The sequence below is a fragment of the [Clostridium] innocuum genome, assembly GCA_012317185.1.
Lineage (GTDB): Bacteria > Bacillota_I > Bacilli_A > Erysipelotrichales > Erysipelotrichaceae > Clostridium_AQ > Clostridium_AQ innocuum.
Map to the genome: position 1 here is coordinate 4,383,033 of CP048838.1, position 115,343 is coordinate 4,498,375.

At 42.4% G+C, this 115,343-nt stretch carries 112 protein-coding genes, 1 pseudogene and 1 riboswitch (2 of these 114 cut by a window edge); of the genes and pseudogenes, 25 read left to right on the plus strand and 88 right to left on the minus strand.

Annotation, left to right across the window (positions count from 1 at the left end; genetic code table 11):
* From G4D54_21430 to G4D54_21530, 21 genes are all read right to left on the minus strand, one after another.
* On the minus strand, positions 1-803 hold the 5' portion of the coding sequence (locus G4D54_21430; protein QJA04811.1) for a MurR/RpiR family transcriptional regulator. 1 nt of this gene lie to the left of the window's left edge; the window shows 803 of its 804 coding nt (coding positions 1-803); the start codon lies at positions 801-803; the stop codon is cut by the window's left edge — 2 of its three bases fall inside, at positions 1-2.
* 32 nt (positions 804-835) lie between these two features.
* Positions 836-3,445, minus strand: coding sequence for a glycosyl hydrolase family 38 (locus G4D54_21435; GenBank protein QJA04812.1), 2,610 nt, complete (start codon positions 3,443-3,445; stop codon positions 836-838).
* A 13-nt stretch (positions 3,446-3,458) separates the two neighbouring features.
* Positions 3,459-3,911, minus strand: coding sequence for a PTS sugar transporter subunit IIA (locus G4D54_21440; GenBank protein QJA04813.1), 453 nt, complete (start codon positions 3,909-3,911; stop codon positions 3,459-3,461).
* 12 nt (positions 3,912-3,923) lie between these two features.
* Entirely contained in the window at positions 3,924-5,396 is a 1,473-nt protein-coding gene (locus G4D54_21445) for a PTS fructose transporter subunit IIB (protein ID QJA04814.1), read from the minus strand.
* A gap of 453 nt (positions 5,397-5,849) precedes the next feature.
* On the minus strand, positions 5,850-7,874 hold the full coding sequence (locus G4D54_21450) for an ATP-dependent zinc metalloprotease FtsH (protein ID QJA04815.1): 2,025 nt from the start codon (positions 7,872-7,874) through the stop codon (positions 5,850-5,852).
* A gap of 20 nt (positions 7,875-7,894) precedes the next feature.
* Complete coding sequence (gene hpt / locus G4D54_21455; protein QJA04816.1) at positions 7,895-8,434, minus strand: hypoxanthine phosphoribosyltransferase; 540 nt, start codon at positions 8,432-8,434, stop codon at positions 7,895-7,897.
* A gap of 27 nt (positions 8,435-8,461) precedes the next feature.
* Positions 8,462-9,673, minus strand: coding sequence for a tRNA lysidine(34) synthetase TilS (gene tilS, locus G4D54_21460; protein QJA04817.1), 1,212 nt, complete (start codon positions 9,671-9,673; stop codon positions 8,462-8,464).
* 181 nt (positions 9,674-9,854) lie between these two features.
* Complete coding sequence (locus G4D54_21465) at positions 9,855-10,625, minus strand: hypothetical protein (GenBank protein QJA04818.1); 771 nt, start codon at positions 10,623-10,625, stop codon at positions 9,855-9,857.
* Positions 10,626-10,719: 94 nt separating this feature from the next.
* Positions 10,720-10,986 carry an AAA family ATPase gene (locus G4D54_21470; protein QJA05261.1) on the minus strand — a complete coding sequence of 89 codons (267 nt, stop codon included), beginning with the start codon at positions 10,984-10,986 and terminating at the stop codon, positions 10,720-10,722.
* 65 nt (positions 10,987-11,051) lie between these two features.
* Positions 11,052-11,423 (minus strand): AAA family ATPase, encoded by a 372-nt coding sequence (locus G4D54_21475; protein ID QJA04819.1) that lies wholly within the window; start codon positions 11,421-11,423, stop codon positions 11,052-11,054.
* 45 nt (positions 11,424-11,468) lie between these two features.
* Positions 11,469-11,651 (minus strand): AAA family ATPase, encoded by a 183-nt coding sequence (locus G4D54_21480; GenBank protein QJA04820.1) that lies wholly within the window; start codon positions 11,649-11,651, stop codon positions 11,469-11,471.
* Positions 11,652-11,882: 231 nt separating this feature from the next.
* Entirely contained in the window at positions 11,883-12,401 is a 519-nt protein-coding gene (locus G4D54_21485; GenBank protein QJA04821.1) for a hypothetical protein, read from the minus strand.
* 236 nt (positions 12,402-12,637) lie between these two features.
* The gene (locus tag G4D54_21490; GenBank protein ID QJA05262.1) at positions 12,638-14,494 is read right to left on the minus strand and encodes a SpoIIE family protein phosphatase; all 1,857 of its coding nucleotides are present in this window, start codon (positions 14,492-14,494) and stop codon (positions 12,638-12,640) included.
* 175 nt (positions 14,495-14,669) lie between these two features.
* A complete protein-coding gene (locus G4D54_21495; protein QJA04822.1) occupies positions 14,670-15,239 on the minus strand; it encodes a hypothetical protein in 570 nt (189 codons plus the stop codon).
* A 459-nt stretch (positions 15,240-15,698) separates the two neighbouring features.
* Positions 15,699-16,799 (minus strand): undecaprenyl/decaprenyl-phosphate alpha-N-acetylglucosaminyl 1-phosphate transferase, encoded by a 1,101-nt coding sequence (locus G4D54_21500; protein QJA04823.1) that lies wholly within the window; start codon positions 16,797-16,799, stop codon positions 15,699-15,701.
* 22 nt (positions 16,800-16,821) lie between these two features.
* Entirely contained in the window at positions 16,822-17,808 is a 987-nt protein-coding gene (locus tag G4D54_21505; GenBank protein ID QJA04824.1) for a rod shape-determining protein, read from the minus strand.
* A 261-nt stretch (positions 17,809-18,069) separates the two neighbouring features.
* Positions 18,070-18,693 (minus strand): M23 family metallopeptidase, encoded by a 624-nt coding sequence (locus tag G4D54_21510; protein ID QJA04825.1) that lies wholly within the window; start codon positions 18,691-18,693, stop codon positions 18,070-18,072.
* Positions 18,694-18,741: 48 nt separating this feature from the next.
* Complete coding sequence (spoIID, locus tag G4D54_21515; GenBank protein QJA04826.1) at positions 18,742-19,683, minus strand: stage II sporulation protein D; 942 nt, start codon at positions 19,681-19,683, stop codon at positions 18,742-18,744.
* Positions 19,684-19,726: 43 nt separating this feature from the next.
* A complete protein-coding gene (locus tag G4D54_21520) occupies positions 19,727-21,307 on the minus strand; it encodes a response regulator (GenBank protein ID QJA04827.1) in 1,581 nt (526 codons plus the stop codon).
* A complete protein-coding gene (locus G4D54_21525) occupies positions 21,282-22,985 on the minus strand; it encodes a sensor histidine kinase (GenBank protein QJA04828.1) in 1,704 nt (567 codons plus the stop codon). Before G4D54_21525 ends, G4D54_21520 begins: the two co-directional genes overlap by 26 nt.
* 62 nt (positions 22,986-23,047) lie before the next feature.
* Positions 23,048-23,251, minus strand: coding sequence for a DUF1146 domain-containing protein (locus tag G4D54_21530; GenBank protein ID QJA04829.1), 204 nt, complete (start codon positions 23,249-23,251; stop codon positions 23,048-23,050).
* Between the two features lie 725 nt (positions 23,252-23,976).
* On the opposite strand from G4D54_21530, the gene G4D54_21535 reads away from it, so the two are divergent.
* Positions 23,977-24,951: a helix-turn-helix transcriptional regulator gene (locus G4D54_21535; protein ID QJA04830.1), complete on the plus strand. Its 975-nt coding sequence runs from the start codon at positions 23,977-23,979 to the stop codon at positions 24,949-24,951.
* 355 nt (positions 24,952-25,306) lie between these two features.
* A complete protein-coding gene (locus G4D54_21540) occupies positions 25,307-26,821 on the plus strand; it encodes an AAA family ATPase (protein ID QJA04831.1) in 1,515 nt (504 codons plus the stop codon).
* 276 nt (positions 26,822-27,097) lie between these two features.
* On the opposite strand, the gene G4D54_21545 is transcribed toward G4D54_21540, so the two are convergent.
* From G4D54_21545 to G4D54_21565, 5 genes are all read right to left on the minus strand, one after another.
* Positions 27,098-27,568: a 3-dehydroquinate dehydratase gene (locus tag G4D54_21545; protein ID QJA04832.1), complete on the minus strand. Its 471-nt coding sequence runs from the start codon at positions 27,566-27,568 to the stop codon at positions 27,098-27,100.
* Between the two features lie 10 nt (positions 27,569-27,578).
* Positions 27,579-27,953 (minus strand): glyoxalase/bleomycin resistance/dioxygenase family protein, encoded by a 375-nt coding sequence (locus G4D54_21550; protein QJA04833.1) that lies wholly within the window; start codon positions 27,951-27,953, stop codon positions 27,579-27,581.
* Between the two features lie 4 nt (positions 27,954-27,957).
* Complete coding sequence (locus G4D54_21555) at positions 27,958-28,914, minus strand: ketopantoate reductase family protein (GenBank protein QJA04834.1); 957 nt, start codon at positions 28,912-28,914, stop codon at positions 27,958-27,960.
* 15 nt (positions 28,915-28,929) lie between these two features.
* Positions 28,930-29,388: a MaoC family dehydratase gene (locus tag G4D54_21560; GenBank protein QJA04835.1), complete on the minus strand. Its 459-nt coding sequence runs from the start codon at positions 29,386-29,388 to the stop codon at positions 28,930-28,932.
* Positions 29,389-29,500: 112 nt separating this feature from the next.
* Positions 29,501-31,084: an acetate CoA-transferase YdiF gene (locus G4D54_21565; protein QJA04836.1), complete on the minus strand. Its 1,584-nt coding sequence runs from the start codon at positions 31,082-31,084 to the stop codon at positions 29,501-29,503.
* A 181-nt stretch (positions 31,085-31,265) separates the two neighbouring features.
* On the opposite strand from G4D54_21565, the gene G4D54_21570 reads away from it, so the two are divergent.
* On the plus strand, positions 31,266-32,138 hold the full coding sequence (locus tag G4D54_21570) for an AraC family transcriptional regulator (protein ID QJA04837.1): 873 nt from the start codon (positions 31,266-31,268) through the stop codon (positions 32,136-32,138).
* 398 nt (positions 32,139-32,536) lie between these two features.
* Here the strand turns inward: G4D54_21570 and G4D54_21575 are convergent, their stop codons facing one another.
* The 11 genes from G4D54_21575 to G4D54_21625 all read right to left on the minus strand — a co-directional run bounded on the left by G4D54_21575 (position 32,537) and on the right by G4D54_21625 (position 43,081).
* A complete protein-coding gene (locus G4D54_21575) occupies positions 32,537-33,385 on the minus strand; it encodes a hypothetical protein (GenBank protein ID QJA04838.1) in 849 nt (282 codons plus the stop codon).
* 21 nt (positions 33,386-33,406) lie between these two features.
* Positions 33,407-34,144 (minus strand): tyrosine-protein phosphatase, encoded by a 738-nt coding sequence (locus G4D54_21580; protein ID QJA05263.1) that lies wholly within the window; start codon positions 34,142-34,144, stop codon positions 33,407-33,409.
* Positions 34,145-34,169: 25 nt separating this feature from the next.
* On the minus strand, positions 34,170-34,970 hold the full coding sequence (locus G4D54_21585) for an NGG1p interacting factor NIF3 (GenBank protein ID QJA04839.1): 801 nt from the start codon (positions 34,968-34,970) through the stop codon (positions 34,170-34,172).
* A 102-nt stretch (positions 34,971-35,072) separates the two neighbouring features.
* Entirely contained in the window at positions 35,073-35,495 is a 423-nt protein-coding gene (locus G4D54_21590; protein ID QJA04840.1) for a PTS sorbitol transporter subunit IIB, read from the minus strand.
* On the minus strand, positions 35,492-36,715 hold the full coding sequence (locus G4D54_21595) for a hypothetical protein (protein QJA04841.1): 1,224 nt from the start codon (positions 36,713-36,715) through the stop codon (positions 35,492-35,494). The genes G4D54_21590 and G4D54_21595 overlap by 4 nt, the downstream gene beginning before the upstream one ends.
* Before the next feature lie 16 nt (positions 36,716-36,731).
* Entirely contained in the window at positions 36,732-37,532 is an 801-nt protein-coding gene (locus G4D54_21600; GenBank protein QJA04842.1) for a PTS system mannose/fructose/sorbose family transporter subunit IID, read from the minus strand.
* Positions 37,525-38,304, minus strand: coding sequence for a PTS sugar transporter subunit IIC (locus G4D54_21605; GenBank protein ID QJA04843.1), 780 nt, complete (start codon positions 38,302-38,304; stop codon positions 37,525-37,527). The genes G4D54_21600 and G4D54_21605 overlap by 8 nt, the downstream gene beginning before the upstream one ends.
* 13 nt (positions 38,305-38,317) lie before the next feature.
* The gene (locus G4D54_21610) at positions 38,318-38,797 is read right to left on the minus strand and encodes a PTS sugar transporter subunit IIB (GenBank protein ID QJA04844.1); all 480 of its coding nucleotides are present in this window, start codon (positions 38,795-38,797) and stop codon (positions 38,318-38,320) included.
* 232 nt (positions 38,798-39,029) lie between these two features.
* The gene (locus G4D54_21615; protein ID QJA04845.1) at positions 39,030-41,759 is read right to left on the minus strand and encodes a sigma 54-interacting transcriptional regulator; all 2,730 of its coding nucleotides are present in this window, start codon (positions 41,757-41,759) and stop codon (positions 39,030-39,032) included.
* 5 nt (positions 41,760-41,764) lie between these two features.
* Positions 41,765-42,502, minus strand: coding sequence for a ChbG/HpnK family deacetylase (locus tag G4D54_21620; protein QJA04846.1), 738 nt, complete (start codon positions 42,500-42,502; stop codon positions 41,765-41,767).
* A 357-nt stretch (positions 42,503-42,859) separates the two neighbouring features.
* Positions 42,860-43,081 (minus strand): tyrosine-type recombinase/integrase, encoded by a 222-nt coding sequence (locus G4D54_21625; protein ID QJA05264.1) that lies wholly within the window; start codon positions 43,079-43,081, stop codon positions 42,860-42,862.
* A gap of 299 nt (positions 43,082-43,380) precedes the next feature.
* Between G4D54_21625 and G4D54_21630 the strand changes: the two genes are divergently transcribed.
* From G4D54_21630 to G4D54_21640, 3 genes are read left to right on the plus strand one after another with little or no spacing between them, the layout of a single operon-like run.
* A complete protein-coding gene (locus tag G4D54_21630) occupies positions 43,381-43,764 on the plus strand; it encodes a GntR family transcriptional regulator (protein ID QJA05265.1) in 384 nt (127 codons plus the stop codon).
* Positions 43,745-44,602: an ABC transporter ATP-binding protein gene (locus tag G4D54_21635; protein QJA04847.1), complete on the plus strand. Its 858-nt coding sequence runs from the start codon at positions 43,745-43,747 to the stop codon at positions 44,600-44,602. Before G4D54_21630 ends, G4D54_21635 begins: the two co-directional genes overlap by 20 nt.
* Before the next feature lies 1 nt (position 44,603).
* Positions 44,604-45,326 carry a hypothetical protein gene (locus tag G4D54_21640; protein QJA04848.1) on the plus strand — a complete coding sequence of 241 codons (723 nt, stop codon included), beginning with the start codon at positions 44,604-44,606 and terminating at the stop codon, positions 45,324-45,326.
* A 508-nt stretch (positions 45,327-45,834) separates the two neighbouring features.
* On the opposite strand, the gene G4D54_21645 is transcribed toward G4D54_21640, so the two are convergent.
* From G4D54_21645 to lepB, 5 genes are all read right to left on the minus strand, one after another.
* Positions 45,835-47,040, minus strand: coding sequence for an O-antigen ligase family protein (locus G4D54_21645; GenBank protein QJA04849.1), 1,206 nt, complete (start codon positions 47,038-47,040; stop codon positions 45,835-45,837).
* 116 nt (positions 47,041-47,156) lie between these two features.
* Positions 47,157-48,500, minus strand: coding sequence for a hypothetical protein (locus tag G4D54_21650; protein ID QJA04850.1), 1,344 nt, complete (start codon positions 48,498-48,500; stop codon positions 47,157-47,159).
* A 354-nt stretch (positions 48,501-48,854) separates the two neighbouring features.
* Positions 48,855-49,139 (minus strand): hypothetical protein, encoded by a 285-nt coding sequence (locus G4D54_21655; GenBank protein ID QJA04851.1) that lies wholly within the window; start codon positions 49,137-49,139, stop codon positions 48,855-48,857.
* A 108-nt stretch (positions 49,140-49,247) separates the two neighbouring features.
* Complete coding sequence (locus tag G4D54_21660) at positions 49,248-49,610, minus strand: hypothetical protein (GenBank protein ID QJA04852.1); 363 nt, start codon at positions 49,608-49,610, stop codon at positions 49,248-49,250.
* Positions 49,607-50,254, minus strand: a complete 648-nt coding sequence (gene lepB, locus G4D54_21665) for a signal peptidase I (protein ID QJA04853.1) — start codon at positions 50,252-50,254, stop codon at positions 49,607-49,609. Before lepB ends, G4D54_21660 begins: the two co-directional genes overlap by 4 nt.
* Before the next feature lie 252 nt (positions 50,255-50,506).
* On the opposite strand from lepB, the gene G4D54_21670 reads away from it, so the two are divergent.
* Positions 50,507-53,122 carry a diguanylate cyclase gene (locus G4D54_21670; GenBank protein ID QJA04854.1) on the plus strand — a complete coding sequence of 872 codons (2,616 nt, stop codon included), beginning with the start codon at positions 50,507-50,509 and terminating at the stop codon, positions 53,120-53,122.
* Positions 53,123-53,508: 386 nt separating this feature from the next.
* Here G4D54_21670 and G4D54_21675 read toward each other — a convergent pair whose 3' ends face one another.
* Together G4D54_21675 and G4D54_21680 are read right to left on the minus strand one after the other, a co-directional pair.
* Positions 53,509-54,513 carry an RNA polymerase subunit sigma-54 gene (locus G4D54_21675; protein ID QJA04855.1) on the minus strand — a complete coding sequence of 335 codons (1,005 nt, stop codon included), beginning with the start codon at positions 54,511-54,513 and terminating at the stop codon, positions 53,509-53,511.
* Positions 54,510-54,647, minus strand: coding sequence for a hypothetical protein (locus G4D54_21680; GenBank protein QJA04856.1), 138 nt, complete (start codon positions 54,645-54,647; stop codon positions 54,510-54,512). The genes G4D54_21675 and G4D54_21680 overlap by 4 nt, the downstream gene beginning before the upstream one ends.
* 175 nt (positions 54,648-54,822) lie before the next feature.
* On the opposite strand from G4D54_21680, the gene G4D54_21685 reads away from it, so the two are divergent.
* The 8 genes from G4D54_21685 (at position 54,823) to G4D54_21720 (ending at position 62,573) form a co-directional block, all read left to right on the plus strand.
* Positions 54,823-57,555 (plus strand): sigma 54-interacting transcriptional regulator, encoded by a 2,733-nt coding sequence (locus G4D54_21685; protein QJA04857.1) that lies wholly within the window; start codon positions 54,823-54,825, stop codon positions 57,553-57,555.
* Between the two features lie 135 nt (positions 57,556-57,690).
* Positions 57,691-58,137, plus strand: a complete 447-nt coding sequence (locus G4D54_21690) for a PTS sugar transporter subunit IIA (protein QJA04858.1) — start codon at positions 57,691-57,693, stop codon at positions 58,135-58,137.
* A 12-nt stretch (positions 58,138-58,149) separates the two neighbouring features.
* A complete protein-coding gene (locus tag G4D54_21695; protein ID QJA04859.1) occupies positions 58,150-58,641 on the plus strand; it encodes a PTS sugar transporter subunit IIB in 492 nt (163 codons plus the stop codon).
* Positions 58,638-59,399 carry a PTS sugar transporter subunit IIC gene (locus G4D54_21700; protein QJA04860.1) on the plus strand — a complete coding sequence of 254 codons (762 nt, stop codon included), beginning with the start codon at positions 58,638-58,640 and terminating at the stop codon, positions 59,397-59,399. The genes G4D54_21695 and G4D54_21700 overlap by 4 nt, the downstream gene beginning before the upstream one ends.
* Positions 59,389-60,213, plus strand: coding sequence for a PTS system mannose/fructose/sorbose family transporter subunit IID (locus G4D54_21705; protein QJA05266.1), 825 nt, complete (start codon positions 59,389-59,391; stop codon positions 60,211-60,213). Before G4D54_21700 ends, G4D54_21705 begins: the two co-directional genes overlap by 11 nt.
* Positions 60,214-60,255: 42 nt before the next feature.
* Positions 60,256-61,104, plus strand: a complete 849-nt coding sequence (locus G4D54_21710) for an amidohydrolase family protein (GenBank protein QJA05267.1) — start codon at positions 60,256-60,258, stop codon at positions 61,102-61,104.
* Positions 61,097-61,528, plus strand: a complete 432-nt coding sequence (locus G4D54_21715) for a YjbQ family protein (protein QJA04861.1) — start codon at positions 61,097-61,099, stop codon at positions 61,526-61,528. The genes G4D54_21710 and G4D54_21715 overlap by 8 nt, the downstream gene beginning before the upstream one ends.
* A 34-nt stretch (positions 61,529-61,562) precedes the next feature.
* A complete protein-coding gene (locus tag G4D54_21720; GenBank protein QJA04862.1) occupies positions 61,563-62,573 on the plus strand; it encodes an SIS domain-containing protein in 1,011 nt (336 codons plus the stop codon).
* Positions 62,574-62,895: 322 nt separating this feature from the next.
* Here the strand turns inward: G4D54_21720 and G4D54_21725 are convergent, their stop codons facing one another.
* The 4 genes from G4D54_21725 to G4D54_21740 form a co-directional block, all read right to left on the minus strand.
* Entirely contained in the window at positions 62,896-63,216 is a 321-nt protein-coding gene (locus G4D54_21725) for a hypothetical protein (protein QJA04863.1), read from the minus strand.
* 368 nt (positions 63,217-63,584) lie between these two features.
* Positions 63,585-64,097: an acetolactate synthase small subunit gene (gene ilvN / locus G4D54_21730; protein QJA04864.1), complete on the minus strand. Its 513-nt coding sequence runs from the start codon at positions 64,095-64,097 to the stop codon at positions 63,585-63,587.
* Between the two features lie 34 nt (positions 64,098-64,131).
* Positions 64,132-65,853 carry a biosynthetic-type acetolactate synthase large subunit gene (gene ilvB, locus G4D54_21735; GenBank protein ID QJA04865.1) on the minus strand — a complete coding sequence of 574 codons (1,722 nt, stop codon included), beginning with the start codon at positions 65,851-65,853 and terminating at the stop codon, positions 64,132-64,134.
* Positions 65,854-66,143: 290 nt separating this feature from the next.
* Positions 66,144-67,013 carry a methionyl aminopeptidase gene (locus G4D54_21740; GenBank protein QJA04866.1) on the minus strand — a complete coding sequence of 290 codons (870 nt, stop codon included), beginning with the start codon at positions 67,011-67,013 and terminating at the stop codon, positions 66,144-66,146.
* 212 nt (positions 67,014-67,225) lie between these two features.
* Between G4D54_21740 and G4D54_21745 the strand changes: the two genes are divergently transcribed.
* Positions 67,226-68,905, plus strand: a complete 1,680-nt coding sequence (locus tag G4D54_21745; GenBank protein ID QJA04867.1) for an AAA family ATPase — start codon at positions 67,226-67,228, stop codon at positions 68,903-68,905.
* 55 nt (positions 68,906-68,960) lie between these two features.
* On the opposite strand, the gene G4D54_21750 is transcribed toward G4D54_21745, so the two are convergent.
* From G4D54_21750 to G4D54_21785, 8 genes are all read right to left on the minus strand, one after another.
* Positions 68,961-69,839 (minus strand): hypothetical protein, encoded by an 879-nt coding sequence (locus G4D54_21750; protein ID QJA04868.1) that lies wholly within the window; start codon positions 69,837-69,839, stop codon positions 68,961-68,963.
* Between the two features lie 481 nt (positions 69,840-70,320).
* Positions 70,321-71,208 carry a class II fructose-bisphosphate aldolase gene (locus G4D54_21755; GenBank protein ID QJA04869.1) on the minus strand — a complete coding sequence of 296 codons (888 nt, stop codon included), beginning with the start codon at positions 71,206-71,208 and terminating at the stop codon, positions 70,321-70,323.
* 18 nt (positions 71,209-71,226) lie between these two features.
* Positions 71,227-72,270: an alcohol dehydrogenase catalytic domain-containing protein gene (locus tag G4D54_21760; GenBank protein QJA04870.1), complete on the minus strand. Its 1,044-nt coding sequence runs from the start codon at positions 72,268-72,270 to the stop codon at positions 71,227-71,229.
* Positions 72,263-73,423, minus strand: a complete 1,161-nt coding sequence (locus G4D54_21765) for an iron-containing alcohol dehydrogenase (protein QJA04871.1) — start codon at positions 73,421-73,423, stop codon at positions 72,263-72,265. The genes G4D54_21760 and G4D54_21765 overlap by 8 nt, the downstream gene beginning before the upstream one ends.
* Positions 73,424-73,434: 11 nt before the next feature.
* Positions 73,435-74,271 (minus strand): PTS system mannose/fructose/sorbose family transporter subunit IID, encoded by an 837-nt coding sequence (locus tag G4D54_21770; GenBank protein QJA04872.1) that lies wholly within the window; start codon positions 74,269-74,271, stop codon positions 73,435-73,437.
* Positions 74,268-75,023 carry a PTS sugar transporter subunit IIC gene (locus tag G4D54_21775; GenBank protein ID QJA04873.1) on the minus strand — a complete coding sequence of 252 codons (756 nt, stop codon included), beginning with the start codon at positions 75,021-75,023 and terminating at the stop codon, positions 74,268-74,270. The genes G4D54_21770 and G4D54_21775 overlap by 4 nt, the downstream gene beginning before the upstream one ends.
* Positions 75,024-75,038: 15 nt before the next feature.
* Positions 75,039-75,521, minus strand: coding sequence for a PTS sugar transporter subunit IIB (locus G4D54_21780; protein ID QJA04874.1), 483 nt, complete (start codon positions 75,519-75,521; stop codon positions 75,039-75,041).
* Positions 75,522-75,523: 2 nt separating this feature from the next.
* On the minus strand, positions 75,524-75,925 hold the full coding sequence (locus tag G4D54_21785) for a PTS fructose transporter subunit IIA (protein ID QJA04875.1): 402 nt from the start codon (positions 75,923-75,925) through the stop codon (positions 75,524-75,526).
* Between the two features lie 275 nt (positions 75,926-76,200).
* Here G4D54_21785 and G4D54_21790 point away from each other — a divergent pair, with 275 nt between their 5' ends.
* A complete protein-coding gene (locus tag G4D54_21790) occupies positions 76,201-78,636 on the plus strand; it encodes a PRD domain-containing protein (protein QJA04876.1) in 2,436 nt (811 codons plus the stop codon).
* On the opposite strand, the gene G4D54_21795 is transcribed toward G4D54_21790, so the two are convergent.
* Positions 78,555-78,827, minus strand: a complete 273-nt coding sequence (locus G4D54_21795; protein QJA04877.1) for a hypothetical protein — start codon at positions 78,825-78,827, stop codon at positions 78,555-78,557. The genes G4D54_21790 and G4D54_21795 overlap by 82 nt on opposite strands.
* 62 nt (positions 78,828-78,889) lie before the next feature.
* Here G4D54_21795 and G4D54_21800 point away from each other — a divergent pair.
* Positions 78,890-79,060 (plus strand): annotated as a pseudogene (locus tag G4D54_21800) (ATP-binding protein).
* 207 nt (positions 79,061-79,267) lie between these two features.
* Here the strand turns inward: G4D54_21800 and G4D54_21805 are convergent.
* From G4D54_21805 to G4D54_21865, 13 genes are all read right to left on the minus strand, one after another.
* Entirely contained in the window at positions 79,268-79,717 is a 450-nt protein-coding gene (locus tag G4D54_21805; protein QJA04878.1) for a PTS sugar transporter subunit IIA, read from the minus strand.
* On the minus strand, positions 79,714-81,129 hold the full coding sequence (locus G4D54_21810) for a PTS mannitol transporter subunit IICB (protein QJA04879.1): 1,416 nt from the start codon (positions 81,127-81,129) through the stop codon (positions 79,714-79,716). Before G4D54_21810 ends, G4D54_21805 begins: the two co-directional genes overlap by 4 nt.
* 53 nt (positions 81,130-81,182) lie before the next feature.
* Entirely contained in the window at positions 81,183-81,716 is a 534-nt protein-coding gene (locus tag G4D54_21815) for an SIS domain-containing protein (GenBank protein QJA04880.1), read from the minus strand.
* A gap of 1 nt (position 81,717) precedes the next feature.
* Positions 81,718-82,623 (minus strand): NADP-dependent phosphogluconate dehydrogenase, encoded by a 906-nt coding sequence (locus tag G4D54_21820; GenBank protein ID QJA04881.1) that lies wholly within the window; start codon positions 82,621-82,623, stop codon positions 81,718-81,720.
* Between the two features lie 21 nt (positions 82,624-82,644).
* The gene (locus tag G4D54_21825) at positions 82,645-83,511 is read right to left on the minus strand and encodes a MurR/RpiR family transcriptional regulator (protein QJA04882.1); all 867 of its coding nucleotides are present in this window, start codon (positions 83,509-83,511) and stop codon (positions 82,645-82,647) included.
* Positions 83,512-84,039: 528 nt separating this feature from the next.
* Entirely contained in the window at positions 84,040-85,710 is a 1,671-nt protein-coding gene (locus G4D54_21830; GenBank protein ID QJA04883.1) for a formate--tetrahydrofolate ligase, read from the minus strand.
* Between the two features lie 29 nt (positions 85,711-85,739).
* Positions 85,740-86,684, minus strand: coding sequence for a hypothetical protein (locus G4D54_21835; protein QJA04884.1), 945 nt, complete (start codon positions 86,682-86,684; stop codon positions 85,740-85,742).
* A 2-nt stretch (positions 86,685-86,686) separates the two neighbouring features.
* Positions 86,687-87,919 carry a phosphoribosylamine--glycine ligase gene (purD, locus tag G4D54_21840; GenBank protein QJA04885.1) on the minus strand — a complete coding sequence of 411 codons (1,233 nt, stop codon included), beginning with the start codon at positions 87,917-87,919 and terminating at the stop codon, positions 86,687-86,689.
* Positions 87,920-87,981: 62 nt separating this feature from the next.
* A riboswitch (purine riboswitch) is annotated at positions 87,982-88,081 on the minus strand.
* Positions 88,082-88,137: 56 nt separating this feature from the next.
* Complete coding sequence (locus tag G4D54_21845) at positions 88,138-88,848, minus strand: penicillin-binding protein (GenBank protein ID QJA04886.1); 711 nt, start codon at positions 88,846-88,848, stop codon at positions 88,138-88,140.
* A complete protein-coding gene (locus G4D54_21850) occupies positions 88,835-89,563 on the minus strand; it encodes a hypothetical protein (protein QJA04887.1) in 729 nt (242 codons plus the stop codon). Before G4D54_21850 ends, G4D54_21845 begins: the two co-directional genes overlap by 14 nt.
* The gene (locus G4D54_21855) at positions 89,560-90,303 is read right to left on the minus strand and encodes a hypothetical protein (GenBank protein ID QJA04888.1); all 744 of its coding nucleotides are present in this window, start codon (positions 90,301-90,303) and stop codon (positions 89,560-89,562) included. The genes G4D54_21850 and G4D54_21855 overlap by 4 nt, the downstream gene beginning before the upstream one ends.
* On the minus strand, positions 90,300-90,995 hold the full coding sequence (locus G4D54_21860) for a hypothetical protein (protein ID QJA04889.1): 696 nt from the start codon (positions 90,993-90,995) through the stop codon (positions 90,300-90,302). Before G4D54_21860 ends, G4D54_21855 begins: the two co-directional genes overlap by 4 nt.
* Before the next feature lie 12 nt (positions 90,996-91,007).
* Positions 91,008-91,454 (minus strand): LytTR family transcriptional regulator, encoded by a 447-nt coding sequence (locus G4D54_21865; protein QJA04890.1) that lies wholly within the window; start codon positions 91,452-91,454, stop codon positions 91,008-91,010.
* A gap of 173 nt (positions 91,455-91,627) precedes the next feature.
* On the opposite strand from G4D54_21865, the gene G4D54_21870 reads away from it, so the two are divergent.
* The 3 genes from G4D54_21870 (at position 91,628) to G4D54_21880 (ending at position 93,580) form a co-directional block, all read left to right on the plus strand.
* Positions 91,628-91,837 (plus strand): helix-turn-helix transcriptional regulator, encoded by a 210-nt coding sequence (locus G4D54_21870; protein QJA04891.1) that lies wholly within the window; start codon positions 91,628-91,630, stop codon positions 91,835-91,837.
* Positions 91,834-92,250, plus strand: a complete 417-nt coding sequence (locus G4D54_21875) for a hypothetical protein (GenBank protein QJA04892.1) — start codon at positions 91,834-91,836, stop codon at positions 92,248-92,250. Before G4D54_21870 ends, G4D54_21875 begins: the two co-directional genes overlap by 4 nt.
* A 223-nt stretch (positions 92,251-92,473) precedes the next feature.
* Entirely contained in the window at positions 92,474-93,580 is a 1,107-nt protein-coding gene (locus tag G4D54_21880) for an alpha/beta hydrolase (GenBank protein QJA04893.1), read from the plus strand.
* A gap of 187 nt (positions 93,581-93,767) precedes the next feature.
* Here the strand turns inward: G4D54_21880 and G4D54_21885 are convergent, their stop codons facing one another.
* The 3 genes from G4D54_21885 to G4D54_21895 all read right to left on the minus strand — a co-directional run bounded on the left by G4D54_21885 (position 93,768) and on the right by G4D54_21895 (position 95,486).
* The gene (locus tag G4D54_21885; GenBank protein ID QJA04894.1) at positions 93,768-93,959 is read right to left on the minus strand and encodes a hypothetical protein; all 192 of its coding nucleotides are present in this window, start codon (positions 93,957-93,959) and stop codon (positions 93,768-93,770) included.
* A gap of 193 nt (positions 93,960-94,152) precedes the next feature.
* Positions 94,153-94,491, minus strand: coding sequence for a PTS lactose/cellobiose transporter subunit IIA (locus G4D54_21890; GenBank protein ID QJA04895.1), 339 nt, complete (start codon positions 94,489-94,491; stop codon positions 94,153-94,155).
* A 317-nt stretch (positions 94,492-94,808) separates the two neighbouring features.
* Complete coding sequence (locus G4D54_21895; GenBank protein QJA04896.1) at positions 94,809-95,486, minus strand: TetR/AcrR family transcriptional regulator; 678 nt, start codon at positions 95,484-95,486, stop codon at positions 94,809-94,811.
* 56 nt (positions 95,487-95,542) lie between these two features.
* Between G4D54_21895 and G4D54_21900 the strand changes: the two genes are divergently transcribed.
* Together G4D54_21900 and G4D54_21905 are read left to right on the plus strand one after the other, a co-directional pair.
* On the plus strand, positions 95,543-96,055 hold the full coding sequence (locus tag G4D54_21900) for a flavodoxin family protein (GenBank protein QJA04897.1): 513 nt from the start codon (positions 95,543-95,545) through the stop codon (positions 96,053-96,055).
* Positions 96,055-96,678 (plus strand): flavodoxin, encoded by a 624-nt coding sequence (locus tag G4D54_21905; GenBank protein ID QJA04898.1) that lies wholly within the window; start codon positions 96,055-96,057, stop codon positions 96,676-96,678. Before G4D54_21900 ends, G4D54_21905 begins: the two co-directional genes overlap by 1 nt.
* A gap of 192 nt (positions 96,679-96,870) precedes the next feature.
* Here the strand turns inward: G4D54_21905 and G4D54_21910 are convergent, their stop codons facing one another.
* From G4D54_21910 to G4D54_21925, 4 genes are all read right to left on the minus strand, one after another.
* Complete coding sequence (locus G4D54_21910; protein ID QJA04899.1) at positions 96,871-98,100, minus strand: HD domain-containing protein; 1,230 nt, start codon at positions 98,098-98,100, stop codon at positions 96,871-96,873.
* Positions 98,101-98,259: 159 nt separating this feature from the next.
* A complete protein-coding gene (locus G4D54_21915) occupies positions 98,260-99,429 on the minus strand; it encodes a PstS family phosphate ABC transporter substrate-binding protein (GenBank protein QJA04900.1) in 1,170 nt (389 codons plus the stop codon).
* Positions 99,426-99,815, minus strand: a complete 390-nt coding sequence (locus G4D54_21920) for a (deoxy)nucleoside triphosphate pyrophosphohydrolase (GenBank protein QJA04901.1) — start codon at positions 99,813-99,815, stop codon at positions 99,426-99,428. The genes G4D54_21915 and G4D54_21920 overlap by 4 nt, the downstream gene beginning before the upstream one ends.
* A 2-nt stretch (positions 99,816-99,817) precedes the next feature.
* Positions 99,818-100,630 (minus strand): Tim44 domain-containing protein, encoded by an 813-nt coding sequence (locus tag G4D54_21925; protein ID QJA05268.1) that lies wholly within the window; start codon positions 100,628-100,630, stop codon positions 99,818-99,820.
* A gap of 107 nt (positions 100,631-100,737) precedes the next feature.
* On the opposite strand from G4D54_21925, the gene G4D54_21930 reads away from it, so the two are divergent.
* Positions 100,738-101,730 carry a Gfo/Idh/MocA family oxidoreductase gene (locus G4D54_21930; protein ID QJA04902.1) on the plus strand — a complete coding sequence of 331 codons (993 nt, stop codon included), beginning with the start codon at positions 100,738-100,740 and terminating at the stop codon, positions 101,728-101,730.
* A complete protein-coding gene (locus G4D54_21935) occupies positions 101,727-102,092 on the plus strand; it encodes a hypothetical protein (protein ID QJA04903.1) in 366 nt (121 codons plus the stop codon). Before G4D54_21930 ends, G4D54_21935 begins: the two co-directional genes overlap by 4 nt.
* Positions 102,093-102,374: 282 nt before the next feature.
* Here G4D54_21935 and G4D54_21940 read toward each other — a convergent pair whose 3' ends face one another.
* The 11 genes from G4D54_21940 to G4D54_21990 form a co-directional block, all read right to left on the minus strand.
* Positions 102,375-103,499, minus strand: coding sequence for a mannitol dehydrogenase (locus G4D54_21940; protein ID QJA04904.1), 1,125 nt, complete (start codon positions 103,497-103,499; stop codon positions 102,375-102,377).
* On the minus strand, positions 103,478-104,254 hold the full coding sequence (locus tag G4D54_21945; protein ID QJA04905.1) for a glucose-6-phosphate isomerase: 777 nt from the start codon (positions 104,252-104,254) through the stop codon (positions 103,478-103,480). Before G4D54_21945 ends, G4D54_21940 begins: the two co-directional genes overlap by 22 nt.
* 227 nt (positions 104,255-104,481) lie before the next feature.
* Positions 104,482-105,495: an alcohol dehydrogenase catalytic domain-containing protein gene (locus G4D54_21950; GenBank protein ID QJA04906.1), complete on the minus strand. Its 1,014-nt coding sequence runs from the start codon at positions 105,493-105,495 to the stop codon at positions 104,482-104,484.
* Positions 105,496-105,570: 75 nt separating this feature from the next.
* Complete coding sequence (locus G4D54_21955) at positions 105,571-106,845, minus strand: PTS galactitol transporter subunit IIC (GenBank protein QJA04907.1); 1,275 nt, start codon at positions 106,843-106,845, stop codon at positions 105,571-105,573.
* Between the two features lie 23 nt (positions 106,846-106,868).
* On the minus strand, positions 106,869-107,168 hold the full coding sequence (locus G4D54_21960) for a PTS sucrose transporter subunit IIABC (protein QJA04908.1): 300 nt from the start codon (positions 107,166-107,168) through the stop codon (positions 106,869-106,871).
* Positions 107,158-107,643: a PTS sugar transporter subunit IIA gene (locus G4D54_21965; protein QJA04909.1), complete on the minus strand. Its 486-nt coding sequence runs from the start codon at positions 107,641-107,643 to the stop codon at positions 107,158-107,160. The genes G4D54_21960 and G4D54_21965 overlap by 11 nt, the downstream gene beginning before the upstream one ends.
* A 59-nt stretch (positions 107,644-107,702) precedes the next feature.
* Positions 107,703-110,576 (minus strand): sigma 54-interacting transcriptional regulator, encoded by a 2,874-nt coding sequence (locus tag G4D54_21970; protein QJA04910.1) that lies wholly within the window; start codon positions 110,574-110,576, stop codon positions 107,703-107,705.
* A gap of 305 nt (positions 110,577-110,881) precedes the next feature.
* Positions 110,882-111,439 carry an accessory gene regulator B family protein gene (locus tag G4D54_21975; GenBank protein QJA04911.1) on the minus strand — a complete coding sequence of 186 codons (558 nt, stop codon included), beginning with the start codon at positions 111,437-111,439 and terminating at the stop codon, positions 110,882-110,884.
* Positions 111,440-111,585: 146 nt separating this feature from the next.
* Complete coding sequence (locus G4D54_21980; GenBank protein ID QJA04912.1) at positions 111,586-112,902, minus strand: GHKL domain-containing protein; 1,317 nt, start codon at positions 112,900-112,902, stop codon at positions 111,586-111,588.
* Between the two features lie 841 nt (positions 112,903-113,743).
* Positions 113,744-114,442, minus strand: coding sequence for a response regulator (locus tag G4D54_21985; GenBank protein QJA04913.1), 699 nt, complete (start codon positions 114,440-114,442; stop codon positions 113,744-113,746).
* Between the two features lie 31 nt (positions 114,443-114,473).
* Positions 114,474-115,343, minus strand: partial view of a gamma-glutamyltransferase family protein gene (locus tag G4D54_21990; GenBank protein QJA04914.1) — the 3' portion only. Its footprint extends 732 nt past the window's final position; 870 of the gene's 1,602 nt are visible here — the last part of the coding sequence; its start codon lies off the right edge, out of view; the stop codon is at positions 114,474-114,476.

Genomic DNA, 115,343 nt, shown 5'->3' on the forward strand with positions numbered 1-115,343 from the left:
TATTCCTTTCGATCCTTTAAAATCTCCTCTGTACTTGCCCAGTTTGTCAAAGCGTCGCTGTAGGTGCGTACATAATGGTAGTATAGCATATCGATCATGATTAAAATCGGTATCTGACCGGATATCATACCGGTGGACTCCTCCCCGGACAGCGATGAGGTATACAGAACAACATCACTGAGCTTTTTCAGGCGGCTGTTCTGATTTCCCAGAATGCTTACCACAAGAATTCCCCGTGATGTCAGCTCTGCGGCAAGCTCCTCCAGATAGGTATTCCCGCGCAGGGTGAAGATAAAAACCAGATCCTGCTTCTGCAATACCCGCGAGCTCATTTTGATGGCATCTTTATCATGAATGACCTCTATAAATTTACCGAGGCGGGAAAACCGGAAACGAAAGTCCTCTGCTGCAGTAGCACTCAGTCCGAATGCAAAGATGTTGATAATGCGATGCTCATAAATATAACTGCATACCTGTTCCATCGCCTTGGCATTAAAGTTTTGATCCACCAGATGAAAGATGCGGAAATATTCACTCTGTAAATCCAATGAAATATTAGAAATCTGCGGCGCATTCTGCATATTCAGATGCTGCTCATACAGGTACATCAGCTCCTTGAAATTGTTCAGTCCGATTTTCTTACAGAAGCGTGTAATGGAGGAGCTGGAAATAGAAAGCTCTCTTGCGAGCTCGTGAATCGTGAGCGGTTTTCTCCCGTCTGTGAAATATTGTGCAATCGTTTCTTCCACATAGGTGAAATTAACCTTTGCCAGATTGATTCTTAAAAGAATTTCCTTTTCCATATGCATTCCTCCATCGCTACCGGTATTATACTCTATTTCACGATGATTTTATAGGTTCTGATTTCCTCCGGCTGTATGCTTGACAGCGTCACAGGGTGTTGCTCAGCTTCACAGTCAGCGAGTGGCTCATGCAGCATATTCGTCTGCTGTATGGTTTCTCCTGTATAACACAGTGAATCTTCCTTTACCATCTCATTGCGACTATTATATACCCGCAGGATCGCCTGTTTATCATCCAGCGGATACAGGGAAGAAAATTGCAGGCAGTCACTTTTGTCCATATCGAGAATAGCGCTATGCAGAGGTTTTACCGCATTCGGATACGGGTGAGTGACAAAGTATTTCTGTGTGTTCACAAAGCGGTTGACCTCCTGCAGCTGATAAAACAGGACATCATTCGCATAGCGCAGCCATGTTTTCTGCACTTCCATAGCATCGTATCCATTCCGCAGGCACAGGGCAAAGGAGAAGCTCATGGTCTGCCGCAGCTCTGATTTCGGTGTCGGTATATATTTGAATTCGTTTCCGCTCGCAATTCCGGGACGGCGGTTCAAATCCGGACGTCCAAGCAATGGTACGCTGCGAAACAGTGTCAGTGCGATATCGGTATGCTTCAGGATTTCATATTCCTTTATTCCCTTACAGAAACAAGTCAGCACCTGATTTGTTCCATTCGATACATGGTGCAGCATCGGATAAATCGGCGTAGGCTCCTCACGATAGCCAGCCTCCTTCCAGTCCTCCATGTGCTTGGGATCATGTGCTCTTTGAATGGTACCGAACGGGGTGTCCGCAATACTGCAGGATGAGCTGCTTAAACCACGTAAAATCACACGCATGCGATGCTCCATCGCCGTGTTGTCAATGGTCATTTCACATTGTAATACATCTGAGGCCTGATGCAGCTGTATACAAAGCGTATATGCGATATCCTGACTGCATTTCCCATCGGCACGCTCCTGCAAATTCTCGGGAAGCTGCCATGCTCCATGCAATACCAGCGTTTCCGCAAGTGCTCCATGCTTCCATTCTGCCTGTGCATCCTGAAAGTGAAGCGTATAGATATGGTCAGGCGCCGGCCAGGAGTAATCATAGGTATCTCCCTCATCTCCGCTGTCCTCTACATACAGGAAATCCTCAACAACTTTCCCGTTTGCTTTGTCCAGCAGTCGCAGACTGCCGTTTTCCATGGTAATCTTATAAAATGTATTTTCAAGAGCACTGCATTCCTGCAGCTGTTCCGTGTGCTCACATGCTTCCAGATGCAGTATACGCATACTCATTGGCCTCATAGTCATGGCAATACGGATATCACTCTGATAATAATACAAATCCTCATCGTATACAGACGGGTCCCTGCGTATGCTTCCGCTGTATACACGCTGCGTCCCAAGACAGTCATAAACAACCTCACAGCCGGCTTCATCCACAATACGGAAGTGCCTTGCTTTCGTAGATACAGACACTTGGTATACATCATCTCTAGTATATGGCAGCGTATTATAGAACACCAGATCCTGTTCACGGATTCCCTCGATGGATTCACTCAGCTTGCGTACCTGATAATCCAAAAGCATCGAGCTCATCTGATCACAGTCCCTTAATCTTTGCAGGATGGCATCGTTGGTAGCATCACTGTTACAGCCGCAGGCACTGTCATGCGCATGGTTTAAAAGCACCTTCTTCCACAGCTTCCTCAGGAGTGAGGTTTTGGGTTTGATCCCCATCTGCATCTGCATAACCATAAATGGCTCCAGCTGATAGATAATGCGACGTTCAATTATATCATTCAGCTGTTTATGATCATAGCGTGAGGAATAAATGGAGTGGTGAATCTTGGAAACGGAGGCATCAATAAACTCGCCCGTAATCTGCGGCAGTCCTTCCTCCTCTCGCAGCTCTTTAAAGAAGCTTTCCAAATCGCTTTCAAAATATTGAATATCATGTGTGGAGCGTTCATTGTAATAGCTCAGACGCTCCTGCAGATTGAAATCCACATAACGCTGATCCCCTCCCAGAGGAAGCAGCTGATGGGTTGTGGAGGCACCGTTTAAAACACGATTTTCCACCTTGTCCACATCATCGGTGTAAATCAGATTTCCACCATAGAAGTATCCGTCCCGGATATGATAGCACAGCACAGCACTTCCATCTGTATTGTGCCAGTAAAACTCTCTTTGTTTACATACATCATTGGGAACTCCTCTCCAGAACAGAGCTTCGCGAATATCAAAGCCGTTATACAGCTTGGGCATATCCTTGCTTTGTCCAAAGGAATCCGGCAGATAACCGATCATCATACAGTTACCCAGTTCTCTTGCATAGCTTATCCCATACCACAGATTTCTCGCAAGGCTTTCTCCACTGATAATCAGTTCATCGCTCTGAGTGTACCAGGGTCCGATCATCAGCTTTCCTTCTTCTACCAGCTTGCGTACCACGGGCTCTTTTTCAGGCATCATATTCAGATATTCCTCCAGAATACTCACCTGAGAATCCAGTAAATAGGTCTTCAGTGTTCCGCTTTCCAGTGCGGAAATCACCTCATCCATGTGATAAATCAGCTGTATGATGGATTCACTTGCGGTAAAATACCATTCATAATCCCAATGTGTATGAGAATACACATGCATTTTCTTCATAGCTATCTATCGCTTACAGCTCCACTGCAGCGATAACCTCATACAAGGCATCAACATCGGTTCCGCTTTTCAGTGCCGTTCGGAATTCCTCGCTGATCATTTTGCGTGCCAGCCTGCTCAGAATGCGCAGATGCACATCACCGCCATCCTCTGGAATCGTAAGCCCAAGTGCTACCTGTACAGGCTCCCCATCCAGCGCGTTCCATTCTATCGGATGTTCAAATTTCACAAGAAAGATTCCCGGTTTCATGCAGGTCGCATGCTTGCTGTGAGGAATAGCGATACCGTCCTGAAAGCCGGTTGTCGCCTCTTTTTCACGCTCACACATACCTTCAAAATAAGCATTCTCATTCTTTACAAAGCCTGCTTCATATGCTGCGTGTGCAATCACATGAAAGGCTTCCTTTTGTGTTTTCGCTTCTGTATCAAACTGAATATGATGCCTGTCAAATACACTCTTATCCATAACTGCCTCCTGTTACTCGTTTTCTTCTACAACCGGTTTTCGCCAGAAGCCGATAATCAATGCCGTTACCACAATCCCTGCAAGTACACAGAGAATCCAGGTGATAAAGGGTATCGGCTGTTCGATATATCCGATAAAGGTTCCTAGTGGTGATCCGATACCGCCATAAAATTTACAGCCTGTCAAAGCTACCAGACCTCCTGCCAGTGCAGAGCCTGCCACACTTGCTGTAATCATCTGTAACGGATTGGCTGCAGCGAAGGGAATCGCCCCTTCTGTTACACCGACCATTCCCATGCCGAAGGCGCTTGTCGCAGAAATCTTTTCAGTTTTTGAGAATTTGTTTTTGAAAATCACAGATGCCAGCCAGATACCAAGCGGCGCAACGGAAATCGCCGCCTGTGTGGCACTCTGCGGCACGAAGTTAGCACCCTGTACACCGTATTTGGTCATTGTATCCGTAAATACGGCTGTTCCGAAAATCAATGCCGTCTTATTTACCGGACCGCCGAAGTCAAAGCCGACCATTGCCCCAATGATTGCCCCGATAATGAATGGAGCTGCCGCATATTGTTCATTCAGTGTTGTCAGTCCGCTGTATAATGCATCCATTGCGAATGCAATCGGCTGACCGATCAAAAACAGAACGATAATCATAATCACCAGAGTGGATACGAACGGAATAATCATAATACCGGTAAGTGGCTGCACGATTTTCGGCCAGGGAATACGCTTCATCCCCTTTACAAAATATCCTACGATGAATGCAACCAGAATCGCAGACAGGAAACCACCGCCTGTCTGTGTTCCCAGAAATTCAGGATCGTTGGCAATATAGGCACCGATCATAGCCGGAGCGATTGCCGGTTTGTCTGCGATGGATTTCGCAACAAAGCCTGCAAACAGTGGAATCATCAGCTTGAAGCCTGTCTGTCCCACCATGAACAGCTTCTGCATGAAGTAGCCCATCGCTGTTTTGTTATCAAAGCCCCAGTTTACAATTCTCCCCAGATCGTCCTTCTGAAATGCAAATACATTCGCAATCGCCAGCAGTAAACCTGCGGCAATACACATCGGGACCATGTAGGAAATACCGCTCATAATGTGTTTGATAATCGGATTTTCCGTTTTCCCCAGTGTGATGTTTCCCGCCTTGCTTCCTTTTTCGCCATACAGCGTCGCCTCATTCAAAGCACGCTCAATCAATGCATTGGCATCCTTGATTGCATCCACGCTTCTTACCTTCATGACACGTTTTCCGGCAAAGCGGGCACAATCAATATCAATATCAGCTGCCACGATGACAACGTCTGCCTGTTTGATTTCCTGTTCACTCAGAACGTTTTCCGCTCCGATGGACCCCTGTGTTTCTACATGTACAGAATCTCCGCGTTTTTTCCCTGCCTGCTCCATAGATTCCGCAGCCATGTACGTATGTGCAATACCTGCTGCACATGCTGTAATTGCTACAATATGCTTACTCATAAGTTTTCCTCCTATCAAGTTCTCGTATAGTATATCCTGTACTTTTTTTAATGTAAACACTTACAGTCCATTCAGGGTGCAGTATCCTTTTTTCTTAAACTGATGAAACTAATTTCACTGTAAACGGTTATATTTTGTGATTTTTCACGTAAATTATCAGATAATTTGCTCAATAGAATAATTTTATGAAATTTTTATCCATTTATTTCTACTATATGAATTTTCATTTTAATAAGTAAGGGCTATGCATACATCCTAAAGCATAGTCTGTTTCATCATTCACCATAATGTTGACGATACCGATTTTCATGCCTGCTATTTCGGGTATATCTAATTGATTGCGGGGATAAAGTTCCCCTTTCCATTCATTGGATTACCATATAATGCTAAATATAGCTTTGATTCATTGAAAAAAGTCATGGAACGTTTACCCGCTCGCATGACTCTGTTTTACTATTCCTTATGTTCGTCGTAATCGTTTTTAGTCAGCTCTTTTAAGGCTGCATCAAAATCAATATCCGCCTCCTTTGAATCCTGTACGTCTTCGTGGACTTCCTTAGCAGTATCTTCCTGTGTAATGCCTGCCTCCAGATCCTTCAGCTTCTGCTCGGCCGCTTTGGCTTTTGCTTCCGCTGCACGTACTTCATCCTCAGGAGAAATCAGCTTACCGTAATTCATCAGATTGTAAATCTGTTCGCTGGTGATGGTTTCTTCCTCAATCAGCGTTTCTGCAATCAGTGTCAGCAGATCCTTGTTATCCTCAATAATCTGTTTTGCACGATCGTAGCATTCATTGATAATCTTACGGATTTCCTTGTCGATTTCATATGCAATCTCACCGGAATAATTGCTTCCGCTGCCATAATCTCTGCCCAGGAATACATTTCCGGTACCATCATCATACTGAATCGGTCCCAGAGAGGACATACCCCAGCTTCGTACCATAGCCTTTGCAATTTTTGTAGCCTTCTGAATATCATTGCTTGCTCCGGCAGATACTTCATCAAACATAACCTCTTCAGCAACACGTCCACCCATTAAGCCGGTGATCTGTGCCATGAAGTCTGCCTTTGTCGGCATCATTTTTTCTTCCTTCGGTGTCATCAGGTTATAGCCGCCTGCTTCACCACGCGGAATAATCGTAACCTTTTCCACCTTGTCTGCGTCATCCAGCTTCAAGCCGATAACAGCGTGTCCTGCCTCATGGAAGGCTACCAGGCGTTTTTCTCTGTCTGTATATTTCTTGGATTTCTTGGCAGGCCCCATCATAACACGGTCAATAGCCTCGTCAAGATCCTCCATTGTAATTACCTTACGTTTATCACGTACGGCTAATATAGCACCCTCATTCAACACGTTTTCCAAATCGGCACCTGAGAAGCCCGGTGTCCGCTTTGCCAGACCCTCCAGATTTGCATTCGGCGCCAGCTTTTTGTTTCTTGCGTGAACCTTCAAAATTTCATAGCGTCCGCGCTTATCCGGCAGGTTCACTGTAATCTGGCGATCAAATCGTCCGCTTCGCAGCAACGCAGGGTCCAAAACATCCGGACGGTTGGTAGCCGCAATGATTACAATACCCTTATTCTCACCCATACCATCCATTTCAACAAGCAGCTGGTTCAGGGTTTGTTCACGCTCATCGTTTCCACCGCCCATGCCGGCTCCACGCTGTCTTCCGACGGCGTCAATCTCATCAATAAAGACGATACACGGTGCAGTCTGCTGTGCTTTTTTAAACATGTCACGGACACGGCTCGCACCGGTACCGACAAACATTTCAACGAAATCAGAACCGGAAATAGAGAAGAACGGTACATCTGCCTCTCCTGCTACTGCCTTGGCAAGCAGCGTCTTACCGGTACCGGGAGGACCTACCATCAGCATGCCCTTCGGAATACGGGCACCCATATCTGTGAACCGCTTTGGATCCTTCAGATAGTCGATGATTTCCTTAACCTCTTCTTTTTCCTCATCACAGCCCGCAACATCTTTGAAGCGAACCTTGATATTTCCTTCGATCTTTGCACGGGATTTACTGAATTCAAATGCCTTATTGTTTCCTCCCGCGTTCATTTTAGAAAACATGAAGAACGCCACACCTGCAATCAGCAGGAACGGGAACACATTCATCAGGAATTTCATTAACAGGCTTTCCCTGTTTGGATCGCTTACTGTTAAATTGGTACTCTTGCTTTTTTTGAATACGTCTGTCAGATAGGAAACATTCTTTTCCGTATTTGGCACACGAACGGTGAAGTTTACATCTTTGCCTTTCTCACTATACGACCCTTTTACATCAATAACGGTAGTTCCCATTGACATTTCCGCTTTGGTGAATGTCATGGTATTTGCCTTTGTCATAAATTCGTTATAGTTAAAGTTTTTTGTATTACCCTCTGATCCATAGGAAATCAGAAGCAGCATAATACCAAGGACTAAGATATAAGGTAGAAAGCTTATAAACTTTTTATTGTTCATTCAATCGTCCTCCTAACGTTTTATTTGTATACTTCAGGTTTCAGTACTCCTATATAAGGCAGATTGCGGTAATGCTGGTCATAATCAAGACCGAAGCCCACAACAAATTCGTTGGGTATCTCAAAACCTACATAATCTGCAGTTATATCTACAACACGACGATCCGGTTTATCTAACAGAGAAACGACTTTTACATCGCTTGCCCCTTTGTTTTTCAACAGACGTGTCACTTCCTTCAGCGTGCGTCCGGTATCAACGATATCCTCCACAAGCAGAATCGGTACGCCCTTTACTGAACAGTCCAGATCCTTGACAATTTTAATATCTCCGATGGACTCTGTTCCTTCATAGCTTGATACATCCATGAAGTCAAACTGGATATCCAAATCTATATGCTTAATCAGCTCTGCAAGAAAAGGAACACTTCCCTTCAGTAAGGCTACCAGCAGCGGTGCCTTCCCTGTTTTGCGGTAATCATCACTGATTTGTTTTCCTAATTCCATACTTCTTTTTACGATGTCTTCCTCGGACACCAATACTTTTTCAACTACGTCGTGCATGCAAAATCCTCCTAATACAGCTATCTACTATTTTAACACAAATAGCGTAGGATTGTTAGAAAAATGTGCAATATCACAGCCAATTTTAGGCACCAGAATCACATTTCCCGCAGCATTCACAACAACCGGCCATAATTTGCGTTCCTTTTTGGGAATTTTGCGGTCTATGAACCAGCGGTTCAGCTTTTTTACGCCGAATCGAAGCTGTATGGCGTCCTGCGGCTGTGCATTTCTTATGGTTATCGGCCAGTCTGTTTCCTGCAGAGTAACCGCCTCAACCCCTGTTCCGTGAGGAGCTGTTTCAAAGTACGGGGTTTTCTCAAATACTGCATAATCGTATACATAGGAATAGCTGATTTCCTCACTGATATCAATTACCAGCTTTCCGTATTCACTGTATATATCATACCCGCCGGCGATATCGCGTGTCCAATAGTTTGCATTGTTCATAATCAGCTCCCGCAGCACCTGAATTTCATGCATGGACAGATAACAGCTGCATGTATCATGAATCCAGGTGATCAGCACCTGTTCCAGAAAATAGCTGTCCAGTACCCGCAGTTTTTTCAGACTTCCGTCCCAGCTGTTTAAAAACGCACGGCAATCTGCACGCAGCTGCTGCATGCGCATGTTTTCCCGGGAAATGGTTTCCATCAGCGTTTCTTTTTCCTTTTCCGACATTCTATCCACAATCTCATGCCGGATTCTGTTTCTTGCATAGTGATCCGTAAGGTTGCTTTCGTCAATTCCAAAAGGCACGGCATTCTCTCTACAGTATGCTTCCAGTTCCCGTTTGCTATACGCCATTAGCGGACGGATGATTGTACAGCCCATGATGCATGCTTCCTCCTGTATACCGAGATATTCCTTCATACTACCACGCTCTTTTGCCATCAGATAGGTTTCCAGATGGTCATCCAAATGATGTGCCAGCAATACGGCAGCCGCCTGATACTTCTGTAAAAGCTCGCGATACATACGATAGCGCTCTTCTCTGGCAAACGCCTGAAAGTTGCCCACACAGGGCTTTGTCTGCAGTTTCGCTTCGAAGGGAATATGAAAACGTGCACAATAGCTGCGCACCAGTTCCATATCCCGATCCGCCGTATCACGCTTCTTATAATTCATATGCGCGACAACCAGTTGGAATCCTTCTTTTCTGCACATATCCAGCAATGCCATAGAGTCCGGGCCTCCGCTGACACCGATGATATAGGTTCCTTTTTCCAGTTTCTTCATTTGTTTCATGCGGCTATTATACGGTAAATACGATCATTAGGCAATATGAAAAATAAATAGCCAGGTGAATTTATTCTATCACTGGTAGAAAACGAACACGTTGTCTATGAAAAAACAGATGAGGGATATTCATCATCCAACACCTGCTTTTATCCTATATCCTGAAATCTCAGACAGACTGCTATTCTGCTTTTACAATCAGACAGGATTTCTTACAAAAGACGATTCCGTATGCGACGATATCTGTATAGCCTTTCTTATACAGAACTTCCAGATACTTCCTATCTTTTATCTGCCGGCATGCCTGTTCTGCGGCTATTTCCATATGTTCCATATTTTTTACCACCTTTACTTCAAACAACAGGCCTCTTTCTTTGGCATATGCCGGAAGAACAGCAAGATCAAACCTGCCTTCTCCTGATTCCTGATTAGACACTACCTGATAGTCATTTAACATGCCTATTAAAACACCATGATAGAACCTTTCATTGTAATCAAAATAGCTGATTGACTGAAATAAAACATCGTTCAGTACTTTATTAGCCGCTTTCACATCTTCTACCATCAGCGCTTCTGCAAATTTTATACTGTTTTGCATTATCTGCTGTTCGAACCATTCACGGAAGATCATCGTATAAATCCGATTGATTTCCTTGTTTGGAATCATCAACTGGTAGATTCCCTTCTCTTGATCCGTACATTGAACAGCTTTCAGATAACCGGTAAACAATAAAAAGCTGTAAATATTATTAACTTGATCCAATTCCCTATACGTTATATTATCCTTGATTGTTTTTTCAATAACTCCGCCTGATGCCAGTATATCGAATTCTTCTCTCATTTTAGAGCTTGCTTCTTTTACGTAGCGATAGATAATATCATTTCCACTCGTATTCGCCCAAAAAGACTCCGGTGTTTGTTTATCCGTTTTAATCAATTTATCAAGATACATCAAAACACTCCACGGGTTAGACTCTGTCCGCTAGTAGCGTAAATTTCACAGTTTCCAAACTGATAGCCATCGCGCCATGGGCGGGCAGCGCCTATCATTCCTTTACCTGCCCCTGATATTCATTTGCCTGATAATCAAGCAACAAGGAATCGATTTCATTCTGCGTGAAGCCAAATCGCTGTTTGGAGGTCTCATCAAAAATAGAAAGCACCTTAAAATTATTCAGTCCAGTAAAAAGGCTAAAGCCCGCCTGTGGTGTCGATTCTTTCGCAATCCTTAAACAGCCTGTCAGTATCCCTTTCTCTAAGGCATTGTTTGTTTTTAAAGCAGCACTGAATACATTTCCAAGGAAAGCAACCATATCATCATAATAACCGTTCAAGTAGGCATTCTGTAAAGGGACATCACGCCATGGGCGGGCAGCGCCTATTCATCGATGAGTATGATTACCTGCTTTTGATAATGTTGTTCCAGACATCCCGAAATGAATCTTAAAGCATTTTGCAGCTCCACTTCATTTTGTGCACCACGGTATAAACTTTTCATTCGCTCCTTGTCAAATTCATTGATCCGCTCACTTGTTAGCAATTCATGATTATTTCTAATGATTTCCTGCATCAGATAGGAAAACATTGTCAGTTGTTTTTCAAAGGTATTATTTTTCATATCTTTTAAAGTAAGAAAAATAACCGGATACTGATTCTGTAGTTTCATAACCTGCGCATCTTTTGTGATATCCAATCCCTCAAACAGATAAGCGCTTTCCTTTTGTTTGATTGAAAAGAAATAATACAGCACGCCTGGGCGGGCAGCGCCTACTCATATTCAAGGTTTTTCCCGCTACTAGCGCGCCTCTTGTCGGATACCAAAGGTATCGACACTATTTCGGTGAAATCGCCTCGGTCTTGTATATAACGCTACTTTTTCATTGCATACATCTTTGATAAAGTTCGTTTTATCGACATAATAATATTGATGATCAATCATTTCTTTGAAATTTTCTATACCGATTGGCAAAGCTTTCATATTATCAGCTCCTGTCTGCATAGCTTTATTATATCATACTCTTTCTACATTATATCATGCAGGTGGGTATGAATTTCATGTATGATGAAGACTGATACAAATTCCCTTACAACAAAGCAAAGAAGTAGATATGAAATTCAGATAGGATCAAATTCTGCATGATTTGCGTTCAGAATATCTAAGAAAAGGAATGCCCTATTATAAGCACTCCCATACTAATTCTTTATCACGCTATGCCATGGTCACCTCAGTTATTTCGATATGGTAAGTTCCCTTATTCTGCTTCACAGCAAGTGTCATATGCTCCAGATAATGAAATATGATATCTCCATCAGGATCATCATAGTGTACTGTGGTTATCAGCAACAAGGTATTTTCATCCTGTATCGTCAGGTTACTATCTATATTGGCGATTCCAATGTGTTTGGTATCATTCGCCAGCACGGTATTCTCCTTCATGATGGATGTAAAAACGGTGACTTCATTCTCACGATCAAGTGTTCCATCTGCGTTTATGACACAATTTCCTTCATAAGCAACACTGTATCCCTCACTCACCGGCTGCGTTAGAGAAAATGACAGTATCTGTTTATCCGATAATGCTTTCGTATGGGTCTCCAATATGACAGGTTGTTGCGTTACTTCTATTTCCGGTTTCTCACCTGCACTAGAGCATCCGCATAAGCAGACCATACATATCACAGAAACCCATATTCGGAATTTTAAGTGTTTTTCTTTGTCTTCAAGCATCTTCATGCTCCTGTGCTTCAGAGCGTGAAGGTTATGTATAACCATTACTACCAACCCCTATCGTTCCTCTTACACCTATATACTATCATATAAATTTTAAAGGAAACAGGCTGGTAATATAACATTTTCGTTGTTATGATTACTTTATACAGTATTCTATAAATACAGCACTGAGCTTTAATTATCGCAAACGTAATTTCACGGAGTTTCTAATATCTTTAAGCTGGCACAGTTTCCTAAACCTCATCCACTTTGGCCAGTACAATCGTAGAATCGTCCTTACGTCTTGTCTTTTTTAACAGCTCCGTAAAGCTTTCCACATCCGCCTTCACACTTGTCTGTGTCCTCTGATTGAGCCATTTATAAATCTCATTCATATATATGCCATCAGATATCATAAGGTATTCATCCCCTGCCTTTACATCAACCTGGAAGCAGTCCGGCTGCATCTGACTGATGATTCCCACAGGCAACGCACTGCCGTTAATTTCATATATCTGATCATCCCGCAGCAGAAATGTCGGACAGGCTGCGGATTTTGATATGTAGGCAACCCCCTGTGAACGGTTAAAGCAGATGACATCCAGCGTTGCATAGGTATCGCTTTGAATCAGCTTGTTTATACATTTGATGGCGCTGTCCTGTGGAATTCCACTGACCATCATACGTTGGAAAATATTCGTAATCAGGCGTGAGCTTTGGGCAGCACGCTCACCGTTTCCCATACCATCCGAAATCATGCACACCACACTCTGACGGAATCTGAAGATGGAAAAGGTGTCCCCGCTGGAGGTGTAGGAGTTTTTTACACTGTCCGCATAGGCATCAATGACAAAGGGAATATCATCACAGACGGTGATGGAATGATAGCCGCGCATGAATTTTCGATTGCGAATGTCCGCGATCTGCAGATTTCGGTGAAGCAGGACCTCAAGCAGCGGAAGCAGCGTGGTTCGTATTTCTCCGCGTTTGATATTTGCTATTTCCACACAAACCTGTATACAGCCCTCCTTCGGCTCTTCAATACTCAGCTCACGCACATCATATTGATAGCCTTCCAGCGCCTTGGCGACACGTACCGTATCCTTTTCGTAGCCGTCTATTTTTCGTATGGCGTCTGCATTATATTGCAAAGCATTGGACATATTGGCAAGCAGTTCAGCCTGCACATCACTGATCTGTGCATAATATTCCGACAGGGATTGAAAGATATTGGCATAATTCTGCATCTGCCGCTTTAGCATACTCGTCTGAGAAAGCCGGTACTCCTGTTCATTTTGAAGCTCCGTACTCATATGCAGGGAAGCTGCATTCGCCGGTACAAGCAGAACACCGCTCATACACAGCAGCAGATATATCAAATCCTCTGTATTATCCGGATACAGGAAACATGCACCCAGCAACAGCAGCATGGCACTCTTGCGCTCCTTTTTCAAAACACTTAAAAGAACCGTAAGGACAAGTGCCGGCAGCACACGGATATCCAGCAGGAAATATATCATCAGCGCCACAGTCACTGTGATCCATGCATTGCTTGATAAAGCAATCAGCAGCATGGTAATCATAATGACCTCCTGTGCATATACTGGTAACAGCTCCACCCCCAATAAGCCGATGGTAAACAGCAGAATTCCCCGCATGCAGGCATTATGCAGCATCCCCTTCTGAATCCACTGATAATCCGCAAACAGCTCCTGCATCAACACAAAGCTCAGTACCGGCAGAATCACAGCCGTATTGTGCAGTCCATACTGCTGGACACTGAACGCCGCACTTAACAGTGCTGTCAGATACGGCATCCACTGGTATAAATTCTGATTCATCACCTTAACCATATGAATAATCACAAAGTAACAGGCAAAGCCAAGCGCATAGCTGTACGCCGGCAGAATTCCTCTGGTTAACGAGCAAAGAAGAATAAAAAATACGCTGATCATTGCTTCCCGGATTGTACGCATATAGGAATAGGATACATACAGAAATGCAAGTGTATAACTAAGCGGAGAAGCCAGTGTACCAAGAATTATTGAAATTCCGGCACAGGCCAAATCCTCCGCATGAATGGAAAATTTCCCCTTCAGTCTCTTGTTCATCACCTTTTCCAAACAAAACCACCTCTTTCATGCGTTATTGTAGAAGACATTTCGCATGGATTCTGTCATATTTTGTCTGTTCTGCAAAATTGCCTGCTTTTCCACAGCATTCTTCATCATCCTGACATTCCCTAACTCTTCAAATTGCATTTCCCCGTCAAACAAGCGCCTTGCATTAGTCCAGACAGTTTTTCACACGTTCCTTTATTTCACGGAACAGCTCACTGTCACGCCTTAAATGTGCTTTGACATCAATAATTCTGGCAGTATTGATCCATTTTGCATCATTGATGAACAAAACCGATTCCTTATTCATTCCCTTGATTTTCCCCAGGCGCATCAAATGACGCTTCCCTTTCGGATTCTCCTTGCTGTAGGCCTGCAGATAAGCCGTATGATTCCCGCTCATCGGCACAACGAATGCCTTGTTATGAAAAATTGTTATAATCAGACCAAAATGCTGATAACCGATTTCTGCAATGTATGCTTCACCAAAATCTATATAACAGATATCACCAACACGGATATCCACACCAAGCTCACCACAGCTTCCCGCATGACGGCGTTCTCTCAGATTCTGTTCCGACACCAGCCGCGGTATCGCCTCCTTCACACTCAAAGATGCATAATCCATGCTCTTCTCCTCGATGTAGCATTCCCACAGATCCTTCCAATACGCCTTCTCTCCAAGGGAACCTTCCTTCTGATCCTCATCGACCATTTCGTATAATTTTTTAACTTCCATTTTTCTCACCTCACTATATACATACGATAGAAAAAGGGCCAATTCCTAAAAAATCCTGAAATTGCGGATATTTTTTTTATTAAAATCCACAAAGTCTTCATAATTAGAGAAAATGCCGTAAATGTCCCATAAAAACAATTCTTACAATATGGAGTCATTCACAACAGCATTCCTACAGCTGTTTCCTGTTAGAAGAAAGGAAAATGTAAAAATAATACAAAATATACCCCCCTCTGTAATGGCTTTGCCTATAGTAAAAACAACAGCCATGTCTGACATCGCAGCTATGAAATCGGTGTTGCTTTAACGCTATGGCAAACAAAGATATAATTTTCATTACACGAGTATCAAATACAAAATGTAAAAAAGAGAATCCAAGCACTGCAATCATGGTCGCAGCCCTGTATTCTCTCATTTTTTTCATCCTGAATGTCAAGGATTTCTACAGCATTAGATTTGCTATTTTTCCTGTTTCGTATCCGGACTTTTCTTTGAAAATTTCCGATACAGCTTTCTGGCACGCTTCTGAATGGAATTCGCTATCGACAGCAACGGGTGATACTGCTTGGATATCATCCCGGAAAACTCGATAAACAGCTCAACAACCAGTGCGATGATAAACAAAACAAGAAATCCTGTCGCTTTATTTATCAGATAGATGTACGCTGTAAAGCCGAACAGCGCAGTCACCACATACAAAATAATGACCGTATTGCGATGTCCGAACCGCTGCATCAGCAGATGGTGCAGATGGTTCTTGTCGGCTTCGGAAAATTTATGCCCACTCAGCTTTCTTCTCAAAATTGCCCCAATGGTATCCACAATGGGAACCGCCAGCAGCAGAATCGGAAGTGCCAGTGTCATAATCGTGGAGCTCTTGAAGCCCAGCAATGAGATAGCGGATATAATAAAGCCCAGAAACAAGGCTCCGCAGTCCCCCATGAAAATACTTGCCGGATGTGAATTATACAGCAGAAACCCCATGGTTGCCCCTGCCAGAATCAAAGACATCGTCTGGATATCCAGACGTCCCTCGATCACGGAAAGACATGCAATGACAACCAGAATAATCGCAGAGATTCCCCCTGCCAGACCATCCAGTCCGTCAATCAGGTTCACCGCATTGGTGATACCGATAATCCACACAAAGGTTACAATAAAGGATACCAGTCCCATATCGATGGAAATTCCCATCGGCAGACGGATCACATCGAGTGAAACCTTTCCCACTGTCATCAAAACGATGGCGGCAGCAACTTCAAATGCAAGCTTATACTTCGGTTTCAGATTGACCATATCATCGATCAGACCGCCTATGAACATGATTGTCCCACCAATCAGAATACCGTTGATGGTCATATCCGTCTTCATAAAAACCGCCATGCACACGACAAAGGATATATAAATGGCTACACCGCCAATACGTGCGATTTTTCCCTTATGTACGGTTCGCTCATTCACCTGTGCATAAATATCCAGCCGGTAGGCGACGATTTTCAGAAAAGGAGTAATCAGTGCGGATAAGGCCAATGGAATAATCAGATATTTCAGCCAATCCATATAGATACCTCGCTTTTATTTTCTATTGTACAAGATGCAGATTCTCGAGCAGAATTCCCGTACCTTCGGCCACACAGCGAAGTGCATTCTCCGCAACATATACCGGAATGTGCAGTTCATTACGCAGCAGCTCGTCAATACCGTGCAGCAGTGCACCGCCACCGGTCAGTACGATACCTCTTGTCACAATATCACTTGCTAGCTCGGGAGGTGTCTGTTCCAGAACCGTTTTGCAGGCACGAACAACATCCTGCAGACTTTCCGCCATACTGCCCTGAATTTCCTCACTGGACAGGGTAATGGTTGTCGGCAGACCGGTTACCAGGTCACGTCCACTTACTTCAATCGTTTCATGCATGCTGCCCTTCCATGCAGTTCCGATCTGTTTCTTCACTTCCTCTGCTGTACGATCACCAATCAGCAGCTTTTTATTTTCCTTAACAAATTTGATAATATCACGATCCAGCGTATCTCCTGCAATCTTCAGGGACGTACTGCTTACGATTTCACCTAAAGAGATCACCGCAACGTCAGTCGTACCACCACCGATATCCAGAACCATGCATCCGCTTGGCTTCCCGATATCCAGTCCTGCACCGACAGCAGCCACCTTCGGCTCCTCCTCGATATACACTTTTTTCGCACCTGCACGATAAGCCGCATCACGAATGGCATTTCTTTCCACACTGGTGATGTTGCTTGGACAGCAGATCAGAATGGTAGGACGCTTGAACATCCCCTTGATAGCCAGCTTCTTGAAGAAGAAGTTCAGCATGATTTCCGTTACCTCGAAATCCGCAATAACCCCATCCTTCAGAGGACGGATTGCCAGTACTCTGCCCGGTGTTCTTCCAAGCATGTCCTTCGCATCTTGCCCGGCAGCCAGACATTTCTTTGTTTCTGCATCTATCGCAACTACACTAGGCTCGTCAATTACGATGCCTTCACCTTTTACATACATTAGTAAGTTTGCTGTTCCTAAGTCGATTCCTACTTCTTTTGAAAACATAGTCCTTCATTCCTTTCGTGCGTTCATATTTCTTCCATAAGAATTTGATCCGCATTTTTTACAGTAGTCCGCACAGATTCTGAAATAGATAAGAAATATCCGTTTTCAGACATTCCATGCGCTATTTATACTCAATTTCAAGCAATTACCATTATAACACAAAATCCGAAATGTAAAAGTGTTAATATGCCTTTCCTTTTCTTAAAATTCCGTAATATGTATGGATGGGCTTTCACATATGAAAATAGTACCGCAAGGGTACTATTTGATCTCAGCGTTCGTTTTGCCGTACATCAGCTCCGGATCTATAATCTTGCCGTTTTTCTCTACGACGATATGCAGATGATTGCCCAGCTCCTTGTTGTAAATATTGCTTCCGGCCTTTGCAATGGGATCCTTCTGATTGACCTTATCGCCCTTTTTCACAGTGATATCGGACAGGCTCTGATAGGTTATGCTCAGATCCTTGCTGGTGATTGTAACACTTTTGCCGAAGATATTATCTTCCTTCACATCACTCACCTCGCCGCTGAAGCTTGCCAGAACATCGAAAGCCTCTTTGTTGAAGGAATAGTCCATGCCCTGATTGGCTCGGTAGACGCCTTCAAACTTCGTCATACTGTCAACCTTGCTGTCCTTTCCATCAAAATAATCAAGAACGACCTCTGCCTTGACCGCAAACGGCTGGATGCCTTTTTCTTCCTCAGCTGAGCTGGGAAGCGAGAGCACCGGCGTGGTATCTTCCTTAAACACGGAAGTGTCCTTTGCAGGATTCTTCATGGAATATTCATAAGTCAGAAAGGCAGCTGCGGCAATCAGCAGGCAGCTTAAGGAAACAATCAGTCTGCGTTTTGGAAATTTCTTTTCCTTTGTATAGCTATACATTTCATCACCTCTAGTGATGATTATGCCCGCCCCTTTTTTCTTTATACATCATTCTTTTACAATCTGTACACCGGTATAATAATGCTTCAGTATTTCCTTGTAATTCTTTTTCTCCAGCGCCATTCCCTGCGCCCCGTACTGACTCATGCCGAGACCATGACCAAAGCCTCTGGTTGTTACCGCATAACCGCCGCTTGTTTTCTTTATGGAAAAGCAGGAGGAGCGAAGATTCAGCTTTTCACGAATCTCTCTGCCACTGAAGACAATGCGGTCAATCGTTATGGATTTTACATAGCCGGAAGCGTAATGGGAAGGCTTTCCCACTTCCTTCACCGGATTCTCAAAGCCGAGCATCGTATGAAAATCCTCCTCTGAAATAACAGCTGTTTTTTCATAGCCGTCTTCCTCTTTATCCCAATGTGAATCCACACTGCGCAGATACGGCGTCCTGCTGTCCCAGTATTCCTCACTGTTGGCAGTCTTACCACAGGATCCGCTAAAGAACACGGCAGAAATCGGTTCGCCCTGATAGGTCATGATTTCCCCTTCTGTCTCCTGCAGCGCCTTCACAACTCTGGCATGCATCTTATCATAGGAGCTCCCCCAGATCTGACGCATCTGCTTATCATCGTGATATACCTGTGTCCGTGTAGTGTCATCCACCTCAAAGCCGCGCTTCGTCACAAAGGTCCTGGCAGCTACACACTGTGCCTTCAACGCCTCCATCTCAAAGGAAGCAGGCATCTCCGAGCCGATGACTCCCTCCAGGTATGTTTCCAGCGGCAGCTTCAGGCTGGTTCCGTCCTGTCTTGTAATATGTACGGTCTGTTCTTTGTCCTTCGCTTTTTCCTTATCCTTCTTTTCCTGCTCCTGCACCGATTCCTTACCTGTATTCCATAAAATCGGTGAGGATGTGCCCATATTCAGCCAGAGAAAAAAAGAGACAAGAATTATGGAGAGTACAAGGAGAAACTTCACAGCTATCTTCAAAAAAATCACACCCTCTCTACACTGTATGAAAGGGTGTGTGCACTTATTCCTCGGTATCCGGATGCAGCTTTTTTTTAAACTCACTTGGCGATACATTATAGTATTTCTTAAATACCTTGTTGAAATAGAGCTGATCATCCATACCGACCGCCGCTGCGACATCTTTGATCATGCTGGACTCCCCGCGCAGCAGCTCCATCGCTTTTTTCATTTTCTTCTCATTGATATAGTAATTCAGATTCACGCCGGTTTCATTTTTAAACAAGCGGCTCAAAGAGCTTTCATTCATACCGATGCTGTCTGCGATTTCCTTTAGTGTCAGCTTGCGGTTCAGGTTTGCATCAATATATTCCATAACCTCCAGAATCTTGCGGCGATAGCGTCTGTTTGATTGATCCTTCATCCATGCCTCAATCTGATCAAACGAGGAGGAGACAATTTCCTCCAGCTTGTCTGCTGTTTCACACAGTCGCAGCTTTGCTGTTATCGTATCAAACGGAAAGGCCTGCCGAATCCCCCGTGCCATTTCATTTCCCTCTATATTATGGAAAATGAAGATGAAATACTCCAGTACCGCATGCGGATCAATTTCATGAAATTTCATATACTCCAGAGTTTCCTTCAGCTTGTGCTGTACCGTATCAAAATCCTTAGCGGCAACCGCGTTCAGCAGCTCCAGATGAAAGGTCACCTCATTCATATCCAGCTCCTGAAACGCGTCATGCTCCTCGCTTTGAATCAGACATCCCTCACCCACATAAAACCTTCGCTCATGTGATTTCAGAAGCAGCTCGAACTGATCGTAAAATTCATCCAGTGATGCAATGATATCCGACAATGTAATGGACAGATGTATATCCAGATACTGTGTGATATTTCGAATGATGCTGTTGCATATATTCAGAATACGAAGCTTTTCTCTGCTTTCAAACATCAGGATGCCAGAATGGTTGCTCATAAAAATCAGGTGATGATGCACGGCAAGCGGCATGGATTCCCGTATTAAATCCTGCAGATGCTTATGCAGTGCCGCATGGTCCTTCAGCTTGGTTCGATACAGATGATTGATGTTATCCACGCGAAAATATGCCATCTGAAATCCCTTTTGATAGGGCTCAAACACCGGCTGTGACAGTGTTTCCTGAAATTCCTTACGGCTCAGAATATGCTCATTCTTGGTAAGAATCAGACATTGCTGCAGCTCCTTTAACGCAGATTCATATTCCACATGGTCATTCAAACTGCTTTCCACACAGGATTCCTTCACCTGCGTGATAATGCGTTCCAGCTCCTTCTTTTCCAACGTAACCTTTAAAAGATAATCAAACGCACCGGCCTTCATGGCATCCCGCACATATTCAAAATCGGAATAATTGCTGAGTGCAATCACCTGTGTGTTTTTATTGACCTCCTTGATTTTGGATATCAGATCAATTCCATCCATACCCGGCATTTTCAAATCCGTAATAACGATTTCCGGCTGCATATCCGTGAAAATGTGAAATGCTTCCTCCCCATCCTTTGCTGTAGCGATTACCTCACAGTCAAGTGCCTTCCAATCAATCATGTTTTTTAATGTGATCCGGATTAAGCGCTCATCATCTGCTATCAGTACCTTGTACATGAGGCCTACCTCCCCTCTGTTTTTTAAACGGCAGCAGCAGTGTCACAATCGTACCAGTGCCTACCACGCTTTGTATATCCATCGAATAGTCTTCTCCATACATGAGACGAATACGCTCCTGAATATTTCCAATGCCGATACCGCTCAGCTTCTTATTGCGGTTTTCCTGCATATCCAAAGCGAAGCCCTTGCCGTTGTCACCAATCTCTATTTTCAGATATTTTCCCTCCGCCTTGGCGCGAATTGTCAGAATCTGATGCTCCCTGTCCTCCTCAAAGGCATGAAGAATGCTGTTCTCTGCAATCGGTTGCAGCAGAAATTTCAAAATAGCACAGCTGCGCACGTTATCATCTATATTATATACGGTTTCAAACACATCACCATAGCGAAGCTTCTGAATGATGATATAATTTTTCAGATTTTCGATTTCCTCTTCCACCGTAACAACTTCCTTGCTGTCCACAATGGTGTTGCGCAGCAGTCTGGCAAGGGCGGTGATTCCCTCACTGACCGGCTTATCCTCATTCAGGATGGCAAGGTAATGCAGTGTGTTCAGGGTATTGAACAGGAAATGCGGGTTGATCTGTGCCTGCAGCAGCTGAAACTGGGTTTCTCTTTTCTGTTCCTGCTCCTGGTGCACGGTATGCAGCAGCTCCTGTACCCGATCCAGCAGGTCATTGAAGTTGATACTCAGTTCATGAATTTCATCACGTCCATCATCCTCCACACGATTCATTGCCAGATTATTCTCATCCAGTGTCCGCATGGAATACAGAATGTTATGAACCGGGTCATAGATGCTGTGATATACGAAGTAGGCAATGGCAGCCAGAAGGACAAAGAAGACGATTCCATATGCCACCAGCATATTACGAAAATTATGGATTTCCTCCAGCACATAGTTTTCATCATTCAGATAAACCACATACCAGGGCGTTCCCTCAATTTTTTTATCAGACATATAATAGGAATGCTGATTGATCTCTACGGTGGATGCCTGTAAATCAATGATTTCCTTTATATCATCCGGATTGCTTCCAAACAGAACCTGTCCTTTTGCATCAACGACAAGCATATGGCTTCCTGCCTGCGTGGATTGTGAGAGGGATGCGTTGAAGGCTTCCTGCGCAAAGCTGCAAAATACATAACCCAGCGGCTGATCATACAGATCCCGAATTTCCCTTGTCAGCATAATCATCTGCGCTTCGTTATCATACAGCCAGTAGCCGCCCTGCTTCTGTGCCTGAATTTCTGCTTTATATGCTTTTAAATCTACGGGAAAGAGGGTTCCCTCCTCATAGAGCAGCTTCCCTGTTTCATCATACAGCTGCAGCCCCTTTCTGCCGGCAAGCAGGTCATTGTCGTGCAGATTATGAGAGAAGGCACGCCGCATTGCGGTATCTGCAGGATAGTATAAATAATTCCGCAAGTAGGTGGATGCCGCAAGATTATCGATTTGTTCATTTAATGCATTCGCATTCAAATGGAAGATTTCCTCGGACATGGTCACCATCTGTGCAGACGCCTGTTCATTTTTATCCCGTATAACAGTTGTGCTAAAGGAATAATAGATAAGAAAAAACACAATCATCAGACAAAGCGGTACAAAGATAAAGGCCAGCGTCAGTCTTGTTTTAATATCCGTTCTGCGCAGCAGATTTCTGTTTCCTCTCAGCATAACAACCAGCACCTTTCATCATGTATCAGCTGTAGGTCCTTTTCTATCTATAAATAAAGCCTCTACAGTCCGTTGTATACGGAAATAGCAAGCAAAAACTGCGCTACGAGATATCCCAGACCCAGAGACAGCAGCAACAGCAGCAGACGCACCTGACCAGGCTTTCTCACATTTGTAAAGGTTTCAAAACGTACACAGCTCAATGCCCAGAAGCTCAGTGTAAAGGATAGTACATGAACAGCCAGATTCATTAGAAAATATTGCATATATAACCTCCATAAGTTTATTATACCTGTTTCCACATTTATAAAAGCGTGCCTGACATCCATGAGATGGCGGTCGCAGTACGCGTTTACATAGCAAGTGCTTATCCATATATCCTACAGACAATACTGGTGCAGGCTTCACACTCCTGTTTTTATCCCGGATTTTTCACAGATGATCACTATTACAAGCTGTAATACTGCAATCATACAAATGCTGTGAATACGAGGGCTTCGCTTACTCAAGCCGCGCCGTCTTTAGCACCTGGTTCAAATACTCCATCCATTTGTAAAGGGAAGGATAGAAAAGAAAAGACATAAGCCGTCTTGGAAATGCTTCCTATTTTACAATCATACAAGTATAGCGACGCTGCTCATCTGTATAATTCGCCTATTTCATTCTGGTTACATTATACCATAAGATGAAATGCTCCGGCAGTTTTTCCTTATAAAATATAGGACAAGCTCCTGTCAGTTTTCAGATGATATTGTAATGTGCTATACCTGTGGGGATAAGCATGAAAGAATAAACGAAAGGTATGAAATAATCTAATTTTCATAAAACTTTATGTTCGCGAATGGTAGAGAAATCTATGGCATATCGTTGGAAAGGCTGTCCATAGAAAGCTGCATTTTCACAGAAAATTTGTGTAATTCGCAAGTCATGTCAAGTATTTCCTAAATCTTTCCCTTATAATAGAAGCAGTATATAAATGAGGTGAAGCAATATGTATGAGTGGCAGAAGCAGATTCAGATTATTGTTGATGAAATTGACAGCTGCATAAAAAGCTATCAGGATGAAGCACTGACACTGCGAACCCTTTCACAAAAGCTGGGCTATTCTGAATATTATACAACGAGAAAGTTCAAGGAGATATCCGGTATGAAGCTTCGGGAATATCTCCGACAGCGAAAGCTGGCCTTCGCCCTGAAGGAAATCCGTGACAGTGAGAAAAGCATATTGAAGATTGCTCTTGATTATGGCTTTTCTTCTCATGAGGCGTTTACCAGAGCATTTAAAGCTGCATACGGAAGGACACCGAGTGCGTACCGGAAACAGCCCAGTCCTGTTGTTCTACGTACCAAAATCAATCCGTTTGACCGCTATCTTCTAGGTCTGGATGAGCTTGGAGAAATAAATTCAGCGAAAGCTGTAAAGACCTATTTCGTGACCATTCCCGCACATAAGTTCCTGTTTATCGAAAACCGGGAGAGTAACGGCTACTGGGATTTCTGGCAGAAGCAGAATCAGATTCCCGGCCAGGATATGGATACGGTTTGCGGGCTACTGGACAGCATCAAAGGAAAGCTCGATGATAGTGGCGGGAGTGACATCAACAGCGGAGGCGGTCAGATTATGGCCTATCGCAATGATCGAAACGGCAGATTGTGTGACTGGGGATACCTGCGGACAGAGTGTTATGGTGTTCGTCTTCCTGTTCATTATACCGGAGATGTGCCACATGATATGCAGCTGCTTGATATTGCGGAAGCAGAGTATCTTGTATTTGAACACGGACCATTTGATTATGAGCAGGAGAATCGAAGTGTTGAGCATAGAATGGAGGATGCAATGACTGCATTTGATTTTACAAATACCGGCTACTGCTTTGATGATACCCCCGGCAGAATGCTGTACTTTTACTTTCAGCCGGAGCGCTGCTGGAAGTATATACGTCCGGTGAAAAAAAGGATGCAATAATCTGTGCTGTTATTTTACTTTTTCTGAAAGCTTAGAACATTTCTTATTTTGTTTAAATCAGTTAGCAGTTTTTATTCTCCTGCTGCAAATATAAAATATCTTTATTCTTTTGATAGTATACAAACAGAACCACATTTTATTTCATCATAAAACAAAAATGCTCTACTGTTCCTATTGCCATACGCTGATTCGGAAGCCTTAATAAAAAGTTATGAGAAGTGCTCTCTCCTTTTTATAGGCTGGTATGCGATAGGAGTTTTTGGCCTATGCTATACGCAAGCAGAATTCTTTTATTTCCTTTCCACATTAGAAAAGGTATAATAAATATGAAAATCATTTAAAGGTGGGTGAAAAAATGCTTTCAGAGAAAGAATTATTAAATATATTAGATAATAAAGAAAAAGTAAATGTTGAATTTAAAGAAGCTAAAAGAGGAGTACCTAAAAGTATATATGAAACTTATTCTTCTTTTGCCAATACCAATGGCGGCTTGATTATTTTAGGAGTAAAAGAAATAAAAACAGGCACAGCTGTAAATTATGAAATTAGTGGAGTAGAAAATGCAAATTCTATTATTTCTGACTTTTGGAATACGATAAATTCCGGTAAAGTAAATAGAAACATTTTAAAGGATGCAGACGTTTATTCATTAACAGTCCAGGGCTTAGAGCTTGTTATTCTGCATATACCAAGAGCCTTGTACAATCAGAAACCTATCTATATCGGCAGTAATCCTTATGCCGGTACGTTTAAAAGAAATTTTGAAGGAGATTATAGATGTACGAAGGAATCTGTAAATTCAATGATACGTGACTCTTTTCAGAACGCTGGCGATAATGAGATTCTCGAATGGTTAAATATTGGCGATCTTGATAAAAACACAATTGCAGTATACAGGACACGATTTAGAAATAATAATGAAGGGCATATTTATGAAGAATTATCAGATAAAGACTTTCTAACAAAGATGGGTGCATACCGCTTTGATAAGAAAAGAAATATTGAGGGAGTTACATCTGCAGGTGTTTTGATGTTTGGGAAAACTGAAACATTTAACGAAATTTATCATAATGTCAATCTGGATTATAGAGATGAAACCAATTTGTTTGGTGATATGCGTTGGAGTGATCGAATAATAGAAAATGGTTTATGGGAGAAAAATTTATATAATTTCATTACAAAAGTGTATCCTAAACTTATTTCTGAATTCCCTGTACCATTTCAAATGAAAGATTCATTGCAAAGAAATGATGAAACAAAATTGCAGGTAGCTGCTAGAGAAGCATTAGTTAATTCAGTTATACATGCTGATTTTAAGGAAGAAAGCTGCTCAATATTGGTTATTAAAAAAGACAATTACATTTCTTATTCTAATCCAGGGTTACTGAGAATTCCTATTGAACAGATTTATCAAGGTGGAGTATCTGTTCCTAGAAATATCACATTACAAAAACTTTTCAGGTTTATTGGATTTGGAGAAAGTGCAGGATCTGGATATGACAAAATATTAGCTCCCTCCAGAGCTGAAGGCTTTCAAGTGCCTGAGTTGTATGAAAATCAAGACATGAGAATTACGAATCTTAAGTTATGGATCGTAAAGAAAGAGCATGGGGCATTAAGTGGGGCATTAAGTGGGGCATTAAGTGGGGCATTAGAAAAGCCAAATCATATATTAAATGAAAAAGAACAGATTGTTTTAAATGTTATAAGAGAATTTCCTAATCTAAATAGAAAGAAAATCTTTGAAAAAACAAAGATTCCTCTAACTAGCTTGGATCGGTATTTAGATAAACTAATAGCTTTAGATTTAATTCAGAAGAAAGGTTCACGTAAGACAGTCAGTTATAATGTCAAAAATACTGATATATAATAAAGCTTCATACATATCACGGAATCGATTCTTTGATTTATAACTGTGTAATGGACTCAACATACTATGAAACATGTAACTGATGATAACTGCGGACATCATGAAGAACAGACAGGAATTGATCCTAAAGGAAGGTATCTATAAGAAATTTAAATTCATGATAATCATGCACTGTTAAGGATTTCCAGTATAGAAAAAGGAGTGAAAGACCTATAAATCTTCACTCCTTTGTTTTACCTATATCTCAAAGTCAATTGTAATCAATTCGAAAGTGACTTACAACTGCCCCTCCTCAATCATCTGTTTAAAAGCCTCCATGGCAATTTTATAGCTGTGCTTACCCATTCCTGCAATTTGACCCAGACATTCGGATGCCGTCACAGAGATATGACGGAAATCATCCCGTCCATGGATATTGGACATGTGAACTTCAATTGCCGGTATCAGCGTATGTACGGACTCCAATGCATCCTTAATTGCATAGCTGTAATGCGTGAATGCTCCCGGGTTTAGTACCAGCGGAATCTTGCATCCACTTTTCTCCGCTTCAAAATATAAGCTCTGGAAGTAATCGATAAGTGCCCCTTCCCCATTGCTCTGAAATGCCTCAACCTCAAATCCGATGGATGCACCATATTCCTTCAGCTCTTCGATCAAATCAGCGTATAACTGATTTCCGTACTGCCCTTTGTTTCGTATTCCATAGAAATTATTATTTGGTCCGTTTACAATTACTAATTTTCGCATATTCTCTCTCCTAATCTACCCACGGCTTCTGACTTATGATCGTATGAAGTACCTCGTTGTTTCCTCTTTTTAACTCGATAACAATGCCATTCGGCATTTTCAGCCAGTTATCCCCAGCCGGAAGAACTGTGCAGCCCCATGCAAGACACTTCTCATGAACATTGTCGTAATCTGTTGTCATAAGAGCTATGTGATCCAGTCTGCCTTCCTTTTCGTCAAAGGTGATATCCTCATTCAATTGAATCCCGGCATGCAGCCAGATTTTACGATTCGGTTTCTCACCCAGAGAAAGTCTGATCGGCATATCAAATACCTCAGTAAAGAATTTCACACACCAGTCCAGATCCTTCACCTTACATGCTGTATGCTCTACATATGTTGCCATAGCACTACCCCTTTTTCAATGACGGTTCATACTTTAAAATATACTTTTCGATTCCTTTTACGCAGGCTACCAGCGTCTGGTTCACCGGTGTTGCAATACCGTATTTTTTCCCCCATTCCACAATGGAGCCGTTGATGAAATCAATTTCTGTGGGGCGCTTTAATTCCAGAGACTGCAGAATAGAGGTTTTAAACGTTCCCGGCAGTCCCTCACTTGCGGCAACCCATGGGTATTGCGGATCTTCACTCTTCAATACGACACCGGCTGCCTTTGCGACCTGAATTCCTTCCTGAATTGCGGCTACCGCTACATCCTTAATATAATCCTCTTCATACAGCGGACCGTAAGGTAAACGCGTAATTCCACACAATGCCCCTGCCGCAACATTGATCAGCAGTTTATCCCAGATCAGACCCTTGATATTATCACTTACCTCACACAGCAGCCCTGCATCATTGAATACGTTGCATACCGTTTGAATGCGGTCCGTGATTTCTCCGTTCAATTCACCGATATAGGTCCATTTCCCCTGTACGCCTGCGGAGATATAGCCCGCCTGAATCAGTCTGCCGCCAACATACGTTTTACCGCTGATGACATTTTCAGAGCCGATGACAGAAGCAATCGTTTCTTCATTGCCCAAACCGTTTTGTAAGGACATGACCAGGGTGTTTTTTCCGATAACATTCGTCTGCTTTAACTGCTCCACTGCCTGCTTTGTCGCAAAGGATTTCACAAGGACAATGACCAGATCCGCCTCACCGATCGTATCGGCAGTTGTTCTTGCGTCCACCCTGACATACCAGTCTTCTTTTTCATTTGTCATATGCAGACCGTCTTTGTTGATCAGATCCACATGCTCCTGCCACATATCAACGAAATGGACATCGTTTCCGCCAATCGCCAGAGTTCCGCCAATCGTACTACCCAAAGCACCGGCACCTAACATTACTATTTTCATATTCCGCCTCCCGGTTTACTTTTCTTCCAAAGGGAAGAACTTCAGAATATGGATGGCAAAGACAACGATTTCTCCCTTTTGGTTAAAGATTTCCAATTTTGAATACGTTTTATTTGTTTCTTCTTCGATTCTGTCAACGGTATATCTGCAGGTCAGCGTATCTCCGAAATATACCGGATTGATAAAACGCAGCTTATCGTATCCGTAGGATGCGGAAGGAACCGGTGATTTTACCTGTTCCTGAATTTTTGTGGATGCTGTACATCCGATTGCAAATGTTAAGATACCGTGTGCGATTCTAGTGCCGTACATTGTTTTCTTCATGTATTCCTCATTGAAATGCATCTGACTGTAATCGCCCGTCAAGCCACCGAACAGTACGACATCTGTTTCCGTAATCGTTTTTTCAAATACTGCGCTGTCCCCTATTTTTAAAGGGATATCCACTTTTGTGATTTCTTTTTTTTCTGCCATGTTTTTTCTCCTTTGTAATTTGTTATGTAATCAAAAACTGACTCCATCCTATGCATACCAGGCATAGAACCCGACTATGACCTCATATGACTTGCGCACAGCCCATTCATATTTACTGATTGATAAATTCGTTATAGATATTCATTTTTTCTTCCCTGAAAATACGTGCATCCATTTCCTTCAGATCCTCTGCAATCTCAGGTACAAAGCCCATCTGATCGATGACATCCTTCTGTACATCAATTCCCGGAGCGATTTCTGTAAGAACCACCTTACCGTTCATCAGCTTGAACACAGCTCGTTCTGTAATGTAGATAACTTCCTGTTTCTGCTTTTCCGCCTGTTTCGCAGAGAAGGTCACGGAGCTGACATTCTTTATCAGCTTTTCAAACCTGCCTTCCTGCTGTATTGTTATTTTTCCATCTCTGATTTCTGTTAACAGCTTACCGGCACGCAGGGTTCCGCACAGTACCACTTTTTTACTTCCTGCAACAATATTGACAAAGCCGCCGGTTCCCATAATTTTGCCATTGAAATGATGAACATTCACATCCCCGTTCTCATCCAGTTCGGCAAAGGACAGGAATGCCACATCCAGACCACCGCCGTCATAGAAGTCAAACTGTGCAGGCATATCCATCACCGCTCTTGCATTGACTGTTGCGCCAAAGAAGATTCCCTGTGCCGTAGCACCACCGACCGGCCCGGTTTCCACGGTTAACGTAAAGGCATCCTGAACACCCTCTTCACGTGCAACATTTCCGATTCCATCCGCAATTCCGACACCGACATTTCCAACATATCCCGGACGAACCTCCATCAGTGCTCTTCTTGCGACAACCTTTCGCTGATCAAGCGGCAGCATCGTCACCGCACTGTCATCGGCGATATAATCTCCTGAGAAGAACCTGTCAGAACCGTTATATAACTGTTCCTGCTTCTCCTCCACAACGATTGCATCCACCAGGAAGCCTGGAATTTTTACGCTTTTCGGATGCAGGGTACCTGCTTTTACCAGCCGTTTTACCTGCAGGATAACCGTTCCTCCGTTATTGTGAACCGCCTGGGCAAGCTGGAGAACATCGATATAGGTAATTTCCTCCTCCATGGATGCATAGCCTTCTGTATCCGCAGTCGTTGCACGTATTAGGCAAACATCCAACGGAACAACCGGATAATACAGCCATTCCTTTCCATCTACGTTCATAACCTTGATTAGGTCTTCCTTCGTTACTTCATTCAGCTTACCGCCACTTACTCGGGGATCGATAAATGTCCCAAGACCCACATGGCTGAGAATTCCCGGCTGTCCTGCCGCAGCGGTTCTTGCCAGCTGTGCCATGATGCCCTGTGGAAAATTATACGCTTCAATCTTGTTCTCACTTGCCATTTCCGCAAGTCTTGGTGACTGTCCCCAATGTCCTCCGATCACACGCTTCACCAGACCTTCCAGGGCGAGTGGTGACATGCCGCGGTCATTTCGATCCCCCAATCCGGTAGAATGCCACAGCGTTAAATTTTTCGGACAGCCAGTTTCCACATACCGCTCATGCAGGGCATTAATCAGTGCATAGGGATCAACGATTCCACCGCCTGCACCGGAAACTGCCACCGTATCCTGATCCGCAATATACTCCACTGCTTCTCTGGCAGACAATACTTGCGGCTTTGTTCCATTCCTCTTGATTTTTGACATATCCTTATCCTTTCCTTTATATAGAAATTATAGGAATTGTAGGAAAAAAAAGAAACTGTCTATTCCGTTGAAATCAAAAATTATCTTGCTTGTTTTCATTCATTTTTCTATAATAAAAGGGTAATACAGGTAACTATCCTGCTTTTTCAAAAAATTATATTGCTAAATTTGGAGGTGTCCTATGTTCTTATCTGATATTTTGAACGAAAAAAAACAATCCACCCCAGTCTTTACGAAGGAGCCGATCATATCCAGATTGTCCCATAGCTTCAATGATGCACACTGGTCCTATCCCTACCATGTACATAAACAGGAAACCGAGCTGATATATTTTTCACAGGGAAAAGCAAGCTACCAGATTAACAACGAGATTTTTCATGTTTCCGAAGGCGATCTGCTGATTGTGAATAAGGGCTGTATCCATTCCATTACATCCGATTATGAGGATCCGATTTCCTGCTGGACGTGCGCCATTACCGATTTTACAATGGCAAATGCAAAAGCTGCGGACTGTTTCTTATCACTGGATAAAAAGCCGTATGCACATGCCGGAGAACATAAAAAAATCATTGCGGATATCTTTGAAACACTGGAAATGTTTTCGCAACAGAAAACACAGTCCTCTGCGGCAATTTGTAACGCTTTGGCAAACGCTCTGGCACATATTTACTTTCATATCTTTCAAAATGCAGTTACGGACAGGAAGAAAAAGAAGTCAACCTTTGCTCAGGATATCTTATTCTATATAAATGAAAACTATGCTTCCGATATCACGTTAAAGGAACTGACAGAGCAATTTCACATCAGCAGTGATTATATTTCCCATAAATTCAAAGAAACCTATGGAATCTCACCAATCAATTATGTGATTGACCGGCGAATCAGTGAAGCGAAATGGATGCTGATCAATACGAGTGATTCCCTGATTTCCATTTCCTCTCAGGTGGGATATGACAATACGACTCATTTTGCAAAGCTGTTTCTAAAAAGAGTCGGCTATCCCCCTCTGGAATACCGGAAGCGCTTTGGCATGAAGATAAGCAGTGAGGAATAGAAGGGCTGTTTCCTTTCGTTTTGTGGTTTATCAGAAAAGACCTTTTCTCAGATGGAAGGGAACAGGATTGGAAAAAAGATAGTATGTTTTGTTATTACTCCCATGGTGGTGAATGGCGCAATTACACACAAGAAAGCTTCATCTTAATCGTGACAGCAATCGCATCTGCCAGGGAATAGACCACGTAGTGTTTCAATATTTACATACAAAAACGGATAAGCTCCTCTACCTGTTTCTTTCTTACTTTAGGATGTTTGCAAAAGGGAGATTTCAACTTTTTTTGATAATACAATCGTGTTGAAGTCTCCCTGTTTTATGTTTACCCGCAATCGGGAAAAAACCGGCATCCCTACCTTATTCGTTTTTTATTTATGCAGCTTCTGTATGTGCTTTCTGTGCTATCGTGTTCTGTAATCGTACATATCCCCGGACTGGATGTATGCACACGGGATATCTGCTTTGACAGCGGTTGGCAGATACGTTATCATATATTCCATACCCGGTTCCTCCAGATTAAAGTGTCCCATACCGATAATCGCTTTATCCATGCCCAGCATACTGCTGTCCCGAATGTATTCCGCCAGTGTAAAATCCACTACTTCCATGGTGAGATAACAGTTGATATTTTCCTGATCAGCTTCCTGAATGGAATCTCTGGCATCTCCCAGTATATGAAAGGGAATCCTTATTTTTTCTACTGTGCTGTTCTTGTTTCCTATGATTTTTACACCGTTTAGCTGCAGTTTCTGAATCAGAAAATCCGCAAGCTCTTTGACTGTTGTTTTTGGTATTGTGAAATGCAATGGATGATGAATATCCTTTGTAATATATTGCGTCCAGCCCAGTTTATCCGCCACACCATAAAAAATACCATCAGTATAGCTGCCATCTTCCATCGGTATGCCGGAATGAATATAGTCATGATCTCTCCAGACAACGATTCCCGCCTCATCGAGCAGCTTCTTCTTTGCGAGAAAGGACTGGTTGTTCTCTTCCTGCAGCCAGTCTGTATGATCTCCGTGATTCCAAAACAAGGCTTCATGTGCAATGATTAGATTTGCGCCGCGCTTTGCCGCTTCTCTTATGACATCCACACTTGCCCAGCAGGTGGTGATGATGCCTGTACATTCCTGATGAGGGTTTCCATACAGAACCTTATCCCTTGTTGTCTGCTCATTAATCTGCTTCCCTTCAAATACTCCTTTATGATACTCTTTTATATGATCAATTACCGTTTGTATCAGCATAAAATCACTCCTTTTCTATGTTTATGGTTCCAGATAACGCTTTTTTAAATTCCTGATTCTTTTCTCACTCATACCGTATTCAGCTTCAAAAAATTCCTCCCAGCCCGGATACCGCTTTTCCACCTCATCAAAGGAGGAGCGCAACAGCGATTCATGTACACTGCAGCAATGCACCAGCATATCTCTGGTATCTCCCTGAAATCCAAGCTCTTTCGCATGACGCAGAGTATCCGGTAGAATATACGCATTACTCAACAGATATTCCTGCATAATCACATCCTCTTTTACACCAAGCATTTTCTGAAGAAGTGCCGCGAGTACACCGGTACGGTCCTTGCCGGAGCTGCAATGAAGCAAAACAGCTCCATCATCCGTTTCCATCAGATTTAGCAGAAGTGCCAATGCAGGATTGTGAAACGGCAGAATCCGATATCCCTCATGTATAAAGGAAGCCGCCCTTTTTATATCCTCGACAGTTGAGCTTTTATCAATCAGCATAAAAAAATAAAAATTCTCCAGTCCGTCCCTTGTCTTTAACGCAGACATATGATGTGATACAAACGCATCGCTAAGCTGATAGGCATGGGCACAGCACTCCTCATCACTTTGCAGGTCAACGATATGACGAATACCGCATTCTCTCATTCCGTTTATATCCTGCACCGTGATCGGTATTGGAGCACCGCTTCGATACAGCATGTGATTCCTGATGTTTCTGCCATCCGCTGTTTTTCCCGCTACTCTGCGAAAATTCGGTATCGTGATCCTGTTCGCTTCCATCTGGTCAACACCCAACCTTATTCATATAATAATGAATATGAAAACCGTCATGTAACCAGACAGCTTCCGCATCCTTCATGCGCTCCTGCAGCCAGGGCACCATAGCTTTCAGTCCGGCGCGCTCCACTGCCGCATGGTTAACAACTACCATTCCAATACCATGATCCAGTGCATACTGCGCCGCATCATAGCTTGTAATCCCATCATCGCTGACAATGACCGCATCCGGGTGAAGCGGCAGCAATTCATACAAATCGGTGGCAGCACCTGTTCCGATGGCAATACGCCTTATATGCATATCCGTATTCCCGAATACATATACACCATCCTCATGATCACCATGCAATACACGGCAGGTATGCCTTGCCAGATCCTCCAGACGCATTTCAGAAATATCCGCAGCCTGATAATAGGAAGCCTGTGGACGCTGTTCAAACGGGAAGCCAAGCAGGGCCGCCCACTGATCCGCAACACCGTAGGTACGGATACAGTCCCATACATCATGACAGCGGTATACACTGATCCCGTACTGATCCAGCAGCCTGCGCTTGCTTTTTGCCGCTTCATATGCAGCCGTATGCATTTGCGTTGAGCATTGATAAAACGGGTTTTCATGCGTAATGATCATATCCGCCTTATGCCTTGCGGCTTCCTGAATCGCCTGCGTGGTCGCCACCCAGCACACGCCAACGGTATGAATCTGTGCATCTTCGCTTCCATGCAGCAGGTGGTCCCGTGTTTTAAAATCAGACCTTATCCATGTTCCTTCCTTCTCCAGCAGTTGTATAACATCCATTACCTTCATAACAAACCTCCTTTCTGAAGCCTTTCACCGTTTACCGTCCTTTTGAACAAACGCCATAACGGAAATAAAGACTCTGAAGCAGAACCTCAGAGCCGCCGGATGCTATTCATCATCACCATCCATAGTGGAAGCACAACGTAAGGTATTTACATAAACGATCTGGTTTTTGCATTCCTCAAGTATCTCGCTTATACGCTTTTCACTAAACGGCACATCCTCCTGCGCCAGAACCATGCTCATCGCCATGGGCAGATTCATCCCGCATAAAACATGCACCCGCTCACTGATATAGGGATAAAATTTCTGATACACACTTCCCCCCAGCAAATCCGTTAACACAATGACCTCATCCTGAGGATCAAATGTATCAAACAGCTCCTTTACCCTGCTTTCCAGATTCTGTTCCTTATCCTCTGCATATGCATTGATATCGTAGATCGTCTTTGCCTTATTCGTAAGAAAATCCACGGTATCCTTTAGTCCGTATGCCAGATAATGATGTGATGCAAAAATAAACCTTCTCATAATAAATCTCCTATCTCGCCAGCAATCCGTTCACTTTCCCCAACCGGTGTATTGCTTGCTTTTGTTTCGTATGTTTTTCCATATTCCTGTGCTTCCATAAAGTATCCCTGATAATCATTCGCATAGCCAATCAACAGAAAATGCTTTGTTTTACATTTTCTTCTCAGCTGAAAGCCAAAGGTGGACGCCAGCTCTCCGGGAAAGGTGACGATCGTAAGATCACCAAGATGGAGAACAACTCCACGCACATGAAATTCCACTTTCTCACATTGCAGCTTCTTTTCCAGCAGTGTTTTTTCCGAGGTGGCAAGCCATTCATCCAGTGAAATATTCTTACGCGATAATACCTCTTCTGCATCCCGTATACCCTTTTGATACTCTTTAAAATACCATGTGTTATCATAGGAGACAGTGTGATCATAGCTTACTGTCTGCACATGATGCAGCCCCAGCTTTTCATATGTCCCCATATTGCGCAGAATTTCTGCAATACCGCTTCCTACACGGTCCAGCTCCGCAAAGTCATTTCCCTGCCGGTACTGACGGTTACTGATGTCTCCGCTGGCACCGGTAAAGGTATAAGGGGTAACGCCCAGATCCTCTTTCATCAGGGAGCGCACCTTTCCCACAAGATCTGAACTCACAAGCATATTCTCCACACCCAGAACGGTCGCATGGCAGTTGAAATTGCACATGGCAGCGACAACCGTATCTCCATGTATGAATGTAATGATGGCCGCATGGTCTTCAAAGGGCAGATGTTTATCCGTCCGTTTACTGTAGTATCCGTGTACCTTTCCTGTCGTAATGTATGCCTGCACCTCACACAGCTGCTGTTCCAGATGCTGGATACTGCCGGTAATTTGCTCACAGACATATGCAAAGTATTCCGGATTATCCGGTGTGCCGAACATTGTCATATCATCCAGTCCGTTTGCGCCGGAATGGGTATGAATTGCACTGATAATGATATGATCATTTTCAATTGTGAGTATTTTTTGTATCTTATCTTTTATAACTGCCGCTTTTTCTCCACCCAATGTGATGACATCAATACTGATAAAGAGTAGTCGGACACCGTCAATTTCCAGCAACAGAGAAACCGCAAGGGGATGATCATGAATCCCCTTTGCAGTATATTTTCTGGCTTCTCCGACATAACCGCATAAATGAACGGCACATTTTGGTGTGATATCAGCGACACAGGTCGCAGCCTTCAATATCAGTCCCTTCTTTCTAGGCTGTGAAGATGCCGGTGGCAGCTCCGATCATGGATGCCACGATGATGAACAGAATCATCCAGGTCATTTTCACCTTCTTCACCTTCATGAAGTAATATATAATTCCTACAGCAGCTACCGGTAAAAGTGCCGGCATAACACCGTCAATCAGCTCCTGAACCTTCATGACGACATCTCCGTTTTTAAACTGCAAACCGGTGCTGAGCTTTACGACGGTCGCAACCAGAGAGCCGACCACGGTCAGACCGAGAACGGAACAGGCCTCGGTAAAGACCGTTATCTGTTTACCGAATTTGGTGATAACATTGACACCCATACCGTATCCCCACTCATACTGAAGAATACGGACTACCAGGAACACAAAGGTAAATGCCGCCCATAGGAAGATTCCCAGTGGATTTCCCTCCATCCCCATGCTTGCCGCAATGGATCCGAAAATTGTAGGTATCATTGCCCAGCCGATGGTATCGCCGATACCGGCCAGCGGTCCCATCAGACCAACCTTGAAGTCGTTGACTGCATCCAGTGAGGAAATACCGCCTTCATCCTCAATACCCAGAGCTGCACCGATCACAAACGGTGAAATCCACGGCATGGTGTTGTAGTAACGCATATAATTCAGACAGGATTTCTTCAAATCCTCATCATCCGGATACATCTTCCGTAAGCATGGATATACGGAAAACAATGTAGAAGGTGCCAGCTGTGTTTCATAGTTGAATGTGGAAATACCAATCAGCCATCTCCATGCTGCCTTACGCAAATCCTTTTTTGTTAAAACCTTTTCCTTACTCATCTTCCAATCCTCCTGCGACAGCACCTGCAGCTGCAGTTCCCGCCTTCATCTGATTTTTGTAAATTTCATATGCCCCTGCAAGTCCGATTGCCGCAATACCAAGCACCGGAACCTTCAGATAAGCTGCCAGCACAAAGCCGACCAGCAGAAAGGACCAGTATTTTCCCAGCGGCATATACATTAACAGCATCGCCATACCGACACCGGGAAGAACACCGCCGGCGATCGTTAAGCCGGTGGTAAACCAGGCAGGCATGAAATCCAGTATCGCATTGACAACTGTAGGTCCTGCGACAATACAAACCAGAACCGGAACAGCGGAGCACAGACCATAGAAGACCGGTGAAATTTTAATCATATTCAGTGCTGACTGGAACTTACCTTCTTCGATAAGAGATGTTTCCTTTCTCATCAGGAAGCCGTTGAAAATTTTGTAAATAACGTCAAAGTTTACCCCAAGCATGGCAACCGGAAGACCGATGGCAAGACCTGCCTCCATGCCTTTTCCTGTTGTAACCGCAATCGTTGTCGCGATGATGGCCGCAATCGGATAATCCGGCATGGAGGATCCGCCTACTGCCACGACCCCCATAGACATCAGCTGCATGGTAGCTCCGATGCTCAACCCTGTTGTCGGATCTCCCACAACCAGACCGGTGAGCCAGCCGCAGATAATCGTATTGAATGCAAACAGCTGTGTTGTTACGGTATCTGTCATTTTCAGATACGCAATCAGTGTGATAAAGACAATCTGTAGTATTGATAATTCCATCCTTTTTCTCCTCCTACAATTCCATTGCGTGTGACAGCTTTACAGCTTTATCCGTTGTTGTGAACTGCACATCCACTTCGCATCCGTTTTCCATCAGCTTCTTATAAATTGGCTTTTCCTCATCCTTCACAGAAGCTCTGGAGCTGACCTTCGTTCCGCTATCGCGATCACGGGTAATACCGATGACGATTCTCGGAATCTTCTGTCCGGCTTCCTGAAGTCTTAGAAACACCCCCGGATCTTCGCATACCACAAATACCTTGTGATCATCATACTTCCCTGCCTTGAAATTCTTCATGGCTGTTTCCTCAGTGATGATCGAGCATGCCATGCCGGCAGGCTTTCCAAGTCGCATGCTTTCCTTGATGATCGGATCATTTGCCGTACGATCATCGATCACCATCACCCGCTGAGCGCCGGACTGCGGTGCCCACATGGTTGCCACAATACCATGCAGCAGGCGGTAATCCACTCTGCCCAATACAATACTCATTACATTTCCTCCTTCGCATGTCAGAATCCGACGCATGATGAGTTCTGCGTCTGTTCTGCTTCACCATTCCTCCAGCAATTCCCATGCCAACCTTTCAAAAACCTTTGTTTACAGGCTTTTTCAACAATTAAGGACACTATATTTTAAAACTTAACACTAGGAGTTATCAGTAATCGCCCATGTAGGAATCAATGAAAACGGATGGAATTATCGGGACGATTACCCCTGGCGCCTACTGCATGTTTCGAATATAGATACAGATATACTCAATTTCCTCAATCGAGATGGAAACACTATAATACTTTTCCACTTTTTCAAATGCGGCTTTTATACAAAGAATAAACTCCTGCATTTCACGACTGCATTCCGCATAGCTTTTCACATAATCCTCAGCCCCCTCACGGGTTACCAGACGTTCAATCAGACAGCAGACATGCACATAAAGACCAAAGCACATATTATAGCTGAACATCCTGTTCATTTCCTTCTGCAGTCGGTCAATCGCATCTGCGACATGCCGGAGCAGCTTATCCGGATTCAGGATGGTCAGATTTCCGATGATATTAGACAGGGAAAAATTTTTCAGGATATTTCTTCGAAACTGCTCCATTGCTTCCTCATTGAGCAGGTCTTTGAAATGAATCGTTAAAACATCAAACGAATTGTTCATAATCAGCTCTTCCACCGGTATGAATTTTATGTTGTCAATGTTGGGATTAAGTGTACCGACAATGCATACGACCTCATAGCGGTCAAAGAAATCATCCTCCATGCGGTTCTCCAGCAATGTTGAATAATCATAGGTAAGCACACGTACAGGAAGATTTTTCGGAAGGGAATCCTCCAGTATCGTTTTCAGCTTTTCCGCAGTTCCGATACCGGTGGCACAGGAACATAAAATTGCTTTTTCCCGTACCTTGCTTTCCAAAATCTCTACATGCATGTCACACGTTTCCCGGTATGCCTCAAAAATTTTCTTCAAAGGTACATCCTTACGGAGTGCGTCTCCAATCTGCAGTGCCATCCTTGTACTGACATCACTGGCAATGGCGACATTTGCCCGCGATATATCCGAAACTCCCCTGTGTATCTCCTTTAGACTGCCCATATCAACCAGCAATACGAGATCGCGATATTCTCCCCGCTTTCTCAGAAAATCATTCAGCTTTTTCACGATGGTTTCCGTAGTCGTATCCAGCGGCATATCAATGGCATCATACACATACTGATCCAGCATCTGATTTACTGCATTCGCTATGGAGGAGGCAGTCGCATAGCCATGTGCCAGAATGATGCCGATGCGTTTATTGATGTCTTTGCTGCGGTGATACATATGCATGATTAAGGTGAAAATCGCCGCAATAAAAGGGCGCAGTTCAATGTCAAGATGCAGCTTCAGCACCTCACTGATTTCCGAGACAATGGCATATTCCCGCATGAATTTCTTTTCTATGATACCGGTAAAATTATCACATTCCTCAGAAAAGGTATCAAAATATTCCTCCATCTCTCTATAGGACTGCATACAGTCACGGATCATAAGGGACATGGAATATATCTCGTTCGTCTGAAAGGAATACCCGTATTTTTCCGAAATCATTTCCACAATAGCCTTCAGTGACTTCATAATATACGTATTCGTCGGGTCTTTGATATTCCGATTATCAAAAAGAACCGAATTAAAATAATGCTCCACATCCACGGTGCATTTCTCGATAAACTTCGGCATCAGAATACGGTTATTCTGTAGATCCCTGAGGTGTCCGAGCAGTGTCGCAAACAATGTGGTCTGCGGCAGACTGTCGGATGCATGCTGCTTCAGCTGATCCAGTGAAAGCATCTGATGCCTGTCAAATAAAATGCTGTTTCGATCAATGTGATGATTAGAAATAATCTTACCCGGCAGGTTCAGCGTATGAATCTCCAGTACTCCTTCTTTTTTGTTGTGAAACAGTGAATTCATACACGTTGCCTGTACAACATTGAACAGCTCACCGACATTCCCTGTATATCTGGCATTCAATAGTGCATTGAAGGCAGTATTGCTGATAGTGATATTCCTGCGCATTTTCTTCGCTTCGATATCCAGTGCCTCAACAAGGATTGAGGTCTTTTCTTTGATGCCGCGGTCCTCCAGCGACGGTATTTCTATACGTACGGGAATCCTTCGCAGCAGCGTTTTTAACAGCACCGTTTCTGGATCCTCGGTTGTCGCAAATACCAGAAGCACTATACTGTGATACTGATGCTCGTTGTCTCCCAGCATGCGGTAATTGCCGTTATCCATAAACAGGAACAGCTTTTCCTGACATTCCGGACGCAGACAGTGAACCTCATCCAGAAACAGGACACCACCCTCCGCAGCCTTGATCATCCCTACATTATCACATTCCGCACCGGTAAAGGCTCCCTTCTTATAACCAAACAGGTTTGCGGTTATCAGCTCCGGATTGTTTGCATATTCGCTGCAGTTTACATGAAGAAAGGCAGCGTTGTCCTTGAGGATTTTATGATTGATACCATATTCGTACATCATTGCCGCAATGCTGCTTTTTCCTGTTCCGGTTGGTCCATACAGCAGTGTCGGAAGTCCGTGCGGCGGATAGGATATACTGGCTTTGCATTTGTCCACAACATCACGCAGAGAGCCCTTCTGACCGATCAGTTTTTCAAAATCGGATGTATTCTGTCCCTGAATGATTGATCTTAGCTCATCAAAAGAGGTCAGCAGGTTCTTATCCACCCGTATGGAATATTTTTCTTCAAGTGCCTCCCGGTCAAGAAACACAACCGGACGGGTATTTATTTTGATAAATGTTCCATCATTATAGTATTCATTCAGATACTGTGATATCCAGTTTCTGCTGAGTCCCAGCTGTGTCCCCAGCTGAGAAGCATTGTTCAGCTTATACTTTTCATGTATCGTATTCTCTTTCACAAGCTTACGCAAATTGTCTTCCATGTTACCTACAGCTCCTTAAATGACAACAATGTATGTTGTTTCAGATATTCTTTAACTTCAGCATCACAAAGTAAGGCAGTATCCAGACAGCGGTTTACAGTCAGCGATGATGTACGGATCACATCATAATCCAGATAGCCCGGATGAAAGACAATCAAACTGATACGGTCACTGTAGTTCAGATAGGATTTAAAAAATTGCACAAAGGGCAGCTTCTGCTTATAAAACTCTGTGTTGGTGTAATCTGTCTGTATCCCCTGCCAGCGGGTATCCTCAATATGTCCTTTTATATCGATTCCATAAGCATCCGCAATATCGCAGATGGCTTTTTCTGTTGTCCCTGTGCATACCGCATGAGCATCTATATAATCCGGTAATCTGCCGCAGATGGACAAAAACTGTTCCACCTGTGCTTTCACTTCCACAACGGTATCCTCATATACGAAGTTATCTATTCCCTCTTCCATTTCTCTTCTTCTGACGCGGGAGGATAGGAACTTCCCATCCATATTCAAAAGTGAGGGAATCTGTTCCGGTCTGGCACAGGGGCTTCCCAGAATCAGATTGATATGAAGTCCTAACGTGACATTTTCTTCTCTGATCATATCGAAGGCTTGTTTCGCATAAGGCATATTGCTCATCAGCCCGATGTTTTTCACAAGACCTCCCTGGAATGCCTTCAAAATACCGTAGTTTACAGCTTCACTAAATCCAAAATCATCCGCACGTATTATCATTTTCATATCCAACACCTACTTCTCTATATTAAAAATAACGCAATCCTGCATGGTTGTAAATGAAAACGAGATGGATAGATATGGAAAAATGTAGAATAGTGTTAAGCAGAGAATAGATAGTGTCGTTTTAAAACACATAGTGTCTTTATGTCTACTGTTTATCATTTTTTACAGTTTAAATTACTAATTTCTTTAAAATTATATATGTCCTTATTCCTTATCTTTATAAATCTTCTCAAATGTCCGAATAGCCCCGATTTATCAGCTATTCGGACATTTTGCTTTTATGATAAACCTCACATTTCAAGGTCTAACTTCTTATATTTTTCCTATCAAACGTGGTTAAAATCGTGGTAAATACTTCTATGCAATTAGACGCTGAACCTCTGATTTTACGGTATCTATGGACTCATGAGCGTACCAGTTCATCGTGATACTCATGTTTGAATTCCCCATGAAATACTGTAAATCCTTTGGGTTCATATTCTCACTTGCCAGCCATGTGCAGAACGTATGGCGTAGCATATGCGGTGTGATATATGGCAAGGGTTTGTCCTTGTGGTGCTTGTTATACTTCTTTACCATACGGACAAATAACGTTGTGTAATCAATCGCCACCTTTGGCTTGCACCACCTACAGTAGCAAGGCTTTTGACAGGACTTTTTCTTTACTGTTTTGAGGCAATCAAGAGGAATAAAGGGGTAGTTTATTGCCACGAGAATAATGTGAAAACCATGTATCGTAAACACTAGTATTACAGTTCTTTTCTACTTTTAGAAATATAATTAAAAAACTCTTGACATCTGTATTTGTATCGAATATATTATAAGCGTAATCTAGTTAGTTACTCAAGTAACAAACAGACAAACAAAGGGGTGATATGGTGCATATTGATACAAACACAGATAAGCCTATATTCATTCAAATAGCCGAACAACTTGAAGACGCTATATTCGTAGGGACATTTCCAGAGGAAACAAAGATACCCTCTACAAATGAAATATCTGCCCTATTGAATATCAATCCCCATACGGTATTAAAAGGAATGAATATGCTTGTAGATGAAGAAATCATATATAAGAGAAGAGGTTTAGGAATGTATGTAAAAGAGGGTGCAGTTATGAAGATACGCACAAAGCGACAAGGACAGTTTTTTGACCAGTATATCGCAACACTGGTTACGGAAGCGTCTAAATTAGATATGACAAAAGAAGAAGTAATTCAGTTAATAGAAAGGGGCTACAGCAATGAATGCAATTCAAATTAAAAATATAACAAAATCATATAATGATATTAAGGCATTAGACAATGTTTCATTCTCTTTTGAGTTTGGAAAAATCTACGGTTTTTTGGGAAGAAACGGAGCTGGAAAATCTACTCTTATCAATATTATTGCAAATCGTGTTTTTGCTGATAAAGGCGATATTTTAATTGATGATATTACAGCTAAGGAAAATATAGCAGTACAAGAAAAAATCTTTTGTATGAGTGAGGCAGATTTATACGATAAGGATTTAAAAATTAAAGAACATTTTAAGTGGATAAACCGCTTTTATGAAACCTTTGATATGAACAAAGCCATTGAAATTTCGGAAAAATTCAATTTGAATACAAACAAAAAATTTAAAGCATTGTCAAAAGGCTATCAGTCAATTTTTAAATTAACTGTTGCTTTATCTCTTAATGTTCCGTATATCATTTTCGATGAACCAGTTTTAGGGTTAGATGCTAACCATAGAGAACTTTTTTATAACTTACTTTTGAAAGAATATGAAAATGATGAACGTACTTTTATTATTGCAACACATTTGATTGAAGAAGTTGCTAATATTGTTGAAGAAGTCGTGTTAATTGACGAAGGGAAAGTGTTATTGCAAGCGAATGTTGGAACTTTATTAGAAACGGGTTACAGCGTATCTGGTGTTGCACAAGAGGTAGACAACTATTGCGTTGATAAAAATGTTATCGGCTATGATGAATTAGGCGGTTTGAAAATTGCTTATATCTTAGGTGGAAAAACAATTACAAAAAATAGCAATTTACAAATTTCAACGATGAACCTACAAAAATTATTTGTCAAATTAACAGAGAAAGGCGGTCAATAATATGAAAAAATTAAAATCAGTTATTCAATATGAGTGTGCAACTTCTTTCAAATATATTTGGCTGTTTTATGGAATACAGTATGCTTTTGTTACTCTTATCACTCTCATTCTTGCAATAAGTGCAGGAACATTTGAAGATATAGGTACAAATACTTTAGAAATCAACACTTTAGTATATGTCGGTGTATTAGGTGTATTAGGATATAATCAAGATTTTAAGATGTTATTACAGAATGGATTTACACGTAAAGTGATATTTGGTGCAACATTCTCTATGTTCTGTTTTATTTCAGGAACAATGGCATTTATAGATACTATAGTCGGCAATCTTCTTCATTATTTTAATAATGATTATAGTTCTCTTTATAGTGGAATATATGGATATGACAATATATTTATGAACTGGTTATGGCTGTTTCTTGTATATGTGTTAGTCTGTTGCTTACTATACTTAGCTATTTTGGTAATCAATAAAGTTGGAAAAACAATTTCAATATACTTAGGTGTTGCTCTTGGTGGGATTGTCTTAATCGTAATTGCGTTATTCAGATATGTTTTTTCAGCAGAAACAATAAGAAATATTTTTGAATTTTTGACAAAGGCAATGGGATTTATGACAGATGGAACAATCAATTATCTATTACCTGCTTTGGCTTTATTACTATTGATTACTGTTTTAGGAAGCTGTTCTTATGCTATCATTCGTAGAACAGAATTAAAATAAACTCACAAAGGAAGTGTCATATGAAACGCTTTAAATATAATCCGACATCTTCAAATCAACTTTAATGATACAATTTTTAAAACCATAAATGAATATTTATCAGTTTTAATGGCTCGTACAAATTTTATGTTTTGTGCGGGCTTTTTTTCTATATCTTTTTTCTGTATTTTTCAAAAGTTATAAACGGTATTTCGTTTATATAGTTTTGTTTTAGCAGAAAGGAGGTGAAATTATGAGGACATCTTCTTTCGAGCATATCGTCAGATTACAATTTAATTCTTATCAAGTCATAGACGGCAGTTTACTAGACGTTCCAAGTAAGGATGTCATACAGGTATTTAAAGTCAAATACCTTTGCCATCTCTTTTCACTATTCCTTCTTAGAAATAATGGGTTTCAAACTTAATGCCGGAAATTCAGAATAGCCATATAAGAAAAGATGCAAAAATTCGTGTAATAATAAAATGGAAAGCGAGCCCAAACAAATGATGGATATAAAAAAGAGGAATCAATGTTCCTCCTGTATATCGTATGGCTGTTCCTTGTGAAAATACATACTGGATGCAGATAAAACTATCAAAAACAGCAGACCGGTTTGTACCCAGTAAACCGTGTAATCCAGAATACCGTGAATCAGTATGGTGAGTATGAATGCAGATATTAAAGAAAACAATCGTAAGTCAATTCTACGCTTTAACAATAAATATACTTCTTTCAGATTACCTGCAAAGTAGATACCTGCCAGAATGACACCGATAATACCATGGCTTAAAATCGGATCCAGATAGATGCTGTGCGCATGCTGGGTTGGATGTCCGTGATACTGCTTATATATATGGAAGTAGGTCAGCGGTCCCTCTCCAAGCAGCGGATGCGCCTGTATTCCCTTGATTGCCGTTTCCCATATATTACTGCGTTTTGCGAAATCCTGAAAAATCGTTGCCCGCTGCATCAGCTTTGGTTCCAACAGCAACAGCAGACCGGCACCGCCAATTCCCGCCATGGATGTGGTGAAATAGATAAACCGCTTATTGATCAAAAACATAAACGGAATGGTCACCACGAAGGGAATCCATGCTGTTCTGGAGCCGCTCAGATATAGTGCGAACAGGTTGCATACGATGGTAACAACATAAAATACAATACGGCGCAGAGTCTTCACCTGCATCATTTTATAAACACAGATCAATACAATAAATTCAATCATCATCGCATAATAATTTGCATTGAAAAAGGTTGAATTGATACGGTCCTTCGGACTGTTTTCCACCTTCAGCTGAAGAAAGCTGTAATTTAAACGGTCGATGATTCTGCAATATTCCATCATCGCCCAGCCAAAACAGAAAAGGGAAATGATACAGCAGGCGTCCATCAGCAACTCGAATAAGCGCTTATTGATAACAGTGCGGAAATAAAATATAAACAGCATCAGCAGCAGGATTCCGATACCGCAGACACCGCCCAGCAGATTACCGCTGATAAATGCAATTGCAGAGGTCAGTAAGCAGAATACTATCATAAATCCTGATTTTGGCACTGCCTGAATGATTCCCTTCATCCTTCCTGTTGCACACAGGTAAAGAAGTACACCGGCAATCGCCAGCAATGGGAATTCAAACGGCAGGAATATGGAACACACAACGAACATAATAATATATTCATCCAGTGTGAAGTTATCAAGTTTACGGTGCAGAAAAGCGGAAATTCTCTCCATCTGTTTCCCTCCATTCCTAAACAAAGTAAACCTATTATAGCATTGCGGCAAAAAAATGACAATTTAATAATGACTACCTTACAAAACTGGTAGAGAAAACCGGCTTATTCCGCCGGTTAATTGTATTCATTCAGTTTTGTAGTCGTATCGGCTATTTTAGATTCCAGCTCTAATTTTCTGTTTTCCAGTGAGCTGATACTGCTTTCCGCAGCACTTTTTTTCTGTTCAGCAGCCTGTGCCTTGGTATTGTAATCATTGTTTGCCTGCTGACTTTTGGTATACAGCTCATTATAGCTTGCAGCACCGTATTTAGATAGCAGCGCCTGATACTGTTCATTTAAAACAGAAAGCTCATTCTGCAGGGCTGTTTTCTTCTCAGGATCTGTTTCATTGTCCACAGCTGTCTGTTTTTCGTTTACCTTATCCAATGCAGACTTTACCTCCTGTGCCTGTGAGGTCAGCTGTATAGCCTGATTATACAGACTCTTATACGAATCCAAATCACTCTGAGCAGCATCTTTATCTTTTTTTGCAGCCGCCAGATCTTTTTCCACATCCTTCAGCTGAGATTCATACTGATCCAGCTGTTTCTGCAGCTGAGCCGCTTCTGCCTGATTGGTCTTGATTTCATTCTTTTTCTCTTCATCCTCGTCGTCACCCGGATTGGTATTCGTTTGCTTATTGCCTTCGTTCTGTTCCTTATCCTTTGAACCAGTACCGCTTTTATCCGTTGTCTTTTCCTTATCATCACTTCCGCCAAGGAAATTTGACAAGGCATATTTCACACCGAAAAATGCGCCGGCAATGATACAGATTCCCACGATACCGATAATTACGTAGGTGATGATTTTATTCATTTTCGCACTTTTCCCAGGATCGTCTTCATCTTCTTCCTCATCGTCATCCTGTTCCAGCTTGCGTTTTGCTTCCTCTTTGCGCTGTTTTTTCTCTTTTATGCGGGCTAGCAGATTATCATCGTCATCCTCTTCATAAATTTCTTCCTCTGCATCCTCTTCCTCCACATCACTGTCATCATATTCCTGTGCGTCCATTGTGTGGAACACAGCAGTACGGTCTTCACCGAAAATCTGTGTCTGATCTGCGGAAGATGCCTTGTTTCTGTTATTCATGATAACCAGTGTTTTATCATAGGCAGGATCGTCATCAAAGCCTACCCTCGTCTGATCAAGCTGTGTGTCATCCACACGGATATCCGGAATCCCACCCTGCTTTACCGCTTCCGGCCGTTTAAAGGTACCAGTTTCGCTGATACTGTCAAAAATGCTGCTGCCTGCTGCTGAGGACTCCTGCTTGGAAGCATAGATCCTTTTCTCCTCTTCCTTCTGTTTTTTCAGCTCCTCAATCTTCTTTCTCAATTCATTATCCTGACTGTATTCATTGATCATACCGGATAAATCAATATCTTCATCATTTCCGGCTGTTCTTCTTTTATCATCCATATTTAAACCTCCAACGTACTTGTATCATTGTATATAATCTATGCGCACCGTTTTGTCGTTTTTCCTTATTTTAATGAAAGAGTGCTCATAGTTCTCCTACGAACACTCCGAATCGAATTTCTGCTTCTCAAAGGAGGAGAGAGAAATTTCGCTACGTAAGTCACATATCCTTATTTCATTGGCTAGATGAATATATGCAATCTTACGGCATAATTATAACACCTAATCACATAAACTGTCATTTTAAATCTTAAAATTAACTTAATTTTACATATTTTAAGACTATACTTTTCCACTACGTGATATTTCTATTATATGTAATATATCATACAAAAAAAAGCAGCGCTCTGCTGCCTATGCATGCTTAACGCGATCATGCTCCTCTGCGCGCTTTCCATTATTAAAGCGATCGACTGTCCCCACCAGGTAACCGGTAATGCGTCTTATTTTTTCAAAGCCCTCCGGCTGCAGGTGATAGCCCAATCCTACTTCCTCACCATCAAAGCTCAGCTCAACGGATGATATCTCCTTCTTTGGATTATTCTTGCGTATATAGCTGATATACGCGCGGGCTTCCTTTTCATTCACCTGTTCATTTGACTGAATTTCTATTCCATCAACCATAATCTGATATTCCATATGTAAGCTCCTCCTCATAATTTTCTGATACCATTATAACGAAGCAGATGCTTCCTTACAATTATTACGCCTGACAAGTTCTTTCTTTAGATCTTGCACATAGGTCTGCTACAGCTTGTTGAGATTCCAAGCCATGCCTGCCACCAGGCGCATAAGCGGATTATGTATCTCAATACGCTCTTCCAGGATCAAACGGCATCCTCCATGCGCAAGCTCCTCCAGAGTACCAGTCCATTCACCGCTGAAGCGTTTGTTTTCCATATGGAAAGCATATCGCGTAAACGGCTTTTTTTCTGTTATTGTAAATACTGTTTCATTACCATTCGGATAGATTTCACGAAAAACCGTATCACTATCGGTTTCTATACATTTTAAGTCACTTCTCCATGCATACTGCGTTGTATCTGTCATAACCGCCCAGACAGACTCTGTGCTGTATGGCAGCTCAGTTCGAAATACGGAAGTTTTCATTCTGCTCCTCCATTGCGTACCATTTTTATTTTATTAAACGGAAACAGGACATAGACATCCTTTCCCCGTATATCCTCCCGCTTGAATGGCCCGACACGACGGGAATCATAAGAAACGATACGATTATCCCCCATCAGGAAATATTCATTATCCTTCAGTGTCCGCTTTGGAAAGTCCTCTGTAAAATTATTGCCATGCCTGCGAATCTGATTTGCATAAGCATTGTCAAGATAAGGCTCCTCTATCGGCATGCCATTCACATAGACCACATCATCCTTTGCATAAATCGTATCACCCGGCAGACCGATGACACGCTTTACCCAGTTTTCCTTCTTTTCTTCATTGTATACTACGACTACATCAAAGCGTTCAATATCCTGAAACTTTGCACTGAACACATTCATGAGGCCGATTTCTCCATCCTCCAGCGTAGGGTCCATGCTTCTGCCATCCACACGCACCGGCTTGACAACAAAATTGGTTAACAGAAAGATGCATACAAAGCAGATGACGAAGGTTTTCACCAAGTCCAGCAGCTCATATTTTAAACCTTTCTTTTCTTCCTTTTTCTTTTTTGGCTTTATGTTTTCCGTTCCATCGATGACTGCCTGGAACTGTTCTTCCTTATTTTCTTTTTGATCCATGATACTCTCCTTCCTTAACGGCATGGTTTAATTATAGCACTGCTTTTTTAAAACGAAACTCTTTTTTTAAATTGTTAAGAAAACCTTTTGCCTTTCCTTTGCAGGCGGCTTCACAAAGGTGAACATTTCCATTTTTCAAAATACATAAAGAAAACCGATAATCATTTGAACTGCCCCTGTTTATCCGCTATAATGAAGTTAGATAGAAACATGTATACGGATTTATAAAAGCTGGGAAAGGAGGCGGCGCCCATGCCTGATCAGAATCAGTTCTGGGAGAGTCTGGATAAATACCGCTATATTCTCGATTCTCTTCCAAACCCTGTCATCGTCACAGATATGGACAAAATCGTACGCTATATCAATGTTGCGGCGAGAGCGATTGTTCCCCCTCCTTATGAGAAGCTGTTGAATCAACCCTGCAGTAATTTTCATACACCCTACTGTCATACAAAAGATTGCTGTATCCAACGCTTCCTGCGTAATGAAAAGGGTGCCATCCAAAGCGGTCCCGGAGATATTATAAATCGTGTCGATATTTCCTATCTCAGGGATGCGTTGGGCAATCCCATCGGTTATATCAATGTATCCACGGATGTACGGGAGCTGATGGAGGTGCAGCGCCAGCTGAAAATCAGCCAGGAGCGCTATGAGATTGCTTTACAGCAGGCCCGCACCGCATTGTGGGAATACGATATCAAGGAGCATACCATACAGCGTATAGATAATGTCCGGGGACAATTTTCTGAAATATTTCCCAATGAAGGGGTTATTGAAGGCGTGCCGGATGCTCTTATTGCGCAGGGCATTCTATTTGAGGATTCCATCAGGGAGATCGAAGTCATGTACAGCAAGCTGAAGGAAGGCTACAAAAAAGTTTCCGGACAGCTGCATATGCGTAACAGAAATGGTGAGGAACGATGGGTGGAAATCCGCTGTACAACCATTTTCGATGAAGCGGGAAGAGCCATTAAGGCAATCGGTATTTCAAAGGATATCAGTGAACAGAAGCGCTTGGAAAGCAGCTACCAAAATGAACGGAAGCTGCAGGAAATCATGAATGCAGGATTCCTGAGTGTCTTCGAAATAAATGTAACACAAAACCGGATGATTCTGATAGATAAGGAAGCTGCGGAAAAATTGAGCAGTCCGCCGGAGGAAGGCGTGTATGATGAAATTCTACAGGCAGCTTTACCGAAAATTCATCCGGACTTTCAGAAAAAGGTCTACGAAAAAATGAATTGCAGGGCACTGCATCTGGCGTATATGCGTGGCATACATACATGCAATGTGGAATACCGGCTGAAGCGAAAAGGCTGTTACCACTGGATCAATGCATCCATTCAGCTTTTGAAAAAAGATAGCAGTGCGGATATTTTCGCACGTGTTTTCCTGAAAGATATTCAGGCACAAAAAGAAAAGGAAGAAAAGCTTCAAAAAGAAGTGCACATCGATGCACTGACAGGCGCCTATAATCGTAAAGGAATTATTACACATATCGAGGAGCTGCTGCGGCAGAATCCCGAAGCGATCAGCGCATGCGTATCACTGGATATTGATAATTTCAAGGAGGTCAACGATACCTTCGGTCATTTATACGGCGATGCTGTATTATCTGAAACAGTGAAGAAAATTCAGAAGCTCTGTCGAAGTGACACGCTGATAGGACGGCTGGGCGGTGATGAGTTCGTTGCATTCTTTCCCCGTTTACAAAGCGAGGAGGTTCTCATGCATGCAGTTGAACGCCTGCAGTCAGCACTTGTGAATACCTATACCTCGGGAAGTCACATGGTGAAAACAAGTGTCTCCATGGGGATTTCATTTTATCCACGGCACGGCACCACCTTTACAGAGCTTTATGATAAGGCGGATATTGCCATGTATCATTGTAAGCGGAACGGAAAAAACGGATGGACGGTTTATCAGGATACGATGGAGCGCTGTCAGCAAATCATGGAAAAGCCGGATTCCGACAATATCGGCGACATGCAGCTGAATAAGCCTTTTGAGGGAAATATCGGCGAGTATATTTTCCGCATTCTCTATCGTCGGGAGAAGACGGATCCGCAAACCATGCGGACGGTACTGGAGCTTATCGCCCACCATTACGACATGCAGTATTTTTATGTTATGGATTTCAACAGGGAAACCCAATGCATACAGCCGCTGCTTTCCTGGAGTGAAGAGGATAAGAGCCTGTATGAATTGCTGCAGCTGGATGAGCAGAAAGCAGCATTGGAATTTCTGGAAACCATTCATTCTGACAATGACCGTATACTGTTTCTGGAAAATTGCGGGAAGGACTGTTTTGATAGATTTCCAAAGGAAATTCTGAACAAGCTAGCTATTTTTGCGCTGGTTCACATGAGTGTGCCGGTTTCCAATCAACACGATATCCTCATCGGTCTTGCCAATACCAGGCATACGCACAGCTTCAGTCGTAATCAGCGCACGGATATTCGGACAATTTTTGAGGTAATCGTCACCTTCCTCAAAGATCAGCAGCAGCGTGAGCAGCAGAAAAAGTATACCGACACGTTGATTTCACTTTTGAACAACCTTGGAAATTCCATATATGTCATTGATCCGCACAGCTATCAGCTGATTTACTTTAACCAGAGTCTTATGGAAATCTTTCCGAAATTGAAGACAGGTGAAATTTGTCATAAGGTCTTCAGAGAGGAAGATACACCGTGTAAGGATTGCCCGATACGTCAGCTTTCAAAGACAGTTCCCTCTGCCTCCACAGACATACATAATGCGAAGCTGAATGCGGATATTCAAACGACAGCAGCCTATGTGGAATGGTATGATCATCAGAAATATGTTCTATTATCAGGTGTCGATGTTACAAGGTATAAGAAATGACAGTTATGAAAGAGTTTATTCGTTAGAAGAAGTTGTTTCCGAATATGAGTAAACTTAAAACAGGGAGACTTCAATACGATTGTATGTAGCAATAGAAGTTGAATTCTCCCTTTTTCAAACCCTAAAGTAAGAAAGAGTCGTAGAAGAATAGACTCTTTTTCTATAAATAAACCAGGAGCTTTGACATTTAGGAAATTCTGATACATAAAGTATCCGCTATAAAGATATTGCATTTCATGAAAATATTGGAAGGATGTTATATTAACGGATGAAACATGTATTGAATCCTGCATTATTGTATAAGCTTTCTATTTGCTGCTACTGTTTTACAACAGCCTGTGCAGACAATATGATAAAATAATCCCCTTGTAATCTGGTAATAGGCTTCACCTTATTTTCCGCTCTTTTGATCCTGGGATGTGCAGAATGGAACGATATTTTGCAATCGCCCTTCTGGACACATACAAATCGATTTCTTCCAGCAGCTCCACCAGATCCTGATCACGATAAGGATTTTCTTTATCCTCCTGCTCCACAAACTTCTGAATTGCCTTAAGAATGGAATCCTTGCTGCTTCCATCCCTAGTTGCAGAAACAAAAAGATCCTTTACTGCATAAATTTCATTTTGAAAAAGATAATACTTATTTGACAATGTTCTGGATACGGTGGATTCATGAAATCCTGTCTTATTGGCGATATCCAGCAGTGTGCACGGCTGCAGTTCATCCATATAGAGAAAATGGTTTCTCTGTATATGAATCAGTGCATTTACCATGATTAAGAGTGTTTTATTACGTTTACTTAAATGATCAATAAAATAATAAGCCTCATCAAAATACGCACGGAGCTCTTTATCGTTCTTTACAGCCTGTAATTCATCCTGAATCTGAAAGTGTCCCAATTGCTTTGGTATTATTTCTATTTCATCGCCCAGTGTCTGAATTTCAAAATCAGGCAGAAGGATTGCATTGTTTTCTCCAGCATAGGAGCTGCAGGGATACGGCTGGCAGCCTTGTATTTCCAGCAGACTCTGTGTTACAGCTTCCATTGACAGCCCACAGTCCTTTGCTATCGCTTTATAGTCCTTACGGATAAGCTCTTCTGCATACTGAGTGAATATTTTCTCAGCAGTATATTTCTTGTTTCTTAACAACTGCAGACGGATGCTGTCTATACTATCCCTTGCGGCAACACCGGCAGGTTCAAACATTTGCAGAATTTGGATATTTTTTTGAATACAAATAGGTGCTTTTCCAAGTATTTCTGCATATTCTGCAGCTGAACTGTTAAGAAATCCATGCTCATCCAGTGATTCAATCAAAAAATTACAAATATCCTCATCAGCATCCTGTTTTGTTGTGTGCAGCTGCAGATACAAATCCTCTTTCAATGTTTTTCCTGCAGCAGAAGGTGCATATCAGTCGATGGTGTATATTCAATTACAGGGTTATTCTCCGTTAATGTTTTTATATAGTCCAGCAAATCCTGCTGACTCATTTTAAGTATATCGAGCGAATTCTTCATCGACTGCGAAAGCTGAAGTGTCTGTGAAAGCTTTTGTGTGTAAATAAATTTTGGTTCCAGAGCAATCCCTCCTCTCACCAATATTCTAGCAAGAATTGTGCCACAGAGTGGATGTAAATTTTAATCTTGACATTTATTTTTTTTGAAATTACTATTCTATCAAAGGGGTGATGGCATGAGAGATAAAATACTAGCAATAATCCGTAGAAACTGTGAGCAGCAGATGTTTGAAGCCAATACAGCCATTATCATCAGTGAACAGATTCATATAAGTCGAAATGAAACTGCATCCTTGCTTCATGCTTTAACAACACAAAAGAAAGTGATAAAAATCGGAGCACGTCCATCGTTTTTCCTTGACAGAGAATTTATGGAGCAGGAATACGGTATGCAGATTCCAAACAACAGCTATAAATCTGTCGAATTTCTAATGTCCCAATGCAGAGATGAACCACAGGATTTTGAAAAACTCATAGGACACGACGGAAGTTTGTCTGAACTGATCAAGCAATGCAGAGCTACCATTGCGTATCCACCTGATGGGCTTCCTCTTATGCTCTACGGCCCCACAGGAACAGGTAAAAGTCTGATTGCCCGTCTGGCATACGAATATGCGGGAAATAACGGACTCCTTTCGGAGCATGGAAAATTCATGGCAGTGAATTGCAGTGAATATGCGAACAATCCCGAACTGCTGACTGCAAATCTGTTTGGCTATGTGAAAGGAGCCTTTACCGGCGCTGACCAGAACAAGGCCGGACTCATCGAGCTGGCAAATGGCGGAGTATTGTTTCTTGACGAGGTTCACAATTTAAAAGCAGAATGTCAGGAGAAGCTGTTTCAGTTTATGGATCGTTCCATCTATCACAAGGTAGGAGATAATGAAACCTGGTATACGTCAAAGGTACGTCTTATACTTGCAACAACAGAGCCTCCGGAAGAGGTCTTATTAAAAACACTGCAGCGCAGAATCCCTATGACGATTACCGTTCCCACATTAAAGCAGCGCGGTGTACAGGAGAAGGTACAGCTTCTATATGCTATGTTCAAGGAAGAGGAACAGCGCCTTCGCAAAACGATTCACATCAGCACCAAGGTATATAATATCCTGCTTTCCCATGATTTTACCGGTAATATCGGAGGCTTAAAAAGCTGTGTGCAATCCTGTTGCATCAATTCCCTTTTTCAAGATGATGACAATCAGATAATGCGCATTCAGCTCAGCAGTTTGCCGGAACAGATACTGAACGGCATAACGGAAAAAAGCTCCGTTTATACAACAACAACCGAATTCATCAATCTGCATGATCTGCAGAATTTCATTCATACGGATAAGGAAATCATACGGCTTAATGAAGAGCTTCTAAAGCATTTTCAGGCATTTGAAAACCATACAGCGAATGAGGAAAGCTATATCAGAAGATGCAGGCAGGCTGTGTGGAAATATTTTGACACTGTGCTTCTTACAGAAGCACTGAAGCAGGAAAAGGATTTCTATCAAAGCGGTATTCAGCATATCTTCGGAATCGTCAGCGGTCAGTATAAGCTCACCATCAGTAATAACGATGTACTGTCTGTATGCAGCTACCTCAATGCCTATACAAAGGATTACCACAGCTTTCGAAACTGGTCAGCCAAACATAAAGATAAGACGGAGCTGTTTCTGGACTGTCTGAAAACCCGGTTTCCCAGAGAATACAGCATTGCCTCAGAAATAGGAAAATACCTAAACTCTTATCTGGATATCGATATCATGCCAATGGCAACGATTATCTTCATTCTCTATTTTAAAAGTCTGTTCGCAGAGGAGGACAACCAAAAGCGATGCGGTGTGATACTCGCCCATGGCTTTTCCACCGCAAGCGGTATTGCCGATGCGGTAAATAAGTCTTTGGGAAACTATGTTTTTGATGCGATCGACATGCCTTTGAATGTTGACATGAGCTCCATATTGGAACAGCTGAATACCTATCTGAAAAAGCTGGGGGAAACTGAAGAGCTGTTTCTTCTTGTGGACATGGGAAGTCTGGAGGAAATATATAAAGGACTTCACCTAAACAATGTCAATATTGGGATCATAAACAATATCAGTACACGGGCAGCGCTTGAAATAGGAAGCGGTATTTTGCAAAGCCGAAGCATGGAGGATATCTTCCGTGATGTTGTTTCTGGTAATATTACCAGTTATCACATCGAACGAAACCGACAGAAAAAACATGCCATCCTGTGCAGCTGTGCAAGCGGTATGGGAACTGCAGAAAAGCTAAAACAGACGATTGAAGATTCTTTGCCTCTGTCCACAGAAATCAGTGTACTGGCTTATGACTATAATGAGCTTGTTGAAAAGGGAATGAACTGCACACTGTTTGATAATTATCATATACTCTGTGTGATTGGGACATTAAATCCAAACATTGACCAATTGTATTTTATTCCGATTGAGGATTTAATTATCAACGATACGATTGACGGATTTGATCATTGCATAGAGGATGCAATGTCGAAGGAACAGCTGACTCTGTTCAAGAAGAATATATTAAAGAATTTCTCGCTTTCCAACATCATGAACAGTCTTACCATATTGAATCCGAATAAATTGCTGGAGCATGTTGCCGATGCTATAGACCGTTTACAGACAATCCTTAATATTTCCCTTGCCAACAACACCTGTTTCGGGCTGTATGTTCACATGAGCTGTCTGATCGAACGGCTTGTCATGAACAAGGGAATCGAACTGTATCCGGATATGCTTGCCTTTGAAAAAGAGCATACTGTATTCATACAGCAGGTAGAAACAGCCTTCACAGCAGTAGAAGCCTTTTACGGTGTGCAGATTCCCGTTGCTGAAATCGGCTATGTGTATGATTATGTAAAAAATGATCTGAATTATAAAAAATATTATACCTAAGCGTGCCCTGTGGCATGCTTTTTGCTTGTATACAGATGCATACCTTGAAAAGAAAATCATGTCGGTTACAGCGCTGTGGCATGATCCTTGCTTGGATACGTATGAGAAATAAAAGTAATACAGGGAATTTCCTGTATGCACAAAAAGAAAGGAGATAACAGCTTGAGAAAAATAACCATAGCTTCCCATGGAGAATTTGCGAAGGGACTGAAGCATTCCATTTCCTTGATCGTTGGAAAGCTTGCGGATGATATCCATACATTCTGTCTTTATCCTTCTCAAAGTCCTATGGATTTTAAGGAACAAATCGAACAGGAAATCAAGCAGCATCCGGAGCATGAATACGTCTTCCTCTGTGACATCAAAGGAGGAAGTGTTCATACGGTATGTTCACAGCTGTGTGCATATGAAAACGTTAAGGTATTCAGCGGCACCAATATGAACCTGGTTCTGGACCTGCTATTGTCCTGTCCCGATACGATTGAAACAGAAAATCGTGAGATTCTGCTTGAAAATGCAAGAGAGGGAATAACACTTATGACCAGAGATGATCTGGTAGAAAAAAAGGACGAGGAGTTCTGAAGGAGGTAGCGTATGATTAAGTGTTTACGAGTGGATCACAGATTATTACACGGCCAGGTGGCATTTTCCTGGACAACAGCACTGGGGGCTGACTGCATTCTCATTGCAAATGATGATGTCATGAATGATGCGATGCGCAAAACGACAATCAAGCTTGCCAAGCCAAGCGGTGTCAAGCTGGTAATCAAAACACTTGCGGATGCCATTGAAGCATTAAACAGCGGTGTTACAGACAAGTATAAGCTGTTTATTGTTGTAGAATCCATAGAAGATGCTTATCAGATTGCGACGCAGTGTCCTGCTGTAAAAGCGGTAAATCTGGGAGGAACAAAGGCCAGAGAAGGCACACGCAGCATTTCCAGAGCGGTCAATGTGAATCCGGTGGAGGAAAAAAGGATTCAGGAATTACTGGATGCCGGAATCGAAGTGGAAATCCGAATGATTCCAGTGGATAAGTCCATTGATGCCCGCAGCGCACTGCATGAAGGAGGAAGTAAAAAATGATACAGGCACTATTATTGGGGGCTATTGCATTTTTCGGTAATTGTGATTATGCATTGGGTACCAGCTTATTGAAAAACCCAATTGTATTAGGACCGCTTGTCGGTCTGGTCCTGGGGGATGTCACAAAGGGAATCATCATAGGAAGTACACTGGAGCTGGCGTTTATCGGTGCACAATCCATCGGTGCATTTGTACCGCCTAATGTTGTTGTTGGCGGTGTGCTTGGTACCGCTTTTGCAATTACGACGGGAAAGGGTGCGGAAGTAGCAGTTACACTTGCTTACCCTATCGCATTGCTTGCTAGTATATTTGAAAATCTGTTTATGTCTGCCATCTTCCCTTTAACCGGTACCTGGGCAGATAAGTATGCAGAGAAGGGAAACTACCGTGCCATAGAAATGATCCATATCGGAGATGGTATCGTTCAGAGTCTGACCTTTGCATTGCTGGTTGTTTTTGGTTTCCTGATCGGAAGCGGTCAGGTGGAAACACTCGTAAATTCCATACCGGCTGTTATCACAGACGGCCTTACCATAGCAACGGGATTGCTTCCTGGCATGGGATTCGCCATGCTGGCTCAAATGACATTGAATAAGAAAGTCATTATGTTCTTCTTCCTGGGCTTCCTGTTGTCTGCTTATGTCGGTGTACCGGTTCTCGGTATTGCTCTGCTGGGTGTGATTGCCGCATTCCTAAAGGTTGATTTTTTCTCAGAAACCGCAGTAGCTGCGGACGGAGGTGAAGATGATGACTTCTAATACCAGTGATTTGATTACAAAAAAAGACCTGCATAAGATGTTCTGGAGATCGCTTCCTATGGAATTTTCCTGGCACTATGAGCGTCAGATGCATATGGGCTTTGAATTCATGATGATTCCTGCACTTCGTAAAATTTATGATAATGATCCGGAAAAGTTCAATGATTCCTTACAGCGTCATCTTGAATTCTTTAACACATCCATGTATTTCAGTACCTTTATTGCAGGTATCATCATTTCCATGGAGGAAATGAATGCAAGACAGGGCAGCTTTGATACTGCCTCCATCAGTACTATGAAGGTCGCATTGATGGGACCGCTGGCCGGTATCGGAGATTCTGTTTTCTTTGGTACGATTCGTATTCTTGCCATTGGCGTCGGTACCTCTCTGGCTGCACAGGGAAATATTCTCGGTACAATCTTGTTTCTGCTGATTTTCAATATTCCTGCATATGCCGTCCGTTATATTGGTGCCATGAAGGGGTATGAGCTTGGTGCTAATTATCTGGAAAAAATTCAGAAATCCGGGTTAATGAATAAATTTATGCTGGCTGCCTCTATTGTCGGTGTTATGGTAATCGGTGGTATGACAAAGGAATTGATTACTGTTAATACGCCAGTCTCGATTGGCTCCGGTGACGCTGCTGCCAGCATTCAGGAAATACTGGACGGTATCATGCCGGGTATGCTCAGCCTTGGTGTCATGGGGATTTACTACTGGCTTTTGAAAAAGAAAGTGAACGTCATTGCCATGATTGTCGGTACTGCACTCTTTGGTATCCTTTGTGCGTGGCTCGGCATTCTTGCCTGCTAGTTACAGATGGATGAAAGTGAGGTGGCAGGATTGATAATTGATATGCATGTTTCTCCGGCTTTTATTGACGAGCTGCATCAAAGCGAAACGCAGCTGCAAACCTGTCGCAGGCTGACAGGCTTATACGAGACAGATACTCAGCCTGTTTCCTTTATGAAAACGATGTGTAAGGTATCGGATATTGAAATGCTTTGCCTTCTTCCCCTCGATTTAACAACAACACATAATGCTTATCTGGGCACCAATGAACAGGTTGCTCAACTGGTACAAAAAGATTCTGATCTATTTATCGGCTTTGCCAGTGTAGATCCGCATCGAAGTGATGCCGTGGATGTTGTCCGCCATGCCTTTTTGAATTTGCATTTATCCGGTCTGGTTCTTCATCCTTCCCAGCAACGGTTTTATCCAAATGAAGAGTTATGCGGGGCTTTGTACGAGGTATGCGAGGAATTTAATAAGCCAATCATATTTCATGCCGGAATGTCTGCACGTCCCAATACACTGAGTAAATATGCACATCCGCTGTTATTTGAAGAAGTCGCCTGTGCGTATCCACATTTACGTATCTGCCTGAGCGGCTTTGCATGGCCATGGGTACGTGAGGTATGCATGCTGATGCTGAAATATAAAAATGTATATACCGACACAGCTCTGCTTTATTTTGACAATCCCAAAGAATTTTATCATCAGAGCTTCTGTATAGACATTGGCGCACATTGGATTGACCGCAGTCTTCGTCACCAGATCATGTTTGGAAGCGATGAGCCACGTCTTGAACAAAGACGCATGATAGAAGCGATTTACAACATGGATTGGCGTGAGAGAACAAAGCAAATGATATTCAGAGAAAATGCACTTGACTTTTTAAACGGAGGCGGTTTCTATGACTGAATACAGAGAATTGACCTATGAAACACAGGCGTACAATGAGCTTATTCCGATTGCAGAGGATATAAAAAAACTGGTATCTGAATGCGGCATACAGCAGGGAATAGTTTATATCATCACCAAACACACAACAACGGGAATTACAGTAAATGAAAATCTGGAATGTCTAAAGGCTGATATTTTGAAGAGACTCGGTATGATATTTCCCGAAGAGGACGACTACTATCATGCTCGATTCCTGCAAAGCTATGGTGCTATGGCCGGGAATCCCACCGGACATTTAAAGGCAATGATCACAGGGAATCATGCCGTTTTTCCAATCGTAAATGGTAGCATCATGCTTGGAAAGGCTCAGGAAATTTATCTTGCGGAGTTTGATGGTCCACAGATACGGGATGTAATGATTTCCATACTGGGAGATAATTAACATACGAAAACAGAAAGAAAAGAGAGGTAAACACATGTACATTTTTGATAAAGAAGCATATTTCACAGACGCTAAACTAACATATGATACAAGAGGAGAAATCGAACGGGTTGCTGATGAGGTAAGCAAGCAGGGATTTAAAAACATATTCTTCATTTCCTCCGGAGGCTCTCTGGCAGTCATGCAGCCGATTCAGTATCTGCTGCGTTCAAAAAGTGCGATTCCCACATATTGTGAAATTGCATCAGAGGTTATCCTGACAGATAATAAACAGCTGACAAAGGATTCCATTGTTATCACTTCCAGTAAATCAGGTACTACCAGTGAAACAGTGGAAGCGATCGAATTTTGTAATAAAAAAGGAATCCGCGTCATTGCATTTTGTGGAAAACCGGATACACCGGTTGATCAGCTGGCTACCTATTCCATCATCGGAAAAGCAAAGGATGCTGTAGAGTTTGAGTATATTCAGCATTACCTGCTGGCATTCCGGCTGCTGTTTAACAATGGTGAATTCGATGCCTATAACCGGTTGGCTGACCAGCTGGAGAAGCTTCCTGAGAATCTTGTAGCTGTAAAAGAACAGTTCGAGCCAACTGCCGCAAGAATTGCCGAAACCTATTATAATTCCGGTATTCAATACTGGATTGGAGGCGGCTCTCTGGCACCGGAAATTTATTTACATGCGATGTGCATTCTTGAAGAAATGCAATGGATTCGTACAAAATCCATTAAAAGTGCTGAATTCTTTCATGGTACCCTTGAAGTGATTGAAAAGGATACTCCTGTATTTCTTGTAAAGGGTGTGGATGAAACAAGACCGATTGATAATCGTGTGGAACGACTGATTAAAAAATTAAGCGATCATGCAGAAGTGATTGATGTCGCAGATTACAGTTGTCCGGATATCGATGAGGAATTTATGGATATCATAGCAACCTCCATTGTGACAACAATTCTTGACGAGCGACTGGCTGTTCATTATGAACGTGTGACTGGTCATGATCTGACAACAAGACGCTATTACCGCCAGTTTGCATATTGATCTGATTCTCTGCTCAACCTCTATCAAAAGGCAGAATCTCTGGCATATTATCCAATAAAAGGAAGCAATGCAATCCCCATGCTCTCATATGGGGTGCCTGCTTCCTTATTTATATACAGTTTACTCCAGAAATTTCCTTAACCGCTTTTTTCCTGAATCCTTTTTCTTACACCATGTTTTTGCCTGTTCTTCCTGTATAAAGCTTTTTAAAGGAATCAAATCACTTTGTGATCAAAGGCCTCCAGTGCACGGTAATACGCCGGTTTATCCTCATTGTAAATGATAACAGGGGCGATATCATGAATAATGAAATAATAATTCATCAATGTCCTGCCTGCTCTGCCATCCGCAAAGGGATTATATGTTCAAATATTGCATGTAGATATACTCCTGCTGTAAAGTAATCTGTTCCCTGATATGTATTAAGCTCTGATAACAGCTCTTTCACATCGGATTCGACTTCATGAGGATACCTGCCGATTTCATTTTTACCGGTTACATAATCATGTATTTTGAATTCACCCGAACGTTCCTGTTTATCATGGTAACGAATATCATCATATGTACCTTTCATAAGCTTATACTGCATGCGCTTGATAAAGTTTATATCCAGAGCTTTTTTCTCTACGATAAGCAGTTTCAAGTAATTATAGCAATGCACCTGATTTTTATTTCAAACAGTGTTCTCAGATCACCGGTATAACAATTCACAGAGCCCTTTTCGAAAATATCTCTTGTGTCATGACATTTTCTATTTTATTTGAATGATACGCGAACAGAATTTTAAAATCATAGAGTCTCACATCAATTTCTTCCAGTGAGCTAAATGACATATGCTTTACCATTATGTATACCCCCGCATTTCCTGTTCATTATACCACATATCCATATATGCATGTACAGAATCGTTATACCGCTTATTGTATTTGCGAACAGCCAAATAAATAGAAAAGGACCAGATGTTCTGATCCCTATTTCTTAGTTATATACATTTTTGCGTTCCATGTGTATTCAACGTTCCATCATGCTGATTGACTCGATTCCCACACTTCCACCTCTAACTACCTCGATGTCTCTGAATTCCTCTTTCATCAGCTTAATGACCGCATCATTCTTTGTTGCGGTTTGCACAAATTCCAGAAGGAGGCTGTCTCTTCCATAATCAATCACCTTTGCCTTAAAGGTCTGTGCGATTTGAAACAGCTCCGTTTTTTCCTGCAGGGTACAGTTCTGTACCTTCACATATAAAATTTCCTTCATACGGACAAAAATATCCGTAAAATCTATGACCTTAATTACTTCCACTAGTCGATTCAGCTGTTTCTTGATCTGTTCAAAGGTTTCATCATCACTGACTGTCGCAATCGTCATTCTGGATATGGTAGGATCCTCCGTCGTTCCTACGGTAAGGCTGTCAAGATTATATGATTTCCCGGAAAATAATCCGGAAATCTTAGACAAAACACCTACCTGATTTTCCACATACAGCGATATCCAACGTTTTTTCATACCGTTACCATTCATATATCCATTCTCTCCTTCCTGTTTCAGCATCACTTTAACAATCCATAAGCATATCCTTTAAGGTGCCGTCAGGCTGTATCATCGGATACACAAGATCCTCCGGATTGATAATAAATTCGATGATCACCGGTGTTTTCTTACTGCTCATCGCCTCACGAAGTGCCGGCTCGATCTGTTCCTTTTCCGTTACCCGGATACCCTTTGCCCCATAGCTTTCCGCCAGCTTTACGAAATCAGGAGTATACGTAGGACATGATACTTCCCCGCATTTATTGCGGCAGGCAGCTCCGGCACGAAGGCAGGTCATGGCATAGCGCTTTCCATAGAACAGCTTCTGCCACTGCCGAACCATGCCCAGATTGTTATTATTGAAAATACAATTTATAATAGGAAGCTCCTCCAGTACAGCTGTTGCGATTTCCTGGATGTTCATCTGCATCCCGCCATCTCCCGAAATGGATAGTACAGGAGTATCCGGATTTCCAATTTTTGCGCCGATTGCCCCCGGAAGACCATAGCCCATCGTACCAAGACCTCCGGACATCAACAGCTTCTTCTTGTTAGTCAGCTCGATAAACTGTGCTGTAAACATCTGATGCTGTCCGACATCGGTGACAACGATCAGCTCCTCAAATACCCGGTTGATAGTTTCGATGATGTCCTGCGGGGTCAGATACGGCTTCTTTTTCATCATGAGTGGATGCACGCTTTTCCATGCATCGATTTCATCCAGCCACTTTTTTGTATTATATTCATGCACATATTCCAGCATTTTATTGATTGCTTCTCTGGCATCCGCAACAATCGGGATGTCTACCTGTATATTTTTAGAGATCGCGGCAGTATCAATATCAATATGCACTATTTTGGCATTGGGCGCAAAGGAATGCAGCTTTCCCGTGATCCGGTCATTGAATCTTGTACCGATGGAAAACAGCAGATCGCACTCATTTACGGCCATATTACAGGCATAGGCACCATGCATTCCGATATTCCCCACATACAGCGGGTGATTGCTTGGAATTGCCCCCTTCCCCATAATTGTTGTTATGACAGGTATATTCGTTTTATTAACCAGCTTTGTAAAGTCCTCATTTGCATGGGCAATATTCACACCGCCCCCGGCAAGAAACAATGGACGTTTTGCCTTTCCCAGCATTTTGATAGCACGCTTCAGCTGACCGATATGCACTGCAGTATTGGGCTTATATCCCCGAATATTCACCTTATCCGGATAATCTGCTTCTCCCAGCTCTCCCATAACATCCTTTGGAAGATCGATCAGCACCGGACCGGGTCTTCCGCTTGCCGCTATATAAAAGGCTTCTTTGATAATACGTCCCAGGTCTTCCCTTCTGCGAACCGTGACACCGTATTTAGTGATACTGCGGGTGATTCCCACAATATCCACCTCCTGAAACGCATCATTTCCGATTAAATTTCGGGCAACCTGTCCGGTAAAGCATACTAGTGGAACACTGTCATAATAGGCAGTCGCAAGACCGGTCACAAGATTTGTCGCACCCGGGCCACTGGTAACGAGACATACCCCTGTTTTCCCTGTAGAACGTGCATAGGCATCCGCTTCATGAACAAGAGCGATTTCCTGCCTTGGAAGAATGATTTTTATACTGTTCTGCTTATATAATTCATCACTGATGTCAATGGTACAGGCGCCCGGATAAGCAAACAGCGTATCCACACCCTCTTCCTGAAGTGCCTTTACCAACAACTTATTGCCACTGATTTTCTTCATATGCATACCTCCCTAATCTATCTTATTACTACTTTAACACAATACAGGCACTATGAAAACACTTTAAACCTGCTTGTTTAAGACATTTTTGTGACAAAAACCGTAGGATTCAGCAAATTCAAAAAAAAACTATGAAAAATGCTATTTCACAGGCAATTTATGTGCAAAGAAGCTGATGTACAAAAAAGCAGATACCATATAAAGTATTGAATACTGCATATACTATCTGCTTACATTATAAAAACATTTTGTTGCTCACACTAATTCAGACATCTCTATATTCTATTGTATCAATACGTTAGTATTTCAATACCATGTTCTGTGACCAGGAGGGTATGCTCCCACTGGGCACTTAATGAACCATCCTCTGTATAGGATGTCCATCCGTTATCTTCATCAATATATAAATGATAATCTCCTACATTGATCATGGGCTCAATCGTAAATACCATACCGGGAGCCAGCACCATACCACTGCCTGCACGACCGACATGACCGATTACCGGATCCTCATGAAACTCCTTGCCAACACCGTGTCCGGCAAAATCCACAACAACGCTGTATCCCCTGCTTGTCGCATATTTATGAATGGCGGCACCGATATCACCGACATGTCCCCATGGCTTGACGGCATCCATGCCAATGTTCAGACATTCCTTTGTGACCTCAACCAGATTTCTTGCCTCTTCACTGACCTCCCCGATCATAAACATACGGGAAGCATCGGAATAGTAGCCATGAAAGATTGTTGATACATCGACATTTACAATATCGCCTTCCTGCAGGATAATACTGTCATCCGGAATACCGTGACAGACCTCATCATTCACAGATGTACAGCAGCTTTTCGGAAATCCTTCATAATTCAATGGTGCAGGAATCGCACCATGGGAAACAGTATAATCATATACCAGACGATCAATTTCACCGGTACTCATACCGGGATGAATATGCTTTGCGACATGATCCAGTACTCCTGTATTGATATTCCCACTTTTCTTAATACCGATGATATCTTCCTTGTTTTTAATCAGAGAGCGATCCGGTACAATATGTCCTTCCCTGGCCAGCTTTGCGAGCTTTTCATCAAATTTTTCATGGCACTGCTTATATTTCTTTCCACTGCCGCACCAGCAGCGTGTATTTCTATGCATTTCCATATAGACACCTCTTTTCAACCTCTATAGTATAGCACTTATTTCTGTACTTTTCACATGAAAACATGCGAAAGAAAGGGAAATAAAGTCCTTCTATATCATCTATGCCTTATAGCATTATGCATTTTGTATAACCATGTACGCAAAACATTATTTCCTTACGATACGGTTTCGGTATCGTGGTATAATAAGGATAAAGTTAAGGAGCTGATCATATGAAACGTCTGCCGATTGGAATAGAAGATTTCAAGGAACTGATTGACAAAGACTGTTATTATGTAGACAAAACATCATTCATTACAGACATTATAAATGAAAAGGTCGCATTATATACCAGACCGCGCCGTTTTGGTAAAACACTGAATATGAGTATGCTATATTATTTTTTCTCAATGAAGCAGAAGGATAATGCTTATCTTTTTAACGATATGGATATTGTCAATCATACAGACTCATTACAATACCAAAATCAGTATCCGGTCATTTTTATTACTCTGAAAGATATGAAAAAACACACGTTTGAAAATCAAAAGGCGATGTTCGCTATCCTAATCCAGGATATTGTCAGAAAAAATCAGGAGTTACTCGAAAGTGAGGAATTAAATACCTTCGATAAAGAACAGCTTATAGCATATTATCGTCGTACACAAAGTGATGTAGATCTGCAGAATGCATTAAAGTTTCTTTGCGGTTGCTTGAAGCAGCATTATCATAAAGATGTTATTCTTTTGATTGACGAATACGATGTTCCGTTACAAAGCGCATATTTAAAAGGATATTATGATGAAATGGCAGACTTTTTAAGCGGTATGTTCGGTGCTGCCCTAAAAACAAATGATGCATTGGAAAAAGGGATTCTGACAGGCTGCCTGAGAATTGCGAAAGAGTCGATCTTCACTGGCTTAAATAATTTTAGTGTATATTCCATTTCTGAAGATCAATCCAGTACATCCTTTGGATTTACACCAAAAGAAACGATAATACTCCTTGAACACTACGATTTGAAATCCTATGAACAAACCATAAAAGAATGGTATGATGGGTATCTATTCGGAAACAAAGAGATATACAATCCATGGAGCGTACTGAAATATGTTCAAAAAATCAAGCAGGGAAACGATACACCGGAATCCTTCTGTGCAAATACGAGTGGAAATGATATTATCTATCAGTACATTCAAAAAGCAAATTCACATATGAGAGAGGATTTTGATTTATTGACATCCGGTAAGATGATTGAAAAAGCCATAAAACATGAGCTCACCTACCGTGAAATGGATAAAATACAGAACATTTACAGCTTTCTTCTATTCACGGGGTATTTGAAAGTCATAAAATGCATAGATGAAGAAAAGAGTATATACCAGCTGATGATTCCTAACAAAGAAATCAACAGAATTTATACCCTCATATTTGAAGAATGGTTTCAGGAACAAACGGAGGCACATGCTGAGAATTTCGCTGAAGCCTTGTTGAAGGAAGATATAGAAACCGCAAATAAAATAGTAAATGACCTTCTTTTTACTTCCATCAGCTATTTTGATTATGATGAGAAATTCTATCATGGCATTTTAATAGGCTTGTTATGCAATTATCGCATCATGTCTAATCAGGAGTCCGGTTTGGGAAGATTCGATATAGCGGTTGCGCCTCGTTCCTTAAGTGATCGGGGGATGATATTAGAACTAAAAACAGCTACTTCCCTTGCGGAATTAAAAAACACGGCAAAGCACGCATGTAAGCAGATAAAGGATAAACAATATATAGAAGGTATGCTGGCGGAGGGTTATGAGGATATTATCGGCTATGGCATCGCTTTTTATAAGAAATTCTGTGTTATTGAGGCTTTAAAGGATAGCACGGATACTATTGTAAACGATACGAGCATTCAATAGTTCATTATTCCAAAAGGATTGCGGACCCGCAATCCTTTTTTTATATCTAATAATTTCAAGATGCCTCTTTTCCTGCATCCTTCAGCTTTTCATGCTCCTCCTGCTCCAGTTCTTTTCTGGCAAGACGCTTAAAGTCCGCATCTCTTGTTTTTCTTCTAGGAAGGAATTGTCTGGTAAAAGCACCCTTTCCACGCTTTTTCACATAAAAATAGCCAAGGATAGAAAATGTAGAGGCGCCTATAAAATTCACAAGCAAATCCTCCATAGTATCAATCAGTCCGATATCCAGATAACCGTTAAATCCCAGCTCTTTGCCATTTACCGCAACGGAATGGATTCCGTCAATCGTAATTGGTATATTGCTGTTGGTTGGATCCAGCATAACCGTTGTTATACTTTGCACGATCGTATCCTTCTGCATATCCGTCCCCATGAAGGTATCCATACCAAATTCAAAGAATTCCCATACAACACCGATTGTCATGGAAAAACAGAAAGCAACCAGTGCCATAAACACAGGGGAAAGACGAAACTGCAGACGATCATCATTATTCAAAAGATCCACAAGTGAAAAACCGATTGCCGCCGCAAGAAAGCCGTTCAGCGTATGCAGGATGGTATCCCACATGGGAATCAGGATATAAAAAGACTGGATTTCTCCGAGAATTTCTGCGGAAAAGATAAATAGCAGGATGATAATTTCCAATGCTGTTGGCAGTTCGATTTTCAGCTCTACCTGTAGAAAACTCGGTACTATCAGCAAAATCAGTGTTAACAGGCATAAAAATACATTTTCAAAATTCCTGTTGAATATCTGAAGAATCATAACAAGAATTACAAGTGCGCGCAGGGTTAGGTATACAAGAAACGATTTCCTATGCTCCTTGATCTCCATCTTGATTGCTTTTTTCATTGTCTGGTATTTTTTCGACATAAAACACCTCCTGAATTTTATTACAATCATATAGAATTCTGAAGGAAATTTCAATAATTCTTTTTAATATATTTAAAAAACAAAAAAAATAAATTAAAATCATATTTATTAAAGGGTTATAAAATATTGTTTTCATAATTTAATTTAAATAGAAACAGTTAAACTATGTTATAATTATGATTTTTAAACCAACTCAGAACCTATATTTTACTCCGAAGTTTACTAAGTTATAACTTACTAAGTTATAACTTAGTAAACTAATATGCCTCATAAATTATCAATATAAAAAGTCTCCATATTCTTCCGCATGATAGACAGATTATAGAAATTCATCCTTGTGTGAATGTTATGTTAACTGTATAATTCGCTTCCATATCATGTAAGCATATTTTATGTGATCAATCATAGATTTCAGATAATCATAAAATATCCTGTCACAATCACCATAACAGGATATCTTATTTCTCTATTAGATTATTTGTTACTTTGCTTCATTTAGGTCCTGTTTCAATCCCGAAGAAACACATTGCTCTGCCTTCCATGCTTTATCTGCACATCCCAGAATTTTAATGAAATGCTTTGCTGTTTCCTTATATCCTTCCTGCAGCATCGGCATTAAGGCATAGATATTATTCCCCTCCATACCGACTTCCTGTATTTTATTATACGCTCCGCGGAATAAATCATTGGCTACATTTACCTTACTGATACCCAGACGGCATGCCGTTGCCAGATTCTCATCACCGGTACCGCTGCCACCATGCAGCACCAATGGCACCGGAACTTTCTCTGCCAGCTCTTTTAAAAGATCAAGACGAAGCTTTGGCTCTCCTTTATAAACACCATGTGCGGATCCGATGGCCACAGCCAGACAGTCAACGCCTGTCTCCTTCACATAACGGACTGCTTCATCCGGCTGCGTTAGGGCTGCAATACCATCAACAGCATAATTCTCACCGACACCGACATGACCTAGCTCTGCCTCTACACCGACACCCGCAGCATGTGCAATTTTCACAAGCTCCTTCACCTGTGCGACATTTTCCTCATATGGAAGGGAGGAGCGATCGACCATGATGGTATGAAAGCCGGCATGAATTCCTTTTACCGCATCCTCAAAGGTTGCACTGTGATCCAATATAAACGCTACCGGTACGCTCGCTTTGATCGCAAAATCATGCAGCATGCGGCCAAAATACTGCATATCTTTATTATGACCCCAGCCACAAAGCATAATCAGGGGGGCATTCATTTCCTCAGCCGCTTCCACGCATGCTCTCAATGAAAGCTCATCTACAGCTGATAAAGCCGGTACTCCGTAATGTCCCTCTTTTGCCTGTTGCAGGATTTCTGCCATACTTACTAACATCTTATATTCCTCCTTAAGTTAAAATGTGATAATAATACGAAATGTATCCGGACGTATTGCTGCTTCAAACGCTTCCTGTGCCTGATTGCACGGATATACTCCGGAAACCAATTTTTCTGGATCAATCAACCCTTTACTTAACATATTGACCGCCCGCTGAAAGGAACGTACGCTTGGACTTACTGCTCCTGTAATAACCGTTTCACTGGAATGCAGCCAGTTTGGACTGATTTCAATCGGCTTATCAGGATGCTGTGAGCTGTACATGACGCATCTTCCCAAGGGTGCTGTCATCTCCACAGCCTGCTTAGCAACAGCACTGATCGGTGTTGTGTTAAAGACAGCCTCTGCACCGATACCATTCAGATTTTTTATGTAATCAACCGGATTTGTTTCCATCGGGTTGATAGTATCATCACATCCCAGTGTCTTTGCCAGAGCACGACGTTTAGCATCCGGCTCACTCATGATAACGCGTGCACCCGACAGCTTGGCACAGAGTACATGTAGCATTCCCATGATGCCTCCACCTAACACCGCTACATCATCTCCCAGTGCAATCTGTCCACGTTCAATCGAGTTCAGCACACATGCCAGCGGTTCGCTGAACACCGCTGCTGTATCAGAGAGTGATTCCGGCAGCAGGTAAGCCTGAGAGGGATCAATATTCAGATATTCTCCAAGCCCTCCTGTACCTGGTATTTCCATTTCCTTATCAAACGGCGCATTGATATCTACGCACAGATTCTCTTCACCATGACGACAGAAATAACATTTTCCGCAAACCTGAATCAAACGAGCTGTCAGCTTCCTTCCGATCGGAAACTCTCGTTCACTTACCCCCTCCCCAACGGCCGCAACGCTTCCGACAATTTCATGTCCTCCAACAAATGGCAGCGGCATTTTGGACTCCCGTGTAAACACACGCTGTTCCCAGGTACATAATGCACATGCTTTGATATGCATCAGTATTTTGCCCGGCTTTACATCAGGACGCCGAACCTCTTTCACCTCAACCTTATGGTCATCCGTAATCGCTACTACCTTCATTTTCTCATTCATATGCTGTCCTCCATTCTTTTCCATCATATAATTCCTGATACATTGCTTTTAATTCAGCTGCAGAGAAGGTCTTTGGTGCACACTGCACATTGGCATCCTGCATCGCCTGCTTCACATAGGTATCAATTTTACACATATAAGTCTTACGATCAATACCTGCTTCCTGTAGGGTAACCGGCATCTCTATTCTTCGATACATCTCCCATATCCTTGCTATCAGACGCTCCTGCTTTTCCATAGAGGTCCCGCAGATTCCCAGCTGATCAGCCACTTCCTCATATAAAGGCTGCGGCAGCAGATGACACATTGTATACGGCAGGATAAGCCCCGTCATAAGTCCATGCGGCTTTCTGAAATCACCACCGGCCTGATCCATTCCATGCGCCATACCGGTTATGGAGTTATTGATACATGCACCTGCAATCGTTGCACTCAAATGGATATCACGACGTGCATTCAAATCACCATTGCAGGAAGCCTCCAGCTGTTTTATAATCTGCACAGCGGCCTGCACACTTTGCATCCGTACCATATCCGAAGCCAGAACAGAAATACCCGCCTCCAATGCATGGGCAAGAGCATCACATCCGGAGAATGCAATGACGTGCTTGGGAAGACTTACCAACAGCTCATAATCAAGAATGGCTGTGCTTGGCATGATTTCATTGCTTAAAACCATGCACTTTCTTTTCTCTGTATCCTTAACTACCGCACAACCCGTTGTTTCAGAGCCTGTCCCACTAGTTGTAGGAATGGCAATCAGTTCCTTTTCCTTTGTGAATGATTCTACAGCATATGGTGCAAATGCCTGTTCCCAAGTGTAATCAGGGAATTCTGTAAACAGCCATAGTACCTTCGCACTATCCAGGACGGAGCCGCCTCCGATTGCCACAAATACATCCGGATCAAAGCGCTGCGCTTTTCGAATGGCCGGTTCCAGAAGCTCTGTGGTAGGCTCCTGCGGCATATTACAGAGGACTTCATAATCGCAGTCCTTTAAAAGCTCATCAAACAGCTTTGTTTCAAGCTGTAATGCCTTCAAAACATTTTCATCGACAACCAAGCCGATTTTTTTATCCTTCCACCGTTGTACTTCACGAAGTGCACCATTTCCCATGATATACTTCGTTGTTTGGTATTGTTTAATCTGCATCTATTGCCTCCCTATACACTCAAAATTCCCGTTAATCCGCCAATAACACCAATAGCGATTATGACCAGCATAACCAAAACACTTGATTTTCCTGCTTTCAGCAGCTTGTAGCAGCCCAGTGTCAATAACAGCGGAAGCATACTTGGAAGAATGGCGTCAAATAGCTGCTCCTGCATGGAGAAGCTTCCCTCTGCCTGCGGGATGCTGATGCCGCATTTCATTGTCACAAAATTAACAACCAATGCTCCCAGTACCATACAGCCCATAATACTCGCAGCGGATATTAAACGTTTGATAACACCATTCTCCAGCATACTGAGAATTGCATCTGAACCTTTACGATAACCTAGTAAAAATCCAAAGCGTGATATGCCGAATACAATAATCGCCATAACCAATGAGAATACAAGAGGAATGACCCAGTTACCACCTTTTGCAAAATCTACAGCGAATGCAATAAGCAGGGGGAGGATGACACCCTGTATCAAGGTATCACCAATACCCGAAAGCGGCCCCATCAGTCCGGTTTTAATTGAGGTGATTGCATCATTATCAAGTTCAGCTCCCAATGCCTTCTGTTCTTCCATCGCCAGAACCAGTCCAACAATAGATGACCCCAGACAAGGCTCACAATTAAAGAAGCTGGTATGACGTTGCATGGCTTCTATACGTAAATCCTTATTATCCTTGTAAAGCTTTCGAAAGGCCGGGGTCATGGCATGAAGGAAGCCGATCCCCATCATACGCTCATAATTGTAACAGGCCTGATTATTGAACAGCCATAGCAGCCAGGCTCTATTAACCTCTTTGCTGGAAAGCAGATTTTTCTTATCTACAGTTTCACTCATGCCGCATTACCTCCTGTACTCTCTTTTTTCTGTGTATAGACGATTGCAATACAAAGCGATATAAATCCAATCGCAATCATACTCAATCCCGAATATACAGAAATCAGGAACCCGATGAAGAAAAAGATTTTTGCCTCTCCTTTGAAAATATACATCAGCGTCAAGCCAATACCGAGAGCAGGCATCATCCCTCCGATTATCATGAGGATATTTAATACTGTCCCGCCAAGAGCATCAATAATACCCTGAATATAGCTGGCTCCGAAATAGCATGCCAGCATACATGGAACAAAGGTAAGCACAAACAGCATCAGCTGCGGCAACAATACAGAAGGAATCCAAACCTTCCCAGCCTCGCCTTTTTCTGCCAGATGATCTGCCATATGTGCAAATACTGAATCCAGTGTCAGACGTCCAAACCAAAGTAAGGTACCAATCAATCCGATTGGGACAGCAATCGCCAGAGCTGCTTCCGTATCCAGACCACCTGTAATTCCCAAAGCGGCTCCCAGGATCCCAGCCAGACACATATCTCCGGGCAAAGCACCACCTGCTGATATAAACCCTACATACATCAGATTTATGGTAGCTCCTATCATAGTTCCCTGTGCGGGATCACCAAGAATCATCCCTGTCAGACAACCGCTTACCAACGGCCTGTAAACAGAATAATAACCAACCGGTCCTGCAATGATCGAGCTATTCCCCAAATAATAAATAATCCCCAGTAAAACAGCCTGTAAAATACTCATAATACTTCTCCTTTCCTATCCGCTTATCATTTTACCAACATCACTTGGCGACTCATTCGGTACCAACTGATAATACATCGGTATATGCTTATTCATGATGCGCTGCATACACTCGATTTCTTCTTCACTTGCTGATACATTGCGATTAAATTTCCTGCGGCCTGACTTTGCCCCCATTCCCCCCAGAATCACTTTATCCAGCAGAATACCTTCATTAATTAAAGCCTCAACTACCTGTGGAGTCTTTACCAAAATAATAATTCGTTCTTTATCCTCAGCCTCCTTTTTCAACTCACACACTCCGTTTTCTATATTGTATATATCAATACGAATATCGGAAGGTGCCGCTGCCTTAATGATTTTCTGTAAGAAAACATCCTTCACCAATGCTTCATCAATGATTACAATACGATTACCCTCAGTCTGCTTTACCCATGCCGTAACAACCTGCCCATGAATAAGACGGTCATCGATGCGGCATAACACAATATGTTTCATGTTTAGTCCTCCTTCAGCATTTCATTAACATGAATGAGCGTTTTCATTCCCTCTGACATTATGTGTGCTATCATCATCTTCAGCTCCATCTGCGTTCTTGAACAGAGAATCTCAAGTAAAATGGGAAGATTGATTCCTGTTAGGTGTTCAAATGTGTGATCCTTCATCAATGACGCTGTAACATTAAACGGACTTCCAGAACGCATATCTGTTAGAATCAGTATTTCACTTCCCTTCCGCGTACAGCTGATTGCCTGCAAAATAGAGTCCCTCAGATGTTCGACGCTTTCACCTAAATAGAAGCCGAATGCCTGTACGTTTTCCTGTTCCCCCATGATGAGTTCACTGCTTGCCAGCATCGCTTTTCCATATTCGCCATGTGTAACGATTATGATATCAATCATATACAGCTTCCTCCTTTTCCTTTCTGATGTCATCTTATCATCGTCCCTTTCAGGTGGTCAAAAAAGTCCCTGTTTCAACACACTCAGGAAAGCGTGTGAAGAAAAAAGAAGCAGATTTACTAGCTTTTATTCCGATAACTTCCAGTGCAAGCATACACAATATGTATACATTGTAAAAAGCAGACACACTTTTAGACTTTTTTATGCGTTTTTATTCTTACTGTGTTATTATGAAGAAGAAATCAACACAAAAAAATTAAGGAGGTCGTGATTTCATGAGTAAACGCAAAGAACTAATTCTGAAAGCAATTTATGCGCACACCTTGGAATGTCTGGAGGATAAGCAGTATGATAAGCTTGGAATGGATGCCTCCTCTTTGGCGATGGATTTGCGGCTTGATCGATCAAATGTATCCAGAGATCTCAACCTCCTGCATCAGGAAGGCAGACTGATCAAGCTCAATGGCAGACCAACACTATATGTTTCACGCCAGCTTTTGATGAAGTATTTCCCCGAGCAGAACATACCCGCCGTTCTTTCCAAGGATCAGCAGCTTACCGATTTTCTGACTAAGCAGCAGCGTCAGAATGAACAAACGCAGATGAAAGAATCTCTGGATACATTGATTGGAAAAAACATCGGTGAAAGTATGTATGAGCCGATTCAAAAAGCTAAAGCAGCAATGAATTACCCATATAGCGGATTAAATACCATTATCGAGGGGCAGGAGGGAACCAACCGGAAGAGTTTTGCACAGCTCATGTTTCTATACGGCAAACAGAATGGACGATTTTCTTCCTTTCATTCTCCGATTATTGCAGACTGCAGCCTTTTAAAAAATTATTCTGTTCATGATTTGGATTTGTATGTATTCGGAGAAATCATCGACAGCCGACTGCGCCGCGGTCTGGTGGAAAAAGCTAGGCAGGGGATGCTCATACTGCTTCATTTCGAACAGCTTCCCGATTTAATAAAGATAAAGATATGCAATGCAATAACAGAAGCGCAGTACCATCCACTCAACGCTGTCAATCGCAGATTTACATTTCAATGCCAGGTGATTATCACGACCTCCTCACCTGAATTAAAAGAGGAATCCATGATCCGCCGCTGTTTTCCAACGCTGATTTCCCTGCCTTCACTACAGCAGCGTACACTGGAAGAGACCGTTATGCTGGTTCTTAAGCAGTTTCAGGAGGAGGCTTATTTCATCAAGCGAGCCATTCGCATATCAAAGGGAATTTTGAGCTGCTTCGCAATGTCCTCCTATAAGGGAAATCTGCCGCATTTAAAAGCTGAGATACGCAGTGCATGTGCAAATGCCTATACCCGTTTGATAAAAGAAAATCCCTTATGTATCACTTTGGATTTCGCCGATATATCAAACACGGTACTATCCGATATTTATGATGTAAACGAGCGTTATCAGCAGTTGAATACGATTTTAGCTTTATTTACACATAATGATTTCTACTTTTCCACGATGAAAGAGAATGAAGAATTACAGATGCTCTATCATATCAATGAGGAATTGAATCAGAAAAAAAACATTTCTATAAACAATGCAAAGGGTGAAATTGTAAATCAGTGTCTGAATGATATGAATGCATTCATGAATGTTCACCTGAATACCATACGCTCTGTTTTATTGAAGGATATTTATGATTTATTATATCCTGTTTTACAGGATAAACCTATTTCGCGAAATGAAAACATACTTTATGGAATGTTAAGTAAGCTTTCTGAATTTATCTCAGCTTTCAAAGAAGACACGGTTCCGGCGATTACAGATGTTGGGGCGATCAGCATTGCACGAAAAAAAGATTACCTCTTATTTGACGAAATTCAAGAAGCTGTTTCTTCACGCTTTAATTATACCTTCACAAAATGGGAGCGTGATTATATTGCGACCTATGTTTATCTATCCAGTCAATGGCTGCAGGAAACGCAGGTACAGCTTCTGATTGTTACAGAAAATGGCCGCTCCAAGGAATATGCACGTTATCTGCATTCGCATGATTACGGGAACCAGATTCTATCTCTGGAGTTGGATACACAGGTATCCCATGATGCTCTCTTATCCATTCTGACAAAGCATGTACAGGAAAGTGATAAGGGAAAAGGCGTTTTGATCATTACGGATTGTAAGGATATCAAGCTGCTGGAGGAGGAACTACAGACTTGGTCAAATTGTCATGTACGCATCGTCCCAGACCTTGACCTGCCGCTATTGTTAACACTGTTAAAACGTGCAAGCAGTATCGGAGCAACCTTTGAAACCATTCTTCAAAAGGATGCCGAAAATTCGATTGCTGAAACAGAAGCCAAGGACTCTGACAGCTATGCAATGCAATTGATTCAACAAATGGATGAAACCATTTTAAGCGATTCCCTTGTCTTTCTAAATCCGCGTAAGTCTTCCCAAATACTTTATAAAACATTAAATGCCATTATAAAGCAGCTGCAGCTTCCTTATTCAGACAATCTGTTGATTAAGTTTATTTTTCACTGCTCCTTTACACTGGAGCGCTGTATAAAAAATGAGCCACTTTCTTTTCCGAAGATGAAGGCATTCATAAATCGCAATAATTATGTTTACAATATCATTGAGCGGAATTTTCATGAGGTTCAGGAGGTTTTCGATTGTACGATTCCTCCTTCTGAGTTTTCATTTATCACGGAGATATTTCTGCCCTTAACAAAAGAATAACGATTATTCCTGAGCTGTTGAACATACTTTTCAATTCGCCCAAAATCCTGATAGTTTAAAAATGAGGTTATCTGTTGAACTGTTATGATTTTAAAATATAGCGCCTCTTCCGTTGAAATTTGCACCGCCATATCAGTGACGATGATAACCTCGTTGTCTTTCTGCAAAGCGATTACCACTTCATTATGCATAATTTCATCAATAAAAATATGTTAATCTACATATTTTTATCAATAAATATATGCAATTTAACACACATACAACATCAAGGGCATTTCAGAACTTCGTAAAAAAATATCATGTAAAGCATGCCTTCCTTTTTTCAAAGAAGAATACAGGAGTATCTATTGATGGAGTCATCAAACACCTGCCACTGTATATGCTGGAAATCATACTGGAGCAGGAACCTGATATGTTTTCATAAAGCAACAGGCAGATACATTTTAATCCGATATCCGGCTAAGTACCTTCTCCGGGTAAAAAAGCGGAAAGGCAAAGCAAGCCTACATACAGACTGAAGTGTGTTTCGTTGTAATAATAATCTCATATGGAGTTCAAAAAAAGACTTATACTGGTATGGAATATTATCCATCACTGTAATAAGTCTCTTTTCTTTATTAAAATCAGCTACTCAAATCTTAGCCTTCAGAATCCCCATGATTTCGTTCTTATCCTTACTCGTACGTAGCCGCTCGACCTGCTCCTGTTCCATACACACAAGCGCGATTTGTGAAAGCAACTGCATATGTACTCCATCTCTGCCTGCAATTCCAATCATGATATATGCCTTTTCTCCATCAAAATCAACCCCCTCTGGAATCTGCAGTACCGATAAGCCGGACTCGAGAATATGCTGTTCACTATTCGCTATTCCATGGGGAATCGCTACATGATTCCCTACATAGACAGATACAAGACGTTCCCGTTCCATCATATCTTCAATATAGGCCGCCTTAACATACCCCTGCTTCACAAGTATCTCACCGCATGCCTGTATGGCACTCCAGCGATCCGCGTATGCAGCCTGCAATATAATATTATCCTCCTGTAAAATAGGCTTCATCTTTTTTTCTGTTTTCATTCGGATTTTTTCAAGGAATCCACAAGTCGATCATATGCTTCAGAATTCAACAGATTATCCACCGCGTAGACTGAATTTTTCTTCCCGTTTGTCTCAAGTACATTTTTCACACGTGCTTCCAACGGCTGTGTAGTTACGATTAAATCTCCAGCTCTTGCATTTTCACAGAGCGTCGCCACAGAGGAATGCATAACTTCTATATTCAGCATGGCCTTCTGCAGCTTGGTCTTCATGATAGATTCCCCCATGACACTTGATCCCATACCAGCATCACATGCGTAAATAATTCTTTGTACAGCAGCACTATTCTGCTTTGGATCAACGACTACCGCACCTGCACCTGGCATATCGAATCCATAGTCCTGCTCAATAAGTACTGCTTCATCCTCGGTTTTATCCATTTTTAGGATGAAGCCTGCGACCAGCATAGACACCGCCATACCTGCGAAATAGGAAATAATATTAACCAGCATTGCATCCTTTGGAGAAACAGACAGCAAGGCAAAGAAGCTACCCGGTGAAATTGGCGCTACAGTTCCACCTCCGAATACCTGTATGATAAACAGAGAAACCATACTTCCTGCAATCTGTCCCAGAATAACAAGCGGTTTACTTAATACGAATGGATATACGACCTCACCGATACCACCAAAGAAGTTGATGAAGGCGGCACCAGGTGCTGCTTTTTTTGCCGTTCCCTTACCAAAGAAGGTAAATGCAAGAGCGATGCCCAATACACATCCATTATTTGCTTCTATCATAAACAGCAGAGATTTCCCTGCTTCCGCTGCCTGTTCCACACCCAAAGGAATCATAATACCATGATTCACAGCATTATTCAGGAATAATACCTTGGCTGGCTGTACAAATACAGCAATCAGTGGAAGAAGTCCTTTATTGATTAGGAAATCAACAGCTGTGCTTAAGATACCCAGCAGAAATTCAATAACCGGTACAAAGGCAAAGAAGCCCAGTACCATTAAACATACGCCTACGAGTCCCAGGGAGAAATTGTTGACCATCATTTCCATTCCCGGCTTAACTTTTCCCTCAAACAGCTTATCTACCTTTTTCAAAACCCATGCGGCCAGCGGTCCCATGAGCATTGCCCCTGCAAGCATGTTGATATCAGCTCCCAGTATTACTCCCATCGTGGCAAACGAGCCGATAACACCACCACGCTTTTTGTGTACGTTATACCCTCCAGTGTATGCAATCAGCAACGGCATCAGATATTTCATAGTCGGAGCTACCATCTGGTTCATAGTTTCATTTGGCAGCCACCCGGTCGGTATGAATAATGCAGCTAATAATCCCCATCCAATAAAGACCCCAATATTCGGCATAACTTCTGCGCTTAGGAAAGCTCCCATTTTCTGAACTTTCACTTTCTTTGAAGTATTCGTTTTCATAGTTCCTCCGTTTTTTATTATATGTTAAGGATTAAAATCATTTAATTTTATAGTTATTGCAGATTTGCATGGCGATTGTTCATATATTCTGTTGAAATCTTTTTCTCTTCCTGAAGACAGGATGTGATGGCATCCCCTATGATGAGTACCGCCTGTTCAAAGAGAGAGCCGGCATGCTGAGATGTCCTTACCTTGGTTTTTGCCGGTATACACAAATAGGTGTCGCTTATCTTGGGATTTTCACAGAGAGAGGATATCAGAACCACATGTGCCTTCTGCTTTTTTGCCGCTTCCATATGATTCAGTGTAACCTTGGTTTTTGCGCTCGATGACACCGCAAACAGAACATCGTTTTCCTGTATGGAGGGTGTAGCAGCATCCCCTGCGACATATGCTGCATAGCCTAGATGCATAAAGCGAATGGCCAGTGCCTTGACCATGTTTCCGGATCGCCCCATTCCGCTGAAGAAAATTCTATTTGCCGAAAGACAGGCGTTTGCTACAGCTTGCAGCTGCCCCTCATCCAGTGCATTCTGTATTTCCCGCAGTTCATCCAGATTCGCTGCAATGTGTCTGCCTACATTCATATCATTTGCTATCCTTACGCTTTACCGGATGGCCGCCAATCGTCCCTCGCAAAGCCGCTATGCACTGCATGGATAGAGAATCTTCCTGCTGTGAACGAAATCTTGCCTGTAAGGCCGCTGAAATTGTAGGAGTAGGTACTTTCAGACGTGTTGCTTCTTCTATGGTCCATCTTCCCATACCGGAATCTGCAACGTAATCTGCAACACCCTCCAGGGCCACATCCGGCTGCAGGGCTTCAATCACTTTTCCCAGAATATGAGAACGGATGGAACAGCCATTTTGATATGCCTGAAGACTGCCGAGCACATCCACATCAATTTCAGAGGACATCAGCATTTCATATCCTTCTGCATATGCCTGCATAATCGCATATTCCACACCGTTATGTATGGTTTTCGCATAATGCCCGGCGGCCGTTCCACCACAATGAGCATAACCGCCCGGTGCAGCTAAAGATTTTATGAATGGAATCATACGCTCATAGTCTTCTTTTGTTCCGCCAATCAGCATACCACATCCCTTTTTCGCGCCGGCCACTCCTCCGCTGACGCCGATATCCATAAATCGGATATTCTTTTCCATGAGGTAATCAGCTGTTTTTTTCGTATCGCGAAAATCAGAATTTCCACCGTCGATAACCATATCGCCTTCCTTTAACAGCTCTGAAAGCTCTTTGATAATGGTATTTGTAATGGTTCCGGGCGGTGTCTGAAGCCATATAATGCAGGGCTTTTCCAATGCATTCACCATCTCCTGCATACTTGCTGCAACCTTGATCCCCCTCTTTGCAGCACGTTCACATGCCGCTTCACAGGTATCACAGCCAATCAAAGCATGTCCGTCACTGGCAGCTCTTGCGGCCATTTCCAACCCCATTTTTCCTAAACCGATAAATCCGATTTGCATACGCCTTATCTCCTTTTATCATCAGTCGTTATAATTCTTGAATTTCTTCATATTGGTGCTGATTTCTAAAAGCTTCTCTGCAACGGTATCCTGTGACTGCATGCAGAAGCCAACATATAGAACATCAACAAGACTGTATTCTGCTATTCTGGAGATCAGCGACTGCGGCTTATAGCTGAAATTTCTCGACAGCGTATATAAGCATACATCCGCCAGCTTTGTTAAAGGAGATTGAGAGAACTGTGTGATTGCAATAATCTTCATGCGATTTTCCTTTGCTACCTTCAATGCGGCATTTAGCTCCGTATTGGCTCCCTCATTGCTTACAACAATAATGGCATCCTCTTCATTTCCCACTGAGGAAACAACCGCCTGTGTATGCACATCTGTAATCAGCTCCACCATCATGCCGATACGCATGAATTTATGGTAAGCATCCTGTGCAACGCTGGCAGAACCGCCAACACCTGTGAAGATGACTCTTCTTGCATCCCGAATGATTTGAAATGCTTCTTCCAGATCATCCTCGCGAATAATTTTGCCGATATCCTCAATCGTCTCGATGTTTTTCTGTAGAACCTTCTTTGAAACGGTGAGAATATCGTCATCCTCCTCCACACGTACATATTGGGAGCTTTCGCTGGCTTCCATATCTCTTGTAATCGCCAGCTTTAAATCCTGCAGCTTATCGTAGCCCATTTTTTTTACAAAACGGGTGATTGCCGCAATGCTCGTTCCAATATCTTCTGAAATATCCGTTATGGACATGCGTGTGAATCTATCCGGATGCTCTTTCAGATATGTTACGATTTTTTGATCGGATTTCGTCAGTGCATCCTCCATATTCGTCAGCTGTTTTTCAAATAATGCCAATTTTGTTGTATTCATTTGTATCTTCCTTTCCCTCCAGAATAGCATCAACCTTCTTTCTTCATGCAGCGCAGCCCGGGTAAGCGTTCACATGATGATCAGGAACAATTGTTCACAACGTTATTGTAAATTATTATCATTATTGTGTCAATATATTTTGATAATAATTTACATTATTGTTTTTTAAATCCTTCCTCTGAATTCATATTCATATGAAAATAATACCGTATTTATCGTATGAATGAAGGTGATTTTCAGTTTATACCTTATTCCTTATTATAACATGTGCGATATAGATTATCATATAAGCGTGATAATTATTTTCATTTTCCTAACCAATATAATCTCTCTTGTTTTTCAGGTCGATAATTCCATCCTGTTTTCACAGACTTGATGCATACGAAAAAGAGAATCCAAAGCATCTATTGAACTAGAAGCTATGAATTCCCTTTATGTATAGTACCTATAGTTGCGTAAAGTACCATTAAAACCAAAATATCTTTATGATGATCAAGCTAATGTTATTAAAGCTGCATTATGTTCATTTTAGAACAATCCCTCAATATGCCCCTTTTCATCGATATCCATGTTATTTGCCGCAGGCACCTTTGGAAGACCCGGCATCGTCAGTATCTTTCCCGTTAATGCAACCAGGAAACCGGCACCAAGACTCGGGCGCAGCTCACGAACCGTAATCGTAAAATCCTTTGGAGCCCCATATACCTTCGCATCATCGGACAGTGACATCTGCGTTTTCGCCATACAGATCGGCATCTTATCCCAGCCAAGGGAAGTATACAACGCAATTTGTTCCTTCGCCTCTTCTGTAAATGCCACTTCTTTTGCGCCATACACCCTGGTCGCAATTGCTGTAATTTTTTCCTCAATGCTTTGTTCCACATCATACAGCGGAGCATAGCTGTTTTCCTCTGCACAAAGCTCCACCAGCTGATTGGCTAGATCAAGCGCGCCTTCTCCGCCCTTTGCCCATACCTGAGAAAGGCTCATCGGATGCTGATGCTCTTTACACCAGTTCTGTAATGCTTTCACCTCTGCAGGAGTATCGCTCGCAAATTCATTGATTGCTACGATATAAGGCAGTCCGAACTGCTTTACTGTATCAATGTGCTTTGCAAGATTTTCACACCCTGTCAGCATCGCTTCCACATTTTCATCCTTCAAATCCTCATATGCTACATTGCCGTGCTGCTTCAAGGCACGAATGGTTGCTACAATTACCACTGCATTTGGCTTCAGCCCACCGAAGCGACACTTGATATCCAGGAACTTTTCAGCTCCAAGATCAGCACCAAAGCCTGCCTCTGTCACCGTATAATCCGCAAGCTTCAGACATGTTCTTGTCGCAAGAATGGAATTACAGCCATGAGCGATATTGGCAAACGGACCGCCGTGAATCAGTACAGGATTATGTTCCAGTGTCTGTACCATATTCGGTTTGATGGCATCCTTCATAACCATTGCCAGAGCCCCTTCAATGCCAAGGTCCTTTACATAAATCGGCTCCTTCTTTGAATTAAATGCCACCAGCATATTGCCGAGGCGCTCCTTTAAATCCATCAAAGAAGTAGACAGACAAAGAACTGCCATCACCTCACTGGCCACCGTGATATTGAAGCCGTCCACACGTTCCACACCATTCGCCTTCGGTCCCTGTCCAATCGTAATGTGACGCAGCGTACGATCGTTCATATCCAGACAGCGTTTCCATGTGATGTTTTCTATATCGATATCCAGCTCATTTCCCTGATGAATATGATTATCCAGACATGCGGAAATCAAATTGTTTGCTGTTGTGATTGCGTGCATATCCCCGGTAAAATGCAGGTTAATATCCTCCATTGGTACAACCTGGGCATAACCGCCGCCGGCAGCTCCACCCTTCAGACCGAAAACCGGACCCAGACTTGGCTCACGAAGCGCGATCATCGTCTTTTTCCCCAGCCGGTTTAACGCATCCCCCAAACCAACAGTCGTTGTGGATTTTCCTTCCCCGGCCTTTGTCGGATTGATTGCGGTCACCAGAATCAGCTTACCATCTTCCTTGTCTTCATTTCTATGCAGCAAATCGAGAGATATCTTTGCCTTATAATTACCATAGTATTCCAGGTCCTCTTCACCCACACCGATTTTTGCCGCAATATCACGAATATGCTCCATTTTACATTCCTGCGCAATTTCTAAGTCTGTTTTAAACATAGCTTCCTCCTTGTATATTTCTCTTATCCTTATTCAGTAAGCTTCATCAAGCCCCACAGATCATTCTGCTTCGCAAATACAACCCTCTGACTTGGTGCTGTGATACTTTCGATGCCTTCATACAAATATTCTTTCTGGTCCTTCGTATATAGTCCAATATACGGCTTTTTCTCTACCTTCACATAGGTATCATTCAAAACATCTGCCGCAGCATACGCAAAATCGCTTATCAGCTTCCCTGTTTTATCCATGATAGCCCATTTTCCATCCTTTTTTACAGCATTTAAAGCTTCCAGTGCCATATGGGGACGATATACACGCTCCTTCATATGTACAGCTTCATATACGGTTTCCGAATGCAGCTTTCCCTTAGTGACAAGTACAAATCCTTCCTCTGTTCTACTATCCTTTCCGTCTTCCTCACCTGTTATTTTCAGATTGACTGGCAGGAAGAAGACATCTGCCTTTATATCAGCACAGATCGTTTCCAAATCCGTTTTTTCCTCTACATATGTGGATGTATTCATATCATAGCGAATAGCATAAACATTTTCACCTTTATCATCAACATAGTAGCTGGTCTGCGGCCCAACAATCCCTGTCCAACAGCCCTGATCATAGCCCTCAACATGGAGTAGCTGTGAGAGATATTTCAAATCTCCATCACCGCCTTCCATGACACCATAAGCATCATCTATGAAGCAGGTCTGAAACTTATACTTCATAGCAAGCAGAAGATCGCCATTGGCATTTATGAAGCCTTCCCTGTTTCCATCATTCACAAGAAAGCCCTTGTCGTACAAAGCGATTGGATCCGTTTCATATGCAGCAAACGGTTCTTTCACCCAGCTAATCTGCTGTATCTCCCCCTCAGATACCTGATCTGCTTCCTTCTTTGGCATCTCCTTTGATGTGCATCCAAGAAGTGCCATGCCTATGCACACAGATGCAAAAAGCGGCTTCCAGTTTCCCATAGCTACATATCTTTCTTTCCAATATCATTTCTGTAAAAGAGCTTATCACAGTGAATTCTATGTACATCCGCATATGCTTTTTCATATGCTTCCTCCAGTGTATCCGCTGCAGCGCACACGCACAGAACACGACCGCCGTCCGTTACCAGACTGCCTTCCTTTTCTGCCGTCCCCATGTGAAATACCATGGAATTCACATTCTCCAAATTTTCAATCACAGCGCCCTTTGTACTGGAAGCAGGATAACCCTCACTGGCCATAACAACACCAAGCGTAACCCTGTCGTCCCATTCCAGCTCTGTCTTGGAATGGTTCATAATATTCTCAATCACGTCACAGAAATCCGTTTTCAGCCTCGGCAGGATAACCTCTGCCTCCGGGTCACCAAAGCGTGCATTGAATTCGATTGTTTTAACACCATGCTTTGTCAGCATCAGCCCGCCGTACAGAAATCCGGTAAACGGATGCCCTTCCTTCACCATTGCCTTCGCCATCGGTATCATAACTGCATTCATCGTTTCCTCAATAATATCCGGTGTTATCTTCTTAACAGGAGAGTAGACACCCATACCACCGGTATTTGGACCTTTATCACCGTCATACGCCGCCTTATGATCCTGTGCAACCTCCATCGGAAGAACCAGATCATCACATACAAAGCAAATCAAGGAGAATTCAAAGCCCTCCAGGCATTCCTCGATAACAACACGGTTTCCCGGAATACTGAACGCGATTTCGATTGCATCCAATGCTTCCTTTAATTCATAAGCAACCGTAACACCCTTTCCTGCCTTCAAGCCGTCTTCCTTTATGACAATCGGCACGCCCTGATGCTCCACATAGCCGATTGCATCCGCTTTATTGTCAAAGGTCTGGTAGCTTGCTGTCGGAATACCATACTTCGCCATGATTTTCTTCGCAAAGTCCTTGCTGGACTCCACCTGTGCCGCATCCTTTGTCGGTCCGAATATCTTTAGTCCCTCTGCCTGAAACGCATCAACGATTCCCAGTGACAGCGTAGCCTCCGGTCCGACTATCGTTAAATCTATTTCCTGTTCCTTTGCAAATGCGGTTAAGCCCTTTACATCACTGTCCGCAATATTGACACACTCCGCAAGCTCTGCCATTCCGGGATTTCCCGGAGCTGCATAAATCTTCTTTACCCGGCCGCTTCTGCTTACCGCATGAACCAGTGCATGCTCTCTTCCGCCTTTACCGATTACCAATACTTTCATCAAACAATCGCTCCTTCCGAAACATAAAAAGCATGAAAAGTCACAGTAAACCTTCCATGCATTGAGCCAAAAAGTTTACTTGTAGTTCGCCAATTTACGGTCGGCGAGTAGAGACGAATCATCCAATCATGTTTCTATACAAGTAATATTTCCACTCTTATTTTACTTTATTTTGTACAACATTACAATTCCATTTCAGGAAAGTTTCGGGAAAGCACTCAATCTATAATCACATGATAGTCTATTCCGAATTCTTTATGAATCGGCAGCACCTGTTCCCCATAATAAATTTCCTTTCTTCCATCCTTTTCAAACGTATATTTCAGATTGGTATAAATATAATCATATGCTGAGAAATCCTGATACGGTATTCGAATCCGATAGCTTTTCTCATCCTCGCTAATTTCCACTGCCTTGACTTTCAGATCCCGATTAACAGGCTCCACCGTTTTCAGACGACCATATGCTTTCTTTCGTATACGGATATTTATCACTTGTTCCTCCGTGTTTCCGAAAAACTCAGACTCCTGCAATGCTTTTCCCTTCACATATCGGATATCATACCGTCCCAGATCAGCCGTCCTTTCTTCCCCGTTTTCTGTATACTGGAGTGTTTGAAAACGGACACGACTTCCCTGCTTCATAGGCACATAGACGGTTAACGGGGCAGCTTCACAAAACCATACAGCAGGATCCATCGGCTGCTTCATATCAAAATCTATCAGCTGCGGCTCTGTGACAGTATTACGCGAAGGCTTACCCTCTTCGAGCATAATACTCTCCACCTCATACAATGAGGTCTTGCTATATTCTACACTGTTGTGTAAAAATTCAGCCGTTGAAGCTGCAGGCTGGAAAGCAAACCATAAAAGAAGAAACACCACCACTAACAGAGGCAGAAGCAGAAGTATTTTTTTATTTACTTTCATTTTGTATCCCTCCATTTTCTACAGTAAAGCGAATCTCTTCATGTATCGAATTTTTATTTTCTTCTTCCGTTATATTCCGCAGCTCCAGCTTCAACTCGGAAGCATCACAGGATTCCTGCATAGTTCCTCGAACCATGACATATAGTTTTTTATCTTTGGGGTTCATTATCATATTCGTTGCATATGTACCACCGAAAATATCCTGCAGCTCTATATAGTAATACTCCTTTAAATCTGTTGCGGCACGTTCATAGCTGATGATATAAACGTAGTCCTTTTTATTCTTTATCGCATACTGCATCCGGATTCCATGCTTAAGCTCCTGTTCATGATATGAAACTGATTCCCTGCTTTTCAATGCTTCCATGTGTTTCAGCTCTTCTGTAATCGTTTGTACATCGGCATTTAGGTCAAGATAGCTTTCCGTCGTGAAACAGCTCCTTTGTTTCGTGTCACCTGGCTTTGTGTTCCATGCGAAAACAAGCAAGCTGCAGGCTGCAGCCAATATTGCGTAAGCAAATAATACGGTTTTCGGGGAAGGCAGTTTTCTTACAGCTTTATCGAGCAGTGCAGCATTCAGATTTTTATCATAGCGATATCGATACGCAATATAAAGAAGAGCTCCGCCTAGGACGAGCAGAACCAGAACCCACGGCCATTGCGTAAGGGAGGCTGTAGCTTTCTGTGCAATCGTATCCATTCTGTTTACAGTCACACAGCAAGGCGCTGAAAGCCTCTGCCCGCGGTTTGATTTCCATTCCTATAAAGCTCAACAACACCTCGTCCATACCGTTGTATCCTTCTGCCGCTTTTTTCAAAGGTATAACAGAAATTTGTAGCTGTCATATCATATTCCTTTGGCAGCTCATAGCGAAGTATAACTCTTGTGTCTGTATCAAAATCGCCATATGTATTTCTCTGTATTTCAATTTTTATAGGAGCATCCGGATTCACAGCTTCAACGTGGATCAGTCTCCCTGCTGCCTTCGTATTTACATCAATATACAGCTCTTTTTCCTCAGAATCCCAGTTCTTTGAAATGGAGGCTTCTTCAAAAACCTCTCCGCTTTTTTCTATTTCATATATACCGATATCCGCCGTTTTCTCCTCCTGATCCTTTTGATAGGTGATTTTGGAAAAGCTTACCTTCATATCTTTAAACATGGGAAGCTGAATTCCATAAGCATAGAAATTCTCATCCTCCATAGGTGCTTCCTCATCAATCACATAACGAGGATCAACCACAGCGTCTGCCTTGTAATCTGCGATTCCCGTTACCCTGACACCTTCACCGCCTTCTTTTTTAAACCGTACTATAAGACTTTCCTCCATGTCCTCTCCCGGAAAATGAAATCGAATACTTGATTTCAGAAATGTCGCTTCCTTCTGCACAGGTGCACACCCTCCTATACAGCAGAGAATAAGCAGCCCTGCAATTCCTGTTAATTTTTTCATCGATGGATACCTCCCTTTTCAATCGTGTAGCTGTCATAATAATCGACACGATTCTTATTTTTCCCCCGGGTATAATTGTATATGTGAATGCTGCGCTTCTGTGCTGCGCAAGAATCCTTGATTGTTCCTGTGGTCATGGATATGATTTTCCGCGAATCCGCCTTGATTTCCCCACTGGTCCAGCCGCTGTCCGTACGATTACGGATTATTATCTGTTCATCCCTTTGCGGTTCTCTCAGCAGATCATACGTAACGACATATACATATTCCTTGCGATCATTTACTGCATAGGTTACAGTTACATGCTTATTCGGCTTTTCCTTCTGCATGCTAAGGGATTTGCTGCCTTTTTTTACAGCCTCAAGCTGTTCCTTAACCATAGCTTCATCCACTCCTGCATACTGCACCGTATCATACATATCACATGTCGTTTCACTTTGCTCTGCTTCACGCAGATAATAATAGCCCATATACCAGGATAGCGTCAGGATCGAGAGAATCCCCCAAATGCATACCACTGTCCGGACTGTTAATAAATGAATCTGCTTTTCCGGTGTTTTTAAATGTTGATTGACCCGCAGCTCATAGTAATGCTTATAAAGGACATAAACCACCAGACCTGCCAGTAAAAGAAGTAGAATAAGCAGAAGCAAACCGGTGGATGATTGACTGTCAAACAAAGTCTGTAGCATATGCATCCCTCCTTAAAATCCCATTTCTTCTTTGAACCGGTAATAATAGCTTCTGGATACCTCGATTTGATCCTCGTTTGTGAGAATAAGCGTAAATTTTGAATTTAAGCTGCTTCGGATTCGCCGTATATCCTTTTTATTTACAATGAACGCCTTATGAACTCTCAGAAATCCTTTTTCATACAAATTGGCCTCCAGCTGATACATTGTTTCTTTAACACGGTACCTGCCATCCATGGTATGTATCCATATTTCCTGGGAAATGCTTTCTATATAGATGATATCTTCAACAGCGAGACGCATGTATTCCTCATGATCCCTGACAAGCAGATAGCGGTAATCATAATTTGCCTCGTACAATACATAATCGGCATCCTCACAAACAGTAACCTGCCCCTTTTGAAGATCATCCAACAGCTGTTCTTTCATCTCTTTTCTGCATAATAGCTTAAGTTTCATACTTTCACCCTTTTCACCTATAGTTTATCGGAATTCAGAGGAAACACAAGCGGTATTATATAAGATACAAATATAGGCAGTAACATGCACAGGAAAAGCAAATATATGTAAAGCACGCTTCACATTTTTATCATCCGGTGGTATACTAAAAATGTAAAGGAGGCTTTACATTCATGAGGAATCGAATACGAAAGCTTCGGCAGGAATTACAAATGACGCAGGAGGAGCTGGCACAGCGGTGCAGAGTCAGCCGGCAGACGATCATCTCACTGGAGAAGGGGAAATACGATCCCTCCATTCACCTTGCACACCGCATAGCAACAATTTTTCAACATCATATCGAGGATGTATTTCTTTTTACGGAAGGAGCGGATGAGTCATGAAAGAACAGAATATTATAAGGATGAAATGCATTACGATTCTACTGTTTATCATACTGTCAGTTGTGCTGATTGTTGTCGGCTTTTCGCAGGAATATCGCAGTTCCTCCCTTTTCAGTGGAGGTGTCGGAGGCCTCATCGTTTCCCTGTATATGCTAAAAGCGATATGGTCAGCCAAAGCATCACAAAGGAAACGTGAGCAATTGATTATTGATGAAACAGATGAACGCAATCTGCTAATTCAGAAAAACAGCAGAGCGCAGGCATTCAACGTATCTCTTATCGCAACTCTGGCAGCCTCTGTTCTTGCATCCTTATATCATGAAGAAGCCATCAACAGCTGCTTTAACATTCTCCTGGGCATTCAGCTGTTTGCCTATTTACTGATCTGGATGTATTACAAAAGAAGGCTGTAGCTTTCCATATCATAGACCTGCCGGATGAAGCCGATTACAGGGATGCATGCGCCATCATCAAAAGGCTGCCGCGTACGATCCGGTTCCTGCAGGGCTGCTTTAAAAATACTGCCTGTGCATAAGCTCATTGGCTGCTTGTATACAGGCAGCTTTGCCAGACTTCGCAATACATTATATTCACCAAAGAAGATGGTATTGTAATATCGTAAAGGAGATGCTGTTTATGCAGCTTGTATGGATTCTGCTCATTGCAGCAGCCATTACAGTTATCGAGATTCTTATCTATCATTACCGTTTGCCAAGGTTTTTTCTGTTCATTTTTCCACTCATCAATATTTGTCTGGAAATATGCATTGTTTTTTACATTCTGCGTCAGCAGGCACTGGTTACGAGCTATTATCCGCTATGGATACGAATCGGTATTTATCTTCTGCCGCTTCTGTTATCCCTGTTTATCATGACCGGCTTCCTCGTACGCAGATATGTAAAGCTGGAATATACAAAACCATTTCGCCATATCGTCTGCCGTCTGTTTGCATTTCTTCTGATCAGTATGCTTTTCATCTTTCTCACAACCATTTATTTTGCACAGGAATATGTTATCTTTTATCCAAATGCAAGTCCTCAGGATCGGGATATGCTCATGGCGGATAAAGCCTATGAGCGTATCAGCATAGATTCGCAATATACCGGATGGCTGAGAAAAGCAGAGAATGCGGATAGCATCATAGTGTATTTTGGAGGAAATGCACAGAATACCAGTGCCTTATGCAGAGAATATGATGAAAGCGGAATTTTCTCTTATATGAAGAATTCACACTTTCTCAGTATTGATTATCCTTCCTACGGAGACAGCAAGGGTTCCCTGTCACAGGAAGAGCTATTTAAGATGGCGGATGCAGTCCTGCATTATGCCCGTCACAGATATCCAAATAAAAAGCTGTATATCGTCGGCTACAGTATCGGTACAGGAATGGCAAGCTATGCAGCTTCCAAATCAACACCGGATGCACTCATTCTTCTCTCTCCATACAATAACGGGAGAGATTTATTCAATTCCTATTTCCCTGTTTTCTATGGTCCCCTGCAGCATCTGATTCGTTACCCGCTAACAAGTGACAGATATGTCCATACCGTGACCTGCCCTGCTCTGGTCATATTGAGCAATCAGGATACCATCGTTTCTCCCAGCCTCTCAAGACGCCTGATTGAATGCTTCACAACGCCGGTTAAGACGATTCAATTTGATACATTGGATCATGGTGATATCGCAATGAGTAAAGAGGTATGGAAAACCATAATACGCTTTCTACATGAGCTTCCTGAATAGATTTTAATCATATATTTACTTAACCGACAGTCATGAATCTATCTGTACCATGAATTGATATGAAAAAAGCTCTGTATACCTGACCTTATACAGAGTTTTATCTATGTACTGCATTCCGCAAAGAGCCTAGGCAGCTGCATCCGAATGGCCTGTTTTATATAGGAATACCGTTGAAGATAATCGATTTTCAGCAGCGTGCTGAGTATGGATTTATCCTTACAGCTGTAGACAGGCGGTATCTGCGCTCACATGACACCAGGAACACATACAGCATCAATATATTCATATCAACCGTATGCTGTGAGAACAGCTGATTGCACTGCTTCTGTGTATCCACGGCAAGGCTTTGAATCTGCGCATGGATACCGTTGATGACCATACTTTATGAAACCTCATCGACAGGCTCCTACTTTCTGTATATCCCGTATAATCTGTTTTAAGGACTCCAGCTTCTCTGACTGCTCACGTACGTTATTCACAAAGCTTATATCCGCATGCTTCGATAAAGACATTAACACTCATAAGCCATACCGTTTTCTTAAACAAAAAAACATGGAAATCACTCCATGCCTTTATCCTTTTTCATATATTTTCTCTTCCAGCTCATCAAATTTACGATACAGATCAACGAATTCATCACATAAAATTTTGAAGGATTCCGCACTCATCAGTAAATCCTGCGCATGTGTGAGCAGAAGGTTTAAATCCACCGGATTTCCTCCGGCTTCCTCCTGAACAAGTCGCTGATGTATACGATGCCCCTTTGCATACTGTTCATTGCCCTTTCTTACAAGCTCGTTACACTGTCCGTAGTTTTTACTTTTAGCCTCCTGAATCGCTTCGATATAAAGACTTCTAGCCTGTCCCACGGAAGAAATGATTTCTAGTATTTCAAGTTCTGAACTGCCCATCGTATCCATCTCCTGACCTTTTCTGTTCTACTATTGTATCATACCCATACCGTGATTTCACTAGGAATTTAAAGAAAATGATATCTCTTACAAAAGATGCCGAATTCATTACTGATTGAAGTATTCTCTCAATCGCTTTAACAGCTACAGGATATGCAGACCTATTTCTATCATACTCTCAGGCATTCACAGCCGCTTACAGACCCAACAGTAAAACATAATACTCAAATCAGCAGATCTGCTTTCTGAAGGATGTAACAAAACAGCTTTATAAAGGGATGCTCAGGACTATCCTTTCCAAATATCTTCCTAAATAGCTAGCTGCGATAAGCAGACTTCATACAGCGAAGCTTGATTTCCCGACGTATGATTTCCTCTGCCGTTTTCAACGCATCCTTTTGGGAATCTATGATTTTATAGGCAAGCATATCACTCAATCCCATTACAAGGCTCCACATGGAGAGGATCTCCTTCTGATACTCCTCCGGCGGACAACCGTGTTTTTTCAAAAAGGCAAGAGCGGTACTGCGAAATATCTCATACGACTTCACTGACTTCTTTTCTAAGTCCTGCAGCTGAAACATTTGTGATTTCATGATATTGGTATGATATTTCAAAAAATCAGGATGCTGTACCATAAAGGCTACATAGCCTGCACCAATCTGAATGATAGCCTCATCTACATCACCACCCGCATTCTCATAGGACCTTTGCAATGCCTCCGTGAACTGTTCTTCGATATATGCAGAAATGGCGTTCATAAACTCTTCCTTATTTTGAAAATGCTTATACAGGGCGGTATGTGAAACATGACAGAGTGCCGCAAGCTTTCGCATAGAAAGGCTTCGTTCCCCGTACACATTGATGTAACGAATGCCCTCCTTTATCAATGTATTTTTTAAATCCTTATGATGATAGCTTTGTTCACACATGCAGACCAGTCCCTTCTTACGATGTAACTGTATTTTATCACACGATGTTGACAGTGTAAACATAATATGATACTCTATCAATGTAAACAGCGTTTACTTAGCTGAAGAAAGGATTTATCATGAAAACCATACTATCCGATATTGCCTTACCTCAACTGCCATTTTCAGAAAATGTATCTGTATTCGATTCCCATGAGCTCAAGCAGACAGCACCATGTACAGGCTGCTTTTCCTGCTGGATCAAATCACCGGGAGCATGCATATTCCAAGATGATATAGCTTCCTTTACAGCTTCCATGAAACAAAGCGATACGCTTTATATTCTTACAGAGAATGTATATGGCTCCTATAGTCCGTTTGTGAAGTGTGCAATCGACCGCTCTCTTTCCTATGTGCAGCCGTATTTCACCATTCGCAATCATGAAATGCACCATGTGTTAACCTCTCCCACTCATCTTCAGCTGATTGTTATTGCATATGGCAGTGAGAATGAACAGGAACAAAACGTCCTTCAAGCTCTTGTTCAGGCGAATGGAATCAATATGGATTGCAGGTATGTCCAATGTCATCACTGCGCGGATAGTGAAAAGGCACTTGTCCGGTTACAAACCATGTTGGAGGTGGCCGTTTAATGAAATACGCAATCCTTTCCGGCTCACCGAAGCCATCAAACAGCTGCAGTGAAATGCTGGCCAAACATCTCTTTACAGATATGGAAAATATCACTGTTTTCCACTGTATGGATATCCATAAAATTCCGGATATTTTTCATCAACTGCAATCCTTTGATACCATTGTGCTAAGCTTTCCACTTTATTTTGATGCGCTGCCTTCCCATCTTCTCAGCTTTCTTCTGCAATGGGAGAAGGAACGAAAGCGTGCAGCTGTAAAGGTGAACCTGTATGTTATTGTAAACTGCGGCTTTTTTGAAGGAAAGCAGAATCGCTATGCGCTGCAGGTTGTGGAAAACTGGTGTACTAAAAGCGGTATGTGTTTCATGGGAGGGATCGGCATCGGTGCAGGTCCCATGCTGAATGAAATACAAGCAATGGCATGGGAGCATGGCCCAAAAGCTCCTGTGGATAAAGCCCTTCGCCGTATGAGAGAAGCTATTATAACGGATACTGCATTCGAAAATTCTTATGTCCAGCCTGCCTTTCCGCGCAGTCTTTATATAAAAATGGCACATCATTCCTGGAATAAGCAATTAAAAAAGAATGGCTATGATCCAAAGCGTGTGTATCCGAAACGGTAAGCCTTTTGAAAGCAAAACAATTCTATGCTTCCTATTCTCTTGATAGTAAATATCGTATAAATACATTAACTACCATCCGGATTCCGTAAAAAGTGAATCCAACAGAAAACCGTCATAGACAGTTTCCTCTTCCTTTCCTACGGTATTGTTGATATACAGCCTGCCGTAAGCTTTCGAGTATCTCTATGACGGTTATTTTATATGCAGTTTTTCTTCAGGAAAATAAAGCTTTGATTCCTCTTTTAAATCAGCTCTTGTTAATGCACGAACAATATCACTGGCCTTTGACAGCTCCTTAACCTTGCCGCTTTCCTCAAGTACCCAGATATTATGTCCGCTTTCATTGCTCTTATAAGGAGAATACGGCTTTTGTGAGACAACATCCTGATAAACATAATAGTCCGGATCGTATCCCAATGCCTGTACATGCAGCTGAATACGCTCTAAATCCTCCGGATTTTTCAGTGTTACATATTCAAACAGCTTTCGATTTAAGAGTCGATAGGATATATCACGCAGGATTTCATCCCTGCAGGTTACCAGCTCAGAGAATCCATACAGGGCTGCGGATTCGTCCAGACGATACAACGCATCAATGCCCGCATCCGCTCCACAGAGGAATGGGTGAAACATTTTTACATCACTCAGATATTCAGGATGCAGAGCATACACCTCCTTCATCCTGCGAAACAGGATAGAAAGCAGGGTTTCATAGCTGCGTGCCACCGGATGCAGATACACCTGCCAGTACATATGGTAACGGGCCATGATATAGTCCTCAACGCTATGTATCCCGCTTGCTTTTACAACGATTCTTCCATTCTTTACACGTATTGTTCTCAGAATTCGCTCCAGATCAAATTTTCCATAGCTGGTTCCGGTAAAATAAGCATCCCGCAGAAGATAATCCATACGATCCGCATCCAGTTGACCGCTTACCAGCTGATTCATACATTCCTTTGCATGGCGGTACTGGATAATACTAGCAACATCCTCCGGCAGCCGCGCATCACAGGCGGCAAGTATCTGATGAATTTCGCTATTCTCCATGATGATTTTCACGGTGTACTCTTCATGCTTATACGTACTGATTCCCTCAAAGGCGTGAGAAAACGGACCGTGTCCGATATCATGAAGCAGACCTGCCAGCATCACTACCGCCTTTTCGTAGTCACTCAATACCTCCCGCAGCTGATCAATTTCATAAACCATGCGCCGCACAATTTCATAAACCCCCAGAGAGTGGGAGAACCGTGAATGCTCTGCCGTATGATAAACCTGAAAATCTCCCCCCAGCTGATGGATCCGTCTCAAACGCTGCATTTCCTTTGCGTTGATGCAATCCCATACCACCTTCAGATCCACATGAATATAGCCGTGAATCGGATCGCGCAGAACTTTGGTTTCTTCTGTTTTAAGCATAATCTCTCACCCTCTTTTCTATTATCATTATACTATAAAGCGCTGTGTAATTATAACAAATTATGGAATTTAGATAAGCCTAAGAATTAACTGATATAAATACCTGTGAGTAAAACAAAGAAAATCGGAGCCTCTATCCGATCTTCTTTTCTATAAAAGCTATGAGCCTGCCACATATCCTGTTTTCTCAATCAGCTCTTTTCCTTCCTTTGACTGAATCCAGCTTAGAAACGGCTTCAGATTCTTATTCGTATTCCCCTTCACATAGACAGCATAAAACGGACTGCTGATCGGATATGTATCCTTGCGGATATTTTCAACGCTCGGTTCAATGCCATCCACCTTCAGAAGACGTATTCCCTTGTTTTTCACCATCCCCTGCGTATAATAGCGGAAGGAATAGCCGATTGCATTTTCCCTGTTTTCGTATTCTGCAGTTTCCGTTACGATATCTCCCATACCGCTTACCACATCCTTTTGCGGTGGCGACATCAATTTCTTTCCCTCCATAAAGCGCAGCAAAGCCGATTGCGAACCGCTTCCCTCCGGACGCTGGAAGGCTCGAATTCGTTCATCATTGCCACCGACATCCTTCCAATTTATGATGTTACCGCTGTAAATATCCTGAATCTGCTGTGATGTTAATGATTCCACCGGATTCTCAGAATTCACAAAGAATACGAAGGCCTCCATACCGAGGGGAACCATGATAAGCTCTTTTCCCTCTTTTTCAAACAGTTCCCTTTGCTTATCGCTGGGAGCTGCCACAAAAATAAGATCAGTATCACCCTTCTGTAGATTTTCATATGCTTCCGGGGTTGTTGTACATCGCACAATATCTGTACTATCATCATAGCCTTCCCTAGGATACACTGCCTGCACGAAGGAAGCATACACCGGGTATAATGCTGTTGCGCCGTCAAGCCTTAAAAGTGGCTCCTGCATCAAATAGGAGCTTTTTTTATTGAGAACTGCCAGCTTATCACTATGAAACGGTTCATATTCAAACAAATCAACCTCACTTCGCATCACCTCAAACCGGCTCTGCCATGCATCATATGCAAAGGTCCCGCCCAGTATACAGATTCCCAGAATCACAGGGAGAATCAGTACAAGCTGTGTTTTCTTTTTCAGCCAGCACTGATTCCGCTGTTTTGATATCAGCATACTCCAGAGGTAGACAAACACCATAATCACTGTAAACATAAAAACCGGTGACATATATCTATGTGCGGTTGCCCATGCAAGCATGAACGCAGACATTGAAACTATCGGTAGTGCCACAATCGTTATCAGCGTAAGCAGTACGATACAGAATGCCCACATCATAAGGCGTTCTCCTGAAGCATGTCCAGTATAGGTTGATCTGCTGCTTCAAATTGATAGCTGTAAAGCTCACGCGGCGTTACCAATGCATATTCATGATGGGCATGCAGATGAATTTCGCCACTTACGTATCTGCAAAGATAGGCGTGTACAAGCAGTGTGCAATCCTCTCTGTTATCCTGGATCGTTGTAAGATATCTGTCGATATCCACACACAGCTCCAGCTCCTCCCTGATTTCACGAGCTACTGCCTGTTCCCGTGTTTCCTCCGGTTCTACCTTGCCACCGGGAAATTCCCAGATGTTCTCATGTACACCGCTGCTTCGCTTCGCAATGAGCAGACGCTGATCCATGCAAATCACAGCACATACGATATCCTTAGTCTTCACGCTTATTCCCTCCAATCTGTAAAATCCTCCGGATTCACATCCTCTTTTTGTCTGACATCATCCAGGTAAAAGGTATCCCCGATTCTTTGCAGCTTCCAATATTCCACAAAGGTTGATGTTTTCCGTTTACCTTCTATAATTGTTTGCGTCTGTGAATTTATGGTGTAATCTATCATGCTTCCTTCGATATACAGCCAGCAGGAATCCTGACTGTCATCGCGATAATCCTGAATGCCAACCACCGCACTTTTTAGCAGCTTGATATTATCCAGAACATTGCGCTCATTGCGCAGCTCCATCCAGGTAAGACGCATCTTCCACTGCTCGTACAAATGTTCTGTAAGATAAGGCTTCAGATCTTCAACATTTGTATTCGTCCATGCATCCTGTACATGATAGTAAATATCCTCTACCCGCTGCTTTATCAGCTTTTCATTCCAAATGCCATCCGTATCTTCCATCCGATGCAGCAGGGCAGCACTTTGCTTTGCTTTCTTTTTCACTCTTCTACGATAGGCAAGCATCGGCATTGCAGGTATCAATACAAGCAGACCTCCTATGGCAATCATAGAGAACATACTGCCAATCGGGTCATTGTATCCACGTCCGTAATAATGATTAGAATTCGTACTGCCTGATGAGGATCCGCCACTAGAGCTTCCACCACCGCCTCCGGAACCACCGCCTCCCGCTCTCGCATGCGCGGATAGCGGCAATAAAAGCGGCAGGATAATCAGGTAAACAAGGCATTTCTTTTTCATAGCAACACCCTTTACATGTTCATTATACAGGAAAAACATCAGATAACAAATCATGAAAACCAACAGTTTTTTAAGAATTGCTTCTTGGCGCAATTCATTCTCTTTCTCTGTTCACAAACATGCATATGTGCTATATTTAAGATAAGAATGGAGGGATAGTCATGAATGTAGCAACCATAGGAACAGGCTTTATCGTTGACTGGTTTTTAACGGCAGTGCAGGAAAGTGCCAATATCAGCTGTGTTGCCATGTTTTCACGTAAGGAATCCTCAGCCCACAAGCTGGCAGACAAATATGAAATTGATAAAATCTATACGAATCTGGATGATATGCTGAAGGATGAGGAAATCAATTTCGTCTATGTCGCATCACCGAACAGCCTGCATTTTGAGCATGCATTGAAAGCTCTGCAGGCAGGAAAAAACGTTATCTGTGAAAAGCCGTTCACATCCACGGTTGAGGAATTCGATCGTCTGGTTAAAGAAGCACAGGATCGGCACCTGTATCTTTTCGAGGCAATCGTAACTGCACATATGCCAAATTATCTACGCATGAAAGAAGAGCTTCCACGGCTTGGTACCATTCGGATGGTTCAGTGTAATTTTTCTCAATACTCCAGCCGCTATGACAAGTTTCTGCAGGGGGAAACACCGAATGTATTCAATCCGGAATTCTCCGGAGGGGCACTTGCAGACATCAATATTTATAATCTGCATTATGTAATCGGATTATTCGGTAAGCCCAAAGCAGTGCACTACTATGCCAATAAACATGCAAATGGCATTGATACAAGCGGTGTTGTACTTATGCAATACGACGGCTTTCAGGCGGTATGCGTCGGCTGTAAGGATACCAGAAGTGAATGCATTGCACAGATTCAGGGAGAAAAGGGATTTATCACCATGCGTTCGGAAACAAGCAGATGCGCCGCCTATACCATTCAGATCGGCAGGGAACGTGCTGAGCATCCTTCCATCGTGCAGAATGATGTAGCTCTGTATTATGAATTACAGGATTTCCGTGATATTTATAAGCTGGATGACTATGAGCGCTGTACACAGCTGCTTGCTTATTCAAGAACGGTTATGGAGGTGTATGAAGCTGCCAGAAGGGATGCCGGAATCGTATTTGCGGCAGACAGGAATGGATTATGAGTGTATTTGAAAACGACTGGATCATGCGGCAGATTGAGGGCATGACCGACATGCTGGGCAAGGTGCTTTTACATCGGGAGAAAAGTGAAATCAGGGTGGAGGAGGAGCTCAGTGATGAAGATGTGAAAAAATATCACAGACGGATACAGGCGCTGCTAAGGGAAAGGAAATACCCCGAAGCTGTACAATATTTACGTGGATATTTTGCGACCGGCAGTATGGAATATCTCAAGGTTGCACTATCTGCGTTTGATCAGCTGAATTCTCTGAGCGAATCCGAGCTACAGGAAGGCGGCTATACACGGCAGGAGCTTTATAATGACCTGGAATTCATTACGCAACAATATGGTATCCACCTATAAACGAGCAAGACACGAATGAGCTTGCAATCATACTTCAGCGTGAAGTGGTACAAACTAAAAGGATACGTAAAAGCAGGAAATTCCTGTCTATGTCCTTAAAAACCAATACAGCTTTAGCGCAAAAGACGCAGGCCACAGCTTGCGTTCTTTACGTTTCATAAACTTCAATTAAAAAAGCAGAAAAGAAAACGATCTCTATATGATAAACAAAATAAGCCTGTTTACAGAAGGACTCATTCATGATAAGGAACAGATATTGCGTTAAGGTGATTGCTTTCAAATCTATTCCAAAGCAATAAACATCTCAAGCAGCTTCCTTCCATACTCCGTCCCACCCCATAGATCCTGCAGCTTTTTGTGTACTTCATCATCTGTAAGACCTTCTCTTCCGGCCTGACTCTCAATGATTTCTTGTATGACCGCCAGCCCGTCGCTGACATCGATATGCAAATGAATCAATTCTATTAGCGGACAGATAAAACGTTCACTAAGTGTCATTTTGCTCCATAGACTGCGGGCAACCGTATGCAGCTCTCTTGGAATTTCCGGATTGGAAAGTCGTTTTCGGTACAGCTGAAACCAATGCTCGCTCTCATTCATGGCGATTCCGTACTTCGCTTTTAAAAGCTGTATCAAAAGACGAATATATGGGTCCAACCTGTTCTGAATTTCTTCATCCTTCGCTGCTTCATATAAATAGGTATGCTGTTTTTCAAGTGCAAGAAATGCCATTGCATCTGCATAGGTATTCAGCAGATACCGCTTGCGATAAAAGTGGGAGCGAATATTTGTTAATGACGGTATCTTGGCGATTCCCGTATCTGTCACCACGTCTGCATCGACACTGCATTCATGAAACGATTCACTCGTAACCTCCATAATGGTGGATCCTGCTGCGCAGATGCGGTCAACAATCGTATCCGGTATGCGAATCACAGACAGGTTTTTCCTCTGTTGTTCATTTTTCGCATAATCCATAAGCAGAGAGTGAAAGTATGCCCCTACACCCTCCACGTTCTCACAGCAAAGAACCATACGCCGGGAATCACTTTCCGTCCCCCATGCCATGGCTAGAACCTTTGCGACATGGATTAGATTTTCTCTGCGGACTGATGTAGTCACTGCATCACATATATGCAAATATGCAAGAAGCATCGCTTCATCCGTTACAGGTGAAACGATATCTTCTATTTTAATGGTATGCAGTCTCTGTTGTTCATCATCTGAAACATCCAGTGTATAGGACTTTGCATCTTTCATTTTTTCGATCAGCATCGGATTTGTATCCGCAAGCACGATACGGCAGCCGCTATCATACAGCATTGGTACAACCAAACCTCTTCCCAATGCACCTGCGCCAAAATGGACGACCAGCTTCTTCTGTTTCATGGTCGATACTCCTTCCATTGCTCCTCAGCCTCCTGTGGATGCGTTACAAAACGGAATCTTTCCGGATTATTCTCATACTGCGTATAGATTGGTACCCCCTGCTCCAGATGAAATTCCGGATATGCTCTTGCTTTCAGAATTTCTAGCTGTGCAGGGTGATATTGTGTATTCTGCACAAAGGTGATACTGCCATCCTTTACTTTTGGGAAAAATGCAACTCCCCTATGTGCGCGAACCTGCTCATAATCAAAACCATAATCACGGACACACCATGCACCAAACAGCATGGCTCTGGAGGGATCCGCGTTGATTGTACAATGTGCCCACCCCGGCGGTACAATCACTACATCTTTGGTTCTGGCATGAACTGCAAAGCAACGCCCCGGATCATCCCCGGCATATTCCTGCATATAGATATAGGCCTCCCCTGCCCAGATTTCATATACCTCACAGGTAGAGGCATTACATGAGGCTGACACCGCATGGATATGCCCCTGAGAACGAACAGGCTCCTCCCCGATAACTCCTTTTTCAAAAATCATCGCGCCATACAAAAGATTGCGGTCAATTAAATCCTGCATATGCTTCTTTTTGGCTACATCCATTGCAACTGCATAAACAATGGACGGTCCTTCTGCATTCGGATCACTCAAGCTTGCACGTATATCATCCAGTCTACGCTTCTCTGTAAGCGGTCCTGTCGTAGCTACATCATATATAAATTCCATTTTATCCAGATCCACAGACAAATTCATTCCTGTATTCAATTTCATAATCATATCCTCCTATACACGCACTCCTGCTTTCCTTACTGCGCTTCGCTTTCTCTGTGATACACTGTACGTTTTTATCCCATAACGGTTTATACACCCCGATAGACGCAATACGGGATGCTTATCATACGTTAGCTTTTTTTCCTTCAACCTCTTTTTTACATTCCTTCCAAATGTATGAAAAACCTGTCGGCATGCTGCCTACTGCACAGCCAACAGGCTTTTCGTTATAAATAAATGGCGATTTTGCTGTGATGGCGTCCATCCATTGCCTGTTCAAAGGCTGTCTGTACTGCTTCAAACGGGTATCTGCCCGTTATAATATCGCGCACTTGCAGGTGCTGTTCCCGAAACAATTTCAAAAGTCTGGGATAGGTATTCGTATAGCGGTAAGAGCCTATAATGCGAAGCCCCTGATATACAATATCCTTAAAGCTGATTTCCAAAGGACGATCACTGACACCGAGTTCCAGAAGTACGGCCTGCGGTATGCTATGCTGCAGAAATTGCTTCACCACCTCACTGTTCCCGGTTGTATCAATGATGTGGGTAAACGGCTTCATAGATTCCAGTTCATACGCAGTTCCTATCAGAAACTGATCCTTTTTCATATGCAGACGCTCTCCTATGTCCCGCTTACTCTCATAAACATCCACTAGATGAATGCTCACCTCGGGATATAATTCCTGCATCAGCACTCCCATAAGCAGTCCGATAGATCCTGCTCCTAAAATCACAAGCCTGCTTTCCTTGTGAAAGTCCAACTTTTCAATCGCGCTGTATGCAACAGATAACGGCTCCAGCAGCGCACCTTCTTCAAAGGACATGGAATCCTCCAGCTTATAGATTGAGCTTTGCGGCCACTTCACATATTGCTTTAAAGCTCCGCTGATTCCCTTGCTGGCCATGAATTGCAATGATTCACAGAAATTATAATCTCCTCTTTGACAGGCCTCGCAATGCCCGCAATAGCTCTGCGGCTCCACTGCTACACGATCTCCCTTTTGAACACCGCTTACAGCAGTACCGGTTTCTTTTACAATGCCGGCCATCTCATGTCCCAGCACCAGCGGATACTGTAAATCATGCGGCAGCGTTTCAGCCTGAAAGTAGCTGAGATCCGATCCGCAGATCGTAACAACCTTCACCTCAACAAGCACCTCATCCGCCTGCAGAGTTAGATCCTCCTGTACATCCGCAATGGCAAGCACCCCCTGCTGTTTCAATACTGCCTGTTTCATACTATCTCCATTCTCCTGCTGTATACAGGTACAGCTTTCTTGCTTTCCCGTTGGATACTTCAAGTTTTTTACCCCTTATCCGCCAAATCCAAACAGCTGACCTGCCTTGACAAATAACCAGAGAAGAATATTTCCACCTTCATCCCAGTTGGTAAACATTGCGCCATTTGCTATCTGATCTGTAAATAACCCCGTCATGCTGCAAAGATCGGTGCATATTCCCGCCAGAGAGGAAGCAATCAGAGTGGCAGGTATGATCCAAAGCGTTGCACAGATTACCGTATGAATGATATTTCCCTTTGTATACGGCACCATGCCGCCAATCCAGTATGGCAGAGCCGCAAGAGATGCAACCGGAAGAAAGTTACAGCCCGGAATAACCGCTGCAATCATAACGGAAATCGGATACATCAGGATTACTGTTGACATAACGGAAGGATCCCCCAGCAGAATGGCTGGGTCTACTGCGATATACAGCTCTCTGCCTGGAAATTTCTCTCTCATGAATTTAGACAGTGCATTGGAAATCGGTATAATACCTTCTGCAATAATAGACAGCATTCTTGGAAGAATGACAAGCACTGCCGCAAGCTTGATTGCCAGCTGTGCCGTGTTAATAAAATCAAAGCCGGCAACGATTCCCATAACGGTACCCATCAGCGCACCAATAACAGACATTTCCCCGAAAATTCCGAATTTCTCCTTAATCTGTTCGGAGGATGCCTTGATATCGCGAAGCCCCGGTATCTTGTTGATTACCCACATACATCCCTGTGCCCAGGATGCTGTAAAGGTACCTGAGGTCGCAACTACAGAAATTCCCTCCAAACCGTTAAACTCCTGTATTTTTTTAGCGTGATAATCGGCAAGCTTCATATTGATGACAAGCAAGATCAGACCGCTGGCAACACCGATATAGATATTTCCGGTAAATGCCCACATCATACCGGCAACAAACTCACCATGCCAGATATTCCACATATCCACCCACAGCGTCTTTGTCCACTTTAAAACAACCATGATGAAATTCACTGCAATAATACCCAAAATCACCCAGACTACGCCCGGCCAAGCCCAGGCTGCACTGACATTTCCATACCCGATATCAATTACATTCAGACTCAATCCCAGATTATTTACGAGTGATTCTGTAACAGGTGTCATCGCTGCAACGGAATAATCAACGATCAGCCCCAATCCAACAAGCCCAACGCCCATATACAGGGCACTGCGCAGACTCTTGCTCAAACCGCCCTTAAACACCATACATAGTGTGAACATGATGAACGGCACAAACACACTGCTGCCCAAGGCGAAGAACCAGTCAAAAAAATTCTGTAGCATTTCCATAAGTTTCTCCTCACTTTCTCTGCTTATTTATTTTTCAAAATATCAGCCACTTTATCCACGACACGCTCCTGACCATCCTCATCCCCCGTCAGAAACGATATGGCATTGATAACCGGAAAATCATATTTCTGGCGAATATTCATGGAAGCGACAAGCACGGTAATACGATCAGCGTACCGTCCGATATCGTCCAGTCTGCCTACCTTGATTTCCACATCTGTGATTCCTCTTTTCTTCAAGCCCTGTTCCACTCCCTGGCTGGCAATAACGGAAGTCAGGGTTCCTGCGCCGCATACAACCAGTACCAATGGTTTACGATTCATGCTGTTTTCCTCCTTCTAATCGTTCTCTGACGATTTGTTCAATATCTGTTTCCTGCTCTGCCCGCATCAATTCCTCGATGAATGCTTCATCCTGGCACATGAGGATGATTCTGCTCAGCATTTCCATATGTGCATGTGCCTGATTCAAGGCAAGCAGCAGTACGACATCCACATCCACCAGCTCATCACATGCATCCATGCGGTGAAACGCAACACTTTTTTTCAAGGTGGCGATACCGATACACGGTACTTTAACATACTGCGGCTCTGTATGAGGTATAGCGATATTGCGTTTCCCTATCAGCAATCCGGTAGGATACTTCTGTTCCCGTTTTAATACCGCTTCCTGAAAATCTGCATTCACAAGATTTCGTTCTTTCATTCGCTTACTGAGTTCCTGTATGATATCTTCCTTCTGCTGTGCTGCATAATGCGGCAGAATACATTCTCTGACGATTTGTATTTCCTGATCCAACAGCTTCACCTCCCATCATGTTTTATCCTTCACCCATAAAATAGCAAAAACCGTGCCAACTAATTGGACGGTTTTGTGTAAGTGGCTATCAGCCTTATGATTTCCTGCGGCTTCTGACAAGCCGAAAGTGCCTGAATCAGCGTTGAATCGCTGCATATGGAGAACAATTCCTGCGTGTATGCGATACTCTCTTCCTGCAGTGCCGGCATCAAAATGATATTCGTTTCAAAGTCATCCTCCCATAATATTGCATCCTGCAGGGTCAGAATAGCAATGGCAGGTTTTGTGACATGTTCTGTAAAACCATGCGGGATAGCTGCCTTTCCCATAATGGTTGCGCCCATTGCCTCCCGTTTGTATACATCCAGCAGATATTCCTCAGATACATGTTCCTTTTTAACGAGCAGGTCTACCAGCTTTTCCAGAATATCATTTTTACATAAAGCATCCTGTACATGACAGAGTATGATATCCTCATCAAGAAGCTCCTGCAGGCAATTCACAGTCTTTCCGGGCTGTCTGTTATTTTTTATGATGCTTAGCAGCTCCTGCTGTGCTGTTCCATTGAGAATTTCATTCGTGGATAAAAATGGTATCTGGTGATACTCTATCTGAAAGTTTCCCAGTATCGCAAGAATATGATAGCTGCGAGCAAGGTGGTCCAGTTCAAATTCAATTCCGTTTTCGCTGATGACCCCCAGTGTCAGTATTCGGATTGTCAGGTTATGCTCCTGTAGCAGCTTTTGTATTTTTGACTGGATGAGGACCGCGCTGCCCTTACCTGTCAGACAAATGGAAACAATCACAGTTTCCTTTTCTTCAAGCTCCAGATTACCATGGAAATTGATTTCCTTTTCCATATTCAATGCCTGTTCCAATTCATCAAGTGTTGTTTCTTCCAGTATTGCTCTGCGAATTGCCTCTATAACCATGACAGTGTCTACACGGGAGATCGTACGGGTGTCAATTCCTGTGCGCTGTGTGATAATCTGTCCGAATGTTACCAGTGATCCCATATCTGTGAGAATTAAACAGCCCCTGCCTTCATCAAGCTGTTCCACTGCATGCTGTGTCCGCTGCAGGGCATGACTGCTTGGTTCATCCAAGGCACAGCGAAGTCCAATTGCAAAGCTAGCATTCAGCAGCTGATTGGCGACCTCCACCATTTCGATACCGACATTGCCATGTGTTAAAACGATGATTCCAATTTTCCCTCTGCTTTCCTCTTTCTTCTTTTTGGTAAAGGTTTTAAGATACATGGCGATAAACGCTATCTCATCCTCCGGCAGCTCTATCATGAAATCCTCATGATACTGCATACACATTTTTCGTGCAGTGGCAAATTCCAGCGGATACTCTTTTTTTATTTTTTTAAGCTGTGGATTCATAATACGTTTTCCACATTTCATACGTTCATAGCTTGCGCTCACATGCAGACAAAGGGGCGAGAGTATATTGGGACTGATATCCTGCATGCTCATCCTGGCGATATCAACTGATTTCTGTACGGATTGAATAATACGATTACCCACAACCTCTTCCAGATTTTTTCGATCAACCTGCTGATATTTTATTTTATTGAACAGATTGTCCATCTCTGTATCCAGTTCTTTTCCAAGTGTCTGATAAACCTCATGTTCTGTACATCCCTCATTCAAAAGGGCTTCGTATTTTTCTTCTATGAACTGATAGATATTCGGGCCCATATGCGCACTCTGTTCTCTTGGTTTTGTGCAGGAAACAAATAAATCACTTTCACACAGCTTCCGGGATTCACGTGATGCGGTATTAAGCGCGAGATTACCTACATGGGGTGGCAAATCATCCAGCGCTATGATCAGCTGTTCATCCCCATATGTAATATGCTTTAAGAAGCTTCGGGCACAGGCCACCTGAATATCACTTCGCAGCTGTCCGATATTGCCCGAACACGGATAATTCAGTAAAAGCCGCAGAGCATCCCTTTCCAAAATGATATTCTGCTGTATTCGCAGAGCTTCCTGAAACAGAAAGGCTTTGATAATCATAAGACGTTCCAGAAGCGGGCGCTCGCTCAATGGCGGCAAATCGATCAGCATGGGAATTCTGCGTCGAAAGGTTGTCAGAAGATAGGAATCCAAATCCTCCGTAGTGGCAGCAATGATAAGAAGTCTTGCCGTTCTTGTATTATCTGTTTCCCCCAGCTTTCGATACATACCCTTATCAATCAGATAGAACAGCATTTCCTGACCTTCGCTTGGCAGACGGTGTACCTCATCCAGAAACAGAATACCTCCATCGGCTTTTTCCACAAGCCCTGATTTCTCATGATCCGCACCCGTAAAGGCTCCCTTCACATAACCGAACAGCTGTGAAAGTAAGAGCTCTGAATTATCCGCATAATCTGCACAGTTGAATATTACCAGCGGACTATTCTGTTGTATGGTACCCACATGAATGGCGAAGTGATACATGGCTTCGGCCAGCTGGCTTTTTCCAACACCGCTGGGACCATGGATCAGAGTATGAAGACCTCTAGGCGGATAAAGAACAGCAGCCTGTGCCTGGGAAATCTGCCGCTTCATACTGCCGTCATAACCAATCAGCTGTTCAAAATCACGATCCGGATCCATTTGCAGGCGTTCCTCTTTTTTCGCTTTGGGCTCTAGCTCATCACGCACTGCTCTAGCAATAAATCGCGATATCTGATATCCCCGATCATTCAGTATCGCTGTAAGCTTCCGGTCTGATATTTTTTCGTTTGCCTGCAATATTTCCTTAACCTCTGGAAGTAATATCTGCCTTCTCCGCTCCCGGGAGTCTAAGATTCCCTGTTCCTGACGCAGAAGTGTAACTTCCTCACGACTCATATTGCAAAGCTTTGCGAGCTGCTCATCCGTATATGGATTTTTCCTATCCTCTTTTTCAATCAATTCCTTTATCGTGTAATTCATTATAATCTCCCTCTATTCTGTTTCCCCTTTCATTCCCCTTACTTTTATACATATTACGTGTTTCCTTTGTATTATACAACGGATATTATACAAAAAATAGTACCAATACAACAATCCATGAAATCGGAAACTATGTATATGGCAAACAGTCGTTCCCATCTTTCTAATTTATCATTGCGAATATTTATTTTTATAAAGATCAACGTTTTGTACTGAGCTTTCTTAGTATTTGACATGTATGGTGAAGCTGCCAAAGATATTACAAAAAGATCTGATCGTCATCATGACATACCAGACCTTTTTCATCAGATTGTTTTTGACTTTTTCCAGAATACCGGCAGCATCATCACCGCGGTAAAAAACAGAATAGCTGCAATTTCTATCGTATAGCGAAATTCATGGACTCCCAAAAACAGCAGCAGCAAAACAAGACACAGAGCCAGAGAAAGCTTCAGATGCAGCTGCTGCTTTCTACGTTCCAGCATCGTCTTATAGCTAAGACACGGGCCGAAATAAATGAAAATACCAAGTCCGGCAGGAAGAAAGACCAGCAGACTGTATATATTCAGATACTCCACACAGAGTAACACCAGCAGATAGATAATCATCGTTATCAGATAGCAGCGTCCATATGTTTTTGCATGATAACCGCCAGTATAACGTTTCAGGAAAAGCAGCATGCACAGGTAAAGCACCGTTTCCCAGAAAAACTGCAGGAAGTATCCCAGTATGAGCATACTGACAATCTGTATTCCCTGTGTAAGAAGAAGTTCAAGGGCAAAGCGGATGATATCCACCTCATCCTCTTCAATCAGACCTCGTTTTGCAAGAAATATGCTCAGCCTTCTACTTATTGTTTCCATGCTTCTGTGATTTCACAGATTCCTTTTTATAGGTAAAAGGCTTTGGCATAAAATGTCCAAAAACTGATGTGTTTGATACATTTTTTAATGCATAATCGATAAGTTTTTTCTTAATTTCAAATTTCATATAAATTTACCAACCTTTCTTATTTTGGAAGAGGCATCAGACAGTGCACACTTACCGTATGGCTTTGTTCATCATAATCATATTTCACCATACCTTCATATTGAGCTGCAATACGCTCAATGATTTTCATTCCATACCCATGTCCAGTTCCTTTTCTGGAATGAAAATCCGGTGCTTGAACAGTTGAATTGGTAACCTCAATAATCAGAGAATCGTTATGTATCATTAACTTTATGTCCACCTTCTTATGTTCACTACCCCTAGCGGCATCAATGGCATTATCCAGCATATTGAATACAAGAGCACACATATCCTTATCCTCAATACCTATTTCGTCATTTACAAATGCACTGACCTCAAACTGTATATCATTATTTGATTCAATTTTCGTATTCAGACATGCATCCAGAAACATATTCCCTGTCTTAATACGTTGTCCCAGTTCATCTACATCTTTTCTTACACGATCCAGATAATTCAAAAAATCACGGTCATGATGAATGCTTTCCAGTATCTCAATATGATTTCTCATATCGTGGCGAAGCTCTCTGTTTTTCTCCTGTTCCTCTTGTAAATCATGCATATATTGATTTTGTATATTTCTAGAAAGCTCCGTCAGTTCGATTTCACTCTTCTCCTGAGCAAGCAGCCAGAATCGAACAAAGATGAAATCTACGGTCAATGTCTGCACTACCATGAGCAGAAATACAAAGAACATAGCGAGATCCTTTGGATAAAGCTCCAACTCCCTCATGTACATCATAAGGACAAGCATGAAAAAAATTTGTAGAAAAACAAATGGAAGCAATTGTTTTTTTGATAATACGACGAAAAATCTACGATACAGATATACTGGTATCTGAAATGCTATTGCTGCACAGACATTAGCAAACATAATGGAAGCGGTGCGCAATATCCCGGGTACAAAGGTTGCATCAAATGCCCCGTTGAATAAATGGATATGAGCATACATAAATATTTCTATAAAGGTCATGAACGAAACCGTATAAAACAATAGATAAAATAGGTTCAACAGTTTTATTTTTCTGCATAATACACAGATAAACAAAAAATCCGGAAGAGTAGAGAACATGTTGGATACTAAAAACATGATATCAGATACATCAATATTATTGGTAACAAGCATATTGATATAGCTGTATCCAATAATCAGCAGCACCGTACGAGTATTCCATTTTACATCATTGTTTACTCTGATAACGCAGAAGGCTATTCCTACAATATAAATTAAACAATACACATATTCCATAAATTCATTCATAACATCACTCTTTTCCTGCACAACTATTATATAAGAAGGCCTGTATGATGTCATGTAAAATTTAATTTTTCTATTTCTCTTGATTGAGATACCTTTTCCCTTCCCCCTTCCTACCATTATTATACTACAATATAACGGATTTTCGGTATACTATTTGCATGAATGGCCTTTTTTTTGTATTCAATGGTCATGGTAATCCCTCCTGTTTTTCATAAAAACACACCATCTGTAATTTCTATTTATTCCATTCCATGGAATTTACGCAAAAAGCACCTATAGCAGGTACAGTGCTGTTATCTTACTGTCCTCTATAGATGCTATTTCAAACAATTTAATTCCAGGATATGTTATGAAATACATATTTGTATAAGAATATAAGAAGGGATCTGATTATGATAAACACAATAATTGAAAAGACATACCATGCTTTCTTAAGTACATTTAATTGCTTCTGAAGTATAATTTGGTGGACCTCTTATACTGCTGTTATATTCACTACATTTGGAACCGTGTATACAATGTCCGCCGATAATCGGCAGTCAAGGAACTCATGTAATAGAAAAGGGTGCCTTGTATCATCATACGACATGGATATGAAAAAACACCGCTAATAAACAGACATGCAGAAAGGCCGGGGCTTTTGCAGTTGTGATACATACATCATCATTATGGTTTTCATACTTGTTTTCATGGGACAGCCCCTCCTTTTTTTCGTATTTACAGTGTAGCACAAGCGGCTATAAAAATACAACAGGTATCCTCAAAATAGGAATTTTAAAATCACCTTTTTATTTAAGAGTAACCTGGCACCACTTATTTCAATCATAGTAATCACCTCATGTTCTTGTCAGCGATCCTTGCCGTGTTCATGATTTGAAAGTAAAAAATGACGGCATCATAGCTTTGTCGTCATTTGAAATAAAGCATCCATAATTTCGTTCTTACGCCGCCTGCTGATCTTTAGTACGCGATCAATACCCTTTACATGCAGTTCAAACCCGCGAATGGAGCGGATATATTCGATGTTCACAATATTGGCACGATTGATCTGAACGAAGCGGCTGTTTAATTCTTTCATCATGCGTTCCATGGAATACATGCGAAATATGTATTCACGATCCTTGGTATATGCATAGACGTCCTTAGAGAAATACTCCATATAAATGATATCCTTTTGTGCAAGCATCTCATAACCGCCATCAGTACGTATCTTAAAATCAGCGTTATCCTGTAAAAACTCAAAAGCATCCTGCAGCGTTCTCTTCAGCTTTTCATCTATTTTGGATTTCAGAACATAGCGGAATACGTTGATTCCAAATGCATCCTCCATACGATCTGCATAATTCGTTACATAGATCACCAGTGTCCGTTCATTGGCAATATACTTTGCCAGATGAATCCCATCCATGCCCGGCATTTCGATATCCAGCAGAAGTATGTCATATATATGTTTACTTCTCAAAAAATCATTTACATTATTATACGTATCGATGAAAAGCTGTTCCTCTAATCCAAAGGCCTCAATTTTATCACGAATCATATTTGTATAGCATGGTTCATCATCCAGTAATGCTATATGGTAAACAGTCTGCATATATATTCCCCTGTCTTTTCTTTTATTGCCATTACCAGCAGGCAATGCTGCTGTCGGTTCTTGACTCACTTCCTGCCATAAATGTTCCATTATCAAGCCGCACAATAATCTGCCCGCGTCCGAAGCCGGCAGTCTCCAAATCAACCTGAAGCTGATGACCACGCTCCTGCAGCTTTCTTGCAATGTTGGTATCAAAGCTGTCCTCTATGATAAATTTTTTATCCTTCACCCACTGCCAGCGGGGTGCATCCAGTGCCTGCTGTGGATTCAGATGGAAATCAATCATATTCATAACCACCTGCACATGTCCCTGGGGCTGCATATAGCCGCCCATGACGCCGAATGGACCAACTGCTTTTCCATTCCTTGTAAGAAATCCGGGAATGATGGTATGGTAGGTACGCTTTCCGGGAACAAGAGCATTGACATGATTACGATTCAAAGAGAAATCATGTCCGCGGTTTTGAAGGGCGATTCCTGTGTCCTTTACTACAACCCCACTGCCAAAGCCCATATAATTGCTTTGAATGAAGGATACCATATTTCCTTCGCTGTCTGCTGTACATAAATATACGGTACCGCTTTTCGGCGGCATGTGGACCGCAGGCTGTTTGGCAAAAGCTTCGATTTCCCGCGAACGCTCTCTGCCATAGGCTGCATGTAACAGGCTTTGTACCCCGGTTTTCATATATTGGGCATCTGTAATATGATGCAAGCCGTCTGCAAATGCCATTTTCATCGCTTCAAACTGATGATGAAACATTTCCTCATCACGCTGTGCAAACTGGAATTCCTTTAATATATTCAATGCCATCAATGCAACGATTCCCTGTCCGTTAGGCGGCAGCTCCCAAACATCATAGCCGTGATAATGTACTGAAACCGGATCCACCCATATTGC

What these genes read in the sequence shown, in the direction of transcription:
- G4D54_21605 (QJA04843.1), bottom strand. Translation starts at nt 38,304, where the DNA reads ATGGAATTATCAATACTACAGATTGTCTTTATCACACTGATTGCGTAT.
- G4D54_21570 (QJA04837.1), top strand. Translation starts at nt 31,266, where the DNA reads ATGTTCTTATCTGATATTTTGAACGAAAAAAAACAATCCACCCCAGTC.
- G4D54_21745 (QJA04867.1), top strand. Translation starts at nt 67,226, where the DNA reads ATGAAACGTCTGCCGATTGGAATAGAAGATTTCAAGGAACTGATTGAC.
- G4D54_21805 (QJA04878.1), bottom strand. Translation starts at nt 79,717, where the DNA reads ATGAAAACAGAAAAAAAGATGAAGCCTATTTTACAGGAGGATAATATT.
- G4D54_21505 (QJA04824.1), bottom strand. Translation starts at nt 17,808, where the DNA reads ATGTTTTCAAAAGAAGTAGGAATCGACTTAGGAACAGCAAACTTACTA.
- G4D54_21470 (QJA05261.1), bottom strand. Translation starts at nt 10,986, where the DNA reads ATGGTTGCTTTCCTTGGAAATGTATTCAGTGCTGCTTTAAAAACAAAC.
- G4D54_21935 (QJA04903.1), top strand. Translation starts at nt 101,727, where the DNA reads ATGAGTGTATTTGAAAACGACTGGATCATGCGGCAGATTGAGGGCATG.
- G4D54_21910 (QJA04899.1), bottom strand. Translation starts at nt 98,100, where the DNA reads ATGCTTAAAACAGAAGAAACCAAAGTTCTGCGCGATCCGATTCACGGC.
- G4D54_21575 (QJA04838.1), bottom strand. Translation starts at nt 33,385, where the DNA reads ATGCTGATACAAACGGTAATTGATCATATAAAAGAGTATCATAAAGGA.
- G4D54_21790 (QJA04876.1), top strand. Translation starts at nt 76,201, where the DNA reads ATGAGTAAACGCAAAGAACTAATTCTGAAAGCAATTTATGCGCACACC.
- G4D54_21690 (QJA04858.1), top strand. Translation starts at nt 57,691, where the DNA reads ATGCACAAAAAGAAAGGAGATAACAGCTTGAGAAAAATAACCATAGCT.
- G4D54_21435 (QJA04812.1), bottom strand. Translation starts at nt 3,445, where the DNA reads ATGAAGAAAATGCATGTGTATTCTCATACACATTGGGATTATGAATGG.
- G4D54_21720 (QJA04862.1), top strand. Translation starts at nt 61,563, where the DNA reads ATGTACATTTTTGATAAAGAAGCATATTTCACAGACGCTAAACTAACA.
- G4D54_21655 (QJA04851.1), bottom strand. Translation starts at nt 49,139, where the DNA reads ATGGAATATCAGATTATGGTTGATGGAATAGAAATTCAGTCAAATGAA.
- G4D54_21545 (QJA04832.1), bottom strand. Translation starts at nt 27,568, where the DNA reads ATGCGAAAATTAGTAATTGTAAACGGACCAAATAATAATTTCTATGGA.
- G4D54_21775 (QJA04873.1), bottom strand. Translation starts at nt 75,023, where the DNA reads ATGAGTATTTTACAGGCTGTTTTACTGGGGATTATTTATTATTTGGGG.
- G4D54_21885 (QJA04894.1), bottom strand. Translation starts at nt 93,959, where the DNA reads ATGGTCATCAACGGTATCCATGCGCAGATTCAAAGCCTTGCCGTGGAT.
- G4D54_21915 (QJA04900.1), bottom strand. Translation starts at nt 99,429, where the DNA reads ATGATGTGGGCATTCTGTATCGTACTGCTTACGCTGATAACGATTGTG.
- G4D54_21555 (QJA04834.1), bottom strand. Translation starts at nt 28,914, where the DNA reads ATGAAAATAGTAATGTTAGGTGCCGGTGCTTTGGGTAGTACGATTGGC.
- G4D54_21905 (QJA04898.1), top strand. Translation starts at nt 96,055, where the DNA reads ATGAAATACGCAATCCTTTCCGGCTCACCGAAGCCATCAAACAGCTGC.
- G4D54_21985 (QJA04913.1), bottom strand. Translation starts at nt 114,442, where the DNA reads ATGCAGACTGTTTACCATATAGCATTACTGGATGATGAACCATGCTAT.
- G4D54_21510 (QJA04825.1), bottom strand. Translation starts at nt 18,693, where the DNA reads ATGTATAGCTATACAAAGGAAAAGAAATTTCCAAAACGCAGACTGATT.
- G4D54_21815 (QJA04880.1), bottom strand. Translation starts at nt 81,716, where the DNA reads ATGAATGTAGGCAGACACATTGCAGCGAATCTGGATGAACTGCGGGAA.
- G4D54_21450 (QJA04815.1), bottom strand. Translation starts at nt 7,874, where the DNA reads ATGAACAATAAAAAGTTTATAAGCTTTCTACCTTATATCTTAGTCCTT.
- G4D54_21950 (QJA04906.1), bottom strand. Translation starts at nt 105,495, where the DNA reads ATGAAACAGGCAGTATTGAAACAGCAGGGGGTGCTTGCCATTGCGGAT.
- G4D54_21500 (QJA04823.1), bottom strand. Translation starts at nt 16,799, where the DNA reads ATGGATTGGCTGAAATATCTGATTATTCCATTGGCCTTATCCGCACTG.
- G4D54_21970 (QJA04910.1), bottom strand. Translation starts at nt 110,576, where the DNA reads ATGAATTACACGATAAAGGAATTGATTGAAAAAGAGGATAGGAAAAAT.
- G4D54_21810 (QJA04879.1), bottom strand. Translation starts at nt 81,129, where the DNA reads ATGAAAACGAATACTTCAAAGAAAGTGAAAGTTCAGAAAATGGGAGCT.
- G4D54_21480 (QJA04820.1), bottom strand. Translation starts at nt 11,651, where the DNA reads ATGAAAGCTTTGCCAATCGGTATAGAAAATTTCAAAGAAATGATTGAT.
- G4D54_21980 (QJA04912.1), bottom strand. Translation starts at nt 112,902, where the DNA reads ATGACATCATACAGGCCTTCTTATATAATAGTTGTGCAGGAAAAGAGT.
- G4D54_21975 (QJA04911.1), bottom strand. Translation starts at nt 111,439, where the DNA reads ATGGAAACAATAAGTAGAAGGCTGAGCATATTTCTTGCAAAACGAGGT.
- G4D54_21645 (QJA04849.1), bottom strand. Translation starts at nt 47,040, where the DNA reads ATGGAGAGAATTTCCGCTTTTCTGCACCGTAAACTTGATAACTTCACA.
- G4D54_21495 (QJA04822.1), bottom strand. Translation starts at nt 15,239, where the DNA reads ATGGAAGTTAAAAAATTATACGAAATGGTCGATGAGGATCAGAAGGAA.
- G4D54_21760 (QJA04870.1), bottom strand. Translation starts at nt 72,270, where the DNA reads ATGAATGAGAAAATGAAGGTAGTAGCGATTACGGATGACCATAAGGTT.
- G4D54_21680 (QJA04856.1), bottom strand. Translation starts at nt 54,647, where the DNA reads ATGAAGAATTCGCTCGATATACTTAAAATGAGTCAGCAGGATTTGCTG.
- G4D54_21830 (QJA04883.1), bottom strand. Translation starts at nt 85,710, where the DNA reads ATGTTTAAAACAGACTTAGAAATTGCGCAGGAATGTAAAATGGAGCAT.
- G4D54_21835 (QJA04884.1), bottom strand. Translation starts at nt 86,684, where the DNA reads ATGGGAAACTGGAAGCCGCTTTTTGCATCTGTGTGCATAGGCATGGCA.
- G4D54_21705 (QJA05266.1), top strand. Translation starts at nt 59,389, where the DNA reads ATGACTTCTAATACCAGTGATTTGATTACAAAAAAAGACCTGCATAAG.
- G4D54_21865 (QJA04890.1), bottom strand. Translation starts at nt 91,454, where the DNA reads ATGAAACTTAAGCTATTATGCAGAAAAGAGATGAAAGAACAGCTGTTG.
- G4D54_21845 (QJA04886.1), bottom strand. Translation starts at nt 88,848, where the DNA reads ATGAAAGTAAATAAAAAAATACTTCTGCTTCTGCCTCTGTTAGTGGTG.
- G4D54_21620 (QJA04846.1), bottom strand. Translation starts at nt 42,502, where the DNA reads ATGAAAATGATAATACGTGCGGATGATTTTGGATTTAGTGAAGCTGTA.
- G4D54_21945 (QJA04905.1), bottom strand. Translation starts at nt 104,254, where the DNA reads ATGAAATTGAATACAGGAATGAATTTGTCTGTGGATCTGGATAAAATG.
- G4D54_21710 (QJA05267.1), top strand. Translation starts at nt 60,256, where the DNA reads ATGCATGTTTCTCCGGCTTTTATTGACGAGCTGCATCAAAGCGAAACG.
- G4D54_21635 (QJA04847.1), top strand. Translation starts at nt 43,745, where the DNA reads ATGAATGCAATTCAAATTAAAAATATAACAAAATCATATAATGATATT.
- G4D54_21780 (QJA04874.1), bottom strand. Translation starts at nt 75,521, where the DNA reads ATGAAACATATTGTGTTATGCCGCATCGATGACCGTCTTATTCATGGG.
- G4D54_21900 (QJA04897.1), top strand. Translation starts at nt 95,543, where the DNA reads ATGAAAACCATACTATCCGATATTGCCTTACCTCAACTGCCATTTTCA.
- G4D54_21590 (QJA04840.1), bottom strand. Translation starts at nt 35,495, where the DNA reads ATGAGAAGGTTTATTTTTGCATCACATCATTATCTGGCATACGGACTA.
- G4D54_21940 (QJA04904.1), bottom strand. Translation starts at nt 103,499, where the DNA reads ATGGAAGGAGTATCGACCATGAAACAGAAGAAGCTGGTCGTCCATTTT.
- G4D54_21535 (QJA04830.1), top strand. Translation starts at nt 23,977, where the DNA reads ATGTATGAGTGGCAGAAGCAGATTCAGATTATTGTTGATGAAATTGAC.
- G4D54_21560 (QJA04835.1), bottom strand. Translation starts at nt 29,388, where the DNA reads ATGGCAGAAAAAAAAGAAATCACAAAAGTGGATATCCCTTTAAAAATA.
- G4D54_21615 (QJA04845.1), bottom strand. Translation starts at nt 41,759, where the DNA reads ATGGAAGACAATTTGCGTAAGCTTGTGAAAGAGAATACGATACATGAA.
- ilvN (QJA04864.1), bottom strand. Translation starts at nt 64,097, where the DNA reads ATGAATGGTAACGGTATGAAAAAACGTTGGATATCGCTGTATGTGGAA.
- G4D54_21930 (QJA04902.1), top strand. Translation starts at nt 100,738, where the DNA reads ATGAATGTAGCAACCATAGGAACAGGCTTTATCGTTGACTGGTTTTTA.
- G4D54_21820 (QJA04881.1), bottom strand. Translation starts at nt 82,623, where the DNA reads ATGCAAATCGGATTTATCGGTTTAGGAAAAATGGGGTTGGAAATGGCC.
- G4D54_21695 (QJA04859.1), top strand. Translation starts at nt 58,150, where the DNA reads ATGATTAAGTGTTTACGAGTGGATCACAGATTATTACACGGCCAGGTG.
- tilS (QJA04817.1), bottom strand. Translation starts at nt 9,673, where the DNA reads ATGAAGAAACTGGAAAAAGGAACCTATATCATCGGTGTCAGCGGAGGC.
- G4D54_21925 (QJA05268.1), bottom strand. Translation starts at nt 100,630, where the DNA reads ATGATTTGTTATCTGATGTTTTTCCTGTATAATGAACATGTAAAGGGT.
- G4D54_21485 (QJA04821.1), bottom strand. Translation starts at nt 12,401, where the DNA reads ATGCTTGAAGACAAAGAAAAACACTTAAAATTCCGAATATGGGTTTCT.
- G4D54_21740 (QJA04866.1), bottom strand. Translation starts at nt 67,013, where the DNA reads ATGGAAATGCATAGAAATACACGCTGCTGGTGCGGCAGTGGAAAGAAA.
- ilvB (QJA04865.1), bottom strand. Translation starts at nt 65,853, where the DNA reads ATGAAGAAAATCAGTGGCAATAAGTTGTTGGTAAAGGCACTTCAGGAA.
- G4D54_21955 (QJA04907.1), bottom strand. Translation starts at nt 106,845, where the DNA reads ATGGAAATGCTACAGAATTTTTTTGACTGGTTCTTCGCCTTGGGCAGC.
- G4D54_21825 (QJA04882.1), bottom strand. Translation starts at nt 83,511, where the DNA reads ATGAATACAACAAAATTGGCATTATTTGAAAAACAGCTGACGAATATG.
- G4D54_21440 (QJA04813.1), bottom strand. Translation starts at nt 3,911, where the DNA reads ATGGATAAGAGTGTATTTGACAGGCATCATATTCAGTTTGATACAGAA.
- G4D54_21520 (QJA04827.1), bottom strand. Translation starts at nt 21,307, where the DNA reads ATGTACAAGGTACTGATAGCAGATGATGAGCGCTTAATCCGGATCACA.
- G4D54_21755 (QJA04869.1), bottom strand. Translation starts at nt 71,208, where the DNA reads ATGTTAGTAAGTATGGCAGAAATCCTGCAACAGGCAAAAGAGGGACAT.
- G4D54_21895 (QJA04896.1), bottom strand. Translation starts at nt 95,486, where the DNA reads ATGTTTACACTGTCAACATCGTGTGATAAAATACAGTTACATCGTAAG.
- G4D54_21600 (QJA04842.1), bottom strand. Translation starts at nt 37,532, where the DNA reads ATGAGTAAGGAAAAGGTTTTAACAAAAAAGGATTTGCGTAAGGCAGCA.
- G4D54_21795 (QJA04877.1), bottom strand. Translation starts at nt 78,827, where the DNA reads ATGCATAATGAAGTGGTAATCGCTTTGCAGAAAGACAACGAGGTTATC.
- G4D54_21890 (QJA04895.1), bottom strand. Translation starts at nt 94,491, where the DNA reads ATGGGCAGTTCAGAACTTGAAATACTAGAAATCATTTCTTCCGTGGGA.
- G4D54_21610 (QJA04844.1), bottom strand. Translation starts at nt 38,797, where the DNA reads ATGAGTATTGTATTGGGCAGAGTGGATTACCGCCTGCTGCATGGTATT.
- G4D54_21640 (QJA04848.1), top strand. Translation starts at nt 44,604, where the DNA reads ATGAAAAAATTAAAATCAGTTATTCAATATGAGTGTGCAACTTCTTTC.
- G4D54_21530 (QJA04829.1), bottom strand. Translation starts at nt 23,251, where the DNA reads ATGCAATATTTTCTAATGAATCTGGCTGTTCATGTACTATCCTTTACA.
- lepB (QJA04853.1), bottom strand. Translation starts at nt 50,254, where the DNA reads ATGGATCAAAAAGAAAATAAGGAAGAACAGTTCCAGGCAGTCATCGAT.
- G4D54_21750 (QJA04868.1), bottom strand. Translation starts at nt 69,839, where the DNA reads ATGTCGAAAAAATACCAGACAATGAAAAAAGCAATCAAGATGGAGATC.
- G4D54_21445 (QJA04814.1), bottom strand. Translation starts at nt 5,396, where the DNA reads ATGAGTAAGCATATTGTAGCAATTACAGCATGTGCAGCAGGTATTGCA.
- purD (QJA04885.1), bottom strand. Translation starts at nt 87,919, where the DNA reads ATGAAAGTATTGGTAATCGGTAAAGGCGGAAGAGAGCATGCACTGGTT.
- G4D54_21670 (QJA04854.1), top strand. Translation starts at nt 50,507, where the DNA reads ATGCCTGATCAGAATCAGTTCTGGGAGAGTCTGGATAAATACCGCTAT.
- hpt (QJA04816.1), bottom strand. Translation starts at nt 8,434, where the DNA reads ATGCACGACGTAGTTGAAAAAGTATTGGTGTCCGAGGAAGACATCGTA.
- G4D54_21875 (QJA04892.1), top strand. Translation starts at nt 91,834, where the DNA reads ATGAAAGAACAGAATATTATAAGGATGAAATGCATTACGATTCTACTG.
- G4D54_21585 (QJA04839.1), bottom strand. Translation starts at nt 34,970, where the DNA reads ATGAAGGTAATGGATGTTATACAACTGCTGGAGAAGGAAGGAACATGG.
- G4D54_21465 (QJA04818.1), bottom strand. Translation starts at nt 10,625, where the DNA reads ATGTATCTTGATAAATTGATTAAAACGGATAAACAAACACCGGAGTCT.
- G4D54_21880 (QJA04893.1), top strand. Translation starts at nt 92,474, where the DNA reads ATGCAGCTTGTATGGATTCTGCTCATTGCAGCAGCCATTACAGTTATC.
- G4D54_21650 (QJA04850.1), bottom strand. Translation starts at nt 48,500, where the DNA reads ATGGATGATAAAAGAAGAACAGCCGGAAATGATGAAGATATTGATTTA.
- G4D54_21685 (QJA04857.1), top strand. Translation starts at nt 54,823, where the DNA reads ATGAGAGATAAAATACTAGCAATAATCCGTAGAAACTGTGAGCAGCAG.
- G4D54_21625 (QJA05264.1), bottom strand. Translation starts at nt 43,081, where the DNA reads ATGGTAAAGAAGTATAACAAGCACCACAAGGACAAACCCTTGCCATAT.
- G4D54_21785 (QJA04875.1), bottom strand. Translation starts at nt 75,925, where the DNA reads ATGATTGATATCATAATCGTTACACATGGCGAATATGGAAAAGCGATG.
- G4D54_21860 (QJA04889.1), bottom strand. Translation starts at nt 90,995, where the DNA reads ATGCTACAGACTTTGTTTGACAGTCAATCATCCACCGGTTTGCTTCTG.
- G4D54_21540 (QJA04831.1), top strand. Translation starts at nt 25,307, where the DNA reads ATGCTTTCAGAGAAAGAATTATTAAATATATTAGATAATAAAGAAAAA.
- G4D54_21490 (QJA05262.1), bottom strand. Translation starts at nt 14,494, where the DNA reads ATGAACAAGAGACTGAAGGGGAAATTTTCCATTCATGCGGAGGATTTG.
- G4D54_21855 (QJA04888.1), bottom strand. Translation starts at nt 90,303, where the DNA reads ATGAAAAAATTAACAGGAATTGCAGGGCTGCTTATTCTCTGCTGTATA.
- G4D54_21770 (QJA04872.1), bottom strand. Translation starts at nt 74,271, where the DNA reads ATGAGTGAAACTGTAGATAAGAAAAATCTGCTTTCCAGCAAAGAGGTT.
- G4D54_21525 (QJA04828.1), bottom strand. Translation starts at nt 22,985, where the DNA reads ATGCTGAGAGGAAACAGAAATCTGCTGCGCAGAACGGATATTAAAACA.
- G4D54_21550 (QJA04833.1), bottom strand. Translation starts at nt 27,953, where the DNA reads ATGGCAACATATGTAGAGCATACAGCATGTAAGGTGAAGGATCTGGAC.
- G4D54_21715 (QJA04861.1), top strand. Translation starts at nt 61,097, where the DNA reads ATGACTGAATACAGAGAATTGACCTATGAAACACAGGCGTACAATGAG.
- G4D54_21765 (QJA04871.1), bottom strand. Translation starts at nt 73,423, where the DNA reads ATGCAGATTAAACAATACCAAACAACGAAGTATATCATGGGAAATGGT.
- G4D54_21960 (QJA04908.1), bottom strand. Translation starts at nt 107,168, where the DNA reads ATGAATCGTAAACCATTGGTACTGGTTGTATGCGGCGCAGGAACCCTG.
- G4D54_21700 (QJA04860.1), top strand. Translation starts at nt 58,638, where the DNA reads ATGATACAGGCACTATTATTGGGGGCTATTGCATTTTTCGGTAATTGT.
- G4D54_21565 (QJA04836.1), bottom strand. Translation starts at nt 31,084, where the DNA reads ATGTCAAAAATCAAGAGGAATGGAACAAAGCCGCAAGTATTGTCTGCC.
- G4D54_21870 (QJA04891.1), top strand. Translation starts at nt 91,628, where the DNA reads ATGAGGAATCGAATACGAAAGCTTCGGCAGGAATTACAAATGACGCAG.
- G4D54_21660 (QJA04852.1), bottom strand. Translation starts at nt 49,610, where the DNA reads ATGAAAACTTCCGTATTTCGAACTGAGCTGCCATACAGCACAGAGTCT.